106 protein-coding genes and 6 tRNA genes are annotated in these 115343 nt (G+C 59.2%); 33 read left to right on the top strand and 79 right to left on the bottom strand.

The annotated features are described in order from the left end of the window. Positions 1 to 58: 58 nt before the first annotated feature. The 9 genes from ccoN to HNR38_RS14540 all read left to right on the top strand — a co-directional run bounded on the left by ccoN (position 59) and on the right by HNR38_RS14540 (position 8745). Positions 59 to 1489, top strand: coding sequence for a cytochrome-c oxidase, cbb3-type subunit I (gene ccoN / locus HNR38_RS14580; RefSeq protein WP_183705613.1), 1431 nt, complete (start codon positions 59 to 61; stop codon positions 1487 to 1489). 15 nt (positions 1490 to 1504) lie between these two features. Further along, complete coding sequence (gene ccoO / locus HNR38_RS14575) at positions 1505 to 2113, top strand: cytochrome-c oxidase, cbb3-type subunit II (protein WP_183705611.1); 609 nt, start codon at positions 1505 to 1507, stop codon at positions 2111 to 2113. A gap of 4 nt (positions 2114 to 2117) precedes the next feature. After that, positions 2118 to 2303, top strand: coding sequence for a cbb3-type cytochrome oxidase subunit 3 (locus HNR38_RS14570; protein WP_183705609.1), 186 nt, complete (start codon positions 2118 to 2120; stop codon positions 2301 to 2303). Next, on the top strand, positions 2300 to 3190 hold the full coding sequence (gene ccoP / locus HNR38_RS14565) for a cytochrome-c oxidase, cbb3-type subunit III (RefSeq protein WP_183705606.1): 891 nt from the start codon (positions 2300 to 2302) through the stop codon (positions 3188 to 3190). Before HNR38_RS14570 ends, ccoP begins: the two co-directional genes overlap by 4 nt. 131 nt (positions 3191 to 3321) lie before the next feature. Beyond that, positions 3322 to 4755: a cytochrome c oxidase accessory protein CcoG gene (gene ccoG, locus HNR38_RS14560; protein ID WP_183705604.1), complete on the top strand. Its 1434-nt coding sequence runs from the start codon at positions 3322 to 3324 to the stop codon at positions 4753 to 4755. A gap of 47 nt (positions 4756 to 4802) precedes the next feature. Next, positions 4803 to 5318 (top strand): FixH family protein, encoded by a 516-nt coding sequence (locus HNR38_RS14555; RefSeq protein ID WP_183705602.1) that lies wholly within the window; start codon positions 4803 to 4805, stop codon positions 5316 to 5318. Next, positions 5315 to 7762, top strand: a complete 2448-nt coding sequence (locus HNR38_RS14550; RefSeq protein ID WP_183705600.1) for a heavy metal translocating P-type ATPase metal-binding domain-containing protein — start codon at positions 5315 to 5317, stop codon at positions 7760 to 7762. Before HNR38_RS14555 ends, HNR38_RS14550 begins: the two co-directional genes overlap by 4 nt. Before the next feature lie 36 nt (positions 7763 to 7798). Further along, positions 7799 to 8047 (top strand): cbb3-type cytochrome oxidase assembly protein CcoS, encoded by a 249-nt coding sequence (gene ccoS / locus HNR38_RS14545; RefSeq protein WP_183705598.1) that lies wholly within the window; start codon positions 7799 to 7801, stop codon positions 8045 to 8047. Positions 8048 to 8055: 8 nt separating this feature from the next. Then, the gene (locus HNR38_RS14540; protein ID WP_183705597.1) at positions 8056 to 8745 is read left to right on the top strand and encodes a sulfite exporter TauE/SafE family protein; all 690 of its coding nucleotides are present in this window, start codon (positions 8056 to 8058) and stop codon (positions 8743 to 8745) included. A gap of 4 nt (positions 8746 to 8749) precedes the next feature. On the opposite strand, the gene ttcA is transcribed toward HNR38_RS14540, so the two are convergent. Then, positions 8750 to 9649 carry a tRNA 2-thiocytidine(32) synthetase TtcA gene (ttcA, locus tag HNR38_RS14535; protein ID WP_183705596.1) on the bottom strand — a complete coding sequence of 300 codons (900 nt, stop codon included), beginning with the start codon at positions 9647 to 9649 and terminating at the stop codon, positions 8750 to 8752. A 117-nt stretch (positions 9650 to 9766) separates the two neighbouring features. Here ttcA and HNR38_RS14530 point away from each other — a divergent pair, with 117 nt between their 5' ends. Beyond that, positions 9767 to 10447: a DNA-J related domain-containing protein gene (locus HNR38_RS14530; protein ID WP_183705595.1), complete on the top strand. Its 681-nt coding sequence runs from the start codon at positions 9767 to 9769 to the stop codon at positions 10445 to 10447. A gap of 4 nt (positions 10448 to 10451) precedes the next feature. Beyond that, positions 10452 to 11477 (top strand): polysaccharide deacetylase family protein, encoded by a 1026-nt coding sequence (locus HNR38_RS14525; protein ID WP_183705594.1) that lies wholly within the window; start codon positions 10452 to 10454, stop codon positions 11475 to 11477. A 25-nt stretch (positions 11478 to 11502) separates the two neighbouring features. Here HNR38_RS14525 and HNR38_RS14520 read toward each other — a convergent pair whose 3' ends face one another. Next, positions 11503 to 11823: a TraR/DksA family transcriptional regulator gene (locus HNR38_RS14520; RefSeq protein ID WP_183705593.1), complete on the bottom strand. Its 321-nt coding sequence runs from the start codon at positions 11821 to 11823 to the stop codon at positions 11503 to 11505. A gap of 255 nt (positions 11824 to 12078) precedes the next feature. On the opposite strand from HNR38_RS14520, the gene HNR38_RS14515 reads away from it, so the two are divergent. Beyond that, positions 12079 to 13803 (top strand): diguanylate cyclase domain-containing protein, encoded by a 1725-nt coding sequence (locus HNR38_RS14515; RefSeq protein ID WP_183705591.1) that lies wholly within the window; start codon positions 12079 to 12081, stop codon positions 13801 to 13803. 167 nt (positions 13804 to 13970) lie between these two features. Beyond that, the gene (locus tag HNR38_RS14510) at positions 13971 to 15221 is read left to right on the top strand and encodes an ABC transporter substrate-binding protein (RefSeq protein ID WP_183705584.1); all 1251 of its coding nucleotides are present in this window, start codon (positions 13971 to 13973) and stop codon (positions 15219 to 15221) included. A gap of 54 nt (positions 15222 to 15275) precedes the next feature. Here HNR38_RS14510 and HNR38_RS14505 read toward each other — a convergent pair whose 3' ends face one another. From HNR38_RS14505 to edd, 3 genes are read right to left on the bottom strand one after another with little or no spacing between them, the layout of a single operon-like run. Next, a complete protein-coding gene (locus HNR38_RS14505; protein WP_183705582.1) occupies positions 15276 to 15884 on the bottom strand; it encodes a uracil-DNA glycosylase family protein in 609 nt (202 codons plus the stop codon). Beyond that, positions 15881 to 16837 carry a glucokinase gene (gene glk, locus HNR38_RS14500; RefSeq protein WP_183705581.1) on the bottom strand — a complete coding sequence of 319 codons (957 nt, stop codon included), beginning with the start codon at positions 16835 to 16837 and terminating at the stop codon, positions 15881 to 15883. Before glk ends, HNR38_RS14505 begins: the two co-directional genes overlap by 4 nt. Beyond that, on the bottom strand, positions 16834 to 18654 hold the full coding sequence (edd, locus tag HNR38_RS14495; protein WP_183705580.1) for a phosphogluconate dehydratase: 1821 nt from the start codon (positions 18652 to 18654) through the stop codon (positions 16834 to 16836). Before edd ends, glk begins: the two co-directional genes overlap by 4 nt. A gap of 107 nt (positions 18655 to 18761) precedes the next feature. Between edd and pyk the strand changes: the two genes are divergently transcribed. Next, positions 18762 to 20210: a pyruvate kinase gene (pyk, locus tag HNR38_RS14490; protein WP_183705578.1), complete on the top strand. Its 1449-nt coding sequence runs from the start codon at positions 18762 to 18764 to the stop codon at positions 20208 to 20210. A gap of 6 nt (positions 20211 to 20216) precedes the next feature. Here the strand turns inward: pyk and HNR38_RS14485 are convergent, their stop codons facing one another. Genes HNR38_RS14485 through zwf form a run of 3 tightly spaced genes read right to left on the bottom strand, consistent with a single transcriptional unit; the run spans position 20217 to position 23083 of the window. Next, entirely contained in the window at positions 20217 to 20882 is a 666-nt protein-coding gene (locus HNR38_RS14485; RefSeq protein WP_183705576.1) for a bifunctional 4-hydroxy-2-oxoglutarate aldolase/2-dehydro-3-deoxy-phosphogluconate aldolase, read from the bottom strand. Positions 20883 to 20904: 22 nt separating this feature from the next. After that, entirely contained in the window at positions 20905 to 21624 is a 720-nt protein-coding gene (gene pgl / locus HNR38_RS14480; RefSeq protein ID WP_183705574.1) for a 6-phosphogluconolactonase, read from the bottom strand. Further along, complete coding sequence (gene zwf, locus HNR38_RS14475; RefSeq protein ID WP_183705572.1) at positions 21611 to 23083, bottom strand: glucose-6-phosphate dehydrogenase; 1473 nt, start codon at positions 23081 to 23083, stop codon at positions 21611 to 21613. Before zwf ends, pgl begins: the two co-directional genes overlap by 14 nt. Positions 23084 to 23260: 177 nt before the next feature. On the opposite strand from zwf, the gene HNR38_RS14470 reads away from it, so the two are divergent. Beyond that, complete coding sequence (locus HNR38_RS14470; RefSeq protein ID WP_183705570.1) at positions 23261 to 24133, top strand: MurR/RpiR family transcriptional regulator; 873 nt, start codon at positions 23261 to 23263, stop codon at positions 24131 to 24133. 76 nt (positions 24134 to 24209) lie between these two features. Here HNR38_RS14470 and HNR38_RS14465 read toward each other — a convergent pair whose 3' ends face one another. From HNR38_RS14465 to HNR38_RS14420, 10 genes are all read right to left on the bottom strand, one after another. Continuing rightward, entirely contained in the window at positions 24210 to 26051 is a 1842-nt protein-coding gene (locus HNR38_RS14465) for a SurA N-terminal domain-containing protein (protein ID WP_183705568.1), read from the bottom strand. Positions 26052 to 26194: 143 nt separating this feature from the next. Beyond that, on the bottom strand, positions 26195 to 26467 hold the full coding sequence (locus tag HNR38_RS14460; RefSeq protein ID WP_183705566.1) for an HU family DNA-binding protein: 273 nt from the start codon (positions 26465 to 26467) through the stop codon (positions 26195 to 26197). 236 nt (positions 26468 to 26703) lie between these two features. After that, entirely contained in the window at positions 26704 to 29121 is a 2418-nt protein-coding gene (lon, locus tag HNR38_RS14455; RefSeq protein WP_183705564.1) for an endopeptidase La, read from the bottom strand. Positions 29122 to 29278: 157 nt separating this feature from the next. Further along, positions 29279 to 30562 (bottom strand): ATP-dependent Clp protease ATP-binding subunit ClpX, encoded by a 1284-nt coding sequence (gene clpX, locus HNR38_RS14450; protein ID WP_183705561.1) that lies wholly within the window; start codon positions 30560 to 30562, stop codon positions 29279 to 29281. A gap of 74 nt (positions 30563 to 30636) precedes the next feature. Next, positions 30637 to 31272, bottom strand: a complete 636-nt coding sequence (gene clpP / locus HNR38_RS14445; protein ID WP_183705559.1) for an ATP-dependent Clp endopeptidase proteolytic subunit ClpP — start codon at positions 31270 to 31272, stop codon at positions 30637 to 30639. A gap of 181 nt (positions 31273 to 31453) precedes the next feature. After that, a complete protein-coding gene (gene tig / locus HNR38_RS14440) occupies positions 31454 to 32758 on the bottom strand; it encodes a trigger factor (RefSeq protein WP_183705556.1) in 1305 nt (434 codons plus the stop codon). 214 nt (positions 32759 to 32972) lie between these two features. Continuing rightward, positions 32973 to 33057, bottom strand: a tRNA-Leu gene (locus tag HNR38_RS14435). A gap of 61 nt (positions 33058 to 33118) precedes the next feature. Beyond that, positions 33119 to 33194, bottom strand: a tRNA-His gene (locus HNR38_RS14430). An 81-nt stretch (positions 33195 to 33275) separates the two neighbouring features. Beyond that, positions 33276 to 33352, bottom strand: a tRNA-Arg gene (locus HNR38_RS14425). Between the two features lie 33 nt (positions 33353 to 33385). Next, positions 33386 to 33462: transfer RNA gene (locus HNR38_RS14420), tRNA-Pro, on the bottom strand. A 216-nt stretch (positions 33463 to 33678) separates the two neighbouring features. Between HNR38_RS14420 and folD the strand changes: the two genes are divergently transcribed. Further along, complete coding sequence (gene folD, locus HNR38_RS14415) at positions 33679 to 34539, top strand: bifunctional methylenetetrahydrofolate dehydrogenase/methenyltetrahydrofolate cyclohydrolase FolD (RefSeq protein WP_183705554.1); 861 nt, start codon at positions 33679 to 33681, stop codon at positions 34537 to 34539. Between the two features lie 74 nt (positions 34540 to 34613). Here the strand turns inward: folD and HNR38_RS14410 are convergent, their stop codons facing one another. From HNR38_RS14410 to HNR38_RS14400, 3 genes are all read right to left on the bottom strand, one after another. Next, positions 34614 to 36794 carry a malate synthase G gene (locus HNR38_RS14410; RefSeq protein WP_183705552.1) on the bottom strand — a complete coding sequence of 727 codons (2181 nt, stop codon included), beginning with the start codon at positions 36792 to 36794 and terminating at the stop codon, positions 34614 to 34616. Between the two features lie 149 nt (positions 36795 to 36943). Then, entirely contained in the window at positions 36944 to 38332 is a 1389-nt protein-coding gene (cysS, locus tag HNR38_RS14405; RefSeq protein ID WP_183705550.1) for a cysteine--tRNA ligase, read from the bottom strand. Next, on the bottom strand, positions 38329 to 40008 hold the full coding sequence (locus tag HNR38_RS14400; RefSeq protein WP_183705548.1) for a glutamine--tRNA ligase/YqeY domain fusion protein: 1680 nt from the start codon (positions 40006 to 40008) through the stop codon (positions 38329 to 38331). Before HNR38_RS14400 ends, cysS begins: the two co-directional genes overlap by 4 nt. A gap of 150 nt (positions 40009 to 40158) precedes the next feature. On the opposite strand from HNR38_RS14400, the gene HNR38_RS14395 reads away from it, so the two are divergent. Further along, positions 40159 to 40659 carry a peptidylprolyl isomerase gene (locus HNR38_RS14395; protein ID WP_183705546.1) on the top strand — a complete coding sequence of 167 codons (501 nt, stop codon included), beginning with the start codon at positions 40159 to 40161 and terminating at the stop codon, positions 40657 to 40659. Further along, complete coding sequence (gene lpxH, locus HNR38_RS14390; RefSeq protein WP_183705544.1) at positions 40656 to 41393, top strand: UDP-2,3-diacylglucosamine diphosphatase; 738 nt, start codon at positions 40656 to 40658, stop codon at positions 41391 to 41393. Before HNR38_RS14395 ends, lpxH begins: the two co-directional genes overlap by 4 nt. Before the next feature lie 4 nt (positions 41394 to 41397). Here lpxH and HNR38_RS14385 read toward each other — a convergent pair whose 3' ends face one another. The 4 genes from HNR38_RS14385 to HNR38_RS14370 are packed head-to-tail and all read right to left on the bottom strand — an operon-like array spanning position 41398 to position 43957. Next, complete coding sequence (locus HNR38_RS14385; RefSeq protein WP_183705542.1) at positions 41398 to 42258, bottom strand: hypothetical protein; 861 nt, start codon at positions 42256 to 42258, stop codon at positions 41398 to 41400. Further along, a complete protein-coding gene (locus HNR38_RS14380) occupies positions 42234 to 42785 on the bottom strand; it encodes a peroxiredoxin (protein ID WP_183705540.1) in 552 nt (183 codons plus the stop codon). Before HNR38_RS14380 ends, HNR38_RS14385 begins: the two co-directional genes overlap by 25 nt. Then, positions 42782 to 43177, bottom strand: coding sequence for an acyl-CoA thioesterase (locus HNR38_RS14375; protein WP_183705537.1), 396 nt, complete (start codon positions 43175 to 43177; stop codon positions 42782 to 42784). The genes HNR38_RS14380 and HNR38_RS14375 overlap by 4 nt, the downstream gene beginning before the upstream one ends. Positions 43178 to 43186: 9 nt before the next feature. Then, on the bottom strand, positions 43187 to 43957 hold the full coding sequence (locus HNR38_RS14370) for a ferredoxin--NADP reductase (RefSeq protein ID WP_183705535.1): 771 nt from the start codon (positions 43955 to 43957) through the stop codon (positions 43187 to 43189). A gap of 131 nt (positions 43958 to 44088) precedes the next feature. Here HNR38_RS14370 and HNR38_RS14365 point away from each other — a divergent pair, with 131 nt between their 5' ends. Next, complete coding sequence (locus HNR38_RS14365; protein ID WP_183705533.1) at positions 44089 to 44970, top strand: LysR family transcriptional regulator; 882 nt, start codon at positions 44089 to 44091, stop codon at positions 44968 to 44970. Here HNR38_RS14365 and HNR38_RS14360 read toward each other — a convergent pair whose 3' ends face one another. Next, a complete protein-coding gene (locus HNR38_RS14360) occupies positions 44971 to 45579 on the bottom strand; it encodes a MiaE family protein (protein ID WP_183705717.1) in 609 nt (202 codons plus the stop codon). 260 nt (positions 45580 to 45839) lie between these two features. Here HNR38_RS14360 and HNR38_RS14355 point away from each other — a divergent pair, with 260 nt between their 5' ends. Further along, the gene (locus HNR38_RS14355) at positions 45840 to 48434 is read left to right on the top strand and encodes a bifunctional aconitate hydratase 2/2-methylisocitrate dehydratase (RefSeq protein ID WP_183705531.1); all 2595 of its coding nucleotides are present in this window, start codon (positions 45840 to 45842) and stop codon (positions 48432 to 48434) included. Positions 48435 to 48638: 204 nt separating this feature from the next. Here the strand turns inward: HNR38_RS14355 and putP (HNR38_RS14350) are convergent, their stop codons facing one another. From putP (HNR38_RS14350) to HNR38_RS14295, 12 genes are all read right to left on the bottom strand, one after another. Then, positions 48639 to 50132 carry a sodium/proline symporter PutP gene (gene putP, locus HNR38_RS14350; protein ID WP_183705529.1) on the bottom strand — a complete coding sequence of 498 codons (1494 nt, stop codon included), beginning with the start codon at positions 50130 to 50132 and terminating at the stop codon, positions 48639 to 48641. 224 nt (positions 50133 to 50356) lie between these two features. Further along, complete coding sequence (locus HNR38_RS14345; protein WP_183705715.1) at positions 50357 to 51136, bottom strand: helix-turn-helix domain-containing protein; 780 nt, start codon at positions 51134 to 51136, stop codon at positions 50357 to 50359. A 102-nt stretch (positions 51137 to 51238) separates the two neighbouring features. Further along, positions 51239 to 51880: a dTMP kinase gene (gene tmk, locus HNR38_RS14340; RefSeq protein WP_183705527.1), complete on the bottom strand. Its 642-nt coding sequence runs from the start codon at positions 51878 to 51880 to the stop codon at positions 51239 to 51241. Further along, entirely contained in the window at positions 51880 to 52944 is a 1065-nt protein-coding gene (mltG, locus tag HNR38_RS14335) for an endolytic transglycosylase MltG (protein WP_183705524.1), read from the bottom strand. Before mltG ends, tmk begins: the two co-directional genes overlap by 1 nt. Positions 52945 to 52947: 3 nt before the next feature. Next, positions 52948 to 53766: an aminodeoxychorismate lyase gene (gene pabC / locus HNR38_RS14330; RefSeq protein ID WP_183705522.1), complete on the bottom strand. Its 819-nt coding sequence runs from the start codon at positions 53764 to 53766 to the stop codon at positions 52948 to 52950. A gap of 6 nt (positions 53767 to 53772) precedes the next feature. Continuing rightward, entirely contained in the window at positions 53773 to 55020 is a 1248-nt protein-coding gene (gene fabF, locus HNR38_RS14325) for a beta-ketoacyl-ACP synthase II (RefSeq protein ID WP_183705520.1), read from the bottom strand. A 123-nt stretch (positions 55021 to 55143) separates the two neighbouring features. Further along, complete coding sequence (gene acpP / locus HNR38_RS14320) at positions 55144 to 55377, bottom strand: acyl carrier protein (RefSeq protein ID WP_008938713.1); 234 nt, start codon at positions 55375 to 55377, stop codon at positions 55144 to 55146. Positions 55378 to 55508: 131 nt separating this feature from the next. Next, complete coding sequence (gene fabG / locus HNR38_RS14315; protein ID WP_183705518.1) at positions 55509 to 56252, bottom strand: 3-oxoacyl-ACP reductase FabG; 744 nt, start codon at positions 56250 to 56252, stop codon at positions 55509 to 55511. Between the two features lie 12 nt (positions 56253 to 56264). Further along, positions 56265 to 57206, bottom strand: a complete 942-nt coding sequence (gene fabD / locus HNR38_RS14310) for an ACP S-malonyltransferase (protein ID WP_183705516.1) — start codon at positions 57204 to 57206, stop codon at positions 56265 to 56267. A 126-nt stretch (positions 57207 to 57332) separates the two neighbouring features. Then, complete coding sequence (gene plsX / locus HNR38_RS14305) at positions 57333 to 58355, bottom strand: phosphate acyltransferase PlsX (RefSeq protein WP_183705513.1); 1023 nt, start codon at positions 58353 to 58355, stop codon at positions 57333 to 57335. A 25-nt stretch (positions 58356 to 58380) separates the two neighbouring features. Next, positions 58381 to 58560: a 50S ribosomal protein L32 gene (rpmF, locus tag HNR38_RS14300; RefSeq protein ID WP_183705511.1), complete on the bottom strand. Its 180-nt coding sequence runs from the start codon at positions 58558 to 58560 to the stop codon at positions 58381 to 58383. Between the two features lie 31 nt (positions 58561 to 58591). Next, positions 58592 to 59149: a YceD family protein gene (locus HNR38_RS14295; RefSeq protein ID WP_183705509.1), complete on the bottom strand. Its 558-nt coding sequence runs from the start codon at positions 59147 to 59149 to the stop codon at positions 58592 to 58594. A 131-nt stretch (positions 59150 to 59280) separates the two neighbouring features. Between HNR38_RS14295 and HNR38_RS14290 the strand changes: the two genes are divergently transcribed. Then, positions 59281 to 59883 carry a Maf family protein gene (locus tag HNR38_RS14290; RefSeq protein ID WP_183705507.1) on the top strand — a complete coding sequence of 201 codons (603 nt, stop codon included), beginning with the start codon at positions 59281 to 59283 and terminating at the stop codon, positions 59881 to 59883. Between the two features lie 15 nt (positions 59884 to 59898). On the opposite strand, the gene HNR38_RS14285 is transcribed toward HNR38_RS14290, so the two are convergent. From HNR38_RS14285 to rluC, 3 genes are read right to left on the bottom strand one after another with little or no spacing between them, the layout of a single operon-like run. After that, complete coding sequence (locus tag HNR38_RS14285; RefSeq protein WP_183705505.1) at positions 59899 to 60954, bottom strand: S49 family peptidase; 1056 nt, start codon at positions 60952 to 60954, stop codon at positions 59899 to 59901. A gap of 49 nt (positions 60955 to 61003) precedes the next feature. Next, entirely contained in the window at positions 61004 to 61651 is a 648-nt protein-coding gene (locus tag HNR38_RS14280) for an HAD family hydrolase (protein ID WP_183705503.1), read from the bottom strand. Next, positions 61648 to 62709 (bottom strand): 23S rRNA pseudouridine(955/2504/2580) synthase RluC, encoded by a 1062-nt coding sequence (gene rluC, locus HNR38_RS14275; protein ID WP_183705501.1) that lies wholly within the window; start codon positions 62707 to 62709, stop codon positions 61648 to 61650. Before rluC ends, HNR38_RS14280 begins: the two co-directional genes overlap by 4 nt. Positions 62710 to 63286: 577 nt before the next feature. On the opposite strand from rluC, the gene rne reads away from it, so the two are divergent. Beyond that, positions 63287 to 66448 (top strand): ribonuclease E, encoded by a 3162-nt coding sequence (rne, locus tag HNR38_RS14270; RefSeq protein ID WP_183705499.1) that lies wholly within the window; start codon positions 63287 to 63289, stop codon positions 66446 to 66448. A 2-nt stretch (positions 66449 to 66450) separates the two neighbouring features. Beyond that, positions 66451 to 66996, top strand: coding sequence for a YecA/YgfB family protein (locus HNR38_RS14265; RefSeq protein ID WP_183705497.1), 546 nt, complete (start codon positions 66451 to 66453; stop codon positions 66994 to 66996). 1 nt (position 66997) lies between these two features. Here HNR38_RS14265 and HNR38_RS14260 read toward each other — a convergent pair whose 3' ends face one another. Continuing rightward, positions 66998 to 67864, bottom strand: a complete 867-nt coding sequence (locus tag HNR38_RS14260; protein WP_183705495.1) for a PHP domain-containing protein — start codon at positions 67862 to 67864, stop codon at positions 66998 to 67000. Positions 67865 to 67938: 74 nt separating this feature from the next. Between HNR38_RS14260 and HNR38_RS14255 the strand changes: the two genes are divergently transcribed. From HNR38_RS14255 to HNR38_RS14245, 3 genes are all read left to right on the top strand, one after another. After that, positions 67939 to 68238 carry a YciI family protein gene (locus HNR38_RS14255; RefSeq protein ID WP_183705493.1) on the top strand — a complete coding sequence of 100 codons (300 nt, stop codon included), beginning with the start codon at positions 67939 to 67941 and terminating at the stop codon, positions 68236 to 68238. 127 nt (positions 68239 to 68365) lie between these two features. After that, a complete protein-coding gene (locus HNR38_RS14250; protein WP_183705491.1) occupies positions 68366 to 69034 on the top strand; it encodes a TIGR04211 family SH3 domain-containing protein in 669 nt (222 codons plus the stop codon). Beyond that, positions 69035 to 69331, top strand: a complete 297-nt coding sequence (locus tag HNR38_RS14245) for a PilZ domain-containing protein (RefSeq protein WP_343068337.1) — start codon at positions 69035 to 69037, stop codon at positions 69329 to 69331. A gap of 52 nt (positions 69332 to 69383) precedes the next feature. Here the strand turns inward: HNR38_RS14245 and rraA are convergent, their stop codons facing one another. Together rraA and ppsA are read right to left on the bottom strand one after the other, a co-directional pair. Further along, positions 69384 to 69863: a ribonuclease E activity regulator RraA gene (rraA, locus tag HNR38_RS14240; protein ID WP_183705487.1), complete on the bottom strand. Its 480-nt coding sequence runs from the start codon at positions 69861 to 69863 to the stop codon at positions 69384 to 69386. Between the two features lie 31 nt (positions 69864 to 69894). Next, the gene (gene ppsA / locus HNR38_RS14235; protein ID WP_183705485.1) at positions 69895 to 72267 is read right to left on the bottom strand and encodes a phosphoenolpyruvate synthase; all 2373 of its coding nucleotides are present in this window, start codon (positions 72265 to 72267) and stop codon (positions 69895 to 69897) included. A 131-nt stretch (positions 72268 to 72398) separates the two neighbouring features. Between ppsA and ppsR the strand changes: the two genes are divergently transcribed. Further along, entirely contained in the window at positions 72399 to 73214 is an 816-nt protein-coding gene (gene ppsR, locus HNR38_RS14230) for a posphoenolpyruvate synthetase regulatory kinase/phosphorylase PpsR (protein ID WP_183705483.1), read from the top strand. Positions 73215 to 73273: 59 nt separating this feature from the next. Here ppsR and HNR38_RS14225 read toward each other — a convergent pair whose 3' ends face one another. Next, positions 73274 to 76195: an insulinase family protein gene (locus HNR38_RS14225; RefSeq protein ID WP_183705481.1), complete on the bottom strand. Its 2922-nt coding sequence runs from the start codon at positions 76193 to 76195 to the stop codon at positions 73274 to 73276. A gap of 99 nt (positions 76196 to 76294) precedes the next feature. On the opposite strand from HNR38_RS14225, the gene HNR38_RS14220 reads away from it, so the two are divergent. Then, positions 76295 to 76768, top strand: coding sequence for a hypothetical protein (locus tag HNR38_RS14220; protein ID WP_183705479.1), 474 nt, complete (start codon positions 76295 to 76297; stop codon positions 76766 to 76768). A gap of 60 nt (positions 76769 to 76828) precedes the next feature. After that, on the top strand, positions 76829 to 77680 hold the full coding sequence (locus HNR38_RS14215) for a 6-pyruvoyl trahydropterin synthase family protein (protein ID WP_183705477.1): 852 nt from the start codon (positions 76829 to 76831) through the stop codon (positions 77678 to 77680). Between the two features lie 114 nt (positions 77681 to 77794). Here the strand turns inward: HNR38_RS14215 and HNR38_RS14210 are convergent. From HNR38_RS14210 to gltX, 3 genes are all read right to left on the bottom strand, one after another. Next, positions 77795 to 77870 (bottom strand) — tRNA-Glu (locus HNR38_RS14210). A gap of 7 nt (positions 77871 to 77877) precedes the next feature. After that, positions 77878 to 77953 (bottom strand) — tRNA-Ala (locus HNR38_RS14205). 116 nt (positions 77954 to 78069) lie between these two features. Then, entirely contained in the window at positions 78070 to 79551 is a 1482-nt protein-coding gene (gene gltX, locus HNR38_RS14200; RefSeq protein WP_183705475.1) for a glutamate--tRNA ligase, read from the bottom strand. A 145-nt stretch (positions 79552 to 79696) separates the two neighbouring features. On the opposite strand from gltX, the gene HNR38_RS14195 reads away from it, so the two are divergent. Next, positions 79697 to 80725, top strand: coding sequence for a zinc ABC transporter substrate-binding protein (locus HNR38_RS14195; RefSeq protein WP_183705473.1), 1029 nt, complete (start codon positions 79697 to 79699; stop codon positions 80723 to 80725). Here the strand turns inward: HNR38_RS14195 and HNR38_RS14190 are convergent. Continuing rightward, the gene (locus HNR38_RS14190; protein ID WP_183705465.1) at positions 80702 to 81616 is read right to left on the bottom strand and encodes an AEC family transporter; all 915 of its coding nucleotides are present in this window, start codon (positions 81614 to 81616) and stop codon (positions 80702 to 80704) included. The two genes, HNR38_RS14195 and HNR38_RS14190, sit on opposite strands and share 24 nt — an antisense overlap. A 260-nt stretch (positions 81617 to 81876) precedes the next feature. Between HNR38_RS14190 and HNR38_RS14185 the strand changes: the two genes are divergently transcribed. Beyond that, on the top strand, positions 81877 to 84441 hold the full coding sequence (locus tag HNR38_RS14185; RefSeq protein ID WP_183705463.1) for a putative bifunctional diguanylate cyclase/phosphodiesterase: 2565 nt from the start codon (positions 81877 to 81879) through the stop codon (positions 84439 to 84441). Between the two features lie 17 nt (positions 84442 to 84458). Here HNR38_RS14185 and HNR38_RS14180 read toward each other — a convergent pair whose 3' ends face one another. The 5 genes from HNR38_RS14180 to putP (HNR38_RS14160) form a co-directional block, all read right to left on the bottom strand. Next, complete coding sequence (locus tag HNR38_RS14180; RefSeq protein WP_183705461.1) at positions 84459 to 85424, bottom strand: hypothetical protein; 966 nt, start codon at positions 85422 to 85424, stop codon at positions 84459 to 84461. A 166-nt stretch (positions 85425 to 85590) separates the two neighbouring features. Further along, the gene (locus HNR38_RS14175) at positions 85591 to 86532 is read right to left on the bottom strand and encodes a 5-oxoprolinase subunit C family protein (protein WP_183705459.1); all 942 of its coding nucleotides are present in this window, start codon (positions 86530 to 86532) and stop codon (positions 85591 to 85593) included. 2 nt (positions 86533 to 86534) lie between these two features. Beyond that, positions 86535 to 87245, bottom strand: a complete 711-nt coding sequence (locus HNR38_RS14170) for a 5-oxoprolinase subunit B family protein (protein WP_183705457.1) — start codon at positions 87243 to 87245, stop codon at positions 86535 to 86537. Between the two features lie 94 nt (positions 87246 to 87339). Next, entirely contained in the window at positions 87340 to 88209 is an 870-nt protein-coding gene (locus HNR38_RS14165) for an urea carboxylase-associated family protein (protein WP_183705455.1), read from the bottom strand. An 18-nt stretch (positions 88210 to 88227) separates the two neighbouring features. Further along, a complete protein-coding gene (gene putP / locus HNR38_RS14160; RefSeq protein WP_183705453.1) occupies positions 88228 to 89706 on the bottom strand; it encodes a sodium/proline symporter PutP in 1479 nt (492 codons plus the stop codon). Positions 89707 to 89854: 148 nt separating this feature from the next. On the opposite strand from putP (HNR38_RS14160), the gene HNR38_RS14155 reads away from it, so the two are divergent. Together HNR38_RS14155 and HNR38_RS17625 are read left to right on the top strand one after the other, a co-directional pair. Beyond that, positions 89855 to 90775, top strand: coding sequence for a LysR substrate-binding domain-containing protein (locus tag HNR38_RS14155; RefSeq protein WP_183705451.1), 921 nt, complete (start codon positions 89855 to 89857; stop codon positions 90773 to 90775). Between the two features lie 438 nt (positions 90776 to 91213). Then, on the top strand, positions 91214 to 91678 hold the full coding sequence (locus tag HNR38_RS17625; RefSeq protein WP_425488695.1) for a DUF4124 domain-containing protein: 465 nt from the start codon (positions 91214 to 91216) through the stop codon (positions 91676 to 91678). Between the two features lie 177 nt (positions 91679 to 91855). Here the strand turns inward: HNR38_RS17625 and HNR38_RS14145 are convergent, their stop codons facing one another. From HNR38_RS14145 to HNR38_RS14025, 25 genes are all read right to left on the bottom strand, one after another. Beyond that, positions 91856 to 92077, bottom strand: coding sequence for a hypothetical protein (locus HNR38_RS14145; RefSeq protein WP_183705447.1), 222 nt, complete (start codon positions 92075 to 92077; stop codon positions 91856 to 91858). Next, positions 92070 to 94541 (bottom strand): hypothetical protein, encoded by a 2472-nt coding sequence (locus HNR38_RS14140; protein ID WP_183705445.1) that lies wholly within the window; start codon positions 94539 to 94541, stop codon positions 92070 to 92072. The genes HNR38_RS14145 and HNR38_RS14140 overlap by 8 nt, the downstream gene beginning before the upstream one ends. Position 94542: 1 nt before the next feature. Then, a complete protein-coding gene (locus HNR38_RS14135) occupies positions 94543 to 95958 on the bottom strand; it encodes a hypothetical protein (protein ID WP_183705443.1) in 1416 nt (471 codons plus the stop codon). Positions 95959 to 95961: 3 nt separating this feature from the next. Further along, a complete protein-coding gene (locus HNR38_RS14130) occupies positions 95962 to 96441 on the bottom strand; it encodes a hypothetical protein (protein WP_183705441.1) in 480 nt (159 codons plus the stop codon). A 10-nt stretch (positions 96442 to 96451) separates the two neighbouring features. After that, positions 96452 to 99823 (bottom strand): hypothetical protein, encoded by a 3372-nt coding sequence (locus HNR38_RS14125; RefSeq protein WP_183705439.1) that lies wholly within the window; start codon positions 99821 to 99823, stop codon positions 96452 to 96454. 3 nt (positions 99824 to 99826) lie between these two features. Beyond that, positions 99827 to 100228, bottom strand: a complete 402-nt coding sequence (locus HNR38_RS14120) for a hypothetical protein (protein WP_183705437.1) — start codon at positions 100226 to 100228, stop codon at positions 99827 to 99829. Continuing rightward, complete coding sequence (locus HNR38_RS14115) at positions 100225 to 103431, bottom strand: hypothetical protein (RefSeq protein WP_183705434.1); 3207 nt, start codon at positions 103429 to 103431, stop codon at positions 100225 to 100227. Before HNR38_RS14115 ends, HNR38_RS14120 begins: the two co-directional genes overlap by 4 nt. A gap of 63 nt (positions 103432 to 103494) precedes the next feature. Next, positions 103495 to 103647 carry a DUF7210 family protein gene (locus HNR38_RS14110; RefSeq protein ID WP_183705432.1) on the bottom strand — a complete coding sequence of 51 codons (153 nt, stop codon included), beginning with the start codon at positions 103645 to 103647 and terminating at the stop codon, positions 103495 to 103497. 58 nt (positions 103648 to 103705) lie between these two features. Next, positions 103706 to 104464 carry a phage tail tube protein gene (locus tag HNR38_RS14105; protein WP_183705430.1) on the bottom strand — a complete coding sequence of 253 codons (759 nt, stop codon included), beginning with the start codon at positions 104462 to 104464 and terminating at the stop codon, positions 103706 to 103708. 3 nt (positions 104465 to 104467) lie between these two features. Beyond that, positions 104468 to 104923 (bottom strand): hypothetical protein, encoded by a 456-nt coding sequence (locus HNR38_RS14100; RefSeq protein ID WP_183705428.1) that lies wholly within the window; start codon positions 104921 to 104923, stop codon positions 104468 to 104470. After that, on the bottom strand, positions 104920 to 105474 hold the full coding sequence (locus HNR38_RS14095) for a hypothetical protein (RefSeq protein WP_183705426.1): 555 nt from the start codon (positions 105472 to 105474) through the stop codon (positions 104920 to 104922). Before HNR38_RS14095 ends, HNR38_RS14100 begins: the two co-directional genes overlap by 4 nt. After that, entirely contained in the window at positions 105474 to 106025 is a 552-nt protein-coding gene (locus HNR38_RS14090) for a head-tail adaptor protein (RefSeq protein WP_183705424.1), read from the bottom strand. The genes HNR38_RS14095 and HNR38_RS14090 overlap by 1 nt, the downstream gene beginning before the upstream one ends. Continuing rightward, positions 106025 to 106546: a head-tail connector protein gene (locus HNR38_RS14085; RefSeq protein WP_183705422.1), complete on the bottom strand. Its 522-nt coding sequence runs from the start codon at positions 106544 to 106546 to the stop codon at positions 106025 to 106027. Before HNR38_RS14085 ends, HNR38_RS14090 begins: the two co-directional genes overlap by 1 nt. After that, complete coding sequence (locus tag HNR38_RS14080; RefSeq protein WP_183705420.1) at positions 106546 to 106989, bottom strand: hypothetical protein; 444 nt, start codon at positions 106987 to 106989, stop codon at positions 106546 to 106548. The genes HNR38_RS14085 and HNR38_RS14080 overlap by 1 nt, the downstream gene beginning before the upstream one ends. A gap of 68 nt (positions 106990 to 107057) precedes the next feature. Further along, complete coding sequence (locus HNR38_RS14075; protein ID WP_183705418.1) at positions 107058 to 108299, bottom strand: phage major capsid protein; 1242 nt, start codon at positions 108297 to 108299, stop codon at positions 107058 to 107060. A gap of 72 nt (positions 108300 to 108371) precedes the next feature. Then, positions 108372 to 109079 (bottom strand): head maturation protease, ClpP-related, encoded by a 708-nt coding sequence (locus HNR38_RS14070; protein ID WP_221275835.1) that lies wholly within the window; start codon positions 109077 to 109079, stop codon positions 108372 to 108374. After that, entirely contained in the window at positions 109045 to 110310 is a 1266-nt protein-coding gene (locus HNR38_RS14065) for a phage portal protein (protein ID WP_183705414.1), read from the bottom strand. Before HNR38_RS14065 ends, HNR38_RS14070 begins: the two co-directional genes overlap by 35 nt. A gap of 47 nt (positions 110311 to 110357) precedes the next feature. Further along, positions 110358 to 112040 carry a terminase large subunit gene (locus HNR38_RS14060; RefSeq protein ID WP_183705412.1) on the bottom strand — a complete coding sequence of 561 codons (1683 nt, stop codon included), beginning with the start codon at positions 112038 to 112040 and terminating at the stop codon, positions 110358 to 110360. Further along, positions 112040 to 112495 carry a phage terminase small subunit P27 family gene (locus HNR38_RS14055; protein ID WP_183705410.1) on the bottom strand — a complete coding sequence of 152 codons (456 nt, stop codon included), beginning with the start codon at positions 112493 to 112495 and terminating at the stop codon, positions 112040 to 112042. Before HNR38_RS14055 ends, HNR38_RS14060 begins: the two co-directional genes overlap by 1 nt. Before the next feature lie 100 nt (positions 112496 to 112595). Beyond that, a complete protein-coding gene (locus HNR38_RS17575) occupies positions 112596 to 112787 on the bottom strand; it encodes an HNH endonuclease (RefSeq protein WP_343068331.1) in 192 nt (63 codons plus the stop codon). Positions 112788 to 113036: 249 nt separating this feature from the next. Beyond that, complete coding sequence (locus tag HNR38_RS14045) at positions 113037 to 113441, bottom strand: hypothetical protein (RefSeq protein WP_183705405.1); 405 nt, start codon at positions 113439 to 113441, stop codon at positions 113037 to 113039. After that, complete coding sequence (locus HNR38_RS14040) at positions 113438 to 113761, bottom strand: phage holin family protein (protein ID WP_183705403.1); 324 nt, start codon at positions 113759 to 113761, stop codon at positions 113438 to 113440. Before HNR38_RS14040 ends, HNR38_RS14045 begins: the two co-directional genes overlap by 4 nt. A gap of 28 nt (positions 113762 to 113789) precedes the next feature. After that, on the bottom strand, positions 113790 to 114203 hold the full coding sequence (locus HNR38_RS14035; protein ID WP_183705401.1) for a glycoside hydrolase family protein: 414 nt from the start codon (positions 114201 to 114203) through the stop codon (positions 113790 to 113792). Between the two features lie 72 nt (positions 114204 to 114275). Then, complete coding sequence (locus HNR38_RS14030) at positions 114276 to 114872, bottom strand: hypothetical protein (RefSeq protein WP_183705399.1); 597 nt, start codon at positions 114870 to 114872, stop codon at positions 114276 to 114278. A gap of 2 nt (positions 114873 to 114874) precedes the next feature. Then, the gene (locus HNR38_RS14025) at positions 114875 to 115162 is read right to left on the bottom strand and encodes a hypothetical protein (RefSeq protein ID WP_221275834.1); all 288 of its coding nucleotides are present in this window, start codon (positions 115160 to 115162) and stop codon (positions 114875 to 114877) included. Between the last annotated feature and the right edge of the window lie 181 nt (positions 115163 to 115343).

The following is a 115343-nucleotide window of genomic DNA, read 5'->3' as shown; positions in this document are numbered from 1 at the left end:
ATGCTTTCTCCATACTTGCCCCCGCATAACCCCCCATCCTAAACCCATTGGTAAGGCTATGAGCACAGTAAATGCAAACCTGACATACAACTACAAGGTGGTGAGACAGTTCGCCATCATGACAGTGGTATGGGGTATCGTTGGAATGGCCCTGGGTGTGCTGATTGCAGCACAACTGGTCTGGCCGTCCCTTAACCTCGACCTGCCCTTTACCCATTTCGGTCGCCTGCGGCCGCTGCATACCAATGCCGTCATTTTCGGCTTTGGCGGAAGTGCGTTGTTTGCCACCTCCTACTACGCAGTTCAGAGAACCTGTCAGACCCGCCTGTTCTCGGGTGGACTGGCTTCGTTCACATTCTGGGGCTGGCAAGCCATCATCGTGTCTGCGGCACTGACCCTGCCACTGGGCCTTACCACTTCAAAAGAATACGCCGAACTGGAATGGCCGATTGACATCGCCATCACCATCGTCTGGGTAGCCTATGCCCTGGTATTCTTCGGCACGATCGCCAAGCGCACCACTTCTCACATCTATGTGGCCAACTGGTTCTATGGTGCCTTCATCATCACCATCGCCGTTCTCCACATTGGTAACAACCTGGAACTGCCGGCAACTGCCTTCAAGTCCTACTCGGCTTACGCCGGTGTTACCGACGCGATGATGCAGTGGTGGTATGGCCACAACGCGGTTGGTTTCTTCCTGACTGCCGGCTTCCTGGGCATGATGTACTACTTCGTTCCCAAGCAGGCCAACCGTCCGGTTTACTCCTACCGTCTGTCCATCGTCCACTTCTGGGCTCTGATCGCCACCTACGTCTGGGCCGGTGGTCACCACCTGCACTACTCTGCCCTGCCTGACTGGGCACAGACCGCAGGTATGATCATGTCCCTGATCCTGCTGGCTCCGTCCTGGGGCGGTATGATCAACGGTATGATGACCCTGTCCGGCGCATGGCACAAACTGCGCACCGACCCCATCCTGCGCTTCCTGGTGGTTTCCCTGTCGTTCTACGGCATGTCCACTTTCGAAGGCCCGATGATGTCCATCAAGACCGTTAATGCCCTGTCCCACAACACGGACTGGACCATCGGTCACGTGCACTCCGGTGCTCTGGGCTGGGTAGCCATGATCAGTATCGGCGCTATCTATCACCTGATCCCCAAACTGTGGGGCATCAAGGAAATGTACAGCGTCTCCCTGATCAACGTTCACTTCTGGCTGGCGACTGTCGGTACTGTACTGTACATCGCTGCCATGTGGGTGAACGGCATCATGCAGGGTCTGATGTGGCGTGCGGTTAACGAGGACGGCACTCTGACCTACAGCTTCGTCGAAGCGCTTGAGGCATCCTACCCTGGCTACCTCGTCCGCTTTATCGGCGGCGCCATCTTCCTGTCCGGCATGCTGCTGATGGCATACAACGTCTATATGACTGTTCGCCAGAAGGACGCCGTTGCAGAGAATAACGCTGCGGTTCAGGCGGCCTAAGGGGAGAGAGACCAGATGAAACACGAAATTATCGAGAAAAACATTGGTCTGATGATCATTCTGATCGTCCTGACCATCAGCGGCGGTTTCCTGGCAGAGGTTGTCCCCCTGTTCTTCCAGAAGAGCGTCAACGAGCCTATTGAAGGTCTTGAGCCGCTGAATGCGCTGGAATTGGAAGGCCGTGACATCTACATCCGTGAAGGTTGTCACGTCTGCCATACCCAGCAGATCCGTCCGTTCCGCTCCGAAACTGAGCGCTACGGTCACTACTCCGTCGCGGGTGAGTTCGTTTACGACCGCCCGTTCCTGTGGGGTTCCAAACGTACCGGTCCGGACCTGGCCCGCGTAGGTGGTCGTTACTCCGATGCCTGGCAGCGCCAGCATCTGTTTAACCCACGCAGCGTTGTGCCCGAGTCCAACATGCCGGCGTTCCCCTGGCTGTTCGAGAACCGTGTCGATCACGAAAGTATCGACAAGCGTATGAAGACCCTTCAGACGCTCGGAGTACCCTACACCGACGATCAGATCGCCGGTGCCTCCGAGCAGATCAAGGGCAAATTTGAAATCGAAGCGCTGGTCGCATACCTGCAGCAGTTGGGTACTGTGATTTCAGAGAAACGGTGATCCCATGGATATTAACGAGTTACGCGGTATTCACACCCTGCTTGTAATGGCGGTTTTTCTAGGAATCGTCTGGTGGGCCTACAGCGCCCACCGCAAGAAGGCCAACGACGAGGCAGCTCACCTGCCCTTCGATGATGATGAAGTGGAAAAGCGTACTCTCGAACAGGAAAAGACGGAGAAAAAGCAATGAGTACCTTCTGGAGCATCTGGATCAGTGTGATCGTGCTCGGTACCGTGTTTGGCTGCTGGTGGCTGCTTTGGTCAACCCGCAAGAACCAGACAACCGATACCGAAACCGACCGCACTATGGGCCATTCCTTCGATGGGATCGAGGAATACGATAACCCTCTGCCGAAATGGTGGTTCTATCTGTTCGCCGCCACTTGTGTGTTTGCCCTGGGCTACCTGGCACTGTACCCGGGCCTGGGCAACTACAAGGGGCTGCTCGGCTGGACCTCCCACGGCCAGTGGGAAGCAGAAGTCCAGGAAGCGGAAGCCAAGTACGGGCCGATCTACGCCCAGTACGGCAGCACCCCAATTCCTGAACTGGCCCAGAATCAGGACGCCATGAAAATCGGCCAGCGCCTGTTTGCCAACAACTGTGCCGTATGTCACGGCTCTGCAGCCCGCGGCCAGGTCGGTTTCCCCAACCTGACCGACGATGACTGGCTGTATGGCGGCAGCCCGGATCAGATCCATCAGACCATTACCAATGGTCGGATGGGTAACATGACTCCGAAAGGCGTTATGCCCAACATGACCAACGAGCAGGTTGACCAGGTAGTCAACTACGTTCTGAGCTTCAGTGGTCGCGCGCAGGACGAAGAGGCCGCCGAGGCGGGTGCTCAGGTCTTTGCCCAGGCATGTGTGGCCTGTCACGGCCCGGACGCCAAGGGTAACACTGCCATGGGCGCGCCCAACCTGACCGACAACACCTGGCTCTACGGTTCCACTTACGAGTGGATCAAGGAAACCGTGGTTAACGGTCGTCAGAACGAAATGCCCGCTCAAGAAGGTCGTCTGTCCGACGACCAGATTCAGATTCTCTCGGCTTACGTCTACAGCCTTTCGAACTGAATCAGACCCGGCCGGGGCAACCCGGCCAGGTCTTCTCAACCCTGTATCTGCGCCTGCGGGTACAGGCTTGAGAAGATCAGCAGACCCACCGAGGCCCGCTCCCTGTATTACACACTCCACGGGAGGTACCCATGAGCAATGAGATTCCGGTCAAGCAGGTTGACCCCTCTTCCGATTCCTCCAATAAAAAGAAAAAGTCTGAAACTGTCGATCTGTACGCAAGCCGGCAGAAGATCTATGTCAAAGAGATAAAAGGCTTTTTCCAGAGGATCCGGAATGTCAGCCTGACCATGCTCATGGGCATGTACTTCCTGTTTGTCTGGCTGACCCTCGACGGTCAGCCGCTGATCCACTTTGACCTGCCGGCCCGGGAATTCCACCTGTACGGCATGACCTTCTTCCCGAAAGACTTCTTCCTGCTCTCGGGGATGCTGATTATTTCGGCCTTCGGCCTGTTCTTCGTAACCACCCTGTTCGGTCGGGTCTGGTGTGGCTACACCTGCCCCCAGACGGTCTGGACCTTTGTTTTCATGTGGATTGAGGAAAAGGTCGAGGGCAGCCGCAACAAGCGCATGAAGCTCGACAAGGCTCCGAATTCGAGAGAAAAAATCACCAAGAAGTCGATCAAACACGCACTCTGGCTGTTCGTGGCCCTTGCCACCGGCCTCACCTTCGTCGGCTACTTCTACCCGATCCGGGAACTGATCGTTGACCTGTTCACGCTCAACGCCAATGGCTGGTCCTATTTCTGGGTTGGCTTCTTTACCGTGGCCACCTATCTCAATGCGGGCTGGATGCGCGAGCAGGTCTGCCTGTACATGTGCCCGTACGCCCGCTTCCAGTCCGTCATGTTCGACCCCAACACCCGGGTGGTGTCCTACGATCCGAACCGGGGCGAACCCCGGGGCAAGCGCAAGAAAGGTGTGGATCCCGAAGAGGTGGGGCTTGGTGACTGCATCGATTGCGGCCAGTGTGTCCAGGTCTGCCCGACCGGCATCGACATCCGCGACGGTCTGCAGTACGAGTGCATCGGCTGCGCCCTGTGCATCGACGCCTGTGACGAGATCATGGAGAAGATGAACTATCCCAAAGGGCTTATCCGTTACACCACCGAAAATGAGCTCGAGGGCAAAACCTCCAAACTGCTTCGTCCGAGGACCTTCGGCTACGGACTTGTGCTCACCCTGATGATCGGTGCAGTGGTTTATAATGTCGCCAACCGGGTACCGGCCCAACTGGATTCCATCAGGGACCGGGGTGCTCTGTTCAGCTTCAATGGCGAGGGACGGGTCGAAAACACCTATACCCTGAAGATTCAGAACATGTCGGAAGTGCCGCAGACGTTTGAACTGTCTGTAGAAGGCCTGGATGGCATGCGCATCCTGACCGATACCACGGTCACCGTCAGCAGTGGCGAGAACCGCTCGCTGCCAACGGTGGTGGATGTAGCGCCAGCAGCGCTGCCTGACACCAACAATCAGATCATCTTCCATGCTGAATCCACCACGGATACATCCATCAGCCTGGAAACTGAAAGCCGATTTGTTGGTCCAAGGCCGCGTTAACGTCCGTCACCGTCGGGCCAAATTTCTTTATCCGAGACAAGACAGCAATGAGTGAAAGTACGGCAGTCGCCCCCTGGTATCGCCAGTTCTGGTTCTGGTTTCTGGTGTCATTCCCTTTGATCACCATCGCCTGGGGGATCTTTATGATCATCGTGGCCAGCAACGTCGAAGACACGCTGGTCACTGACGACTATTCCAAGGAGGGGATTTCCATTAACCTCGAGATTGCCCGCGACCAGTTGGCCTATGACCGTGGCATTGAAGCCCGGACCGACTTCGAAGGCAGGGACGTCTCCCTGGCATTGTCAGCCAATGACGATCAGGTCGACTACGACTACCTGATTCTCAACCTGTTCCACCCGACCCTCGCAGACCGCGATCAGACCATCCAGATGCGCAGCCTGGGCGATGGCGAGTACAGCGGGCAGATGCTCAAGCAGGTAGAAGGCCGGTGGTATTACGAGTTGCGCGGCCCGGATAACAAGTGGCGGGTAACCGGTGAAATCCGGCTTCCCGCAGAAGACGGGTTGATCATGCAGGCCCGAAAACCAGCAAAAGGGTGAGTGCTCTGGAATGCTTCCACTGCGGGGAGCCAGCGGATGGTGAACCCGCCATCACCCTGGAACTGGAAGGACACCAGAGATATTTCTGCTGCGAAGGCTGCAAGGCCGTGTGTCAGACCATCCACCAGGAAGGTCTGACCGGTTTTTACGATTTCCGCACGGAAAACGCTGTCACACCACGGGAGTTGACCCGTGGTGAACTGGAGCGCCTGCGCGAGCTGGACCACCCCCTGGTCCAGCAGGCTTTTGTCTCCCCGGTCAAAGCCGGCCAGGAAGCCCAGCTACTGATCGGCGGCATCACCTGCGCTGCCTGCATCTGGCTGCTTGAAAACCACATGAAAAAGCAGTCCGGTGTTCTCAGTTTCACTGTCAATCACACCACACAAAGGGCACGCCTGGTCTGGGCGAAGGATCAGGCCAACCTCAGCGATCTGCTGATAGCCATTCATGAACTCGGCTACACCGCTCGCCCCTACCAGGCTGATGAAGCGGAGAAAGAACTGAAAGCCGAACACCGCTCCATGCTCATTCGCCTGGCGGTGGCCGGCATCGGATCGTTCCAGAGCATGATGCTCGCGTTCCCGCTCTATTTTGAACTGATCAATGACCTGTCAGCGGACTTCATCAACTTTTTCCGCTGGTTCAGTCTTCTGGTTGCCACGCCCGTGGTTCTCTACAGTGCCCGGCCGTTTTTCCGCAATGCCCGCCGCGATATTGCCTCCCGACACCTGACCATGGACGTGCCGGTGGCCATCGCCATCGGACTGGCTTACGGGGCCAGCGCCTGGGTCACCATTGTCGGTGGCGACGAGGTCTACTTTGAATCGGTGTGCATGTTCACCTTCTTCCTGTTGTTGGGGCGCTATGTCGAGGTCCAGGCCCGGTATCGCGCCGGCCTCACCGGTAACGCCCTGGCCGGATTTCAGCCTGCCGTGGCAGCACTGGTACGCAACGGCGAAGCGGACATAGTCCCGGTTCATCAGGTGACTCCCGGCGATATCATCCGGGTTCGCCCCGGTGAGACCCTACCGGTGGATGGCGACATTGTCTCAGGCACATCCACCCTGAACGAAGCCGCACTCACCGGTGAATACCTGCCTGAAACCCGACAGCCGGGCGATGCGGTTCATGCCGGTAGCGTCAACGGAGAGAATCCCCTGGATGTCCGGGTTGTTCGTGCCGGCGCCCAAACCCGTCTATCCGGCATCCTGCGAGTACTGGATCGCGTCCAGTCAGAAAAACCGCCGGTTGCACGCATGGCGGACCGGATTGCCGGCAAGTTTGTGGGCCGCGTACTGCTCCTGGCTCCGGTTGTCTGGCTGGGCTGGTGGCTGGCCGGAGCTGAGAATGCCTTCGACATTACCCTGTCGGTACTGGTGGTCACCTGCCCCTGCGCGCTGTCGCTGGCCACGCCCACAGCAATCACCTCCGCAACCGTCCGTTTGCGCCGTCTGGGTTTCCTGCCGACCCGGGGGCACACCCTGGAGTCCATGAACACAATTGATACCGTGGTCTTCGACAAGACCGGCACCCTGACCCGGGGTGAGCTGAGTCTGACCGGTCAGTCCGCTACCGGCATTCTGGACGGCGACACCTGTCTGAAGATTGCAGCCGGCCTGGAAAAACATTCCGAACACCCCATTGCCAGGGTTTTCCATGACCTCCCATCGGTCGCTGTTTCCAGCGTCGAAAACCATCTTGGCGGGGGGCTGTCCGGGGTCTACGACAACCAGGCTGTGTTTATCGGTCACCGGGCTTTCGTCGAATCCCGGACGTCCGCACCCGCGCCAGCCGCCGAGGCGGTTTCCGGTATGGAAATCTGGCTGGCTACCGAGCAGGAGTGGCTGGCCCGCTTCCAGCTGGATGATCAGGTCCGCGAGGACGCAGCCAAAGCCATCAGGGCTCTGCAGGCACTTGGCATACAGACCCTACTGCTCAGCGGTGACCGTTCGGGGCATGTTCAGCAGGTTGCCCGGCAGTTGGGTATCGACCGTGCCATCGGTGAAGCCTCACCGGAGCGAAAACTGGAAGTGCTCGAAGAGCTGCGCTCCGAAGGGCGCCAGGTCATGATGGTTGGCGACGGCCTGAACGACCTGCCCTCCATGGCTGGCGCCGGTATCTCGGTCGCCATGGGCACGGCGGCCGATCTGACCCAGTTGAAAGCTGATGCAGTGCTGCTCAACGGCCAGCTGTATCAGTTGGTGGAAGCACTCAACACCAGCCGGCGCACGCGACGCATTATCCGCCAGAACATGGTCTGGGCATTTGGTTACAATGTCTGCGCCCTACCCCTGGCGGCTGCCGGGCTCGTCGCCCCCTGGCTGGCCGCTATCGGCATGTCCGCCAGCTCACTGATCGTGGTCCTCAACGCCCTCCGTCTGGGCGGAAAGCCCGGCTCCGAGGCGCCGGCAACAAGCCCGGTTGGCGCAACAGAAACAGCCTGATACCGTAGAATCACAACCACCTCTTGGGAGGCCCACATGAAGATTGTCATGATTCTGGTTCCACTGATGCTTATCCTGGTGGCACTGGGCATTCTCCTGTTTTCCTGGGCGGTCAAAAACGGCCAATACGACGATCTCGACGGTCCCGCTCACCGGATACTCTACGACGATGACAAGGATATGATTCCGGAGGATGCCCGGACTGAGGGCCCGGAAAATACGGGCAAGACGGCCGATAACAGCGACCCCGACGACGACAGCACGCCCCCGACTGCTCAGGGGTAACTAACTGAATGCAACCTGAACTGTACCTGAGTTACTCCAGCGCCTTTGTCATCGGCTTACTCGGCAGTGCCCACTGCCTAGGCATGTGCGGCGGTATCAGTGCTTCCCTGTCGATGACGCTACCGGTGGGACGGGGCTTCCGCCTGCGTCAGACGCTTTTGCTGCTGGGATTCAACTTTGGACGCATCGCCAGCTACACGCTGATTGCCACCCTGATCGCCCTGTTCAGTACCCGAGCCGCAGGACAGTGGCAATGGGCAGGCCTGGTGATGATGACGCTGGCGGGCTTACTGCTGATTTTCATGGGGCTGTCGATGGGGCAATGGTGGCAGGGCATCCGCTTTGTTGAAAAGCTGGGGGCTCCGGTCTGGCGCCGCCTGTCCCCCCTGAGCAAACGGCTGCTGCCGGTCAATCACGCCGGCCAGGCTCTGGCGCTGGGTGCACTCTGGGGCTGGCTACCCTGTGGTCTGGTCTACAGCACACTGGGTTGGGCTGCCCTGCAACCCACGGTGCCGGCTGCCGCACTGACCATGCTGTTTTTCGGATTGGGAACGCTGCCGTCCATGCTCACCACGGGCTACGCCGCCAACTGGATACGGAACATCCGTAACAATCAGGGATTCCGAAAACTGAGCGGCGCCCTTCTGATTGCCTTCGGTCTCTGGACCCTGCCCTTCCAGGCGCTGGTTCAGCTCTGAGCCGTCAGAGGTTCAGAACATCCAGCCTGCCGAACTCCGGTTCCGGAGCGGCGTCCTGAACGACCGCCTGGCGCTTGCCGCCAAGGCGTTTACCTTCGCGAAAGTCATACAGATCGGGGTCCGCCAGATGGGAGGGCTCGACATTGCACATGGCCCGGAACATGGTCTCCAGGCGGCCCGGATGCTCACGGTCCCACTGCTGGAACATGTCCTTGATCACCTGGCGCTGAAGGTTTTCCTGGGAGCCACACAGATTGCAGGGAATGATCGGGAACTCGCGCAATGCCGCATAGCGGGCAATGTCTTTCTCCCGGCTGTACGCCAGCGGACGGATAACCGTGTTGCGGCCGTCATCACTGTGCAGCACCGGCGGCATGGATTTCAGCTTGCCGCCGTAGAACATGTTGAGGAACAGGGTTTCCAGCAGGTCGTCCCGGTGGTGGCCCAGGGCGATCTTGGTGACGCCATGTTCCTCGGCAAAATTATAGAGAATCCCACGGCGCAGCCGTGAACACAGACCGCAGGTGGTTTTGCCCTCAGGCACCTTTTCCTTGACGATGCTGTAGGTATCTTTCTCGATGATGTGATATTCGATCCCCATGGAATCGAGATAGTCCGGCAGAACCTCTTCCGGGAACCCCGGCTGCTTCTGGTCAAGGTTGACAGCAATCACGTCGAAATCCACCGGCGCACTTTTCTGCAGGTTCAGCAGAATATCGAGCATGGCGTAGGAGTCCTTGCCACCGGACAGGCAGCACATCACCTTGTCGCCTGCCTCGATCATCGAGAAGTCGGCAATCGCCTGTCCGACATCACGGCGCAGGCGTTTCTGAAGCTTGTTCAGTTCCTGCTTCTGGCTGCGCTCCTGTTCAGACTGCGGTGTCGGTGCGGACTGGGCTGTCATCGTGCGGGATCATCTCCTGCCAAGGGGTGGTGGCTTTGGGTCGGGCATTATACGCACCCATCAGGCCGAGTGACAGACCACATCCGGGTCTTTCAAGGCGGTGCCGGCTGACATACCATGGAGTCCATGACAGATCCGGCACTTACCCGGGAGGGGGCGCCCCTCCAGCACAGCGAGCAGGACCAGTGGGACTGGCTGGAACAGCAGGTTCAGCATCTCATGGTCGCTGTTGAGCATGAACTGCGCATCGCAGGCCCCATCGGGATCAGTGAACTGGATCTGATCCGGGCCCTCCAGTCCGAACGATGGCAACTGATCGGGACCGTGAACTTCATGGAACCGGACCAGCTCTATCCGGTGCATTTTCTGCTTTTCCACAGCCTTTACCGGCTCAGGGAACAACTGTCTCCCGACAGGGAAAGCCTGGTTATTTCTCCGCTACGCCTGGGCATTGTTCCCCGGGCCGGAGAACCCAGACAGACCCTGCCGGACCAGGAAGACCCGCTACGCGCCTTCTATCTGGATCTGAATCAGTATTTCATGTCGAACGACGACATCCAGACCATGATGGACAGCTTCTGGTCAGGCTCGGCCATGAACCGCCCCGACCACACGGCCACCCACAGGGCCGCCAGCACCCTCGGTTTTGAACAGCCACCGGCAAGCTTTGCTACGGTCAAGAAACAGTTCCGGCGCCGGGTCATGACGGCGCATCCCGACAGGGGTGGCAGCACAGAAGAAATCCAGCAACTCAATCATGCCTTTTCAGTACTCAAGGCTCATTACTCTCAGGGATAACAGAATGCAACGAAACCTGGCCTACCGACTTCTGCTCACCCTGTGCCTTGCCGCTCCCTCGGCACAGGCAGACCTCGTCGTCCTGCAGTATCACCATGTGGACGACACAACCCCGAACGCCACCAGCACTTCTCCAGAGCTGTTCGAGGCTCAACTGGACAGGATCCGGGAACTGGGACTGGAGGTCGTCCCGCTCATGGAAGGCACTCGGCAGGCAATGGCCGGTGACGGCGGCGAAACCAACCAGGTGGCCCTGACTTTCGATGACGCCTATGAGTCCGTGTATCGCCAGGCGGCCCCTCTGCTCGAAGAACGCCAGTTGCCCTATACCGTATTCGTCAATACCGACGCCGTCGGCAGTCACGGATACATGAACTGGTCCCAGCTGAAGGAGATCAAAGCCAGCGGGCTGGCAACGATCGGTAACCACAGCACAGACCACGACCACCTGGCGCAACGCCCGAATGAGCCGGAATCCGACTGGGAAGCACGTATCGAACACAGTCTGGACGCGGCGCAACAGGCCATTGAAAGCCAGCTGGGCGAGGCTCTCCCACTCTTTGCCTACCCTTATGGCGAGTATGACAAAGCACTGGAGAACAGGCTGGCGGCAAGGGACTGGCTGGGATTCGGTCAGCACTCGGGCGCAATCGGCCCGACCTCCGGTGACACCCGACTGCCCCGCTTTCCCATGGCCAATGCCTACGGCAAGATCGACAGTCTCAGGAACAAGCTGCTGAGCCGGGCCTTCCCGGTGGCAGCCAGCGAGCTACCCGACGGCGTCCTGGAACAGAACCCGCCGCTTCTGACCTTCCCGGTCAGTGATCCCCTGAGCCCCTCGCGGCTGACCTGTTTTGCTTCCGGACTCGGCCGGATCGAGATTGAGAACAACGGCGGCGTGGTTCGCGTACAGGCACCGCAGGCCATAGACGGCCGGCGTTTCCGGTATAACTGTACTCATCCGGCCGGTCAGGGCAGCTACTACTGGCTGTCCCAGCAGTGGCTGAACCTGGAAGCCCCGGAAGACTGAGCGTCACCGGGGCTCCAGCTTCGGCTCAACTGTCAGCGCAGTTGATGCAGACCGTTGTGTAGGGCAGGACCTGAAGCCTGCGCGGGTCGATATCCTCGCCGCACCGTTCGCACTGCTCTCCCACCCCTTCCTCGATCCGGGTCAGGGCATGTGCGATCTGGGAGAGTTCCGCCCGGGTTTCGCTTTCCAGTGAATCCACAACCTCATCATTTTCGACCTGTGCGGCCTGTTCTTCGGAATCTTTCTCCAGCGGGCCACCTTCACGCTGCTGGTGAGCATGGTAACGCTCAAGCCTCGCTTCCAGGTCTGCTTTCAGGGTTTCAAGTTCGGATCTGCGATCACCCATGGTGCTCTCCAATTTGTTGAAAACACGATACGATAGTGTTTATGCTGCAAGCATGCTTGACGCCTGTCAAAAACGGGCGGTTACCGTTGGGACCGGATCACGGATTCTGATAGCTTTGCGGGTTGGCGGACCGGACACCACGGCGGCCTTTCCATTCCAGAACAATCATCCCGGAATCAAGATACCGGGGTACCCAGACCTCACCTGAAAGACCGGGCTTAACCAGACTCGTCGGACAACAGAACAGGAGCCTTCATGGGGCAGCCGCATCCGATCTCCCGAATCATGCACACCGGACTCCTGCTCCAGTGTCGCCCCGAGACGTCTATTGCTGACGCGGCTGCCCGGATGGCGGAGCATTCGGTGAGCTCCATCCTGATCAGTGACGGTCAGACCATTGCCGGCATCTGGACCGAGCACGATGCCCTGGCCATGGATTTCTCCGATCCGGAGGAGTTCAACCGGCCGGTGGTGGACGTAATGAGTTCTCCGGTACTGTCCCTGCCGGCAAGCACCGATGTCGGCGAGGCCGCCATCAAGCTCAAGGAATCCGGCAAACGGCATTTTCTGGTAACAGACGAATCCGGCAAGCCCGTTGGAATATTGTCCCAGACAGACCTGGCACTCAATCAGGGACTCGAGCCCTATCTGAAGCTCCGGGAAGTCCGCGCTGCCGTTGTCCGGGCCCCGATAACTGCCGATGGCGACCAGTCCCTGGCCGATGTTGCCCATCACATGTACCAGCAGTACTCAGAAGCCGTAGTCGTGGATTGTGGCGCCGACGGCCTGGGGATCCTGACCGAGCGGGATATTGTCCGCCTGATTGCCCGACACACCAGCAACACGCCTGTTCGGGAACTGGCGACCCGGCCACTGCTGTCAGTCAACGAGAACGACCCACTGATTCACGCCCGGGATCTGTTGATTGACAACCATATCCGGCATCTGGCCGTGGTGAACAGCCTGGGCCAAGTGACCGGGCTGATTGGCTACCACGACATGCTGGCCGGGGCCGAGCAGATGTATCTGGATGATTTGCGCCAGGCGCTGGAACAGCGTGACCAGGCCCTGGCCAAGTCCCGTCGTACGCTGCAGTTGGCAGAGAAGGTTATTGAATCCTCATTTGAGGGCATTGTGGTCACCGACCGGGATGTGCGAATCGAATTCGTCAACCCGGCTTTCACCCATGTCACCGGATACACCCCGGAGGAAGTGATTGGCCGCACACCTCAGGTGCTGTCATCCGGGCGACACGACAACGAGTTCTATACCAGGATGTGGGACTCCCTGGCCACCCACGGATACTGGCGAGGCGAGATATGGAACCGCCGCAAAAGCGGCGAGCTCTATCTCGAGCTTCTGACCATCACCGCCATTACCGACGACAACGGCGACACCACCCACTACGCCGGCCTCTTCACCGACATCACCCAGAACCGGAAAAACGAAGAACAGATCCGTCAACTGGCCTATTACGACGCGCTGACCGGCGTCCCCAACCGACGGCTGCTGGAGGATCGGCTTGATCACGCCATCCGGCATGCCCACCGCAAGGCCATGCAACTGGCCGTTATATTCATGGACCTCGACGAGTTCAAACAGGTCAATGACACCCTGGGCCATTCGGTCGGAGACGAACTGCTGGCTCAATTCACCAACAGGGTTCGCGACTGCCTGCGTGAAGATGACACGCTGGCGCGCCTGGGCGGAGATGAGTTCATCGTGCTGTTACCGGAAATGGAGAGCATCGACCATGTACTAATGGTGGCCGATCGCATTATTGGAGTGAACGCCCAGCCCTACAAAATCGGCGAGGAGCATGTCACCATCGGCACCAGCCTTGGCATCAGCCTTTACCCCGATGACGGGGAAACAGTGGAGGAACTCCTTAACGGAGCCGATGTAGCCATGTATCGCTCCAAACGGGATGGACGAAACCGCTATAACCTGTTTGATCCGGATGTATTGCAAGCCGATTGAACCGGGGCTGCGGGCGGTGACTTGCATCAAGAAGCAGCCATTTCCCGACGCCCCTCACACTACGGTCAACGGCTGGCATGGTAACCTTCACCGGACACTGACCTGTTACCTGGGATAAGATAACAAGAACCCGCTTTGGGAATCATTGACATCGGAGGCCTACCGTAATGACTTTCAGGAAAATCCTGCTCTCGGCGTGTCTAGTCTTGCTCAGCTTCACGACGGTTTCGGCAGAGACCCTCAAGATTGGACTGAATTACCCCCAGACAGGCCGGTACAAGGAGCAGGGCCTGCAGCAACGCCTCGGGGCCTTCCTGGCGGTGGACGAAATCAACAAGGCCGGCGGGGTGATGGGCCAGGACCTGGAACTGGTCATCCGTAATAGCCGTGGGGAGCCGGAAAGGGGCGCCCGCAACACCGCCGAACTGATTGACCGGGAAGGTGCCCAGATGGTCTTCGGCGGCGTATCCAGCTCCGTCGCCATTGCCTCCGGGAAAGCCGCCCGGGACCGTAACCGGATCTACTTCGGTACCCTGACCTACTCCAACGCCACCACCGGCAGTGAGGGTCACAAGTATATGTTCCGGGAGCCCTACAATGCCTGGATGGCCGCCAAGGCACTGAGCCGGTACCTGAAGCAGAACCATTCCGGTGATGACTATTTCTACGTCACCGCCGATTACACCTGGGGCTGGTCTGTCGAGGAATCCATGCGGCGGTTCACCGAGACCCAGGACACGGAAGCTCATCAGGGTGTCAAAACGCCATTTCCCCGGGCGCTGATAACAGATTTCCGGGAAGCTCTGGAACAGGCTGAAGCCAGCGGTGCCAAGGTCCTGGTTCTGGTGCTGTTTGGCGATGACATGGTACGGGCCCTGGATGTCGCCTATGACATGGGACTGACCGAAAAAATGCAGGTAGTGGTTCCCAACCTCACGTTAAGCATGGCAGCCCAGGAAGGCCCGACTGTCATGGAGGGCATCATCGGTGCGGTGCCCTGGGTCTGGAATCTTCCCTTCGAGCGCGGTTACGCCCGCGGCAAGGAGTTTGTGGAAGCCTTCTCAAGCCGCTATGAAATGCGCCCGTCGTCATCCGCCGCTTCTGCGTACAGCATTATTTACCAGTACAAGGACGCAATTGAGCGGGCTGGCACCACCAACACCCGGGACGTGATCCGGGCGCTGGAAGGCCATCGTTACAGCTTCCTGAAGGACGAGCAGTACTGGCGCGAGTTTGATCACCAGAACGTGCAAAGCGTGCACGTTGTCCGGATCAAACCCCGCAACACCATTATCGATGATCAGTTCGCAGCGGACTATTTCGAAATCATTGATTCCATGCCAGGTGACGAAGCCGCCCAGACTCGCGAAGAATGGGAGCAGCGCCGCAAAGACGCGGGCAAGCCCACGTCACTCTGACATCAGGCTCGATGGGATGTCCGTGACCCGAAGGGGCCGGGCATCCCCCTCCCCCTACCTACCCGCCTCTCCCAGCACTTCAGCCACCCTGCCTTGCAGTGACGGTATAACCTCCTTCTCGAACCAGGGGTTATTCCGCAACCAGAGATTGTTCCTTGGGCTTGGATGAGGTGTTGGCAGAACCCGGGGCCAGTGTTTTCGCCAGTCCCGGACATTGGCGGTTACTGCCCGGTGAGCATCAGACAGATGCCAGGACTGGGCATAGCGTCCGATCAGCAGGGTCAGCTCGATATTCGGGAGGCGAGCCAGCAACGCCTCCCGCCAGGCCGGGGCACATTCCGGTCGGGGCGGCAGATCCCCAGACGAGCCAGTACCCGGATAACAGAATCCCATGGGCAGGATCGCCAGCTTACGCTCATCGTAGAAGGTCTCCCGGGTGATTCCCATCCACTGACGAAGCCTGTCGCCGCTGGGGTCATTGAACGGCAGACCGGTTTCATGGACTTTTCGTCCCGGCGCCTGTCCCACCACAAGAATTCTAGAGGAAGGACTCAGTTGAACAACCGGCCGCGGCTCGTGAGGCAGCGCCTGTGCGCAGATACGGCAGGCACGCACCTGCTCCACCAACTGATCAAAGCTCAACTCTGTCAGCCTCTGTGTCATGATGTCGCCTCCAATGCCTTTGCAGCTCCCATGAGGCCTGTCTGAGGTTCCATAACGATATGCACCGGGGTTTCCCTCAGCAACATGGCCATCCGGCCCTTGTCAGTGAACCCCTTGGCAAACGGACTGCGGATCAGGAACTCAGGGAACCGGGTCACGATACCGCCTGTCAGGTACACCCCCCCGAAGGCTCCCAGGGTCAGCACCGCATTACCGGCCGTGCGCCCCAGCAATTCACAGAAGTGCATCAATGCAGTGACCGCCAGGCCATCACCCGCGCTGGCAGCGGCGGTTATCAACTCCGGCGCCTGTAGCACCGCAGTAACACCCCGAATGTCGGCGTGGGCCCGATAGAGCGCCAGCAATCCCTCGCCACTGAGTATCCGTTCCACGGAAACCCGGCCAAACCGGCGCTGAAGAATACGCAGAATCTCCACTTCAGTACCGGTAACCACCGGAAAATCCACATGCCCCCCTTCCGTTACCAGCGGCAACCAGCCCCCATCTGAGGGGATCAATGCGGCCATTCCCAGCCCGGTCCCCGGCCCCATCACAAGCCGGGGGGCCAGCCCGCGCTGACCTTCAGCAACGGCAACCAGACCGCTGTCCGGCACCTGGAGCACACCCAGAGCCATGGCATGGTAATCATTGATCACATCCAGTCGGGACCAGCCGAATGCCTGTTTCAACTGCGGAATGGAAAATGCCCATTGACCGTTAGTCAGCCGCGCTTCGCGCAGTCGGACCGGCCCGGCCACCGCCAGGCAGGCAGCGTCGATCCATGGCCTGCCAGCTTCGTCCAGATAGACATCCAGCGCCTGCTCCACGGTTTCATAGTCGGTCGTAGCAAGCGACAACGGACAATGGAGCCGGGAATCACCAGCTTGCACCAGAGCAAAGCGTGCATTGGTGCCGCCAATATCCCCGACCAGTGACCAGTTTCCGGCCGTCATGACTCATGGTTCCAGAAAAAGCTGCCTCCCTGCTCGGGATTTCCCGCTGCCCGCCGGAACCAGCCAAACAGTTCGCGGCCGTAGCCCTGCTGACTACCTGACAGGTCGGCACCGGCCAGTGGCCGGTCCGCCAGTTCGGGTTCCGATACCTGGATAGCCAGTTTGCCCTCGTTGGCATCCACGCAGACAAGGTCACCATCCTGAACACGCGCCAGGGGGCCACCGTCGAGCGCTTCCGGGTAGACATGAATAGCCGCCGGCACTTTGCCGGAAGCACCTGACATCCGGCCGTCCGTCACCAGCGCCACACTGAATCCACGATCCTGAAGCACCCCCAGGTAAGGGGTCAGCTTGTGCAGTTCAGGCATTCCGTTGGCCCGCGGTCCCTGGAAGCGGACCACCACGACGCAGTCCCGGTCCAGAGCGCCGGACTCAAACGCGTGGCGCAACTGGTCCTGGCTATCAAACACCACCGCCGGAGCCTCGACCCGGCGATGGGAGGGAGCCACCGCCGATACCTTAATGACGCCCCGGCCCAGGTTGCCATCCAGAACCCGCAACCCGCCATCCGGCGCGAAAGGCCGTTCCGGGGACGCCAGCACGTCCGGATTGCGGCTCTCGGCTTCGGCGGGTACCCACTGCAACTCATCGTTTTTCCATTCCGGCATGCGGGCATAACGATCCAGGCCGTGACCGACCACCGTCTCCACATCGTTGTGCAGAAAACCGGCCGCCAGCAGTTGCTGAATCAGATAAGGCGTTCCACCGGCCTGATGGAAGGCGTTGACGTCCTCCTGACCGTTGGGATAAATGCGGGTTACAGAGGGCACCACGGAGGAAAGCTCGGCATAGTCTTGCCAGTTGATCTGGATACCGGCGGCCCGGGCAATCGCGACCCAGTGAATCGTGTGATTGGTGGAACCACCGGTCGCAAGCAGCGCCACCAGGGCGTTCACGATCGATTTTTCATCCACCATATGCGCCAGCCCCAAGGTGCCGCCATTCGGTTTCGAGAGCCGGATAACCTGTTCGGTGGCGGCGCGGGTCAGCGCATCCCTCAGCGGTGTGCCAGGATTTACAAAGGCGGCGCCCGGAAGGTGCAGGCCCATCACTTCCACCAGCAACTGGTTGCTGTTGGCAGTGCCATAGAACGTGCAGGTACCCGGACTGTGATAGGATTTGCTCTCGGCCTCCAGGAGCTCGTCGCGGTCGATTTTGCCTTCCGCATAGAGTTGGCGAATCCGCTGCTTCTCGCGGTTTGGCAGTCCGGATGGCATGGGGCCCGAAGGCACCAGGATGGTCGGCAGATACCCGAAACTGAGGGCACCGATCAGCAGCCCTGGAACAATTTTGTCACAAATGCCCAGCAATAATGTGGCATCGAACATGTTGTGGCTCAGCGCAATCGCCGTGCTCATGGCAATGGTGTCCCGGGAGAACAGGCTCAGCTCCATACCCGGCTGGCCCTGGGTCACACCATCACACATGGCCGGCGTGCCGCCGGCAAACTGGGTAACAGACCCCATGCCGTGGGCCGCGTCCCGGATAATGTCGGGAAAACGGTGATACGGCTGGTGAGCCGAAAGCATGTCATTATAGGCGGAGACGATGGCCACGTTGGCCCGGTTCATGAACTTCAGGGTGTCCTTGTCATCCTGACCACAGGCGGCAAAACCATGGGCGAGATTGCCACAGGACAGGGTGCCCCTGTGAGGCTCCCGTGCACCCAGCGCCTCCATCTGAGCGAGGTAGTCGCGGCGAGTGGTCCTGCTTCGTTCGATAATACGGTCAGTGACCTTCGAGACCGTGGGATGCATAGTTTACCTCCAGTCGTCATGGCGTCGCTCGACGTAAGTTTACTTCCTTTACGGGCACCTTTCAGGTTCAATCACTCTATACTCAGGCAGTACTAAGGATCTTCACTATGCTCAGGCGTACCAAAATTGTTGCCACCCTTGGCCCGGCAACCGACAGTCCGGAAACCCTCGCCGGCATCATTGCCGCCGGTGTTGACGTTACCCGACTCAACTTTTCCCACGGCAGCGCCGAGGAACACATGACCCGGGCCCGGCAGGTGCGTGAGCAGGCACAGAGCCAGGGCCGTTTTGTGGCCCTGCTCGCCGATCTCCAGGGTCCGAAACTCCGGATCGCCCGGTTCGCCGAAAACAAGGTATCCCTGGTACCCGGCCAGACCTTCGTGCTGGACGCAGCCATGGACAAGGAGGCCGGTACCACAGACAGCGTGGGTATCGACTACGAGGAACTGATCAACGATGTGGCACCGGGCGACATTCTGGTGCTGGACGATGGCCGCATCGAAATGGAAGTCACCTCTGTGAACGACCACAGTATCACTTCCCGGGTATTGATCGGTGGCCCACTCTCCAACAACAAGGGCCTGAACAAACGGGGCGGCGGCCTGTCGGCCGATGCTCTGACAGAAAAAGACAAGCAGGACATCGTGACTGCGGCCAAGCTGGGCGCGGACTATGTCGCGGTCTCCTTCGTGCGTACTGCCGAGGATATGCATATTGCACGCCGTCTGCTCCGTGAAGCCGGCTCCGAGGCCGGCCTGGTGGCTAAAATCGAGCGCGCGGAACTGGCTCATGACACCGAAGCCCTGGATGCGGTGATTACCGCCTCCGATGCCGTGATGGTGGCACGCGGGGATCTGGCGGTGGAAATCGGTGATGCCGAGCTGGTGGCGGTGCAGAAACACATTATCTCAAGAGCCCGGGTACTGAACCGGGCCGTGATTACCGCCACCCAGATGATGGAATCCATGATTACCAGCCCGATGCCAACCCGGGCCGAGGTATCCGATGTTGCCAACGCGGTCATGGACTACACAGACGCCGTCATGCTGTCGGCGGAGACCGCCGTTGGCGACTACCCGAAAGAGGCGGTCGAGTCCATGGTTCGGATCTGCCTGGGCGCTGAGCGTCACCCGTCCATGCACCAGTCCAAGCACCGGATTCATGAAGCCATGGTCCGGGTGGACGAGGCGATTGCGCTGTCAGCCATGTATGCGGCCAATCATCTGGAAGGGGTTGCGGCCATCGCCTGCCTGACCGAAACCGGGTCTACGCCCCGACTGATGTCACGCATCAAATCCAGCCTGCCGATTTTCGCCTACTCCTGTCATCACGCCACCCAGCACAAGGTGGCGCTGTTCCGTGGTGTACAGACGGTGCCCTTTGACTCCTCCGAGCTGGCGGCTGACCAGGTCAATGCCCTGGCCGTCGAGAAACTACAGGCACTGGGTATCGTCAAAGATGGCGATCTGGTGATCCTGACCAAGGGCGACTACGCCAATGCCCAGGGCGGCACCAACAGCATGAAAGTGGTTCGCGTCGGCTCGGATATCCGCTGAGGCTGATTACCGATTCCGGGTGGCTCCGAGGCTGGCGAGACTGGTCCGGGCCAACCCGGAGATAGCTTCCCAGTCCCCCTGCTGGACCAGGTCATCCGGCGTCAGCCAGCTGCCGCCAACCGAGGCGACATTGGCCAGCGCCAGGTAGTCTGCCGCGGTTTCTCTGCGGATACCCCCGGTCGGGCAGAAGGTCACGTCCGGAAAGGGCCCCGCCAGTGCCCGCAACGCGGGAATACCGCCAGCCACCTCCGCCGGAAAGAACTTGAAGTGTCGCAAGCCTTTTTCATACCCGAGCATCAACTCAGAGGCGGTGGCAACTCCCGGCAACAGAGGGGTATCGGATTCGACCGCAGCATTCAGAATGCTGCCGGTTAAACCGGGGGTAATCACAAACGCTGCCCCCAGCTCAGTCACCCGCCGGAACTGCTCGGCCGTGGTCACGGTTCCGGCACCGACAATCGCGTCCGGTATGGCTTCCTGAACCCGGGTAATGGCCTGCTCGCCATGCTCCGTCCTCAGGGTGATTTCCAGGACCCGCACGCCACCGTCATAGAGGGCCTGGCACAGGGGCACCGCGTCTTCCAGGCGCCGGATGGCAAGAACTGGGATGAGGGGCGATGCCGCAAGCACGGCTGCAACCCGTTGCCGGTACCCGGCAGAGACATGTGACATGCAGTCCTCCGCATTCTGACAATCAGGGACTCCAGTATATTTCCAGCCCCGGTTTCAGAAACGCCCGAATCGGCATGGCCATGGGATCGTCGAGATCGGCCAATGCCGTTGCCAGCGTATCCAGTTTTTCCTGCCCCTTGAGATGCAAGGCCGTGAAACGGGCACCGGCCAGGACCGGCGGGGTCAGGGTGATCCGTTTCCGGGACTGGGAAGGCGGTGTCATCAGGGCCACCCGGCATTCGTTATCCGCCGCCATCGCCTGCGCCAACTCAGGGGCATCCGGGAACAGCGAAGCGGTATGGCCATCATTGCCCATGCCCAGGACCAGGACGTCCACGGGCAACGCAAGCGGGGCCAGTTGCCGCTCGATAGCCGGCAGGGCCGTCTCCGGGTCGCCTTCTCCCACCTCCATCTGCAGAAACTGCGCACAAGCGGCACAATCCTGTAAAAGATGAGCCCTGAGCAGAGCGGCGTTACTGTCCGGGTGCGTGTCCGGCACCCAGCGCTCATCGGCCAGTACAACCACCACCCGGCCCCAGTCCAGCGTCTTTCCGGACAGTGCCTGAAAAAACGGCACCGGCGTGCTCCCCCCGGACACCACCAGGGTGGCGTTCCGGGCGTGTTTCAGGCGCCGCCTGAGCACCTTTGCGACATCATCAGCCAGGGCCTCTGCAGTCTGTTCCGGCGACGGCCCGTCGTGGAGCTCAACCCCCTGTGGCAACGGCAGCTCAGACATCTTCATACCAGCTCCTGCCATCCCGGGTAATCATCGCGATGGACGCCACCGGGCCCCAGGTGCCGGCAGCGTAACGTTTCGGCGGCTCGCCGCTGTCATGCCAGTTGCGGATGATCCGGTCCACCCAGCGCCAGGCATACTCCACTTCATCACGGCGCAGGAAGAGATACTGATTGCCGCGCATGACCTCCCACAACAGACGCTCGTAGGCATCCGGGGTCCGATCTTCCGAGAAGGTCTCGGAAAAGGTCAGCTCCAGAGGCCCCTGGCGCAACCTCATGCCTTTGTCGAGCCCCTGCTCCTTGGTCAGAATTTTCAGCGCCATGCCCTCATCCGGCTGCAGACGGATAATCAGCTTGTTGTTGGCCAGGTGTTTCTGGTCGGGGTCAAAAATGTAATGGGGCGCAGGCTTGAAGTGGATGATGATCTGGGACAGCTTCTCCGGCAGGCGTTTACCGGTCCGTATGTAAAATGGCACGCCCGCCCATCGCCAGTTGTCGAGCTCCGCCTTGATGGCAACAAAGGTTTCGGTTTCGCTGGAGCGGTTCGCCCCTTCCTCTTCCAGATAACCGGGTACCGGCTTGCCCTCACTGGTCCCTGCCGTGTACTGCCCACGCACGACATTCTGACCCACCGAATCCGGGTTCACCGTTTTCAACGCTTTGAGCACTTTGACCTTTTCATCCCGGATACTATCCGGAGACAGGTCTGATGGAGGGTCCATGGCAATCAGGCATAGCAACTGCAGCAAATGGCTCTGGACCATATCCCGGAGCTGACCGGCCCGGTCAAAATAACCCCAGCGCCCTTCAATACCGACGCTCTCCGCCACCGTAATCTCCACGTGAGAGATGTGGTTCTGGTCCCACTGTGAGGCAAACAGGTTATTGGCAAAACGCAGCGCTATCAGGTTCTGGACGGTTTCCTTGCCCAGGTAGTGATCCATGCGGAACAACTGGGTTTCCTGATAGACCTCCCCAAGCTCATCGTTAACCACGCGAGAGGATTCCAGGTCATGTCCGATCGGTTTTTCCACCACCACACGAGTCCGGTCGGTACAGCAGTTACCGGCTTTCAGGTTGCGGGCTATCACGCCATAAAGACCCGGCGGCGTCGCCATGTAGACGATGAGCTGGTTATCGTGATTGCGCCACTCGTTGAGGGATTCAAAGCGGCTCTCCTCCGCAAAATCCAACTGCAGGTAGTCTACCCGGCCAATGAAACGGTCGATTACCTCTGGGTTCTGCTCCGCCTCAGGAACAAGTGTGCGAAGGTTCTCCGCCAGTTGCTGGCGAAAAGGATCGATGGTGAGGGGGCGACGAGCCAGGGCCAGAATCCGGCTGTTGTCCGCCAACAGGCCGGCACGGTCAAGCTGATACAGGGCGGGGAACAACTTGCGCATGGCCAGATCCCCGAGCGCGCCAAACAGCATGAGATCACATGGTGTATCCGTCCTGTCTGCCATTTCCATCTCCTGTCACCGCTGCTGCCGGGTTCCAGTGTCGTAAGTTTCAATAAATAATGACACCGGGATTCGGTCAAGCCAAGGGTACGTGCTACATTTGATACATTTACTACCCGCCTGACCGATCAGAACGGGTATAATCGGAACTCGACACGCAATACAAGGGAGCATACCCCCATGGTGGAACACACGGGGCGCAGAGACGACAACCTGCTTGAGCAGATTCAGGACCGACTGCAGACACTCAATAAATCCGAACGCAAGGTTGCCGAAGCCATCCTCCGGGACCCCACCGCAGCGACACGCTACAGCATCGCAGCCCTGGCCAGGGCTGCCGACGTCAGCGAACCAACCGTTAACCGGTTCTGCCGTGGCTTCTCAGCGACCGGGTTTCCGGACTTCAAGATCCGCCTGGCCCAGAGCATTGCCACCGGCACCCCTTACGTAGGCCAGAACATCAAGCCGGATGACAGCCCGGCCGAGTTCGCTGACAAGATCATGCTTACAACCATAGCTAACCTGGACAAGGCTCGCCAGGCGCTGGATCCAAATGACATCGCCACCGTGGTCGACTACCTCATCCAGGCCAAACAGATCAGCTTCTTCGGTATGGGCGGTTCGGCGTCCGTCGCCATGGATGCCCAGCACAAGTTTTTCCGGTTCAACATCCCGGTGTCGTCCTACGATGACGCCCTGATGCAACGCATGGTCGCGGCGGGCTCAGGCGTGGGCGATGCCATCGTGCTGATCTCCTTCACCGGCCGCACCCGTGAGACTGTCGAGATTGCCCATCTGGCTCGCGCCAACGGCGCCACGGTTATCGGCATCACCAACCCGGACTCTCCCCTGGCGGAAGTCTGCACGGCCATTCTCGGGGTCACCGCGCCCGAGGACACCGAGGTCTACATGCCGATGTCGTCCCGGATCATTCACCTCACCGTGATCGATATTCTGGCGACCGGCGTCACCCTGAAACGGGGACCGGACTTCCTGGAGCACCTGCGCAAGATCAAGGAGAGCCTGAAAGCCACCCGTTTCCCCCTGAGCTGACACTCTCTCGTCGGCAAGGCATAAAAAAAGGTGCCTGTTTCCAGGCACCCTTTTTTTCATGGCGTATCAGGGGAAATTACTGGCGCTCGATCTCGGCAGTATTTCTCAGATACTGCTGATAAGCCCGGTATTCACGCTGCCCCTCCATCTGCGCGAGAATCTGGCGCAACTGGGTAAACTCCTGACCGTCCGGATCCACCTCACCTTCATGAACAGCTTCCAGCTGTACCACCGCGGCACGATTCTGCGCGACGACCTTACCAACGCTGGCGTCATCACCATCCGGTCGCGGCATGGAGAAGGCTTTCTGGGCAATCAGGGGGTCCAGACCGCCGGTACGGCCCTGTCCCTCATAAACCTGCCAGTCCCCGGCCATGGGCTGCTCTCCGGCCTCTACGGCGGTCACAATAGCTTCAGCGCGTTCATTCAGCGCATCGCGGATGGCCTGAGCTTCCAGAGTCCGACGAATGCGATCACTGACCTCCGCCAACTCCAACTGACGCGGCTCATGGTATTCGCGTACCCGGGCAACCACTGAGCGGTTATCCGCGACATCAATCAGCTCGGTGTTATAACCGGCTTCGAGGACGTCTTCGGAGAACAGCTGACGAACCAGACCCTGATGGTCGAACGGCGCTGCACCACGCTCCCGGGTAACGCCCTGGATTTCCTGGACTTCCAGGCCCAACTCCTCCGCCGGGCCGGCAAGATCCTCGGCAGAATAGGCGGCGTCAGCCAACTGGCTGCGCACCTCGGCGAAACGCTCCTCGGCACGGTTCCGGGCCAGCTCCTCGCGCAGTTGATCACGCAACTCGTCGAATGAAGGCACATCGGAACGCCGCACATCTTCCAGCTTGATCAGATGAATGCCAAAAGACGTTTCCACCGGCTCTGAGATCTCCCCTTCTTCCAGAGCGAACAGGGCTTCCTCAAAAGCCGGATCATAGACACCACGACCGGCATAGCCCAGGTCACCGCCCTGATCGGCAGAGCCCGGGTCAGCGGAATATTCCTCCGCCAGGGTCTCGAAAGACTCGCCTTCATCCAGCTTCTGCTGGATGGTACTGATGGTCTGCTCGGCGTCGTCTCCCGCTTCCACCAGAATGTGGGCTGCCCGGCGCTCTTCCCGGGCAAAGCTCTGGGCCTGCTCCTGGTAGTACTGCTGTACGTCCTCCTCGGACACCTCAACATTCGCGGCAAGCGCATCCAGAGACAGGGTGATGTAAGCCGCATCCACCTGCTCGGGCTCCTGGAACTGCTCCTGATTGTCCTGATAGTAATCCTGAACCTGCTGCTCTGTCACCTCGACATCATCGGCAACGGCGTCACGAGTCAGGGTCAGAACCCTGAAATCACGGGTCTGGTTCTGGATTTCCAGCAACTGGGCCACGTTCTGGGCCGGGACCACCCCGGTCTGAGCCAGGGCAGCACGGATCTGGCTGACCACGTAGTTCTTGCGCATGTTCTGGCGGAATTCCGCAACACCCATCCCCATATTACGCACCGTGGAGACAAAGCGGTCGCTGTTGAACTGGCCATCCACCTGGAACTGGGGCATCTGGGTGATCAATGAATCGATATCGGCTTCCGTCAGCTCCAGTCCCTGATTTTCTGCGTCCTGGCTTAACACCGCTTCGGTGATCAAGGCTTCCATGACATCACTGCGGACCTGGTCCTCATCGACCAGGGACGGGTCCGGATTATCCATCGCCATCAGGCGCTGCTGGGTTTCCATTTGCACAGTCCGCAGAAACTCTCGTTCAGTGATGTCCTGACCGTTGACCGTAGCCACTTCCGGCTCACCGGAAAAACCACCGATGATGGCGTCCATACCCCAGATGGACAGCGAAATGATGACAAGGCCGACAATAACCTTGGCGATGGTACTCTGGGCATTATCCCGAATATCTTGAAGCATGTTGTTCCCGAATCCCTGTTCCAGGTGCTGCTGTAGGTGGGCGGCGAGGTGTCTATGAACGCAAAAAGGCGCACCCTTTCCGGAATGCGCCTTGAATTCCTGCGGCAGCACTCACAACCGGAGGGCTGCCGGCAAAGGAGCCTTTACTTGACTGCGTCTTTCAGGGCCTTGCCTGCCTTGAATCCAGGCACCTTGGAGGCCGGGATCTTGATCTCGGCGCCAGTCTGCGGGTTACGGCCGGTGCGGGCTGCACGCTCTTTCACAGAGAAGGTGCCAAAACCGATCAGGGTAACCTGATCGCCTTTCTTCAGAGCACCAGTGATAGAGTCGGTCATGGCATCCAGGGCGCGGCCAGCGGCGGCTTTGGAAATGTCGGCGGACTCGGCAATTGCATCGATAAGTTCGGACTTGTTCACACTAAACCCCTTCGATTTCAGGTTGAAGATGTTATCGGTCGGTTTGTTTTCGCGGACATTCCCGACTATCGCATAAGCGGTCGGAGAATTCCATTCTTCAGTTTTTTTATTCCTTGCGGCTGTATACCGGTATGCGGAATAGGCACTTACTGCGCGGGAGCCCTTGGTATTGGCTGCTTCACGGCGAAACAGTTATACCAACGGGCTCTCAGGCATGTCAATAACTCCCACCGGGTTCAGTGCGTATTTATGCGTTCACCCGCATCGCCGGATTCATCGCCGGTCTTGGAGGATGACGACTCATCAGCGGCACCTTCCGGTCGGGGCTCAGGCTGGTAGGCCAGCGCGATGTCGAGGACTTCATCAATCCATTTCACCGGCCGGATCTCGAGAGACTCCTTGATGTTTTCCGGTATCTCCTTGAGATCCCGCACGTTTTCGTCCGGGATAATCACCGTTTTGATGCCGCCCCGATGGGCCGCCAGCAGCTTCTCCTTGAGGCCGCCAATGGCCAGGACCCGGCCACGCAGGGTGATTTCGCCAGTCATGGCGACATCCGCCCGGACCGGAATCCGGGTCAGTGCGGAGACCAGAGCGGTACACATGCCGATACCGGCACTGGGGCCATCTTTCGGCGTTGCCCCCTCTGGCACGTGAATGTGCAGATCCCGCTTTTCGTGGAAGTCGTCGGGCACACCCAACCCGGCGGCACGGCTGCGAACAACCGTGAGCGCGGTCTGAATCGACTCCTGCATGACATCACCAAGGGAGCCGGTCTTCACCACCCGGCCCTTACCCGGGGTGAGAGCGCATTCGAGTGTCAGCAGTTCGCCGCCCACCTGGGTCCAGGCAAGGCCCGTGACCTGGCCGACCTGATTGGTTTCCTCGGCCAGGCCGTACTTGAACTTCTGCACGCCAGAGTAGTCCTCGAGCATGTCGGGCGCCAGCGTAATCGGCTCTTTGCTGCCACTTTCCACGTGCTCGCGGACCACTTTCCGGCAGACCTTGGCAATTTCACGCTCAAGGCCCCGCACACCGGCTTCCCGGGTGTAATAGCGGATCAGGTCACGCACGGTCTCTTCCGGCATCTCCAGCTCACCCTTGCGCAGACCGTTGGCCTTGAGCTGTTTGGGCAGCAGGTAACGAATGGCAATGTTGACTTTCTCATCCTCGGTATACCCCGGGATGCGAATGATCTCCATCCGGTCCATCAGAGCCGGCGGGATGTTCATGGAGTTGGATGTGCACACAAACATCACATCCGACAGGTCGTAATCGACCTCCAGGTAGTGATCATTGAAGGTGTGGTTCTGCTCCGGGTCCAGCACTTCCAGCAGGGCGGAAGCGGGATCGCCCCGATGGTCCATGCCCATCTTGTCGATCTCATCGAACAGGAACAGCGGATTCTTCACGCCGACCTTGGACAGCTTCTGCAGCAACTTGCCAGGCAGAGCCCCGATGTAGGTTTTCCGGTGGCCGCGGATCTCGGCCTCGTCCCGGACGCCGCCCAGGGCCATACGGGTATACTTGCGATTGGTGGCGCGGGCGATGGACTGCCCCAGGGACGTTTTACCAACCCCCGGCGGCCCGACCAGGCACAGGACCGGCCCTTTCACCTTCTTGACCCGGCTCTGTACCGCCAGGTATTCGAGAATGCGCTTTTTCACGTCATCCAGGCCATAGTGATCCTTGTCCAGGATGTCACGGGCCTTGTCCAGGTCGTGGCGCACGCGGCTGCGCTTTTTCCAGGGAATCGCCAGCATCCAGTCGATGTAGCCGCGCACCACCGTTGCCTCGGCCGACATGGGCGACATCATCTTGAGCTTGTTCAGCTCGGTTTCGGTTTTCTTGCGGGCTTCTTCAGGCAGTCCGGCTTCCTCGAGCTTCTGCTCGAGTTCCTCGAAGTCGTTATTGCCCTCGCCGAGTTGGCCCATTTCCTTCTGGATGGCCTTCATCTGCTCGTTCAGATAATACTCGCGCTGGCTGCGTTCCATCTGTTTCTTGACGCGACCACGAATGCGCTTCTCGACTTCGATCAGGTCGATCTCGCCATCCAGCTTGCCCATCAGCAGATCCACGCGCTTACGCAGGTCCAGCGTTTCCAGCAATTCCTGTTTTTCCGGAATCCGCATTTCCAGGTGCGCCGCCATGGTATCCACCAGGCGATCCAGTTCCTCGATGCCGGTCAAGGCATTGGACACTTCCGACGGCACTTTCTTGGAGAGTTTCACGTATTTCTCGAACTCGTCCATCAGCGTCTTGACGAGAAGTTCCTGCTCGCGCTCGGCCAGCGGTTCGTCTTCCAGGACGACGCCGCCAGCGCGGAGATAGTCCTCCTCGCGGATATCGCTGATGGAAGCACGGGCATTCCCTTCGACCAGCACCTTTACGGTGCCGTCCGGCAACCGCAGCATCTGCAGCACGGTCGCCAGCGTTCCCATTTCATAGATATCCTTGGGGCCCGGCTCATCCGTGGACGCATCCTTCTGAGCGACCAGAAGGATTTCCTTGCTGCCCTCCATCGCTGCCTCGAGCGCCTGGATGGACTTATCGCGACCGACGAAAAGCGGTACCACCATGTGCGGAAACACCACCACATCCCGCAACGGGAGCAGCGGGTATTCTTGCACGGTTTCATCAGGTATACGGGTCATTGGGAATCCTCTGACGATATTTCTTTCAGCTTATCACCCATCATTGGGGCGAGCGCATAAATTGCAATCTTTAAGGAGAGGAAAACTCGGTGGGGCAGATTCGGGATATGAAAAAGGGGCGTCATGCGCCCCTTTTTCATCATGACCGGAAGCCAATTCAGTCTTCCGGCACCGCCTTGGCATGATCGTTATTGGCGTAGATCTTGAAGGGTTCGGAGTCCCCCCGGATCACACTCTCATCAATCACAACCTTGGTGACGTCGTGCTCGGACGGTATATGGTACATGGTGTCCAGCAGCGTCGCCTCCATGATCGAACGCAGACCACGGGCGCCGGTCTTGCGTTCCATGGCCTTGCGTGCCACGGCCCGAAGCGCGTCCTCGCGGAAATCCAGTTCCACCCCTTCCATATCGAACAGTTGCTGATACTGTTTGGTCAGCGCGTTTTTGGGCTGGGTCAGGATCTGCACCAGAGCGTCTTCGTCCAGTTCGGTCAGTGTTGCCACCACGGGCAGACGACCTACAAACTCTGGAATCAGCCCGAACTTGACCAGGTCCTCGGTTTCCACATCACAGATGATGTCACCGGTGCTCTTGGAGTCGTCCTGGCTCTTCACGGTTGCCGAGAAGCCGATAGAACTGCGCTCGGAGCGTTCCTGAATCACCTTCTCCAGGCCAGCAAAGGCACCACCACAGATGAACAGCATGTTGCCGGTATCCACCTGCAGGAACTCCTGCTGCGGATGCTTGCGACCACCCTGAGGCGGAACAGACGCAACCGTACCCTCAATCAGCTTGAGCAGCGCCTGCTGCACGCCCTCCCCGGAGACATCCCGGGTAATCGACGGGTTATCCGACTTGCGGGAGATCTTGTCAATCTCATCGATATAGACAATCCCGCGCTGGGCCTTGTCGACATCGTAGTCGCACTTCTGCAGCAGTTTCTGGATGATGTTCTCGACATCCTCGCCCACGTAACCGGCTTCGGTCAGCGTTGTCGCGTCCGCAATGGTAAACGGCACGTTGAGCATACGGGCCAGGGTTTCTGCCAGCAGCGTCTTACCGCTACCGGTGGGACCGATCAGCAGAATGTTGCTTTTACCCAGCTCTACCTCGGCCTTGCCCTCGCCGTAGCGCAGGCGCTTGTAGTGGTTGTACACCGCGACTGACAGGACGATCTTGGCCCGGTCCTGACCGATCACATATTCGTTGAGGTTTTCGCGGATTTCCGCCGGTGTCGGCAAGCGATCGCTCGTTTCCTCTTCGGCATTTTCCTGGATTTCCTCACGAATGATGTCATTGCACAGGTCTACGCACTCGTCGCAGATGAACACCGAGGGCCCTGCAATGAGCTTGCGGACTTCATGCTGGCTCTTTCCACAAAACGAGCAGTACAGCAACTTGCCGTTATCGTCGCCCCTGCCGTTTCTTTCATCTGCCATTGAATTACCTCTGATCTCTGGTTGGCCGACCCCGAATAACGGGCCGGCCGGGAATGACGCGGCTGATTTCAGTATTATGTATTCGGTACGCGCTTATCAAGTACCGTATCAATCAGCCCGTACTCTTTGGCCTGATCCGGATCCATGAAGTTGTCACGATCCGTGTCCCGGGCAATGGTTTCGACATCCTGGCCGGTGTGGTGGGCCAGCAGCGAATTCAGGGTGTTGCGGATCTTGAGAATTTCACGGGTGTGGATCTCAATATCGGTCGCCTGACCCTGATAGCCACCCAGCGGCTGGTGAATCATCACACGCGAATGCGGCAGACAGGCGCGCTTGCCTTCTGCGCCACCGGCCAGCAGGAAGGCGCCCATACTGGCAGCCTGACCAATACACAGCGTTGACACATCCGGTTTTACGAACTGCATGGTGTCGTAGATCGACATGCCGGCAGATACGGAGCCACCCGGGCTGTTGATATAAAGGTGGATGTCCTTGTCCGGGTTTTCGGATTCCAGGAACAGCAACTGGGCAACCACCAGGTTGGCCATATGATCCTCGACAGGGCCGACCAGGAAAATAACCCGTTCCTTGAGCAAGCGCGAATAGATATCAAAGGAACGCTCACCACGTGCTGTCTGTTCGATAACCATGGGCACCAGGCCACTGTTGGTTACCATCGCTGGGCCATCAATCGGTTTCTGCGTCATGTGCGCCTGAACTCCTTATGGACAATGGACATGGGCCGCCTGGGTTCTTTCCGGCCAACAAGACCGGACTGACTCGTTACTTTGCCAGCAGCGGGCCCAGATGAAAACAGCCGGACTCGCCGGCTGCTTCCAGAAAGCGGCATCAGGCCGGTACCGCCATCGGCACCGGCCCGGATGCGGATCAGCCCTGGGACTGACCGGCCTGGACCGCTTCTTCGTACTTCATCTTCTTCTCTTTCACTTTAGCCTGCGCGAGCACGTGGTCCACCACGGCATCTTCCAGCACAGAAGACTCGATCTGGGCCTTCTGGTCCGGGTTGTTGCTGAAGTGAGCAACCACCTCTTCAGGCTGTTCATACGTAGAAGCGATCTCCTGGATCTTTTCTTCCACTTTTTCGTCATCGGCCTGGAGGTCGTTCTGCTTGACGACTTCCTGGAACAGCAGGCCGGTTTTCACGCGGCGGGTCGCCTGCTCCTGGAAGATTTCCTTGGGCAGCTGCTGGAAGTCCACCTGTCCGCCAAAGCGCTGAACCGCGTCCTGACGCAGACGGTCAATTTCCTGATCAACCAGGGCAGCCGGCACGTCCAGCTCGGTGGTTTCCAGAAGGCCGTCGACGACGTCGTTCTTGACCTTGTTGGAAATCGCCTGCTTCAACTCGCGCTCCATGTTCTTTTTCACTTCCTCGCGGAAGGTTTCTTCGTCTTCGGCCTGGATGCCAAACTGCTCGAAGAATTCCGCATTCAGCTCAGGCAGTTGCGGCTCTTCAACCTTGTGGATCTTGATCTCGAACTTGGCCGGCTTACCCGCCAGTTCTTCGTTGTGGTAATCCTCGGGGAAGGTCACCTCGATCTCGAATTCCTCACCGGTCTTACCACCGACAATCGCTTTCTCGAAGCCCGGGATCATCTGCCCGGAGCCCAGGGTCAGACGATGCTCTTCGGCGGAACCGCCTTCAAACTCTTCGCCATCGATGAAGCCTTTGAAGTCCAGGGTCACAATGTCCTTGTTCTTGGACTTGCGCTTGACCTCTTTCATGGTGGCCTGCTGACGACGCAGGTTATCGATCATCTTGTCGATGTCCTTGTCAGTCACTTCGGTCACCGGCTTCTCGACCGTCACCTTGCTCAGGTCGCCCAGTTCAATGTCAGGCAGAACTTCAAAGGTGGCCGTGAATTCCAGATCCTTGCCTTCTTCCACGACTTTTGGCTCCAACTGCGGGTAACCAGCCGGGTTGATGTCCTGCTCCTGCAGTGCCTTGATGTAGTTGTCGCGCATAGCCTCGCCAACCACTTCCTGACGGACGCTGTCACCGAAACGACGCTTGACCACGCTCATGGGCACCTTGCCGGGACGGAAGCCATTCATACGCACGGTGCGCGCGGTTTCCTGCAGGCGTTTCTGAACCGCCTGATCAATTTCCTGGGCGGGCACACCAATCGTCATCCGACGCTCGATGTTGGAGGTCGTTTCAACAGACACTTGCATGGAAGTTCCTCAAATTACAGATTCTGTATGTGAATGAAATTAAAAATAAAATCCCAGACAAGGCAAAGCCCCCTGAATGGGCGCAAAATTAAAAGCCGGTAGTTTATCACGGTTTGCCCCGCCGAGAGAATCACCCGGCCCACCGGAATACAACACGGAAACGGGCATCGGCTCACGACACAGATGGGGATGAAAACAGAAATTAAAAGGGAGATGGTGCGAGAGGAGAGACTCGAACTCTCACGGGTTGCCCCACTGGAACCTAAATCCAGCGCGTCTACCAGTTCCGCCACTCTCGCAGTTCGGGCGCAATGAATCCGACAGGCCGGCAGCGCTCACAGAGAAAGACATAGGGAAAAGTGGGGTGGACGAAGGGGTTCGAACCCTCGACCGCAGGAGTCACAATCCTGAGCTCTACCAACTGAGCTACGTCCACCACATTATCACTGTGCCTGGCGGCACCTGGACATCAACTTTGCTGAATGCGAGCCCGGAACCGACCTGACCGACGGCATCTTGGCGCGCCCGGCAGGACTCGAACCTGCGACCCACGGCTTAGAAGGCCGTTGCTCTATCCAGCTGAGCTACGGGCGCCTAACCGTTCGCCCACCTGAATATCCAGATTCTTGGTCGGGGTAGAGAGATTCGAACTCCCGACATCCTGCTCCCAAAGCAGGCGCGCTACCAGACTGCGCTATACCCCGTCGCTACTGAACAACAAGTGCCTCAGCAAAGTTGGCGCGAATATTACCGGCGGGATTTCGATCCGTCAACACGGAATTCCAAATTCCTGCCCAAAAAACGGGATGCTGGCGCACCGGCCCCATAGCCGAGACCTCCGCCGCATTGGCGATAACCCCGAACCATGAGACAATCGCGCACCTTCACGCTTCCCTACGCCCAATTCTGAAGACGAAACTATGAACGCCAAACTGATTAACGGAAAAGAGATTGCCGCGCAGGTCAGACAGGAGGTAGCCACCGGCGTGGAAGCCCGCATCCAGAAAGGTCTGCGGGCCCCCGGCCTGGCCGTCATCAAGGTCGGCAATGACCCTGCCTCCAGCGTCTATGTCGGCAACAAGATCAAGGCCTGCGAAACAGCCGGCATTCTATCTTTCTCTTACGACCTCCCGGAGGACACGTCCCAGCAGGCCCTGGAAGCACTGGTCGACGAACTCAACGAGAATCCGGAGGTGGACGGCATCCTGGTTCAGCTGCCGCTGCCGCCGCATATGGACGCAGACCCCATCGTTCTGCGCATTCGTCCGGACAAAGACGTGGACGGCTTCCACCCCTATAATCTGGGCCGCCTGATGCAACGCCACCCCACGCTGCGCCCTTGCACGCCGGCAGGCATCATCACACTGCTGGACTCCATCGGCACCCCCTATAAAGGACAGCATGCCGTTATCGTGGGCGCCTCCAACATCGTCGGGCGCCCCATGAGCATGGAGCTGCTGATGAAAGGCGCAACCACAACCGTGTGCCATCGTTTTACCAACAACCTGCCGGGCTATGTCAGCGAAGCGGACATCGTCATCGCAGCTGTGGGCAAACCCGGTCTGGTGAAGGGCGAGTGGATCAACCCCGGAGCCACGGTCATTGATGTCGGCATCAACCGCATGGAAGACGGAAAACTCAGAGGGGATGTCGAGTTTGATGTTGCCTCGGAGCGGGCCGCTTATATCACCCCGGTTCCCGGCGGGGTTGGCCCCATGACCATTGCCATCCTGCTGCAGAACACCCTGCATGCCGCCAATGTACTGCACGCGGACACCTGAAGCGCCTTTTAGGCCTCAGGCCTAAAAGCACAAAAAAGCCCCGCCTGAGCGGGGCTTTTTCTTTCCAGCCTTGCTTACTGGCCGTACTTGGCTTTCGCCTTCTGACGGTAGGCGTGCAGAAGCGGCTCGGTGTAACCTGCCGGCTGCTCACGTCCCTTCAGAACCAGATCCACGGCAGCCTGAAACGCCACGCTGTCCTCGAAGTTCGGCGCCATGTTGCGATACGCCGGATCCCCTTCGTTCTGCTTGTCGACAACAGCCGCCATGCGCTTCATGGTTTCCATGATCTGCTCTTCGGTGCAGATACCGTGGTACAGCCAGTTGGTCAGGATCTGGGAGGAGATCCGCAGGGTGGCACGGTCTTCCATCAGCGCCACGTCGTTGATGTCCGGAACCTTGGAGCAACCAACGCCCTGCTCTACCCAGCGCACCACGTAGCCCAGGATACCCTGCGCATCGTTGTCCAGCTCTTCCTGGATTTCCCCGGCCGTCAGGGCTGACGGATCGTCCATCACAGGCACAGTCAGGATATCTTCCAGGGCCGCCCGCTGACGGTTGGCCAGCTCTTTCTGGACATCAAACACATTGATCTGATGATAGTGCGTGGCATGCAGGGTAGCAGCCGTCGGAGACGGTACCCAGGCGGTATTGGCGCCGGCTTTCGGATGGCCGATTTTCGCTTCCAGCATGCCCGCCATCAGGTCCGGCATGGCCCACATGCCTTTGCCGATCTGGGCAACGCCAGAGAAACCGGTTTCCAGACCGATATCCACGTTCCATTGCTCGTAGGCGTTGATCCATGTGGCCTGCTTCATTGGCCCTTTACGGATGAACGGGCCCAGTTCCATGGAGGTGTGAATTTCGTCACCGGTACGATCCAGGAAGCCGGTGTTGATGAACACGGCGCGCTCTTTGGCAGCGTGGATACACGCTTTCAGGTTCACCGTGGTGCGACGCTCCTCGTCCATAATGCCCACTTTCAGGGTATAGCGCGGCAGGCCCAGGGCATCCTCAACGCGATTGAAGAAGTCGTTGGTGAACGCCACCTCTTCCGGGCCGTGCATCTTCGGCTTGACGATGTACACGGAGCCTTTGGTGCTGTTCTGGTAGTCGCCGTCGTTCTTCAGGTCATGGATGGCGATCAGCGAAGTGATCAGCCCGTCCATGAGCCCTTCCGGCACTTCGCTGCCGTCTTTCAGCAGGACGGCCGGATTGGTCATCAGGTGGCCCACGTTACGGACAAACATCAGACTGCGCCCTTTCAGGCTCATTTCGCTGCCGTCCGGCGCGGTGTAAACCCGATCCGGGTTCATCCGGCGGGTCATCGGCTTGCCCCCTTTCTCGAAGGTCTCCTCGAGATTGCCCTTCATCAGGCCCAGCCAGTTGCTGTAGGCGAGCTGCTTGTCTTCGGCATCCACTGCGGCGACGGAATCCTCGCAGTCCATGATGGTGGTCAGGGCTGACTCCATAGCCACGTCCTTGACGTTGGCGCCGTCGTCCTTGCCAATCGGATGACTGGCATCGATCTGGATTTCGAAGTGCATGCCGTTCTTCACCAGCAGGATGCCGGTGGGCGCATCAGCAGCGCCGGTATAACCGACAAAGCCGGCTTCGTCTTTCAGACCGGTCACTTCACCGTTCTGCAGTTTTACCGCCAGCTTGCCGCCGTCGACATAGTATTTGGCAGCATCTTTGTGGCTGCCGGATGTCAGCGGAGCGGAGCTGTCCAGCAGACTGCGGGCCCACTCAATAACCTTGGCGCCACGCACCGGGTTATAACCCTGGCCTTTCTCCGCGCCATCCTCTTCCGGGATGGCATCGGTGCCATAAAGTGCATCGTACAGACTGCCCCACCGGGCGTTGGCCGCATTCAGGGCAAAACGCGCGTTCATGATCGGCACCACCAACTGAGGACCGGCCATGGTGGCAACTTCCGGGTCAACGTTGGAGGTACTGATGGTAAAATCGGAGGGCTCTTCCACCAGGTAGCCGATGTCTTTCAGGAAAGACTTGTACTCAGCCATGTCCAGCTTCTGCCCCTTGTGCTCGCGGTTCCAGCTGTCCATCTTTTCCTGGATGGCATCACGCTTGGCCAGCAGATCGCGGTTGCGCGGGGCCAGCTCGTTAACGATCTTGTCAAACTCCGCCCAGAACTTCTCCGGCTCAATACCGGTGCCGGGGATAGCCTCGCTGTTGACGAAGTCGTAGAGGTTTTTCGCGACCTGAATGCCGCCGATTTGTACGCGTTCTGTCATCGTTATCAGCCTCAATGGGTTGTTGTCCCGTCACTCCCTTTGCCTCTGGCGCCACGGTCATGAGCAGGCGGGAGCATTGTAATTGGAGCGCCGCATTCTACGGGATTTTACCTATAACGTCATTACCATCGAGCAGTTAAACGCCCGTTTTAACCACGACGCCAGGTGGTGCCTTCCCGACTGTCATCCAGGATGATGCCTTTGTCGGCCAACTCGTCACGAATCCGGTCCGCTTCCGCGAAGTCTCTGGCCTTACGGGCATCGGCCCGCGCCTGGATCATCGCCTCGATGTCCGCGGCACTCAGCTCGCCCCCGGTGTCCGCCTGGAAAAACGCCTCCGGGTCCTGCTGCATCAGGCCCAGAACGGCACCCAGCCGGACCAGAACCGCCGCACTCTGCCGGGCTTCAAGGTCTTCGCCATCCCGGCGATGCTGGTTGATTTCGTTGGCCACCGCATGCAGCACCGCCATGGCCCCGGCGGTATTGAAATCATCGTCCATCGCCTCGGCGAAGCGCCGGTCATGGCCGGTTTCCGGCACCGAGTCCGACTTGGCCGGCGTAACGCCACGCAGGGCGTGATAGAGGCGGGTCAGACTGCGCCCGGCTTCCACCAGATTATCCTCGGAATAATCCACCTGACTCCGATAATGACTGGATACCAGGAAGTAGCGCACCACCTCGGCCGGATGCTTCTCGAGAATTTCGCGGATGGTGAAGAAATTGCCCAGGGATTTGGACATCTTCTCCTTGTCCACACGAATAGCCCCCGCGTGCATCCAGGTACGAGCGAACGGATGCCCAGTGGCGCATTCAGACTGGGCAATCTCATTTTCGTGGTGCGGGAACAGCAGATCCGGCCCACCACCATGGATGTCAAAGGTATCACCCAGGCATTTGGTGGACATGGCGGAACACTCAATGTGCCAGCCGGGACGGCCATCCCCCCAGGGCGACGGCCAGCTCACCTCACCTTCCGGAGCCGCTTTCCACAGGGCAAAATCCGCCGGGCTGCGCTTGGCCTCGCGGACATCCACCCGGGCGCCGGCCACCAGGTCTTCCAGCTTTTTCTTGCTGAGCTTGCCGTAATCCGGAAAGGACTCCACAGCGAAGTAGACATCACCATTGTCCGCCTCGTAGGCGTGACCACTGGCAATCAGCCGGTGGATCATCGCGACAATCTCTTCGATGTGACCGGTGGCACGCGGCTCCTCATCCGGAGACAGCACCCCCAACCGGGCTTCGTCTTCATGCATCGCCCGGATCATCCGGTCGGTCAGTTCGCTGAACGGCTCACCGTTTTCCTCGGCGCGCCGCAGGATCTTGTCATCGATATCGGTGATGTTGCGCACGTAATGAACATCGTAGCCCCGATGGCGCAGATAGCGGGTGATGACATCGAACGCCACCAGCACCCGGGCGTGGCCCAGGTGGCAGTAGTCGTAAACCGTCATGCCGCAGACATACATGCGCACCCTGCCCGACTCAAGGGGATGAAACTCTTCTTTGCGCTGCGTCAGGGTGTTGTAGATACGCATCATTTGCCTCCCTTGCCCCAGGAATCCCGCAGGGTGACGGTGCGATTGAAGACCGGGCGCCCGGCTGACTCGGTCAGGGCCGGGTCACAGAAAAAGTAGCCTTCACGCTCAAACTGGTAGGGCACGTCCGTGCGCGGTTCCGCCAGCCCCTTTTCAACACGGACACCTTTGAGCACAACCAGGGACTGGGGATTCAGGTGGTCGATGAAATCCCCTTCCTTGTCACTGTCCGGCGCTTCATGATCGAACAGGCGGTCGTACAGGTTGATATCCGCTTCGACGCTGTCAGTGGCTGACACCCAGTGGACCACGCCATTGGGCTTGTAGCCTTCGGGATTGACACCCAGGGTGTTCGGATCGTACTCGCACTTGAGCTCCACGATCTCACCGCTGTCATCCCGGATGATTTCCCGGCAGGTCATGACATAGCCGCCACGCAGGCGGACCGCCTGGTCCGGAGCCAGACGCTTCCATTTGCGGGGCGGTTCTTCGGCGAAGTCCTCACGGTCAATGTACAGCTCGCGGCTCCAGATCACTTCCCGCTGCCCCATATCCGGGTTCTGGGGATGCACAGGCAGGCTCAGGGTTTCCGTCTCGCCTTCCGGGTAATTGACCAGGGTGACCTTGAGCGGACGCATCACGCACATGGCCCGCGGGGCCCGGGTGTTGAGATCTTCGCGGATGGCATGCTCCAGCATGCCCACATCCACGGTGCCACCGGCCTTGTTTACACCAATCATGTCACAGAAGGTGCGGATGGACTGGGGCGTATAGCCACGACGGCGAAGGCCGGAGATGGTCGGCATGCGCGGATCGTTCCAGCCATCCACATAGCCTTCGTCCACCAGGCGCTTGAGTTTGCGCTTGGAGGTAATGGTGTAATTGAGATTCAGCCGGGCAAACTCGATCTGCCGGGGATGACAGGGTACCGAAATGTTATCCAGAACCCAGTCGTACAACGGCCGGTGATCCTCGAACTCGAGCGTACACAGGGAATGGGTAATGCCCTCAAGCGCATCCGAGATCGGATGGGTAAAATCGTACATCGGGTAGATGCACCACTTGTCGCCGGTCTGGTGATGGTCCGCATACCGCACCCGGTACAGGATCGGGTCCCGCAGATTGATGTTGGGCGACGCCATGTCGATCTTGGCCCGCAGCACCAGCTCTCCGTTCTGGTACTTGCCGGCACGCATGTCACGGAACAGCTGCAGACTTTCCTCCACCGGACGGTCCCGGTAGGGACTGTTGCGCCCGGGCTCCTTGAGGGTGCCCCGGTATTCGGCCATTTCATCGGCGGTCAGGGCGCAGACATAGGCCTTGCCGTTCTGGATCAGTTCTTCGGCGAAGCCGTATAACTGGTCAAAATAATCCGACGCAAAACGCACATTCCCGGCCCAGCGGTAACCCAGCCACTCGACATCCTGCTTGATGGCGTCGATATACTCCTGGTTTTCCTTTTCCGGGTTGGTGTCGTCAAAGCGAAGGTTGCATTCGCCCTCAAAGGTTTCGGCGATGCCGAAATTCAGGCAAATGGACTTGGCGTGACCGATGTGCAGATAACCGTTGGGCTCTGGCGGAAAACGGGTTACCACCTTGCCGGTGTGCTCACCCTTGGCAATGGCGTCTTCGATCAGGCTCTGAATAAAGTTGTGGGCTTTCTTCGACTCGGCGCTCATACAATCTCTGTTAACAGGGAATGAATCTTGGGAGCTGTCCAGAGGCTCCGTGAAACCGTCTATTATACTCACAAATCCGCCCCTGACTCATGCATCATCTGAAACTCTTGCGTACAATAGCGCCTTTCCATTTACTGACAGGAACCCCCGATGATTCTGCTGCAAACCAACCTCGGCGACATCAAACTGGAACTCGACCACGACAAGGCCCCGGAAACCGCGAAAAACTTCGAACAGTACGTTCGCGACGGTTTCTACGATGGCCTGATTTTCCACCGCGTCATCAGCAACTTCATGGTTCAGGGCGGCGGCTTCGAGCCTGGCATGCAGCCGCGCAAAACCCGCGAAGCCATCCAGAACGAGGCGGACAATGGCCTGAGCAACAAAGTCGGCACCATCGCCATGGCCCGCACCATGGACCCGCATTCCGCCACCGCCCAGTTTTTCATCAATGTCCAAGACAACGGCTTTCTGGATCACAGCGCCAAGAACACCGAAGGCTGGGGCTACTGCGTATTCGGCAAGGTGGTTGAAGGTATGGACACCGTGAACAAGATTCGCGCGGTACGCACCACCATGCGTGCCGGCCATCAGGACGTCCCCCACGACGATGTGGTTATCGAAAAAGCCGAGGTTCTGGAGGACGCGTGACCACGCTGTTTATCTCTGACCTGCACCTGGAGGAGTCGCGTCCGGATATTACGGACGCGTTCCTCGGCTTCCTGGAAAACCACGCCAGCGGCGTCGAACGCCTCTACATCCTGGGTGATTTTTTTGAAGCCTGGATCGGTGACGACGAGCGGACGCCGCTGCAGGAAACCGTGGCCCGGGCGCTCAAAGCTGTCAGTGACGGCGGCACCGAACTGTTTCTGATGCACGGCAACCGGGATTTCCTGATCGGCGAGGACTTCTGCGCCCGTGCCGGAGCGACCCTACTGGATGACCCGACGGTGGTGGATCTCTACGGCACCCCTACCCTGCTGATGCACGGCGACAGCCTGTGCACGGCGGATGAGGAATACCAGAAGTTCCGGGCAAACATGCGCAATCCCCAGATGCAGCAGATGATCCTGTCGCGCCCGCTGGAAGACCGTCAGCAGATGGCCCGTCAGTTACGGGACGTATCCATGGCCAAGAACCAGGGTAAAGCAGAGGCGATCATGGACGTCACGCCGGAGGAAGTGGTCACCGAGATGGAGAAACATGGCGTACAACGCCTGATCCATGGACACACCCATCGCCCGGCCATCCACGACCTGCAGGCCAATGGCCAACCGGCCCGGCGCATCGTTCTGGGCGACTGGGACGAACATGTCTGGTGGCTGGAAGTGCAACCCGGCCAGACCCCGGATCTGAAAAAAGCACCGCTGCAGCCAGACCACTGAAGACTCAGGGCGCAACAGGCTCCCGGTAGGTATCCAGGCGTTTGAGCCAACCGGGCAGCCAGCGCTCCCGCTCAATATCGTTATCGGCATTGGCAGCCCGCCGGGTCAGCACACGGCCCGCCGCTTCCCGGAATGCGTCCAGAGTGGAGCCTCCGGGCTTTGGCTCCATCGCCAGGAGTACCTGAAGCAGCCCCCAGCCCTCGCCCCGGTATTGCTCCGATGGCGACAGCCCTTCGCCCTTGAAATTGACATAGTCCATCAGGGCGTAGGTGCCACCGGGCGTGGCCACCAGGCGGGCAAGCCTGTCCCGCACTTGCGCGCGCCGTTCATCCGGCGCCGCCCGAACCAGTTCGTCAAGCGCGCTACGGGTCCGCTCGAGAATAAACCGGACCTGCAGGCCGCGGGTTTCGTAGAGAAACTCCCGGAGCTGTTCGACACGGGGACTGAGAAGGCTGTCCATAAAGGCCGCTCTGTCCGGCCAGGGCGCATCCAGCGGCGCCGACACAGTTAACCAGTCAGGCAGCCGGGCACCCTGTTTTTTCAGGTAGGCAATCAGCGCCGGAAAGCTCTCCACAAACCGGCCATCCACACCGGCCGGGTACCAGATAAAATGGCCAATGCCGAGAGAGGGAAACGCTTCGCCCTGATTCCAGTGCGCCAGACACGACAGCCTGGCCGCGCACTCGTTACGGAAAATCTGCTGCCCCACCCAGTCGGCCTGTTCCGGGGTCAGGGTCAGCTCCGGCACAGCAGCGATCTCACGGCCGGGCTCGGCGACCGCCCCCCCGACAACCGCCGCAACCGGCAGAACCAGCAGCGCCAGGCACAGGATGATGGGTGCTATGCGATGCCGGCCTTGAGCCAATCGAGCACCTCGTAGACATGATCATCCGGGGGAAAAACGGGATAGAACACTTTCTCGATGCGACCATCCCGGGCGATGAGTGTGACTCGCCGGTGCAGCGTCGCACCATCCACGGAAAACGTCGGCAATTGCAGTGCCCGGGCAAACGCCAGAGGTTCATCACTGAGCAGCTCATAAGGGATGTTGAGCCGTTCACGCGCCTCACGCTGATCTTCGGGGCTCTGGGTGCTGACGCCAAAAACCCGTGCGCCCAGGTCCGCCATCTCACCATAGTGATCCCGGAAGGCACAGGCCTGAGGTGTACACCCCAGTGCCCCGGGAATCTGCGCCCACCCTTCGGGTGACGGGCGACCAGGGTGGCCAGTGCGGGGATAACAGTAGAGAACCACTAAACCGGACTGGCCGGCCAGGTTGACCCCGGCCCTGGAGGTCGACACCAGTTCGACATCCGGAAACGAGGCACCGGTCAGGTGCCGACAGGCGCCATCGTTCTCCGGCACAGGGGTATTCGCCGGTATACGGGTCATTCGGCCACCTGATGCTCTTCCAGCTTGCTGCGAACCTCGGACGGGATCGGCAGCGACTTCTCCTGCTCGTAATCGAAATGGATCAGCACGCATTTGCCGCGGGCAATCTGCTTGCCGTTCTGCCAGGCCTCCTGAATCACATGGAAGGAGGTGTTACCGATTTTGCCGACACCGGTGCGGATCTCCACCGGCATGTGCCAGTAACTCTGGGCCATCAGGTCCACCTCCAGGCGCGCAATGATCAACGGCCAGGTGCCCACTTCCAGGCTGGGGTGAAACATCCGGAAGATCGGCGTACGCCCCTGCTCGAACCAGACCGGCAGAGACGTATTACTGATGTGGCCCAGGGCGTCGGTATCGCTGAACCTGGGTTCGATTTCGAGACTGAACATGGATTGTCCTTATTGTTCCACGAACGCCCGCTCTATCACGTAATGGCCCATATCGCCGCCACGGGCTTCCTTGAAGCCCATATTGTCGAGAATGGCACAGGTGTCCTTGAGCATGCTCGGGCTGCCGCAGATCATGAAACGGTCATTCTCCACATCGAATTCTGGCAGACCGAGATCCTGATTGATCTTGCCGGTTTCCATGGCATCGGTCAGCCGCCCTTCGTTGCGGAAAGATTCACGGGTAACCGTCGGATAATACATCAATTTGCCCTGCACCATCTCGCCAAAGTATTCATTTGCAGGCAGAGCCTCGATTTCCGTCTGATAGGCGAGCTCGGAAACATAGCGGACACCGTGGGTCAGAATCACCCGGTCAAAGGCCTCATAGACATCCGGGTCCTTGATAATACTCATGAACGGCGCCAGCCCGGTGCCCGTGCTGATCAGCCACAGGTTACGACCCGGCAGGAGGTTATCCAGCACCAGGGTTCCGGTCGGCTTCTTGCTCAGCAGGATTTGATCGCCCGGCTGGATCTTCTGCAGTCGGGACGTCAGAGGGCCGTCCTGCACCTTGATGGAGAAGAACTCCAGCTCTTCCTCGTAATTGGCGCTGGCGATGCTGTACGCCCGCATCAGAGGCTTGCCATCCGTTTCCAGGCCAATCATCACAAAATGGCCATTCTTGAAACGGAAGCCGGGGTCACGGCTGGTCTTGAAACTGAACAGAGTCTCGTTCCAGTGATGGACACTGGTGACGGTCTCCTTGATGAGATTGCTCATTATGTACCTCTCGCTGCAATCATTCGGAATACTCAATAGCAATTGCCTGTATTCTAACGCCGGGTTAACCTATCGATGAAATGGGATATGCCCATAACCTTTTTCGACTGAATCGATTATAACCCTGAGTCATGAAATACACCTTTCGCCAACTCGAAGTCTTTCTGGCCGCCGCCCGCTTCCAGAACATCACGCGCGCGGCTGAATCCCTGGCCATGTCCCAGTCAGCCGCCAGCAGCGCGCTGAAAGAACTGGAAAACCAGTTCAACATCCAGTTGTTCGACCGGGTTGGCAAACGCCTGCAACTGAACGAACTCGGCCGCCTCTACCGCCCCCGGGCCGAAGCCCTGCTGGCCCAGGCCCAGGATCTGGAACAGGCCTTCAGCAAACATTCGGAAGTGGGCGCGCTGAAAGTGGGCGCAACGCTTACGATAGGAAACTATCTGGCCGTGGGCGTCATGGCCCAATACATGAATACCCCTACTCATCCCCCAGTCACCCTGGAAGTCGCCAACACCAGCACCATTGCCCAGCGGGTTCGGGACTTTGAGCTGGACATCGGCCTGATCGAAGGGGAGCTGCAGTCACCGGAACTGGAGGTAATCCCCTGGCGCGGGGACAAACTGGTGGTTTTCTGCTCTCCGGAGCACCCACTGGCCAGGCAGCAGATTCTGGATGATGACGACCTCCGGCAGGCCACTTGGATCATGCGGGAACCAGGGTCGGGCACGCGTCAGAGTTTCGAACGGGGCATGCACGGGCTGCTGCCCGATCTGAATGTACTGCTGGAACTGGAACACACCGAGGCGATCAAGCGGGCGGTGGAAGCTGGTCTGGGCATCGGATGCCTGTCCGAAGTGGTCCTGGCGGACGCTTTCCGGCGCGGCAGCCTGGTCCCCCTTCAAGCGCCGGAATACCGGCAGTTTGACCGTCAGTTCTATTTCATTCTGCACCGGCAGAAATACCGGAGTGCCGGTATCGACCGGTGGATGGAACTCTGCCGGGAGCTGTAATCAGTCGGGAACCGGTCCGCTGTGAAAGCGGAATTCGGTGTCCGGTTGCTCGATCAACGCTTTCTCGGCCGCCAGAAATACCGCCAGGCGATCTTCAACCGGGCCACCCTGAGCCTGTTCGGCAAGCCTGAGATAGTCCTGATAGTGGCGGGCTTCGGATTTCAGAAGTCCGGTATAGAAACCCGCGAGCTCATCATCCAGGTACGGTGCCAGCGCCGCAAAGCGCTCGCAGGAACGGGCCTCAATGATCGCGCCCACAATCAGCACATCCACCAGCCGCCCGGGGTCCTCGCCTCTCACCAGTGCCCTCAGACCCGCCGCGTAACGGGCGGGTGACAGGTGGTCGTATACCACGTCGCGCTTGTTCATGATCGCCAGCACCTGCTCAAAATGCCGAAGCTCCTCGCGAGCCAGTCGCGACATCTTGTTGAGCAGATCGGTGTTATCGAGATACCGGTACATCAGGCTCAGGGCTGTGGAAGCCGCTTTTTTCTCGCAATGGGCATGATCAATCAGCAGTAGTTCCTGATTGGCCAGGGCGTTGTCAATCCAGGTCTGAGGCGTGCGGCACGGGAGGAACTGATGAATCTCTTGCAGGGCGTCGGTCATGTTGGTCATCGGACAGCTTCGGGAAACGGGCGCGGGAGTATAGCGCACATAACAAACTTCTCCGACCTCTGTCCAACTTAACTTTATAAGGGGTTTCCTATAGAATGCTGCGCCAGATCAAGGAGTCTCTGAATAAATCCTGAAGCCCCATCGGTGATTTGAGGCGTTATTCAGAGGCTCCTGCGGCCTTTTCGCCACAAAACTCCCGCCAGGCACACTGCGCCAAGGCGTGGACATTCCAACTGATGAGGGTCCATATCGTGTTAGAAGCCTATCGTGAACACGTCGCTGAACGTGAAGCCCTGGGTATCCCCCCGAAACCCCTGAATCCCGAGCAGGTCGCCGAACTGGTTGAACTGCTGAAAAACCCGCCGACCGGTGAAGAGGAAACTCTGGTCTACCTGCTGGAAAACCGCGTTCCGCCGGGTGTGGACGAAGCCGCTTACGTCAAAGCCGCTTTCCTGTCCGCCATCGTCAAGGGCGAAGCCTCTTCTCCGCTGATCAGCAAGGAAAAAGCGGTACAGCTGCTGGGCATGATGCAGGGTGGCTACAACATCGAAACCCTGGTTGACCTGCTCGACGACAGCGAACTGGCCGAACTGGCCGGTAAAGAGCTCAAGCACACCCTGCTGATGTTCGATGCCTTCAACGATGTGAAAGAGAAGATGGACGCCGGCAACAACGTTGCCAAGGAAGTCGTTGAGTCCTGGGCCAACGCCGAGTGGTTCACCGGCAAGAAGAAAGTACCTGAGAGCACCAAGATGGTGGTGTTCAAGGTAACCGGCGAAACCAACACCGACGACCTGTCCCCGGCCCCCGATGCCTGGTCCCGCCCGGACATCCCTCTGCATGCCCGCGCCATGTACAAGATGGAGCGTGATGGCCTGAACCCCGAGGAGCCAGGCGTAACGGGTCCGATCAAACAGATCGAAGAGATCCAGTCCAAGGGCCTGCCGGTTGCCTTCGTGGGTGACGTCGTCGGTACCGGTTCCTCCCGTAAGTCCGGTACCAACTCGGTACTGTGGTACTTCGGCGAAGACATCCCGGGCGTTCCGAACAAGCGCGCCGGCGGTGTGTGTATCGGTAACAAGGTTGCCCCGATCTTCTTCAACACCATGGAAGACGCCGGCGCCCTGGTATTCGAGGCACCGGTCGACAACATGAATATGGGCGACGTGATCGACATTCGCCCGTACGAAGGCAAAATCCTGAACGAAGCCGGCGACGTGATCTCCGAGTTCGGCCTGAAGTCCGAAGTAATCCTGGACGAAGTGCAGGCTGGCGGCCGTATTCCGCTGATCATCGGCCGTGGCCTGACCAAGAAGGCACGCGAAGCCCTGAACATGGGCCCCACCGACATTTTCCGCCTGCCGAAAGATCCGGAAGAAGGCGACAAGGGCTTCACCCTCGCCCAGAAGATGGTCGGCAAGGCGTGTGGCCTGGAAGAAGGCAAAGGCATTCGCCCGAACACCTACTGCGAGCCGCACATGACCACCGTGGGCTCCCAGGACACCACCGGTCCGATGACCCGTGATGAACTCAAAGACCTGGCCTGCCTGGGCTTCCAGGCGGACCTGGTGATGCAGTCCTTCTGTCACACTGCCGCTTATCCGAAGCCGGTTGACGTGGAAATGCAGCACACCATGCCGGACTTCATCCGCAACCGTGGCGGTGTTTCCCTGCGCCCGGGCGACGGCATCATTCACTCCTGGCTGAACCGCATGCTGCTGCCGGACACCGTGGGTACCGGTGGTGACTCCCACACCCGTTTCCCGATGGGCATCTCCTTCCCGGCCGGTTCCGGTCTGGTGGCGTTCGCCGCTGCCGCCGGCGTTATGCCGCTGGACATGCCGGAATCCGTGCTGGTTCGCTTCAAAGGTGAAATGCAGCCGGGCATCACCCTGCGTGACCTGGTACACGCCATTCCGCTGTACGGCATCAAGCAGGGCATGCTGACCGTTGAGAAGAAAGGCAAGATCAACGAGTTCTCCGGTCGCATCCTGGAGATCGAAGGTCTGGAGCACCTGACGGTTGAGCAGGCGTTCGAGCTGTCTGACGCCTCTGCCGAGCGTTCCGCGGCTGGTTGTACCATTAACCTGTCCGAAGACTCTGTTGCCGAGTACCTGCGCTCCAATATCGTCATGCTGCGCTGGATGATTGCCGAAGGCTACGGCGATCCGCGCACCCTGGAGCGTCGTGCCCAGCAGATGGAAGAGTGGCTGAAGGATCCGAAGCTGATGCGTGCCGACAAGGACGCAGAATACGCTCACGTGATCGAAATCGATCTGGCCGACATCAACGAGCCCATCGTCTGCTGCCCGAACGACCCGGACGACGCCCGCTTCCTTTCCGAAGTGGCCGGCGACAAGGTCGACGAGGTATTCATCGGTTCCTGCATGACCAACATTGGCCACTTCCGTGCCGCCGGCAAACTGCTGGCCCAGCACAAGGGTGCACTGACCACCCGCCTGTGGATGTCACCGCCGACCAAGATGGATCAGCAGCAGCTGATGGACGAAGGCTACTTCAACACCTACGGCACCGCCGGTGTACGCACCGAGATGCCGGGCTGTTCTCTGTGCATGGGTAACCAGGCACGGGTTGCGGCCAAGTCCACCGTGCTGTCCACATCCACCCGTAACTTCCCCAACCGCCTGGGCGATGGTGCCAACGTGTACCTGACCTCCGCGGAGCTGGCAGCTGTGGGTGCCGTTCTGGGCAAACTCCCCTCCCCTCAGGAGTACATGGAGTACGCCAAGGACCTGAACAGCATGTCGAAAGAGATCTACAAGTATCTCAACTTCGACCAGATGGAGGACTACACCAAGAAGGCATCCGAGGCGAGCGTCGCCTGATCGCCTGAAAAGGTAGACTCCAGAAAAAAACGCCAGCCTCCGGGCTGGCGTTTTTTTATGCCTTCACACTTCCAGCAACATCGGAACCGGGTCCCAAGAGTCTCCACCCGCCCAGTCGCAGCAGCCCATCCCGGGAGGAGACATGGCATAAAAAAAGGGACTCCCGAAGGAGTCCCTTTTTACTGTGGGCTGTAATCCTGCAGGTTACGGCAGGTCACGCGCTCCACGGCCCATGGCACGGTCAAACTGCTCCAGGATGTCCTGGTGCGGGGTGCCAGACACCTTGGAAACGACCACGATGGCGATCGCCGCAAGGATGAAGCCAGGTACGATCTCGTAAAGATCGAAGATACCGCCGGAGATGTTGCCCCAGACCACGACGGTAACACCACCGACGATGATGCCTGCGATCGCGCCAGCGCGGTTCATGCCTTTCCAGAACAGCGACAGAATCAGCGCCGGACCAAAGGCAGCCCCGAAGCCAGCCCAGGCGTAGGACACCAGCTCAAGTACCTTGCTGTCCGGATCCAGTCCCAGCAACAGGGCGATGATGGCGATACCGACAACCGCGAAACGACCGACCCAGACCAGTTCCTTCTGGGAGGCGTCTTTACGGAAGATGGCCTTATAGAAATCCTCTGCCAGAGCGGAAGAGGACACCAGCAGCTGGGAATCCGCAGTACTCATGATGGCCGCAAGGATAGCCGCCAGCAGGATACCGGCAATGACCGGGTGGAACATGGCATCAACCAGCAGCATGAAGGCACGTTCGCCGTCATCCAGCGGAGTCTCGAAGTAGCCAATGGCAGAAAAGCCAACCAGCAGCGCGCCGAGCAGACCCAGACCACTCCAGATCACGGCAATGCGACGGGCAGTTGGCACGTCATCTTCAGAGCGGATCGCCTTGAAGCGCGCCAGGATGTGCGGCTGACCAAAGTAGCCCAGACCCCAGGCCAGCAGGGAGATGATCGCCATTGCCCCCAGGGCGTTGCCGTCGGTGCCTGTCAGAGCATTCAGAAATTCCGGGTTCTTCGCTTCCATCGCGGCCTGGGTTGCGTCCCAGCCACCGGCAGCGTTCATGGCAATGATCGGCACCAGCAGCAGTGCAGCGAACATCAGCAGGCCCTGAATGACGTCCGTCCAGGAAACCGCAAGGAAACCACCGAAGAAGGTGTAGGAAACCACGGCCAGGGTGCCCACAACGATAGCGATGTTGTAGTCGAGGCCAAAGACGGTTTCGAACAGCTTGCCACCGGCAACCAGACCGGAGCTGGTGTAAAACAGGAAGAACAGCAGGATGAAGAACGCGCAGACCACCCGCAGGATACGACTGGTGTCGTTGAAGCGGTTCTCGAAGTACGAGGGCAGGGTCAGCGAGTCACCGGCAGCCAGCGAGTAGGTGCGCAGGCGACGGGCGACAAACAGCCAGTTCAGCCAGGTACCGGCCAGCAGACCGACGGCAATCCAGATCGCCTCATAACCGGCCGCGTACGCATAGCCCGGCAGACCGAGCAGCAGCCAGCCACTCATATCCGAGGCACCGGCACTCAGTGCCGAAGGCAGGGGGCCGAGGGAACGGCCGCCAAGAATGTAATCCGAGAGGTTGGAGGTGCGTTTCCAGGCAACATAGCCCACCCCCAGCATCATCAGGATATACAGAATAAAGGTTATAGTAACCCCTATGTTGTTTCCTATCATGTCAGGTATCTCCCCTTGCGCTATCCAAGGTTTGTTGTTGGCTTGCTTGGGCTATTCCATAGCCCTTGGTTTGGTCGTTTCCCGATCCCTTTTTATTGCATAGCGGATAGTCCTTATCCGCGCTGTTGTTCAAGGTCAATAAACTAGTATTACTAGCGCCCTCAGGCTTACAAATTCCTACGATAATTTTGTAAATCCTTCCTGAACTCCAGCAATTGGCCCTGTCAGGCCACGTATTGCTGTGCCCTTAACCTTGTTGGCGTCGTATCGTGATGTTTGCGCAATGCGTTGGTGAGCGCGCTCTGGGAGGAGAAACCCGTTCGATAGCTGATCTCGGAAACCGAAAGGCGGGTGGATGCAAGAAGATGGATGGCCTGCTCCAACCGGGTGTGCAAGAGGAACTGGTGCGGCGTGACCCCGGTGACTTCCCTGAAAATCTCATGGAACCGGCTGACACTCAGGCAGGCAACGCCGGCCAGGTCCCGGACAGTGATCTTCCGGTGCAGGTTTTTCAGAATATAGTGTCTGACAGCCTGGGGGCTGAGGGTATGTCGGTTCACCACACAGCTCTGACGGTCGATAATCCGCTCCGCCATGCAGTAAAGGATGCTTGTGGCCAGATTCTGGTGTAACGCGTAATTGTCAGGCCAGCGATCAAATTCACCCGCTGCAAACTGAACCAACCCCTGAAGACGACTGTCCATCTGCAGACTCCGGGGCTCCTCGAAAACCCGCATCATCCGCTCGTAATCGGCATGGGCCGGGGAACTCAGGGCAGGCGTCACAGGATCCACATTGATCACCATGACGTGGTTCTGGGCATCCCCCCAGTAATCGTGGCGGGCTTCGGTCGGCACCAGGCAGGCCTTCCAGGTATCCAGATGGGCACCAGTCCCATCAACACTCAGATCGGCCTCGCCACGGACACCGACAACGATCTGATGGTGCTCATGGTTATGCTGGTGGGCAGCCACCGGAAGCTTTAGAAGTTTGGCGTTGAGCATTACTTCTGCCGACAATTAATCGAGAATGTTCCTCAATTAAAGCAGATCCGGACGGAAAGTGCACGAAACTGCCAGGTATCGGCCTGAAAGCAAACGCTGCCTTCAGGCGGTTGATGGCATGCGGGCTATCGCAATCAACAGGGCGGTCACGCTTTCGGATACCTGGTCGAGGGGCAGTTCCGCGTTGACCACATGGTACTGACCCGGGTTGGCAGTGGCGCGCTCCAGATAGGTTTCCCGGATACGCTGGAAAAACGCCAGCGTTTCCTGCTCGAAACGGTCCAGTTCACCGCGCTTTTTCGCCCGTGCCATGCCGGTCTCGACCGGCGCATCCAGAAGAATCACATGATCCGGACGCACGTCACCCTGAACCAGTGTTTCCAGAATCTCGATCTGTTCCGGCGGCACGCCGCGCCCACCGCCCTGATAGGCGAAGGTGGCGTCCGTAAAACGGTCACACAGAACCCACCTGCCCTGCTCCAACGCCGGCAGTATCCGGTTACGCAGGTGCTGCGCCCTAGCCGCGAACATCAGCAGCAACTCGGTGATATCACTGACAGGCTCTTCCCTTGGTGCCAGCAGCAGTTCACGGATTTTTTCAGCCATCGGGGTTCCACCGGGCTCCCGGGTGATTTCCACCTCCAGCCCCAAATCGGACAGCGCCCGGGCGGCCCGCTGCAACTGGGTGGACTTGCCCACCCCTTCGGTCCCTTCAAAGGTGATAAAACGACCACGATCCGCCATCACTGCCCGGCCTCTTCAGTGTTTTCATCTTCGGGGGCGGGATAGGAGCGGTAGTCCTCGCTCCGGTTCAACTGATATTCCCTGACCGCGCGCTGATGTTCTGCCAGCGTGTCTGAAAATTTGTGAGTGCCATCACCCCGGGCAACAAAATACAGGGCGCTGCCCTCGGCAGGGTGCAGAGCCGCATGAATGGCCTCCCGCCCCGGCAGGGCTATGGGCGTCGGCGGCAGGCCATTGATCATGTAGGTGTTGTACGGTGTATGGGTCCTCAGATCCCGGCGGCCAATCCGCCCCTCATAGCTGTCCCCCATGCCGTAGATCACAGTCGGATCCGTCTGCAGCCGCATACCTTTTTGCAAGCGCCTTACAAACACACCGGCCACGTCCTGACGTTCGCCCGCTACGCCGGTTTCCCGTTCAACAATGGACGCCATGATGAGCGCGTCATAGGCGGACTCGTAAGGCAGGTTTTCCGCTCTTTGCTGCCACTCCTCCTCCAGCACGGACGCCATCCGCTCATAGGAGCGCTTAAGCAGATCCAGATCGGACTCGCTACTGGTAAACAGATAGGTATCCGGGAAAAAGCGGCCTTCCGGATGCTGGTCCGGCGCGCCGACGGCGGCCATGATCTCGGCATCGGTCCAGTCCGTGGTTTCCTTGTGCAGATGCTCACTGGCTGCCAGCCTCGCCCGGAGGTCGGCGAACGTACGGCCTTCGATAAACTGTACCGACCAGTGTTTCACCCTGCCCTCAACCATATCGTCAAGCACCGCCAGAGGAGTCATGCCCGGCTCAAGCTGGTAATCCCCCGCCTTGATCCGGGTCTGCTCCGGATTCAGCCTTCCGTAGAGCCTCAGCCACAGCGATTCACTGACCAGGCCTTCCTCAGCCAGGCGGTATGCCAGTTGACTGAAGGCCGTACCGGATTCCACGGTGAAGACCTCAGGTTGCGCCAGAGGGATAGGCTTCTTGAGCGTCTCCAGCCCCTGCCAGGCCCACAGCGCCCCACCGGCGCCGACGAGCACCAGGGCGGAGAAACACAGAAACAGTAGCTTTCTGAACACGGCTTATTCCATTACTTGGGATGAGAAGGCGATTGTCGCAAGCCGACGGGTTACTGGCAAAGCCTGCCCCGCCAGAGTGCGAACCGGAACAACCCCGAGAACACTGTTGGTCAGGTATAGCCCGCGGCACCGGTCGGGGCCCAACTGATCAAGGGTCACCGGTGCCTCAACCACGGGTTCACCGGCGTTATGCAGACAGGCCAGCACATGGCGACGCATGACCCCGCAGACCGCCAGGGTTGAAGCAGGCGGTGTCTGCCAGCCATCATCGGTGGCCAGAAACAGATTGGTCCGGGTTCCTTCCACCACCTGCCCTTCGGCGTTGCTCATCAACACCTCGAAGATGCCCTCGGGCATGGCCTTTGCCGCCATCACCTGTTCCAGCCGGTTCAGCGACTTGATGCCGGCGAGCACAGGATTGACGGTAAGCGGAACCGGAGAGAAGTCGATGTCAACGCCTCCTTCCGGGGGCGCATCTGGCGCCGGACCGTGGCGCACCAGCAGATGTGGAGAGGCGCCCGGTTCCGGCTGGTAACCCCGGCCGCTACCACCCCGGGTCAGGATCAGCTTGAGTACCCAGGGCCTGCCATCGTATTGCCCGGCTTCCCGGGCCATGATCTGGAGGCAGGTCTTTTCAAGGTCACCCCGGGGAACCGGAATGCCCAATCTGCCCGCATCCCGGACCAGCCGGTCCAGATGAGGATTCAGCAGCGGGGCATGATCGCCGGACACCCGCAGGGTTTCGAACAACCCATCCCCATATGCCAGCCCCCGATCGTCGGAGGGCACCCCCTCCTCGTCTGCCCGGAAGAGCTGAAACACGAGCCCTTATCCCTCGTAGCGGCTCATGATCAGGGTACCGTTGGTTCCCCCAAAGCCAAAGGAGTTCGACAGCGCCGTGCGGATATCCGCCTTGCGGCTCTGATGGGGAACGAAATCCAGGTCACAGCCCTCGTCCGGGTTGTCCAGGTTGATGGTCGGCGGCAGTACGCCTTCCTTCAGCGCCAGGACGGAGAATATCGCTTCGACAGCACCGGCGGCACCCAAAAGATGGCCGGTCATGGATTTGGTACTGCTCATCGCCAGCTTTTGGGCGTGAGCACCAAAAACGGATTTCACCGCGGCCACCTCAGCAACATCACCCACCAGGGTGGATGTGCCGTGCGCATTGATGTAGTGGACGTCTTCGGGCTTAAGGCCGGCGTCACGTATGGCGTTACGCATGGAGCGGGCCGCACCTTCACCGTCCGAGGGCGGTGCAGTAATGTGGTGCGCATCGTCACTCATGCCAAAGCCCACCACCTCACCGTATATGGTGGCGCCCCGGGCCCGGGCATGCTCCAGATCCTCGAGGACCAGAACACCGGCGCCGTCGCTGAGGACAAAGCCGTCACGGTCACGATCCCAGGGGCGACTGGCCTTTTCGGGCTCATCGTTACGCGTGGATAACGCTTTGGCCGACGAGAAACCCGCCACGCCGCTACGGGTGGTCGCCATTTCGGAGCCACCAGCCAGCATGACGTCGGCATCTCCGTAGGCAATGGTACGGGCGGCATAGCCGATATTGTGGGTACCTGTGGTGCAGGCAGTCACGATCGCAATATTGGGCCCCTGGTAGCCGTAGCGGATAGCCGTATTACCGGACAGCATGTTGACAACAGAAGCGGGTATGAAGAAAGGCGACACCCGGCGAGGTCCGGACTTTTCCATCTGGATGACGTTCTTCTCAATGAACTCCAGACCACCAATACCGGAACCAATAGCGACCCCGACCCGTTCACGATCAAGCCGGTCATACGTTTCAAGACCGCTGTCGTCCACGGCCTGCTGCGCAGCGGCCAGGCCATAGTGAATGAACGCGTCAAGCTTGCGGGCCTCTTTCGGAGAGAGGAAAGGCTCGATATCCAGGTCCCGGACCGCACCACCAATCCGCGTGCTGTAGTCGCTGGCATCAAAACGGTCGATCGGGCCGATACCGCTGCGGCCGGCACAGATCGCTTCCCAACAGGACTGGACATCGTTTCCCACCGGGGAAACCATCCCCATACCGGTGATCACCACCCGTCGCTTACTCATATGTCTGTCACCCAACAGTCAATCCAGTTACCAAGTGCACTGATCTTCAGCCAATAAAAAAGCCGTCCTTCCTGAACCGAAAAGGACGGCTTTCGACTGGCTATTACGCCCGTCCGCAGAGGATCAGGTGTGCGCGACGATGTAGTCGATCGCGTCCTGAACGGTGCCCAGCTTTTCGGCCTCTTCGTCAGGAATCTCGGTTTCGAATTCCTCTTCCAGAGCCATAACCAGCTCAACAGTGTCCAGTGAGTCAGCGCCAAGATCCTCTACAAAGGAAGAGGTGTTCTGAACTTCGGACTCTTTCACGCCCAGCTGTTCACAAACGATCTTCTTCACGCGCTCTTCAACTGTACTCATAATGTCCTCACTTAATGTGTCAACCAAGCAACTCGAAGGCTGCGAGTTTAGTGTAAACCCCACCTGCAAACAAGCGGGGATTGTTTCCAACATGCTATACGGCAAAGGTTCCGGGGCGCCAGCCGCCGGCATTATCCCATGTACATGCCGCCATTCACATGAATGGTTTCCCCAGTGACGTAAGCCGCACCGTCTGAAGCCAGAAACGCCACGACCGACGCCACTTCACCCGGATCCCCCAGGCGACCGGTCGGTATGATGTCCAGCATAGCCTGACGCTGCTTATCGTCCAGTTTTTTGGTCATATCCGTATCGATGAAACCGGGGGCCACGCAGTTCGCCGTAATTCCCCGGTTCGACATCTCCTTGGCCAGGCTGCGGGTAAACCCCTCAACGCCGGCCTTGGCTGCACAGTAGTTGCCCTGACCGGGGTTCCCCATGTCAGCCACTACCGAACTAATGTTAATAATCCGGCCCCAGCGGGCTTTCGCCATGCCCCTGAGCACAGCTTTGCTGAGCCGGAAAACGCTGGACAGATTGGTATCCAGAACCGCTGACCAGTCATCGTCTTTCAAACGCATGAGCAGGTTATCGCGGGTGATCCCCGCGTTGTTGACCAGGATCAATGGAGCATCGGATTCCGCAGTCAACTGCTTCAGCCCCGCCTCAATGCTGTCGGGATCGGCCACATTCATGACCATACCGTAACCCTTGATGCCCGCCTCTTTGAGGCCGGCGGTAATGGTATCGGCACCGCCCTCTGATGTAGCCGTCCCAACCACTTCAGCACCCTGCCGACCCAGCTCGTGAGCAATGGCCCTGCCAATGCCACGGGTTGCGCCGGTCACCAGCGCCACTTTGCCTTGCAAAGACATAACTAACTCCGTTTATCGGGAACCGGCGAGAGCCTCGACAGCCTTCGCCAGTGAATCTGGATCTTCAATGCCGTGCACCGGCAACTTGCGGTCAATGCGCTTGATCAAGCCCGCCAGTACCCGGCCCGCACCGCACTCAACCGCGACGCCTACACCATGGTCAACCAGCGTACGCACCGAATCGGTCCACAGCACCGGTGAATAGAGCTGCTTGAGCAGATTGTCCTTGAGCTCATCGGCCGTGGTTGCCTCCCCGGCATTGACGTTCTGCACCACCGGGATCATGGCATCCGTGAACCGTACATCGCTCAGGCCTTCTGCCAACTGTTCGGCAGCGCCTTTCATCAGCGCGCAATGGGAGGGAACACTGACCGGCAACGGCATTGCCTTGCGAGCACCTCGCTCCTTGCAGGCTTCAATGGCGCGATCCACCGCGGCTGCGGAGCCGGCAACAACCACCTGCCCCGGCGCGTTAAAGTTTACCGCGGAGACGACGTCCCCCTGGGCGGCTTCCTCACAGGCGGATTTAACATCGGCATCCTCGAGTCCGAGAATGGCCGCCATGCGCCCCTCCCCGGCTGGCACTGCGTCCTGCATCAACTCCCCACGCAGTTGAACCAGTTTCACCGCTTCAACGAAATCCAGACTCTCGGCGGCCACCAGGGCACTGTATTCCCCCAGGCTGTGGCCAGCCACAAAGTCCGGTCGCGGACCTTCAGCAAGACACCACTGCCGCCACAGAGCAACACTGGCGGTGAGCAGCGCAGGCTGGGTCACTGTGGTCCGGTTAAGCTCTTCCGCCGGGCCATTCTGGCACAGATCCCAGAGATCATAGCCCAGGACGTTGGAGGCCTCATCGAAGGTTTCTGTAATCATCGGCCAGGTTTCGGCTGCACCGGCAAGCATGCCGACAGACTGAGAACCCTGACCCGGGAAAATAAATGCTGATTTCATGGGCGGAATCTTATCGTTATCGAAGGGTTTGTGGAGATTAGCCAATAGTGTAACTTTGGCAAATTCCAGCGGATTCTGGAACCGGCCACCCCGCGACTTTAGTCTCAGCAGCCAGTTGCGGCAGTCTCAGAGCATGAGATCATCCAGCCGCTCATTGATGCGCCGGGGCACTTCCAGCTCCACCTCACAGACGGCCTGGCGAATGGCCGCCAGCATCGCGCACTCGTTGGCATTACCGTGACTCTTGATGACCACCCCCTGCAAGCCCAGCAGGCTGGCACCGTTATGGCGCGCCGGGTCCACCACCTGCAGCAGGCGCGTCACAATCGGACGGGCCAGCAGGCCCACAAGTCGCCCGTAGAGGGTTCGCGAAAACGCTTTCTCGAGTAACTCGATCAGCATGCCCGCGACACCCTCCCCGGTCTTGAGGGCGATATTGCCGACAAAGCCATCACAGACCACCACATCGGCCACATCCCGGAACAGATCGCTGCCTTCGACGTACCCGATGTAATTGAGCGTATCGCACTGCGCCAGCATATGGGAGGCAAGCCGAACCTGCTCGTTGCCCTTGATCTCTTCCTCGCCGACATTGAGAAGCGCGATGCGTGGCTCGGGCTGGGCGCAGATCGCCGTCGCCATCAACGAGCCCATCAAGGCATACTGATAGAGATTCTCGGCCGTCGAATCGACATTGGCACCAAGATCCAGAACGTGGCACCGGCCCCGGGGAGAAGGTATCTGTTTGGCGATGGCCGGTCTTTCGATGCCGGGATACATGCGGATGATTGAGCGACCAAAAGCCATCAGCGCCCCGGTATTACCGGCGCTGACACAACCCTGGGCTTCGCCATCGCGCACCAGCCCCAGCGCGATGGCCATGGAGGAATTACGCTTGTGCCTCAGGGCGTGGGAGGGGCGTTCATTCATCTTGACCACATCCGCCGCCTCGACGATGCGGATTCGGGCATGCCCCTCACGCAACAAGGCCTCGAGCTCGCTCCGGATACCCACCAGAACAATGCTCAAGGCCTCGTTTTCACGTACTGCTTCCAGGGCGGCAGGGACAACCACGGAGGGTCCCTGGTCGCCACTCATGGCGTCAATCGCTATGGTGACCGGTCGGCTCACCACCTGTTCATGGGCCATGACAGGAAAGCGTACCCGGGCACGATTACTCGTCGCGCCCTTCTACGACCTGCTTGCCACGATAGAAACCGTCCGGAGACACGTGGTGACGACGATGAACTTCGCCGGTGGTCGCGTCGGTGGACAGAGCGGCAGAAGTCAGCGCGTCGTGAGAACGGCGCATGCCACGCTTGGAACGGGTCTTGCGGTTTTGCTGTACAGCCATGATTATGCTCCTGACCTTTTACGAAATCGATTTAGTGCTTTGTGTTCTTGAGCCCCGCCAGCACGCTGAACGGGTTCTCCCTTGTGCTTTCCGCTTCCGGCTCTTCCGGTTCCGGATCGGGCTCCAGAGCCTCCAGATCCTTTGTCGCCGGGCATTCTGACCGATCATGCAGAGGAAACGCTGGCAGAGCCAAAAGCAGCTCATCCTCCACCAGTGTCCACACGTCCATACTGAAGTCTTCCACCGGGAAGGGTTCCAGGTTTTTCGGCAACTGCTGGGCTTGCTGCTCACTTGCAACCAGACCAAGCTCAAAACCGGATTCCAGCTGACTCTGCATATCTCCCATGCAACGCTGGCATTCCAGCACGACAGTTGCAGACAGCTTCCCCGAAACCACCCTGCGGCGCTCTTCATCCAGACCAAACGTCAGGCTGACGTGGCATTCACTGCCCTCAGGCAGGCGTGACACGGTGTCCCGAAAACGGGAGAGACTGACCAGAGGAACAACACCCTCAAGGGTTGAACCCTGTTCCGCCAACCGGTACGGATCGACAGATTTTGGCAGTTCTGCATTCGGCGCTTCAGACATAGGCGCGCAATTTTAGGGGCCGGGCGCCCCACTGTCAAAGAGTTAATGGACGAAAGCGATGAGCTTGGCCTGCCCATACGGGTATTCTACGATAAAGCCCGACCATTTACTCACCGGATACCGGACTGCCAATGCCAACCCCCAAGCTGCTCCTTGCCTCTTCATCACCCTACCGGCGCGAACTGCTGTCACGGCTTGGCTGGCCATTTGACTGCGCCAGCCCCGACATTGATGAGACCGCCCTGCCCGGAGAAGACGCCCGGACCCTGGCGGTACGCCTGGCTTGTGACAAGGCCCGCGCACTGGCCAACGACTATCCGGAGCATCTCATTATCGGCTCGGATCAGGTAGCCACGCTGCCAGACGGCACCCTTCTGGGCAAACCCGGCAACTTCACCCGGGCGAAGCAGCAACTGAGCCAGTGCAATGGCCACAGCGTGCACTTTGAAACCGGCCTGGCTCTGCTCGACAGCCGCTCAGGCACGCTGACATCCTGTTGCGAAACCTACGAAGTGCATTTCCGCCAATTGTCGGACCAGGAGATCACCCACTATCTTCAGCGGGAACAACCTTATGACTGCGCCGGCAGCTTCCGTATGGAAGGCCTGGGCATCACCCTGTTCAGCCGGATGGCCGGCAGGGACCCCAATACCCTGATCGGATTGCCACTGATGGCGCTGATCGACCTGCTGTCACAATTCGGCATTCGCCCTCTCGAGCAGGGCCCGGAATAATACCGGGCCTTACCGCTAGCGTAGCTCCAGCCGGGACTCCAGCAACTGGGTCGCAACGCCCTCGCCCACGGCGACACCAAGCTGGTCAATCAGATCCTGCCAGGGCGAACGCCCGCGGGTGTAATTGACCTGCTCTTCCTGCCCCACCAACTGACGGGCAACCCAGGAGGTACTGCCAAGCCCGTCGACAAGCCCCAGCTCGAGGGCCTGCTCACCACTCCAGACCAGACCGCTGAACAGCTTGTCGTTGTCGGCAAGACGATCACCCCGCCCGGCTTTCACCGCCTCAATAAACTGTTGGTGGGTGATCTCCAGAACACTGCTCCAGAAGTCCACCTCCTGCGTCTTCTCCGGCGAGAAGGGATCCAGGAACGCCTTGTTCTCGCCCGCGGTATACAGGCGACGATCCACGCCCAGCTTGTCCATCAACCCGGTATAACCAAAGCCGCCAGCGACCACGCCGATGGAACCGACAAGACTGGCGCGATTGGCGTAGATCTCGTCCGCTGCAGCAGCAATGTAATAGGCGCCCGACGCACCAATATCGGAAATCACCGCATACAGTTTTTTATCGGGGTATTCCTCCCTAAGGCGGCCGATCTCGTCGTATACATAACCGGCCTGCACCGGACTCCCGCCCGGACTGTTGATTCTCAGCACCACCGCCCGGGAACCTTCGGCCTCAAAGGCCTGACGCAGCGATGACACCAGATTGTCAGCGCTGGCGACCTCATCAGCCGCAATCGGCCCGTTAACCTCCACAACCGCGGTGTGCTCGGCACTGACGCTCTCCATGCCGTCACCGATCGGCGAACGCAGGAAAAACAGCAACGCCAGGAGGTAGGCGAAAGTCAGCAGTTTGAAGAAAATCCCCCAGCGACGGCTCCGACGCTGCTCCGCCTGCAGCGACATCACCAGCTTTTCAATCAGCTTCCAGTCCCGACCGGACTCCGGCGGCATCGCAGGCTCTCGCCCACCCAGAAACCGGCGCTTGCGGGTGGTTTCCTGAGACGATGCTCCGGCAGGCTCATCACCCCAATGATGCGGTTTGTCCGACTCCCAATCACTCATCTGTCGTTCCTTATGACTGAATCTTCAATTACCGAGGCCGGACCGTATCCTAGAGACCAAGAACCTGTCGAAGCTCGGCTACCGACCCAACCACCGCGTGCGGATCATAGGCCTGGAGCACACTGCGATCATGAACGCCCCACTCTACCCCGATGGATGGCATCCCGGCCCGCCGGGCCATTTCCAGATCATACCGGGTATCGCCGATCATCACCGCCTCGGACGGCTGATAGCCATAAAACGCCAGGATCTCCGCCAACATCAGCGGGTCCGGCTTGGAACGGGTCTCGTCGGCACAGCGCGTGATCTCGAAATGATGCCCCAGGCCACTGCTGTCCAGCGCCGAAGCCAGCCCGCGGCGACTCTTTCCGGTGGCAACCGAGCAGGCCCGGCCGGCACCCCTCAGGTCCGACACCACATCTGCCATGCCATCGAACACATGTTGGGGTGTTGTGGTTCTCTGGAAAAAGTATCTGGCGTACCCCTCGCGAATATCCTGCATCTGGGCTTCACTCAGCCCCGGGTACAGTTGCTGCAGAGCCTCGACCATCCCCAGGCCGATAATATCCCGGTAGGCAGAACGCTCAAGCTCGGGATAGCCAAGCTCTGTGGCCGCCTGGTGCAGACTGCCGGCAATATGATCAACGGAATCGATCAGCGTCCCGTCCCAGTCAAAAATAACGACTTTCACATTCATTCAGCGCCCTCCACGGGCATCAGACTTTTCAGAAAACCGGCGAAGGCATCGTCATAGGGTGCTTCAAACTGACGGACCTCACCGGACCCCGGCAGGCGAAACTCCAGGGCGCGGGCGTGCAACATCAGCCGCTGCCCACCAGCCGAGCGGAATGCCTTGAGGCTGGCATCGTCCATATATTTGTCATCGCCCGCAATCGGATGCCCGGCCCAGGTAGCATGGACACGGATCTGATGGGTCCGACCAGTGACCGGTGATGCTTCCACCAGGCTGTAGCCCTGATACCGCTTCAGACAACGGAACAGCGTCAGGGAAGGCTTGCCTTCGTCACTCACCCGAACCCGGCGCTCCCCATTGGGCATCTGAAACCGCAGCAGGGGCTCATCAACCCGGTCACAGGCGGACGACCAACTTCCCGCAACCAGCGCATGGTAATGTTTACGAATCCGTTTCTGACGCAACTCGTCCTGGAGAAACCTCAGGGCCGAGCGCTTTCTGGCCACCATCACCAGTCCGGACGTATCCCGGTCCAGGCGATGAACCAACTCCAGAAAACGGGCTTCCGGACGGGAAGCACGCAACACCTCGATCAACCCGAAACTCAGGCCGCTGCCGCCATGGACGGCAATCCCGGAGGGCTTGTTCACCACCAGCAGGTCGTCATTCTCGAACACAATGGCCGCTTCCATCACCGCCTGCACCCGATCCCCGGGCTTCGGCTGTTCCGGCTTCTGTTTCTGCACCACCGGCGGAATACGGACCACGTCGCCGGCACTGAGCCGGGTATCCGGTTTTACGCGCCCCTTGTTCACGCGGACTTCGCCCTTTCGGACAATCCGGTAAACCATGCTCTTGGGAACACCCCGCAGCCGCGCCAGCAGAAAGTTGTCCAGACGCTGGCCGGCCATGTCATCATCCACCGTTGCCCACTGGACCCGGGCCTGACGCTCGACGTCCTCCGGTGCCGGTGACCGGTCAGGCGCTTTCTCTGGTGCCCTTCGGCGCCCCTTCGGGCCCGGGCGCTGAGACTTGTTTCGCGGAGAGGATCTGCGGGACATCGGAAACCTTGTGTCGAGGTATTGTTCGGGAACGCCCTAACTGTTATATTCCGGCGTGCTCTGCCGTTTGTCTACGGCCTGATGTTCTCTGGTCAGAAGCCGGAGCGGCAGCAGTATACCGACACTGATCCAGAGTTTGAACGCCGCCGCCCCATCTTTACCGGACGCGGCGAGAGAGACTTCCCGGACCGGCCTGGACCGCCATGACGCGGCGCCGGACAGGAAGCAGAAAACAACCGACCGGAAAACCGTCGGGCGACATCGCGAAGAATCATTGCCACGCAGAGCCGGGCCGTCCAGCTTACCAATATGACGTGAGACCCAGGCCTTTGTGTGAACCTGAAGTGGATATTATGCGTCAACGGACATTCACTCTGAACAACCCCTCGCTGCCTACGGGCAAGCGGCGCGTCAGTGGTGACCCGAGACATACCGGATCAAACCCCACAAGGATCTGATCCAACCGGTCGCCGGCCGTTCAACCTGAACAGCGCCAGCGGCACGCACATCCTGCTTCGCTGATGCGAACACCCCCGGTTTTCTGTCACTTAACAGACGACAGGAACCTGCTCTTTCCATGAAAAGAATGCTGATCAATGCAACTCATCCCGAAGAGTTGCGCGTAGCCCTGGTAGACGGCCAAAAACTGTTTGATCTGGACATTGAATCCAGCAGCCGTGAACAAAAGAAAGCCAACATCTATAAAGGCCGCATTACCCGCGTAGAGCCCAGCCTTGAGGCCGCTTTTGTTGATTTCGGCGCCGAGCGCCATGGCTTTCTGCCGCTCAAGGAAATCTCCAAGGAGTACTTCAGCAAATCCCCCGGCCAGATCGAAGGCAAAATCAACATCAAGGATGTGATTTCCGAAGGTCAGGAAGTCATCATCCAGGTCGACAAGGAAGAACGTGGCAACAAGGGCGCCGCCCTGACCACCTTCATTTCCCTGGCCGGCCGCTATCTGGTGCTGATGCCCAACAACCCCCGGGCCGGCGGTATTTCCCGTCGCATTGAAGGCGACGAAAGAGCCCAGCTCAAAGACGCCATGAGTGATGTCCACGCACCCAAGGGCATGGGCATTATCGTGCGCACCGCCGGTATCGGCCGCAACAGTGAAGAGCTGCAGTGGGACCTGGATTACCTGGTCCAGTTCTGGGAAGCCATCAGCCAGGCCGCCAAGGACCGCAAGGCACCGTTCCTGATTCACCAGGAAAGCAACGTCATCATCCGCGCGGTACGCGACTACCTTCGCCAGGATATCGGCGAGGTCCTGATTGATTCGGAAACCGTGTACGAAGACGTACTGAGCTTCGTTCGGGCGGTCATGCCCACGTTTGAAAACAAGATCAAGCTGTACAAGGACGAAATCCCCCTGTTCAGCCGTTACCAGATCGAAGGCCAGATCGAGACCGCTTTCCAGCGGGACGTCAAACTGCCCTCCGGTGGTTCCATCGTCATCGACCCCACCGAAGCCCTGGTGTCTATTGATATCAACTCTTCCCGCGCCACCAAAGGTCAGGACATCGAGGAAACCGCGCTCCAGACCAACCTGGAAGCGGCCGAGGAAATCGCCCGCCAGCTGCGCCTGCGTGACATGGGCGGTCTGATTGTTATCGACTTCATCGATATGACTCCGGCCAAGCACCAGCGCGAAGTGGAACAGAAAATGCGCGAAGCGCTGGAACTGGACCGTGCCCGAGTTCAGGTCGGCAAGATTTCACGTTTCGGCCTGCTCGAAATGTCCCGTCAGCGCCTGCGCCCTTCCCTGGGCGAGACCCGCAGCGAGGCCTGCCCACGCTGTGAAGGCCAGGGCACCATCCGGGGTATCGAATCCCTGGCGCTGTCCATCATGCGCCTGATCTACGAGGAATCGTCCAAGGAGAAAACCGCAGAAGTCAGGGCGGTGGTTCCCGTCTCCGTTGCCACGTTCCTGCTGAACGAAAAGCGCAAGCAGCTGGCCGACATCGAAAAACGCCAGGAAGTGGCGGTGGTGGTCGTGCCCGTGCCGCACATGGAAACGCCCCACTTTGAAATTCTCCGCCTGCGTCAGGATGAAACCAGTCCTGAGCATATCTCCAGCCATCAGGTGGCCCAGGAGTACAACGAGCGGGAAGAGGAAATCAGCACCGAGATCACCAGCCCGGAAAAGCCGGTACGTGAGCAGGCCGCCGTCAAGGCCATCCGCCCGGCCGCCCCGGCCCCGGCCCCGACCGAAAAAGCCGCCAGCACTACCGACAGCGAGGAAGGCCTGTTTGCCCGCCTTGGCAAGAAGATTGCCGGCTTCTTCAGTGCTGACGAGCAGGAAGAAGACTCCGCCACGGCCAGAGACCGTCAACGCAGCGGTGACCGCCGCAACGAGGCCCGGCAGGATCGCCGCAAATCCCGGGTAGCAAGGGATGATCAGCGCTCCGGCGGCAACAACAACCGCAGCGGCAACGATCGCCGTCAGGGCGGCCAACAGAACCAGAACCGCAACGATGACAACCGCGGCCGCAACAGCAACCGCAGCGGTGGCAAGAACAACGATCAGAACAACCAGAATCGCCAGAAACCCCAGAACAAATCTGGCGATAACAAGGGCAATGACGATCGTTCCGACAACCGCAAAGGCGGCCAGAGCCGTGGTCAGGGGAAAAGCCGTCCCCAGAAGGACCAGAACCAGAAAGAACAACAGAAAGACCAGAAGGACAATCGTGGTCAGCAGGACAACCAGAAGTCCGGTAATGACCAGAAATCCGGCAACGACAAACAGGGCAGCGGCGACGACAAGAACCGCAAGCCCCGGCGTCAGCGCAACCGCGATGGTTCTCCGTCAGAAACGCCGTCCTCCACGCCGGCGGCCCGCAAGTCCCAGCGTGCAGACAAGCACCAGAAAGACACCCAACCGGAAGCGGTGAAGGACAACGGCGACAAAAACACGGAAGCCAAGCCTGCCGACGAACAGCCCAGGAGCAATGGCCGCAAACGCAAGCCCAAGCAGGCGGACAACGCCAGCAACGGGGCTCCGGCAAAAGCGGACGAGCAGGCCAAAGCCGCTGACAAGCCGAAAAGCGACGACAAGCCTCAGGCTGAAAGCAAGCCCGGACAGGACGACAAACCGAAACAGGAAACCAGGCCCAAGCAGGAAGACAATAGCCAGGCCGAAGCTCGTACAGAGGCGGACACCAAGGCGTCCGACAAGACTGGCGACAAGGCGGCCCAGGCCCAACCTGCTGAGGAAAAACCTGCAAAGGCAGAACCGTCCCAGCCAACGCCAGCTGCGACTGACGAAAGCGGCAAGTCTGCAGAGGAAAACAAAGCCGGGAAACCGGCAGCTCAGCAGCCGAAGGAAGCCCCGTCAGACGCCCCCAAGGAGGCCCGGACCGAGGCAAAAGCCGCTGAAGCGCCAGCGCCCAAGTCGAAGCCGGCCAGTGACAGCAAGCCGGAAGAAACCGGTAAAAGCGAGCAGAAGCCGGAGCCGGAGAAATCGCCGGAGCCTGCCCAGGCACCCAAAGCTGAGCCGGAAAAGCCCGCGGAGGCATCTGACAACGCCGAGTCGACGTCTGCGCCAGAGCCTGCAAAAGTGGCCGAAAAACCCAAGCAGACTGCCGGGGAAAAGAAAGAGGACAAGCCGGCGGCGGAACCCGCTCAGTCAGCGGAACCCGAGGTTCCGGTCACTCCGGGCCGGGCTTACAATGATCCCCGGGAAGTCCGCAAGCGCCAGCGTGCTGCGGAACAGGCCAAAAAGGCAGAGGACAACTGATCATGTTGAGCAACCGGGACATAGAGGCACTCGAAGACATTCTGTTTGCCGAACCTTGGGGGGATCACGCCCTGGATTTCTTCGGATTCCACGGCGTGGTTTGCGCCAGCGTGATTGGACCGGTCAGGGTGGAGACGGAAGACCTCTTCCGTCTGGCCACCGGCAGCGATTCGGTACCGGAAGCCGGCGTCCCGGAGATCTTCACTCACTGCGTCAGTGAGTTGTCCCGGGATATGGCCCACGCCCTGGATATGGGGCAACCACTGGAACTGCCAGAGCCAGAAGACGGTGACCCCATGAACGCCCTGGAAAACTGGTGCGCCGGGTTTGTCGATACCTTCCTGGAACATGAGGAAGCCTGGCTGGTCGCCGCATCCAGCGAAGAGGACGTCGCCGACCTGATGGTCCCGATGCTGACCCTCTCCGGGCTCTTCGATGACGAGGATTTCCAAAAGGCCCGCAATAACGAGAAGCTGTCAGCACGGATGGCCGACACCATTCCGGACTCGCTCACGGACCTCTACCTGCTGTTCCACGCGCCCGAGTAAATCAGGCCGGAACAGGCTCACGGAAATGCTGCCAGACGGGCTCCAGCCCGTCTGGCATTTTCATGATACGCCCCAGCTCACACCACGGAGCGCCGGGAAAGTGGAAATCACTGCCCTGGGATGCCCAAAGTCCCTGCCTGCGCGCAAGTTCCGCGACAAAGCCCAGATCACCACTGGACTGGCCGGACACCGACACCTCGATACCCTGGCCACCGACAGCCTGGAAGTCCTTTACCAACTCCCTGAGCTTGGTCGCCGTTAACCGGTACTTTCTCGGGTGAGCCAGAACCGCAATGCCCCCCGCCTGGACGATCCACTCCACCACCTCTGCCAGCTCCGGCCAGCAGGCTTTGACGTCCCCCGGCTTGCCAGTCCCCAGGTAACGCTTGAAGGCGTGAGCGGGCCTGGGCACAACCTCTGCTTCCACCAGCACGCTGGCAAAATGAGGCCGACCGGGCACGTCTCCACCTGCGAAAGCCGTCGCCCGGTCCAGCAGGTCGGGCACGTTCAGCTTGGCGAGCTTGTCGGCAATCAGACGGGCACGCTGCCAGCGGTTATCATTCTGCCGTGCAAGCGCCGCGCGGAAGGCCTCCTGACGCTCATCAAAATCCAGACCCACCACGTGGATAGTGTGGCTACGCCACACACATGACAGCTCGATACCGTTGATCAGTTCCATGCCTTCGTCGCTGGCGGCCAGCTTTGCCGCGCTGAGGCCGGCGATGGTGTCATGGTCGGTCAGAGCCAGATGGGTGACTCCCTGGGCCGAAGCGCGAGCCACCAGTTCCTCGGGTGACAGGGCGCCATCCGAAGCCGTACTGTGGCAATGCAGGTCAATGCAGGTCTGGGGGTCTTGAGGTATAGTCACGGGCTATCCGGAAATGAACATTCGGGGCCAGTCTACCAGTGTTGGCGACGGTCCCCCAGCTCTCGGGAGAGAATATGTACTACGCCATTATCAGTGAAGATGTCACCGACAGCCTGCCCCTGCGCAAACAGGCCCGCCCGGCCCACCTGGCCCGGCTTGAAGCACTGAAAGCCGATGGACGCCTGATGGTTGCCGGCCCCAACCCGGCCATCGACTCCCCCGACCCCGGCGAGGCAGGCTTTACCGGCAGCCTGGTTATCGCCGAGTTTGACTCCCTGGAACAGGCCCGCCAATGGGCGGATGAAGACCCCTACGTCGAAGCCGGCGTGTATGCCTCAGTTGTGGTCAAGCCCTACAAGGTCGTGCTGCCCTGACCACGCTCACGACAGGTCGGCAGCAGTATGAGCGTATTGTAACCCCCGGTCATTTGACTGGCTGCCGGCCTGTGACAAAATTATTGCGTTTACTCATCAACGCTAACTGACGCTAGGAAAGCAATCCGTGACACCACTTCGTCTGATACTTGCCGCTCTGCTTATTATCAGCTCATTTTCCGTGGCCCAGGCCCGTACCGTCTGGGTAGACGACCAGTTGTACCTGCCCGTTCGCTCCGGCGCCGGTACCCAGTACCGGATCGTGGAAAATGCGCTCCCCAGCGGAACCGCACTGGAACTGCTTGAAAGTGGTGAGAACTACAGCCGGGTGCGCACGCCCAAGGGCACCGAAGGCTGGGTTGCCAGCCAGTATCTGAGCAACGAGCCCATCGCTGCCGACCAGCTCCAGCAGGCCCGCCGGCAACTGTCGTCGGCAAGGGAACGTATCAGCGAACTGGAAACACAACTGGCCAATGTCACCGAAGAACGTGATACGCTTGAGAGTACAGAAAACAACCTCTCTTCACGTGCCCAGGAGCTTCAGAAGGAGCTCACGCGCATCAAGGAGGTTGCGGCGGACTCCCTGAACCTGGAACGGCGCAATCGGGAACTGGTTCAGGAAAACCAGCGGCTTGGCAACGATCTGGAGGTGCTCACGGCCGAAAACGAGCGACTGGAAGCCAGCAAGGAGTCCGACTTCATGCTGCTGGGCGCCGGCCTCGTGCTGGGTGGTGTGTTACTTGCCCTGATCATTCCCATGCTCAAGCCGACCCGGAAAACCGACAATTGGGCGTGAATGCTTATGCGGGATTACTCGGAAAAGAGGGATTTTCACCGGATGCAGGTCAACGCCGGCATCCAGATTACCGACAGCAGCGGTGAAACCTTTACTGGCACCTGTATCGACCTGAGCGCCACCGGCATGCAATTACTGGTCGATCGCCCCATGGAGGTGGGTGCAACGCTCAGCACACGTATGGATTCGGCGGATGCCCAGGTGGCGGCCCTGGAAACCGAGTGCGAGGTGATGCGCTGTCAGCAGCAGGACGACGGCTACCTTCTGGGCGTCAACATCACCCGACTGGCCCAATAAAAAAGGCGACTCAACCGAGTCGCCTTTTTCGTTTTCGTCCTTTGGCCTGAACTCAGACCAGCGGTTTTTCCGACACGATGATGCCATTGTTGTCGGCATAAACGTAGTGCCCGGGCTGAAAAGTCACGCCATGAAACGTGACCGGTACGTTCAGGTCACCGATACCACGCTTCTCGGTCTTGCGGGGCACCGTACCCAGCGCCTGGACGCCGAGGTTGGTCTGACCGATCTCATCCACATCCCGGATGCAGCCATAAATAACAAGACCGGCCCAGCCATTCTCTGCCGCCTTCTCAGCCAGCATGTCACCGAGCAGAGCATTGCGCTTTGAGGCACCACCATCGACCACCATCACCCGGCCATTGCCTGGCTGGCCGACCTGCTCCTTGACCACGGAGTTGTCTTCAAAGCACTTCACGGTCACGATCTCACCACCAAACTGGCGGATGCCGCCGTAGTTGTTGAAACCGGGCTCCACCACCTTGACGTCCGGAAACTCGTCACACAGATCCGGTGTAATGATTTTGCTCACGTTATGCTCTCCTCTCCTGAAGGTTGGGTATTCAGTCGTTCTTGTCGCCGGCCAGGAAGAACCAGGTATCGAGAACCGAGTCCGGGTTCAGGGAAACCGAATCAATACCCTGATCCATCAGCCACTTGGCAAGATCGGGGTGATCCGACGGGCCCTGGCCACAGATGCCCACGTATTTACCCGATTTGCGACAGGCCTGAATGGCGTTTGAGAGCAGCGCCTTGACGGCGTCGTTCCGCTCGTCAAACAGGTGGGCAATGATGCCGGAATCCCGATCAAGGCCCAGGGTCAGCTGGGTCAGGTCGTTGGAGCCGATGGAGAAACCGTCGAAGTGCTGCAGGAACTCATCTGCCAGCAGGGCATTGGCTGGCAGCTCGCACATCATGATCACCCGCAGGCCATTCTCACCGCGCTTCAGGCCGTTGGCAGCCAGCAGCTCCACAACCTGCTCCGCCTCGCCCACGGTACGCACGAACGGCACCATCACCTCAACGTTGTTCAGGCCCATTTCGTCACGGACTTTTTTCAGAGCCCGGCATTCGAGCTCGAAACAGTCCCGGAAGGTGTCAGAGATGTAGCGGGAAGCGCCCCGGAAGCCGAGCATCGGGTTTTCTTCATCCGGCTCGTACAGGGTGCCGCCGATCAGGTTGGCGTACTCGTTGGACTTGAAGTCGGAGAGGCGGACGATGACTTTCTTCGGTGCAAACGCCGCCGCCAGGGTGGAGATGCCCTCCACCAGCTTGTCGACGTAGAAATCCACCGGTGAGGAGTAACCGGAGATCCGCTTCTCGACCGTTTGCTTGATGTCCCTCGGCAGACCGTCAAAATTCAGCAGCGCCTTCGGGTGGACGCCGATCATGCGGTTGATGATGAATTCCAGACGGGCCAGCCCGACCCCTTCGTTGGGCAGGGCCTGGAAGTCAAAGGCGCGATCCGGGTTACCCACGTTCATCATGATCTTGAACGGGATTTCGGGCATGGATTCGACGGTGTTTTCGTACAGCTCGAAATCCAGAGCGCCCTCGTAGATCATGCCGGTGTCGCCTTCGGCACAGGACACGGTCACTTCCTGACCGTCCTTGAGCAGTTCGGTGGCGTCACCGCAGCCCACGACGGCGGGAATACCCAGCTCACGGGCAATGATGGCGGCGTGACAGGTGCGACCGCCCCGGTCGGTGACAATGGCCGAGGCCCGCTTCATCACCGGCTCCCAGTCCGGATCGGTCATGTCGGTAACCAGGACATCGCCCGGCTGTACGCGATCCATTTCATTGATACTATTGACGATGCGTACCGGGCCGCTGCCAATCTTGTGGCCAATGCTGCGGCCCTCAACCAGGACCTTGCCGGTTTCCTTGAGCAGGTAACGCTCCATGACATTGGCGCCGACCCGGCTCTTCACCGTTTCCGGACGGGCCTGAACGATGTAGATGCGGCCGTCGTCCCCGTCTTTGGCCCACTCGATATCCATCGGGCGGCCGTAATGTTTTTCGATAATCATCGCCTGCTCGGCGAGAGCTTCCACTTCCGCGTCGGAGATGGAGAAGCGGTTGCGGTCCTCCTGCTCCACCTTCACGGTTTCGACATACTGCCCTTCGCCCGGTTCGGAATGGTAGACCATCTTGATGGCCTTGCTGCCCAGATTGCGACGCAGCACGGACGGACGACCGGCCTCCAGCGTCGGCTTGTGGACATAAAACTCATCCGGGTTCACAGCACCCTGAACCACGGTTTCACCCAGGCCATAGGAAGCGGTGATGAACACCACATCCCGGAAACCGGATTCGGTGTCCAGGGTAAACATGACCCCGCTGGCCGCGGTTTCACTGCGTACCATCTTCTGGATGCCGGCAGACAGGGCCACCATTTTATGGTCAAAACCGTGGTGGACGCGGTAGGAAATCGCACGGTCATTGAACAGGGAGGCAAACACCTCCTTGACCGAGTAGCGTACCTGAGGCAGGCCGACCACATTCAGGAAGGTTTCCTGCTGACCGGCAAAGGAAGCGTCCGGAAGGTCCTCGGCGGTTGCCGAAGAACGTACCGCCACGGCCATGTTGTCATTGCCGTCCTGGAGTTTGCCGAAGGCCTCTTTCAGGGCGTTGTCCAGGACATCCGGGAAGGGTGTATCGACAATCCACTGCCGGATCTGCGAACCGACCCGCGCCAACTCGTTTACGTCGTTTACATCCAGGGCTTCCAGGGCTTCGTCGATCCGGTCCTTGAGACCATCCGTCGCCAGAAACTCGCGATACGCGTGTGCTGTGGTCGCGAAACCGCCGGGAACGCTGACACCTGCATTGGCGAGATTACTGATCATTTCCCCGAGCGAAGCATTCTTGCCTCCGACCCGGTCAACATCGGACATTCCCAGGTGGTCAAACCAGATAATGTAATCTTCCAAAGCAAGTCTCCCTTGAATCTGAATGGCGCGGGGTCTCGAATACGCCGTGTATGATACTGTAACCAGCAGCATTTACATAGGGAGCGCATGATGACTCCCGGGAATCAGCCACTTCCTGACCGGACACAGACATGAACAGACACGCGTTTTTCATCTCCGACGGCACGGGCCTGACGGCCGAAGCACTGGGCCACGCCCTCCTTGCACAGTTCGAGAAAATCGAGTTCGAGAAAATTACCGTGCCTTACGTGGACGATGAAGACAAGGCCCGGGATCTGGTCAAAAGGATCAACAGGGCCGCGGAGGTGGACGGGGTCCGCCCGCTGGTATTCGACACCATCGTTGATAATAATATCCGAGAGGTGATCAGCACAGCGGACGGCTTCATGGTCGACATCTTCGGCACCTTCCTGGACCCGCTGGAAAACGAGCTGGAGTCTTCCTCGTCCTATACCGTGGGAAAATCCCATTCGATCAATAATGCAGGCAGCTACGAGCGGCGCATCGACGCCGTCAACTTTGCCCTGGACAACGACGATGGCGCGCGCACCCGCCATTACGACGAAGCCGACCTGATTCTGGTCGGCGCCTCCCGCAGCGGCAAGACCCCCACATGCCTGTATCTGGCTTTGCAGTACGGTATCAAGGCGGCCAACTACCCGATCACTGAAGAAGATCTGGAAGACCAGAAGCTGCCGGGCGCCCTGCGCACCTACCGGGAGAAAATTTTCGGCCTGACCATTGAGCCGGAACGGCTGGCGACAATCCGTAACGAACGCAGACCCAACTCACGCTACTCCTCGATCCAGCAGTGCATGCATGAAATCGAGGAAATCGAACTGATGTACAAGCGTGAGCGCATCCCCTATCTCAACACCACGGCTTACTCAGTGGAGGAAATCTCCACTCGCATCATGGTCACCACCGGGCTCAAACGCCACCGCTAAACAGAAACGGCGCCCCAAGGGCGCCGTTTCTGCTCTCTTTCTGGACAAATCCGGGGCGTCTAGAGCTCCTGGATGGTCATTCCCAGTTTTTCCACCTCGGCCCGGTTCTCCGGATTGGTAACCACCGCCACGCTGGCGTTGTCCGGTGTCAGCCAGGTGGCCGCCACCCGACGCAGATCGTCCAGCGTCACCTTCAGCACCCGCTCGCGGAACCGCGCCCGCTGTTCCGGGCTGCGACCAAACAGCCGGTTGTGGTAGGCATGACGGGCCGCACCAGCTGGTGAGCGTGGCCGGTCCAGCTGGCTGATCACCCCGAGGATGGCCTCCTCCAGCGTCTGATCGTCATGGTCCTCATTAGCCAGCCACGCCAGGGAGTCGTCGAAATCCGACAGCGTCTCGGCCAGACGCGGATCCCGGTAGGAGAAGAACCGGAACACACCGTTCACACTGTCCTGGCCAGCACCTCCACCATAGGCTCCGCCCTTCTCACGGATGGCCCGGTGCAGGTGGCCATTGCGCAGGAAGCCACCCAGCACCGTCAGAGCCGCCGAGTCGGGATGATCCACCGGCACTGTCGCAAAGGCCCTGGCACAGAAGTTGACCTGGGTCGAGGTGAGCCAGGCTTCATTGGTCTGATAGCTCACCGGGTCCATGCTCCAGGTTCCGGCATCCTCCGGCGCCTGCGAGGACCAGTGTTCTTTCAGGTCTTCCAGCATGCCCGGGGCCTGAGACTCCTCGCCAATCAACAGGAACTGGCGCTTCTGGTTGCGAATGCGCTCATGCAGCTCGCCCAGCCGGGCGCAGAAATCCTCCAGGCCGGCTTCGTCCTTGAGCGATTTGTCCAGATCCTTGGTGGCGCGAATCGCCGCCAGCCCACCAATACGATAGGCCAGCCAGGCACCGGCGCTAACGCCCTGGGCCGCCGCACCCATGGCCAGCGCATGCCCGGAACCAGTCACCGCCTGCTCCCGACGGGCCCGGATCTGGGCAATAATTTCCCGAATACGCTCTTTTTCGTCAAACCGGGCACCGGTGAACACGTCCTTGAGCAGGCGGGTCAGCTCAGAGCGATTCCGCGCCAGCGCCTTGCCGCTGAATATCAGGTAACCGGACATCGCCTGCACGTCATCAATCCGGCCCTTGGCGGTAAAGGATGCCCCAATACCACCGGATTCGGCCGAGATCCGGTCCTGCATCTGCAGATAGTCCAGATCGCCACACCCCACCTCGGAGATCAGCGCTGTGTAATACGGCAGCAGCAGCAGTTCTTCTTCGGTCAGGTCCGGCAGCGGCAGTACCACCTGCTGATAGACCAGACCGTTGGTGCCCCGGGAATACACCGTCGCCCCCGTTTCAGCATCATACTGGCCCTCGGGTTCGGGCATCTGAAGCGGCACGTCCTGGAGGGTGACCTTCGGCAACAGGGAATCGTCATCCTTGCGCATCTGGCGCTCTTCAAGCGCCTTTGCCCGCTCAGCAATCCGGAGCGATTCCTCCTCGGTCAACTGGGCCTTGCGCCGGGCCAGATGATCCTGAATGGCCTGCTGTCGACGGTTTTCGAGCTGCTCGTCGGGGCGCAGGGTCAGTGTTACCCGGTGCGGGTTGTCCAGAAGTTTGCGCCGAATCAGGCCAGGCACGTAATCCGGATCCTTGATCTTCTCGCGTAGCTGCGCGAGCACCGGCTCCAGATCCAGCAGTTCGACTGGATCACCGCCGTGGACCATGGGTGAAATGGCCTGCATGATCAGTTGCAGGCCATACGGGAACTGATCGCCCGCAATCTCACGCTGGTGCAACTCCAACTGGTGCAGTATGGCTTCCAGACGCTCCTGACTGACGCCTTCCCCGGCCACCTGGCGCAGGGTCGATTCCACCAGAGCCTCCAGCTCAGCCCGCCGCTCGGGCTCCGAGCCCTCGATACCGCAGACAAAGGTCATCTCACGGTTGGAGTCTTCCAACCCCATCATGGGGGACGGCGCATGCCCGAGATCGGTGGTTTCCAGGGCCCGCTGCAATGGCGAGGCACTGTTCTCCAGCAACACCGCGGACAGCAGCTGACCCTCCATGTTCTCCAGCAGGTCAAAGCTGTGTCCCAGCAGCCAGCCCATCACAATATGGGTTTTACCCTCGGTGCCCTCGCCTTCGTTGACGGCGTAGCCCTGCTCCACCTGGACCGGGCTGAACATGCGCTTTTCGTCCCGCACCGGCAGCTCAATATCCAGCCGGTCAAAGCGTTTGAGCGCCAGTTCCTCGAATTTCTCATGGTGCTCGTGGGCCGCGATATTGCCGTAAGTGACAAAAATAGCGTTGCTGGGATGGTAATGGTGGCGATAGAACTCGAGCAGGTCGTCGTATTCCAGATCGACAATCTGATCCGGCTCACCGCCACTGTTGTAGTGATACGTCGTGGTCGGAAACAGGTGGCTGGACAGGTTCTGCCAGAGCTGGGCCGTGGGCGCGCTCATGGCCCCTTTCATTTCATTGTAGACAACGCCCCGATAGACCAGATTGCTGTCCGGATCGTCCGGCTTTTCGAACTCCAGGCGATGACCTTCCTGAGCAAAATCCATGGGGTCCAGCTTGGAGAAAAACACCGAATCCAGGTACACCTCCAGCAGGTTGTCGAAATCCTTGCGGTTCATGCTGGCGAACGGATAGGCCGTCCAGTCGCTGCTGGTGAAGGCGTTCATAAAGGTATTCAGCGAGCGGCGGATCATCATGAAAAACGGATCCCGCACCGGATACTTCTCGCTGCCACACAAGGCGGTGTGTTCGAGGATGTGTGCCACGCCGGTGGAGTCCATGGGAAACGTGCGCAGGGCGACAAAAAACACGTTTTCATCGTTGTCGGCCGCCATGTGCAGATGGCGGGCACCGGTTTTCCTGTGGCGGTACTCTTCCACTTCCAGGTTCAGGTTACTGATCCGGTGGCTGCGGAGTTTCTCGAAAGCCGGATGGACTTGCTCGGTGTCTGCTGACATTCAATGATCCTGTGAATAGAACAATTGGAGAATTAGAGGGTAACACGTAGTATCGGATATGATGCACGGAACGGAAATAACAAGGTAGCCTGCCAGTACATGACAGAGAATACACGGAAACCGCACCACATCGACGCTCCGGAGGTCGCCGCCTGGTGGGACGAGCGCCGCCGTTACCTCGAGAATCTCCGCAAGGTTCCGGAGTTGCGCAAGCGCTACTGGAAGGAAATGGCGATCTATTCGCTCCGCCGGCTCCTCTGGTCCTACGGTTTTTTCCCTGTGGTCATCGCGTTCTGGCTGCCCTTCGTGCTGTCCAGCTTCAACCCCGTGGTCATGGCGTCCGACCTGATCCAGTTACTGCAGGGATTTGTCGGCGCCAACCCGGAGCAACAGGCAACCGCCGTCAGCAACCTGGTGGTTGGCTGGCTGTCCATCGGCAGCTTCTTCCTGGTCTTTGACCTGGTGCTGACGCCCTTTCGTTCCCCCTATCAGTACGAGGCCGATGTCTACATGAAATCCTGGGAACAGCTGAACCCGAAACCCAGCGAGCAGCCCCCGAACTCTCCTGCCTGAACCCCGGATTTTTGATAGAATCCGGCCTGCACCCACCGAATCACAGCAGGCCGGATTTTCATGGATCACCTTTTCGTCGACAACCTCACCGTCATTGACTTCGCCTACCTGGACCCCGCCCGGGGACTGGTGGGTGAAAGCTGGATTGCCGACGTCATCCTGGGCGGCGAACTGGATGAACAGGGCATGCTGTTCGACTTCAGCAACGTCAAGCGCACCATCAAGCGGGTGATTGATGAACGGGTGGACCACCGGCTTGTCGTGCCCCGCGGATACGAGGGCCTGAACTGGACCGAAGACGCGCCTGACACCTTTCGCTGGAACCTGACCGACGGTACGTTCATTGAGCACCGGGCTCCGGATGAAGCCGTCGTGTGGCTGTCCGCCGAGCGGGTTGTGCCTTCCGCCGTGGCGCAGCTGCTGGAATCCGAACTTCGGGCAGTCTTGCCAGGCAATGTCACGTCCGTGGAAATCCATCTGCGCGAAGACGTGATCGAAGGCGCCTACTACCACTACGTCCATGGTCTGAAGAAACACCTGGGCAACTGCCAGCGCATTGCCCATGGCCACCGCTCCCCCATCCGGATCGACCGGGACGGCCGCCGTGATTACGAACTGGAAAATCGTTGGGCCCGTCAGTGGCAGGATATCTATGTGGGCACAGAAGAGGACGTGGTTCGCCGGTTTGTAACGGATGACGGCACGGCGTACATAACGTTCGAGTACGAGGCCAACCAGGGAGAATTCGCCCTCACACTGCCAGAACGCCGGGTCTACATGCTGCGCTCAGACAGTACCGTCGAATTCATCGCCGCCCACATCGCGGACACCCTGAAAGCACAATTCCCGGACAGCCAGATTCGTGTCCAGGCATACGAAGGGGTGGGCAAGGGCGCGATCGCACTTCGCTGAGCCCATCGGCCGCGCACCGGTGGCGGCCTCCCTGCCCGAAAGACAGATACAAAAAAACCGCCCGAAGGCGGTTTTTTTGATGGCTTCGCGGTGGACTAAACCGCTAGGCCGAATTGGCGTCCCCTAGGGGGTTCGAACCCCTGTTGCCGCCGTGAAAGGGCGGAGTCCTAGGCCACTAGACGAAGGGGACTAGAAATTGGTGGAGCCAAGCGGGATCGAACCGCTGACCTCAACACTGCCAGTGTTGCGCTCTCCCAGCTGAGCTATGGCCCCTCAACGGATGCGTATATTAAGGATCCACCCCGGGGGCGTCAACACCCAATTTCCATTTTTTTTCATTTTTCTGAACGTCCCTGTTCAGGCCGCTTACTCATTGATCAAACTGGCGATTAAACGCCCAGAGCAGCGTATTCCTTCTCCACTTTTTTGGTCTCTTTTTTGGAAAATCCACCCAGGGTCTGGAGCGCCGAACGCAAGCGTGAGCGGGTCATGTCCGGCCCCAGTAGCGCCATGGAATCCATCACCGACCAGGAGTTGGGGGTACCGGCAATCGCCACAAAGATCGGGAACATGAAATCGCCCATCTTGAGGTCCATCGCCTTGGCCAGAGCCTTGATATCGGCAAAGATCGTGTCTTTGCTCCAGTGGCGCTGGGCTTCCAGCTTCCAGAGCGCAAACTGCAGGACCCGCTTGACCTGCGCCTCCTCCAGCTTCTTGTGCTCAAAGTCTTCGGGCTTGAGGTCCAGCATGCCGGAGAACATGAACCCGGCCATGGGCGCCACATCGGAAAAGACTTCTGCCCTGCCCTTGATATGGGGTACCAGGGCTTTCAGCGCGTCTTCATTGAACCACCACTGGCGCATGCGCTCGACGAACTGGTCATCGCTCAGTTCCTCTCGGATCCATTGACCATTGAGCCAGCGCAGCTTCTCCACGTCGAACACCGGCCCGCCGAGGGACACGCGTTGGATGTCAAAGTTCTCGATCATCTCATCCAGGGTGAACTTCTCGCGCTCGTCCGGCATGGACCAGCCCATGCGCCCCAGGTAGTTGGTGACCGCCTCCGGCAGAAAGCCCATGCGCTCATAGAAGTTGATGCTGGTCGGGTTCTTGCGCTTGGACAGTTTGCTCTTGTCCGGGTTGCGTAACAGCGGCAGGTGGCACAACTCCGGCATGTCCCAGTCGAAATACTGGTACAGCAGTTTGTGCTTGGGCGCGGAGTTGATCCACTCCTCGCCCCGCATAACATGGGTGATCCCCATCAGGTGATCATCCACCACATTGGCCAGATGATACGTAGGCATGCCATCGGATTTGAGCAGAATCTGACAGTCCACCTGCGCCCAGTCGATCTCAATCGTGCCCCGCAGCATGTCCTGGATCTCACAGACGCCATCTTCCGGAACCTTCATACGGATCACATAGGGGTCGCCGGCGTCGAGCCTGCGCTTGACCTCCTCTTCCGGGAGTTCCAGATCCCCTTTGATCCCCGGGTTCATACCGTTGGCCTTGCGCTCTTCCCGGATGGCATCCAGCTCTTCGGGCGTCCGGAAACAGTAAAACGCGTGTCCGGCAGTGACCAGGTCTTCAGCGTACTGGGCATACATGTGCTTGCGCTCGGACTGACGGTAAGGACCATGAGGGCCACCCACATCCGGGCCCTCGTCCCAGTTAAGCCCCAGCCAGCGCAGGGCCCGGAGAATATCCCGCTCGGATTCCGCCGTGCTGCGCACCTGGTCGGTGTCTTCAATCCGCAGGATGAACTGGCCGCCGTGCTGTCGGGCGAAACAGAGATTGAACAGGGCCACGTAGGCGGTACCAACGTGAGGATCACCGGTGGGTGACGGAGCGATTCGGGTACGTACTGTCATGAAACCATCCTGAAAATAAGTGGCCGATTGATAAAAGGCGCATTATAGCGACCATCGAGGGCTTTCGCATGACCGCCTTTTGCAGAAGCAACCCGTTAAGTTATATTATAACGTTTCACACACGGTACCGGAGAATCCCACCATCATGGCTTTCAGAAACACCGCTCTGGCCCTCGGGCTGGCGACATCGGTTATCGCCGCACCGGCCAACGCCGCTGAGATTGTCACATCCGTCAAACCCCTGGCGCTACTGGTCAAGGCGGTGGCCGGAGACAGCGCCGAGGTCACCACTCTGGTGCCTCCCGGGTCCAACCCCCACAACTACAGCATGAAGCCTTCCCAACGCCGGGCACTGGATCGGGCTGATGCCATTTTCTGGGTCGGGCCGGAGCTGGAAACCTTCCTGGCACGGTTACTGACCGGGCCGGAGTTTGAGGCCCGTGCGGTCGCCTTCATGGCCGTCGAGAAGACAGCCAACGACCATGACCATGCTCATGAATCGCATGAAGACCATCATGATGGTCACGAAGAGCATCATGAGGACCACCACGACGAAGCTCACCATCACGAAGAGGCGACGGACCATCACGGGGACGCTGCGGCTGACCACGATGGCCACCAGGACCACGGACACAACCACGGAGAGGGTGAAGACCCACACATATGGGTAGACCCGGACATGGCCCTGGAGATGGCCCATACCATCCGTGAACGGCTTGAAACCGTAGAGGGTCTGGACCAACAACAGCTCGACGCCAACCTGGCCAGCTTCCAACAACAGCTGACTGCCACCGAACGCACCATCCAGGAGCAGCTCGAAGCGGTTTCAGGGATCAGCCTGTTCGCCTACCACAGCGCTTTTAATCACTTTGCCGAGCACTATGGCCTTAATCTTGAAGGCCTGCTGACCCTGAATCCGGAGCTCTCGCCCGGCGCGCGCCACATTGCGGAAGTCCAGGAGCAGTTGCGACAGGCCAATCAGCCCTGCCTGCTCACCGAGCCCCAGTTCAACCGGCAATGGTGGCACTCCATAACCGAAGACATGGACGTGACATTCAGTACCTGGGATGCCCTGGCGACCGACATCGAGCCCAGCCGGGAAGGCTACATCCAGTTCCAGCAGAGCATTGCCAATGCTGTGATGCAGTGCCTACCAGAGCAGGCTGAGCATTAACGGTACGGAAATCATGGCCAGCAGGGTCTGGCCACTGATAATGCCCGCCATCAGGGGGGCATCGCCACCCAACTGGCGGGCAAGGATGTAGGCGGACGTTGCTGTCGGCAATGTCGCCAGCAAAACGGCGACATTGACCAGCATACCCTCCAGCCCGAAAAACCGGGCCAGCCCCACCGTCATCAGCGGAAAGGCCACCAGCTTCAGGACCGATGACACCATAAAAGCGGCGACGCTGCCCCGCAGCGCACTCAGTTGCAGCCCGGCGCCAACGGTCATCAGCCCCATGGGCAACGCCAGATTGCTGAGGGGTTCCAGAACACCCGCCAGCAGCGGATGAAAACCAATCCGGAAATACCCCCAGAGCACGCCGACCACTGACCCGACGATCAATGGATTGGTGACGATGGCTTTCAAAACCTTGCCGGCCTGGATACGGCCATCGTCCGCGACCAGGGCGAACATCACGATGCACAGAAGATTGAGCAGCGGCACCATGACCGCCACGGCTATCGCAGTCAGCGACAGCCCTTCATCGCCCAGCAGCATGCCACCAGCGGCCAGACCGACGTAGGAGTTGAACCGGATGGCTCCCTGGTATACCGAGGAAAACACCGGCCCCGGCCAGCGCCAGAAAGCCTGGGCCAGGGCCAGGGCCAGCGTCATCGCCAGCAGCATGGACCCGATCAGAAGCGCGGTATCGCCATAGGCGGAAGCCGGCAGACGGGCCTGGCCAAGCTTGAACACCAGCATCGTCGGAAACAGCACGTAGTAGGTAAAACGTTCCGCCTGGGGCCAGAATTCCGGGGCCGGGAATCCCACACGCCGAAGCAGGTGGCCCAGCAGGATCAGGGCGAAAACCGGAAAAAGGGCCTGGACAACAACCGGCATTATACTCTCCTCCCGCCGATAATTTGATAGTGTTCAAACAATCTCCAGTGTACCTCCCGGCCCTGCCAGGAGCCAGGCAGATAAAATGGTCTGGCCCGACTCCTCGACAATTTTCCCACCAATTGTCAAAGACTTGTGAAATCTCCCCCGTTCCGGGGGCAATCCTTTGATGAGCGTCAAAACAGACCCCGTTGGCCAGGATCAGCCACAGTGAAGTCCGTAGAATCGGCCACAAGTGAATAAAAAAGAGCCCTGTCTGCATGACCAGAAACGCACCGACGATCCGACGTTACCTTCTTAACCGGACCTTTCTCTTTTCCGCAATTGGCTTTCTGATCCTGCTGTTTGTCTGCCGGCAGGCCTATCAGGCCAGTGTCCGTGACAGCGCCCAGGAAATCGCCCAGTCGGTGGCGGAAAACACGTTCAATTCCATGTATCTCGTGATGAGCCAGGGCTGGACCCGCAGCCAGCTCGAACAGTTCATGGCGCAGCTGTCGCAGCCGGAGGATGCCCCTGCCACCAGCATGAACGTGATGGTCTATCGCGGCGAAACGGTCAGCGAACTCTACGGCTACATCGATCAACCAGCGATGGACAGTCTGATCCGTCAGGCCATGGACGAAGGCAAGAAGATCGAACGGTACAGCGATGACAGACAGCGGTACCTGCATCCCCTGCAAGCCAGAGAAAACTGCCTGGCGTGTCACACCAATGCCAGCCTCGGTGACACACTGGGCGTCATCGAAGTGAAACAGGACCTGACCCGCCAGTTGGAAATCGCCAACGGCAACCTGCTCTACTATCTGCTGCTGTTGTCACCGCTGCCGGCACTGTTCGGCTTCTGGGCCGTCAGGACGGTGACGCTGCGCGTCAACCACTCCGTGGAGGAGCTGAGTAAACGCATTACCCGAGTGGACTCTCTGGACGACCTCGGCAGCCTGTCCCGCGGAAATGAAGACCTGGGCTTTCACGAGTTGAACCAGATTTTCTCCCAGGTTGAGACCCTGGCCGATCGCCTCAGGGGCATCGCGGTGGACAAGGATCTGCTGGAGTTCGAAATCCGCCTGCTGGAGAAATTCGTGATCACCTCAGAAGTGGTCAGGGACTGGCGGGAATACATCAACATGCTGATGCTGGACATCAATCAGGTGATCCAGATCTACACCATGTTCTCAATCTTCAAGGTCGATGACGAAGTCTTCGACCTTGAGATTTTCTGGCTGAAACCGCCTGCTGCAAAAACCCGCGAAATGATGGAGGATGCCATCCGCAAACGTCTGCAGGGCAACAGCCACTTTGCCCTGCCCGGCGAGGTGATCATCCACCACAACAGCGTCCACACTGACGGCCCACCCCTGGAGCTTGCCCCGGCCGAAATCGAACTGCAGACCAAATCCCTGCTGGTGGAAACCCCGAAAATCGGCGGCATCGTCGGTATTGGCGTTCATGCCGACATCGTCAAAGACAGCACCAAAGTACTGGTTCTGGAGAGCATTCTGTCCACTCTTCTGAATGTGGTTGGTTCGGTGAAGGCCATCTACAAGTACACCCGGGACCTTGAGTACTACGCCACCCGCGACCCACTGACCAACCTGTACAACCAGCGAATGTTCTGGGAGTTGCTGGACTACGAACTGGACCGCAGTCAGCGACACGACTATCAGGTAGCGCTGGTCATGATTGATCTCGACAACTTCAAAGCCATCAACGACGGCTACGGGCACGCCATGGGCGACAAGCTGCTCCGCCAGCTCTCCATGGCCATGAACCGGATGCTCCGTACCGGCGACATCCTGGCCCGCTACGGCGGCGACGAGTTCGTGGTTATCCTGCCGGAAACCGGCATGGCCCAGGCCAAGAAGGTCTGTGACCGGCTGCTGGAAACCATGCAGAATTTCGCACTGGAAACCTCAGGCGGCGGCGTTGTCCGGGTCACCGGCTCCATCGGCGCCGGCCTGTTCCCGGAGCATGCCGATAACCGGAAAGACCTGTTCATGTTCGTGGACAACCTGATGTACCGGTCCAAGAGCCAGGGCAAGAACCGCATCAGCCTGCCCGACAAGGAAGACGTCGCAGATATCTTCAATGACCTGAACCAGAAAATGGTCCTGGTCAACGATGCCATAGAACACCGCAGTGTGGTGCCGGTATTCCAGCCGATCCAGCCCAATGGTGACGACCCGTTTGCAGTGGAGGTTCTGAGCCGGTTGCAGTTGCCGGACGACACACTGATGACCGCCGGCGAGTTCATCGAAATTGCCGAATCCATGGGCAAGGTCCACCTGATGGATTACATCGTCATGGAGAAAGCCTTCCAGCGGGTACGGGACACCGGTTATGGCGGGCTGCTGTTCATTAACCTGTCGCCCCGTTCGATTCTGGTCCGGGACTTCCTGCACAAGCTCCACGAGCTGGTCAAACAGTATGAGATGGATCCCGGCCGTATCGTGTTCGAGATCACCGAGCGGGACACGGTGAAAAACATGGGACTGCTGGAAAACTTCGTACGCAGCCTGAAAGATGCTGGCTATCTGTTGGCCATTGACGATTTCGGATCAGGCTTCTCGTCCTTCCATTACCTGAAGTACCTGCCCATCGACTTCGTGAAGATTGAAGGCGAGTTCATCGCCAACATGGTCAATGACCCACGAGACAAGGCCTTTGTTGTGAGCATCTCGGACCTGGCCAAACAGCTCGAGCTGAAGACCGTGGCAGAGTTTGTGGAAAACGAGGAGGTGCTGGAGATGGTGAGATCCGTGGGAATTGATTATGCCCAGGGCTTCCACGTGGGCCGCCCCTCCCGCGAAATGCCGGGCTCGGACTGAGCCCGGCAGGAGGGGTTTTAGCGAATTTCCCGCTGCAATGCGAAGTAGTTATCGCTCTTGTATCGCTCGATCACTTCGCCCAGATCCATGTCGGAATCCTTGCAGATCAGCATGTGGTAGATGGCACTCAGATTACAGAGCACATCCTTGCATTCCATGCGTGCTTCCTGGACCTGCCGGGAAGCCAGAGCATAGATGTAGGTATTCAGGTAAAGATGGTTCTGACGGGTGAGGTTGAACAGGGCCGCAATCACCCGCTTGATCACGTCATGGTCGTACTGTTTCTGCCGGATCACTTCCTGGCAGAGTTCCCGCTCCTCATCGTCAACAAAGAGCTTGACCCACTCCCAGTAATCAAGATCACAGACGATGGACATCGCCATCCGGAACTGCTCACTGGTTACGTCCTCCTCGGTGCCGAGCAGTGAGTCACAGAACGCTTCATATTCGCCGATCAGGGCCAGATAGCCGGCGCCCAGCCTGGAGTGCTGGCGCGCGATGTCCTGGATTTCCGACTTCATTGCCTTGATGAATCGATCCCCCTCGTCGAGGGAATCCAGCACCGGGAAAATCTGGTACTTCAGGGCGTGCAGGCTCTCAAAAAAATCACCGATGGAATCCCGGAGCACCGACAGTTCGCCCTTTCGGTCCCCCAGAAACTGCTCATTGCCACGAATGCGGTCCATCAGACGGTCTTCGCCACCGTCCTCAAAGAACACATCGATTTTACTTTCATACTCCTGCCCGGTACGAACCACCTGGTTAATAAATACCTCGGACAGGCTGGAAATCATCCCGGCAAGCTGGCTGGCCGCCACATTCCGGGCATTCTGATCGATGCCCTTTTCACGATCCCGCCGGGCCTGACGGCGGGACTCCATAACCAGTGCAATCAACGACACGATAATCGTAATGCTGGTCGCAATGTCGATACCGACTTCAATGCCATTGATGTTAGACAGGAGACTATCCATAAAAGACATAACCAAAACCCTGTTGATAAAAGAGGGGAATAAAGTAAGTCAATTACGTGTCTCTAACCACCTAAAAATGCGGAATTTAAAATGTTTGACAATCTTCCGCTAAAAACGGGGTGTTTTGACCACCAGCCAGTGACAACCAGTCTGGCTGGCGCCGAGTGACGGAGGATTACCGGAACTGCTGAAGAAACCGGACGTACTGGTTGTGGGCCCGCGTCAGCGGTACCGGCCGGAAGCGTATATGACTGCCCGGCAGGCACTGGGCCAGACGGCTACAGGCCAGGGGCGACAGGGTGCCCAGCCTGGGATAACCGCCGATCGTCTGCCGGTCATTCAGCAATACAATGGGCTGGCCGTCCGGTGGTACCTGGACAGCCCCGAGCGCCAGTCCCTCGGAGATCATGGTCGGCATGGCGCAACTCAGCCCGGGGCCCTGCAACCGGATGCCCATCCGGTCGGACCGGCTATCCACGATCCAGTCACGGTTGAAGAAATCAAACAGGCTCAGGCCCCGGAATTCACCCGCCTGGGCCCCCAGCACAAAATCGAGGGAGCCGGGATTGGCGTAATCCGGGCGCTGGTCTGTCGGAACGGTCTTTGGCTCAATCCCGGCATTGCCCGCGTCAGGGCCTACGAACAAACTGTCACCATGGGCCAGGGCATGCCCCCTGCCATCATGACCACCGAGCCCTTCCCGGACAACACAGGAGAGACTGCCGAGAACCCGCTCTACAACGAAACCTCCCGCCACAGCCAGGTAGGCCCGCAGGCCATCGCGGGGTGCCTGAAATGCCAGCACCTGCCCCACCCCGAGCCGGAAGGCGCTCCAGGGAGCGACCGGTTCACCATCCACCGTGGCGCCAAGGTCCGCACCGGCCAGGCCCACCACAAGCTCCGCTGTCGCTTTCAGTTTCAGCCCGCCAAACGTGATCTCCAGGGCAGCCGAGCCAAACGGATTACCCACCAGCCAGTTTGCCCAGGCCCAGCCGTGCAGGTCGGCGGCGCCGCCCTGGGTGATGCCGAAACGACGGACACCGTACCGCCCGGCGTCCTGAACCGACGCCATGGGCCCGGCCTGAATGACCTCCATGCCCTGTCTTGCCGTGGCCATGATCAGCTCTCCTCCTGCGGGCTGGGATCACCGCCCAGACGGATAAACTCCTCCCGGCTGACCGGCATCATCCGTACCCTGTCGCCGACCTGCAGGAAACTCATCGGCTCCCGGTTGCGGTCAAACAGCACCGTGGGAGTCCGGCCAATCAGGTTCCAGCCCCCGGGCGACATGGTGGGATAGGCCGAGGTCTGGGTTCCGGCAATAGCCACGCTGCCCGGACAAACCCGCTTCCTGGGGCTGGCCAGCCGGGCGGTCTCCAGTTTCGGGTCCACCGAGCCCATAAAGCCGAAGCCGGGGGCAAAGCCCAGCGCAAACACCCGATAGACCGGCGCGGTGTGCCGGTCTATCAGTTCCGCCACCGTCATGTGCTTGTCAGACGCCACACTCGGCAGTTCCGGTCCAACCGACGGGTCATACCAGACGGGCAACTCCTTGACGGGCTCATTCGTGTCCATGTCCTCGGGTTCCAGATCGGCCAGAAGCGCGATCAGCCGTTCCCGAGCCTGCTCAGGCTGCATGCACACAGGATCATACTGAACCAGTAAGGTGGTGTACGAAGGCACAAGATCAACCAGCGCGGCCCCGAATGCCGACTCACATCGGCGGGACAGGGCCATGATCCAGGGCAGGTTCCGGTCCTCAATGGCATCAAAAAGGCGAACCAGCCAGGCCCCGACACCTGCATTTTCAATACGTGGGCATCCATTCATCGTTTCTCACCTGTCCCCTGAGGCTTACCGGCTGGCCCGATCATAGGCCGGAGCCGCGGCGGCTTCAAACCTGACACTGGCAGGCCGGCCATCGTCAGCAACAGCCCTGTTGTTTCCTGGCAGCCCAGTCCACGTCCGGACTCCGCCGGCCATGCCGCCCCTTATAGGGGGCATATTCCGGTGAACGCCAGTTAGCCAGCAGTTCCTGTTTCGGGCGGTAGACCTCAACACCCAGCGGGTTACAGGTCTGCAGCGGGTCACGGGCGTTCTCCCCCCACAGATCCACCGACAGATCCCCCCCGGGGCAGCACGACATGGCGCAGAGCAGATCAATTTCAGCGAAAAACTCCAGATAGTCGCCCTTATCCGCCGGACAGGCCTTCATGAAGTACTGGTCGTCACTGTTCAGCCCGGTGCACTGGAAGATATTCAGCACGTCGTGCACATCCAGTTCCGTCAGACCATAGGGCTCCACAGCACGAACCAGGTTGGAGTGGCAGTGGAAATCGAAATCCTCACCGGTCAGCAGCCGGTTGACGTAGGGATCGCAGCGGGTTCCCAGCAGGTCGTGTACGCGCCCGCCCTCTTCATCAACACCATAATCGGCCAGGGTATCGTCAATAATCGTCGCCATGGGGCGCAGGTAAGGCAATGTCGACCAGAGCCGGTCATAGGTGCTCACATGGGCCCGCTGCAACTGCCGGGTCCGGGACGCCCACATGCGTTCCCGGGGATTGTGCAGGCTCCACATGTTGAAGTCGCCCACCTGGGGCCCATCGGTAATCTTCACCCGGAACACGTGCCCGGCGGGCACGGTCCAGGCCAGCCCGTCCCGCATGGGGACGGTGTGCGTAGCCACCAGTTCGCGTTCGGTGTTGGCCTGGGTCAGCGAGTCGTAGAAGGCTTTGTTGACATCCAGCACCGAGCCTTTGGTTGCCTGGTAAGCAGCAGGTACATCAGACATTGTTCAGTTCTCCCGGAATCAGTGTTCGGCATCGGCCGGTTTGTTGAACTCGGCCATCAGGCCATCAAACTTGCGGGCTTCACGATCACCGTTGGTCAGCAGGCTGATGCCAACAACAGCCAGGGACGACAGTACAAAGCCCGGCACCACTTCAAAGATATCGAACAGACCGGCAGGGCCGCCGGTCAGCGGCTTCCAGATCGCGACCGTAGCGGCCCCGATGACCAGGCCTGCAATGGCCCCGTTCCGATTCATGCCACGCCAGAACAGCGAGAACAGGATGACCGGGCCAAACGCGGCGCCGAAGCCACCCCAGGCATAGGACACCAGATCCAGGATACTGCTCTCCGGGTTCATGCCCATCACCGCCGCCAGCAGGGCCACCGCAACAACACTGAAACGGCTCAGCCATACCAGTTCTTTCTGGTCAGCATTGGGGCGGATCAGGCCACGGTAGATGTCTTCGGCAATGGCAGAGGAACACACCAGCAACTGGGAATCGATGGTGCTCATGATGGCAGCCAGCACCCCGGCCAGAACAAAACCGGCAACCCAGGGGTTCAGCATGGTATCGGCCAGGACGATAAAGACCCGCTCGCTGTCATCCAGCACACCGCCGAACCAGTAGTAGCCCACAGCTCCAACAGCAACCGCAGACGCCATGGTGATGGTGGACCACACCAGAGCAATACGGCGAGAGACACGGACATCCTCCCGGCGACGCAGTGCCATGAACCGGACCACGACGTGGGGCTGACCACAGTAGCCAATGGCCCAGCCCGCCAGGGAAATCATGCCCAGCAGTGTCAGGTCCTCGGTCCAGCCCGGCAGATTGGCTACGTTCTCGGGGGCGGTCGCCGCCGTCTCACCGTTGGCCAGTGCGAACAGCGTCATGACAGCCACAACAAACAGGGCTCCGGCCATCATCAGGCCCTGGATCAGGTCGGTCCAGGACGCAGCCGAGAAGCCACCGAGGAAGGTATAGGACATAATGACCGCCGCACCGACCCAAAGGGCGATGGAATAATCCAGATCGAACAGGCTCTCAAACAGCAGCGCACCACCGACCAGCCCGGCCGACACATAAAAGGTGAAGAAGACCAGCATCACTACGGAGGACACCGTACGCAGAACCCGTTGCCTGTCGACAAAACGGGCTTCCAGGTAATCCGGCACTGTCAGGGCATTGCCGGCTTTTTCAGTAAACACCCGGAGCCGCTCGGCAATCAGTGTCCAGTTGATGTAAACACCAACCAGGGTCCAGACCGCAATCCAGGCCTGGCCAAAACCGCCGGTAAAGATGGCACCGGGCAGCCCCATCAGGGCCCACCCGCTGAGATCGGAGGCGCCGGCACTGAGTGCGGCAACGCTGGGTGGCAGGTTCCGACCGCCCAGCACGTAATCGGAAAGATTGGTGGTTTTCCGATAAAAATAGATCCCGATACCCAGCATCATCAACAGGTATATCGCGAAAGAAATGATAACGGATGTGCTCATGGCTCACCTCTTGTGGAGTTGTTGTCAGTCAGGCACCGGAGCCGGACTGGTTTTATGCGTGTTTTTACGAGGTGGCTGCTACACTATCCTCAAGAAAAACTAATGAAAATTGATTAATATTGAGCCATCACTTGAATTTGAGTCATCTATGCCACGTCCCAGCTTTTCCTCCCTGAAAACCTTCGAAGTGGTCGCACGCCTGGGCAGTCTGCGGGCTGCCGGCGAAGTGCTGCACATTACCCAGTCGGCTGTGAGCCACCAGCTACGGCGGCTTGAGGAAAATCTGCAGATACAGTTACTGGAGAAGAAAGGCCGGGGCATCCGGCTGACGCCAAGCGGTGAGCAGTTGGCCTTCCAGCTGGCCGAAGGATTCGAGATTATTGATGAAGCCGTGGACAACATCACCACCGAAAAGCATCTGGAACAACTGAGGATCATCTGCCTGCCGTCCATCGCGGTGCGCTGGCTGATCCCCAGACTCAACCGTTTCCGGGCCCGTTACCCGGATTACGCCATCAGCTTTCAGTACATTGATGTGTCGAGGACCGAGGTTCCGCCGGACGTGGATATACAGATCACCTGGTACGACGGCGAACCCGCCTCACGATTCGACAAGCAGCGCCTGTTCGCCGGCGATACCCTGCCCGTGGCCAGCCCGCTCTACCTGCAGACCGTGAATCCCATCGAACACCCCAGGGATCTGCTCAGGCTGGACATACTCCACGATGAGACCTCTGCGCCCTGGCGCAACTGGTTCCAGAATCAGGGGCTGAACCCGAGCCATCTGGATCGGGGCGTGTTCTATCAGGATTTCAACCTGCTGAGTTCGGCCGCCATTGCCGGCCAGGGCATCGCCCTGTGCCCTCCCCGGCTGATTGAGTACGAACTGACCAATGGCACACTCGAGATCCTGTTTGATTCACCGTCCAACACCTCGCGCGCCTACTGGCTCTTCTCCCACCCAAACCCGAGACCTGCCGTCCGGCATTTCATGGACTGGCTCCTGGAGGAAGCCAAGGAGCCGGAGCCGACAACTCCGGAACGCTCGTCCGATAGCAGTCCGGCCTGACAGCGCTGCCCGGGCGGGGGCAGGCTTCGGCTATTGCCTACGCCTCAAGGCAACGACAACGGGCAAAGCAGGCCGATGAACTGGTAGACTTGGGCCCGAATACTTCAGGGCCGATGACGGTCCCGGAAGCGCCATCAGAATCACAGCAACGGACAGACCGGTCAGCCGATGGAAAACACCCAAGTCCCGACCCCGACAGCACTGACAGCCAAGGCAGACCAGAGCCGGCCCGGTGAGCCATCCAGGCGTTTCAGCATCGCGCCGATGATGGACTGGGAGCACAGGTAAATTTAACTCATTAATTTCAAACAATTAAATAAAAACACAGCTCCCTGTAGCACTATAGGAGCACCAAAGCACATACGTCTCTCTATCACCCCCCGCCCCTTTGACAGAGTTTTACAGCAGATCGCGGCTCCATGGGATAGTCTGTGTTTTATGGAGGTGAGCATGATCAAATGGACTTTGTTAGTACTGGCTTTGGCCAGCCCATCCCTATCTATTGCTGCCGTTTTCAAATGTGATGTAGACGGCCAGACGGTTTTTTCAGATTCTCCCTGCGGTGATGACGCCGAGGAAGTCACGGTGTCCCCCGTAACTGTTGGTGGGCAACTAGATACGGGAACAGACGTGGAAACGTACCAGCCCGAGGAAAGGAAAAGATCAAGATCTCAGGATGAGTGCCCCTACATCAGCAGCACCGAGATGCGGAGGCTGACCATCAAGCATCAGATAAAGCGGGGAATGAAACCAGCGGATGTCAGGCGCTCCTGGGGGCAGCCTTCGTCTATAAACACGGGGGGAACAACACAATGGGCGTATCACTACCCTAGCGGATCCGCGAGCTACGTCTACTTCAGGAATGGCTGCGTCTCAAATTGGAGCGGGTACTACCGAAACTAAAATGTAAGACATCTCTTATATGAAGTTTATAACTTCGCTCACAGTATTTTATGCACAGCAAGGTAGAGTAATCACGTCCACTCGCATGGAAGCAGCAAGCACGGATGCCTGCCTAGTGGACGCGACACCTGCCCAGTGGTGTGACTCCAGGGAGAGTTCTGGCTCGACTGCATTCACTCAGATTATCTGGTCGGTTCCGGTTAACGCCGGTGCAGGCCCCTCAATCTGTTTCCCTCGAATAAACACATGCTCCCCCACGGATGCTGTGCCGCGCACCCGCACCCGGGCGCCGGTGACCAGTTCGACAATGGCGCCGTCTGGCGTTGTCGCTACCACCGCGCCTTTGTCTCGGGGCTCACTGGGTAGTAGCCCCAGCAATCGCTTGTAAATGTTACTCATGGGTCTCTACTCCGATGGTTTGCCATAGCTCTGGCCAGTTGTGCCTGACACTCAGACTGCGCACGAGCCCGCGCCGAGTGTTGCCCTGTTCGTGGTACTCGATCAGGGCGCCGGGGCGGATCAGGCCGGTTTCGGGCAGGACCGGGAGCCGCAGGCTGATGTTGGCTTGCTTGCCGGTGTCACCCAACAGGGCCAGGCCACGTTGTCGGGTCATGGCCGGATCGGTAGCCAGTTCGTCCACGATGGTCGGGGCGGGGTTGGTGCCGCCGGTGCTGCCGATGATGATGCGGTCGGCCCGGCCCTGTTCGCCGCCGTGAACCCATACCGCGTTGTATGCGGGCTTTTCCTGCCAGTCGATGCCTTCCACTTCCACAACATCCTCGGGCAGTGAGATGGCCGGGGTGGCGCTGTCCCAGGCCCAGGGGGCGGTCGGGTACCGGGGCAGGATTTGCAGGGTCTGGTCGGTGTCGTGGGCCTGTACGTAACCGCCGCCGGCTTCGGCGATGCGTTTGGCGGCGTCTATCCAGGTGCCGTTGTGGGACCAGATGCCTGCGGGGATCTGCCAGTCTTCAATCTGCCAGTCCAGGTTCCAGCCGATAGGCACACCGTTGTCCTGCAGGGCTTCGGCCAGGGCCTGTTGTGCGGTCAGGGCGGTGTCGTTGGTGTATTGGATGACCGGCGCCACGGGATCAGCCAGTAAAGCGGCACGGCCACGGCCGGAGACGCGCAGCCAGCTTTCGCCGAACTTCCGTTCCCGCTGGATATTCTCAACCACCAGGCGCAGCGGTTCGCCGTTGATGGTGGCGATCAGTTCCACTCGGGTTGTGGTGTCTGGCCGCACTTGGGGCATGGCACTGGCGGGGATGCGGGTGTTCCAGCTCCAAGTCCATGAGTCGGCGTCGATGCTGGCGCTGAAATCCTCAGCAGACAGCGGAGTGCCGTCTAGTTCGGTGATGGAAAAGTCGTTGATCACGCGGTATTCCTCCCGGATCGGGATGATGATTGTGGGCTGTTCTGGCTCTGGCGGGCAGTACGGCTGCTGTGGGTAGCCCTTGCCCAGCAGAACCGGGCAACGGAGCGCCGGGGGCTGATAGTCGTCGGTGGGCATGACGACTTGAAGGCCCGGGGGCTGGTAGATGGGCCACCAATAGCCGGGTGCCGGGTGATCGGCTTTGGTCCAGCGAACTTCCAGCCGGGTACCGGCGGGCCATGCCTCCCGGTTGCCAATGCCCAGGCCACGGCCTGCCGGTTGTGCCTGCTGTTCCGCCAGCCGCACCGATGGCCGGCGCTTGATGGTGTCTGCATGGGGCAGGCCGGAGTTGCCATGACGGTCGATGCCATGCTGGTGGCGCTCCTGCTGGCTGGCCCGGGTGCGGATGGCCTCGGCATATGGAGCCTGTATGTGGCTGCCGGCGTCGATGCCATGCTGGTGCCCCTGCCGGATCGGGCGCTGGAAGCGGATCATCTCCGCTTGTGGTGCGGCCAAACTATTGCGGCGTTGCTCCATCGCCTGGTTGTCCGCCTGCAGGAGCAATGCCATTGGCTGGCCGTGGTGCTGCCGGAATGCCAGGCCCTGCCAGGCGTCCGGGTAGCGGGTGCCGTGGCGGGTTCGGGTGCTGGTGCCGTCGTTGTCTGGCAGATCCAGGTTCTGCACAGCTTCGCTGGTCAGGGCCACCGGTGGGTTTGTGGCTGGCAGTTGGGCAGCTAGCGCCCCGGCGGCGATGGTTTCGCCGGTACCTGTGGCTGTCAGGCTGAACCGTGGCGCCGGGGTATCGGCCCGCAAGTTGCCGTAGGTGGAGGACTCGGGCTCGATTTGCTCGGACAGCTCCACATGGTTGTCCAACGGGAGCGCGATGTAGCCCACGCGCAGGACCACGGCGCTCAATAGGGGCGGCGGGTTGTAGGTGGTGTCTTGTGCCCCGAAGGCGGCGAAGGTGATCGCCGGGACGGGTCTTGGCAGATCCGCCAGCAGTCGCCCTTCGGCGTCCGGCTCGTCGCTTTCGTCCGTGATTCCGTTGGTCAGTACCAGCGGCAGGGAACGCTCCGGCGGTGCATACGGGTCTACAATCGTTACACGGGCGGTAATGGCCGGCGGGGTGTAGTCCGTCGCCAGTACCCGGGGCTGCCCCAGGTCGAGCGCTTTGTAACCCTCGGTGATGACGATGGGCTTACCCAGGGCCAGCGGCTGATACGGGGTGTAAAGCGTGACCGGCTCGAAACCGGCTAGGGCGATGTACCGGGTATCGAGCGCAATTGGGGCGAACGCAGGCGGGCTGTAGGGCGTGAGCAGGGTCAGGCCGTCGGCAATATTCGGGGCCTGATACTGTTCGGGCAAGCACTGCGGCTCGCCCAGCGCCGGCGGCTGGTAGTTCTCGGTCAACACGCGGGGGTGGTATAGCCCCGGGGCTTTATAGCCGACCGTCAGGGTGACCGGCGCTGTGCGCTCCGGCGGGCGGTAGCCCATGTCACGGCAGCTCTACGGTGTAGGGGCCGTGGATCACCGGGGCGCAGTTCTCGGCGATGTAGCTGACATCGTAGGTGCCCGGCGGCACCTGGGCACTCCAATCGCCGTTGGCGTCCGGCACAACTTTGACGACAAGTTCGCGGGTGGTCCAGTTGCGGATCACTACCTCATCGCCGGGGGCGCCGGATTGGGTGGTGAGATTGCTGCTGATAGTCACTCGCTCGCCGTCATAGGGCAGGTAGACGGTATCAACTGCCGCTGTCGGATAAATGACTTTTGCGGCATCCGTCGTGGCGCCGATGACCGTTGCCCAAAGTCGGTTGGGCACAAGGGGGCTGGCGATTCCAACGGTGCCGGACTGGTCAGTGGTTCCAGTCAGCACCAGCCCGCCGTTGTCTTTTCTCAGGGAGATCTGCGCCCCGGCATAGGCAGAACCATCAAACGCTTTGACCTCGACCGTCGCCTGCTTCTTGGTCACCGATTGTGGTGCAAACCTGACAGCCCAGACTCCGCTGTTTGCAAGATTTGTGTCAAATCCCGGAATTTCAGACCAGTCCCGTGAGTCATAGATTTTCAAGTAGGGGCTTGTATCGCTCCCCACAGCGTAGTAAATGCCATCATCCGAAATGGAAACCGAGCGGCAATTGGAAAAGTCTGGAACCCCAGCGTCCAATGTCCAAGTGGCAGTATCAATAACTTGAAATCCCTCAGAATCTCCGCTTGCACCATGCGCTGCCGCCAACTTTGAGTCGTCCGCAGAGAACTCCAATCCATAACCTGCGTTATACCCGCCGCCGGGCAGGCTCGGAACTGATAATGAGCTCCAGTCGGAGGTATCAAATACATTCAGCCGTCGACCATCGACATGGCCTGTCGCCAGCCATTGTCCTCCTGATGAAAATCTTACGCATCGAGTTTGTTGCTCGCCATTGGCTGGTGACGGCGAAGCAGAAAGAGACCAATCGGTTGTGCTGAATACTTTGATATAGGGGGAGTTTTCGCGACCAATGGCGACCATGGAAGAATCTGGAGAAAAGTGGCACGAATGCACCCAGGAACCTTCGGATTTTGACGTCACCACGGACCAATCCGATGTGCTGTACACCTCAAAATAGGGACTGTAACGATAGGCCACCGCCAGAAATTGGCCGTCCGGCGAAAAATGGCATCCGTGGGCAGTTCCAGAAGTTGGGGCTCCTGCCACCAGCGAGAAATCGGAAGTGTTTAGAACCTTGATACCACTGTTCGCTGCAACCGCCATCAATGTTTGGTCTGGCGCAAAGCTGATGTCATAGACCCAGCCGTCAATTACATCAGGAGGAGGAATTATGTCCCCCTGTCCCTGTTCATCAACATAGAACGCCCGCCAGCGATCGAAGCTCTTTTCTCCGAATACAAACAAGTTCGTTTCTGTCATAAATCACCCCTGAAAAAGCGCTGAAGTCAGACGCGCAAACGCCCCATTAAAAAGCCGAACTACTGGCTCCGCCGGGTCGCCCTCGGTGCCGGTGGCCACCATCTGAATCTCCCCGCCGTCGCCTTCAACAGACACGGATACATCGGCCCACCAACCGCCGGCAGGGTTATAGATCCGCGCCCAGGCTGGGATGGTGCCTGTGTCCGGGGCGGCCCCCGTGTTCTGCCCCTCCAGCGGGGCATCGAGGGCGAGCTGGTATAGCTGCTCATCGACCGCACCGGCGTTCGCGGTCATCAGCATGGTGACAATCGGCCCGCTGGCTGGTGTGCCGCCCGGGCTCGGGCGGGTACCACCGAATATGGCGATGCTGGCACGGTCGGTGGATTGCTCGTCTGTTTGCTGCAGCAGGGCCAGGCGAGCGTGAAGCGCCGGCACTCGGGTGGCTTCCTCTACTGCCGTCTGGTGCGCTGGTGATATGTCCATGGTGTCTCCGTTACGGTCGGTCGATGTTGCCCAGGGCGTAGATTTCGCAGCCATCTGCGCCTTCATCCAGCGGTTCGTCAGACTGCTGAATAGCGCGGGCAATCCAGAAATCGGCGATTGCGCCTACGGTGTTGATTCGGATCACATTGCCGGTATTCCAGCCACCGCCATTGGCTGCGGCCGGGATGGTCATGTAGGGCACACCGCCGGCGCCGTCTTCGCCCCGGGTGCGGGGGTTGATAGGGGCCACGTCGTCACCGGTCTGGGTGTAGGTACCGGACCAAACCAGCCCACGCTTTTCGCTGATCAGCTCCCAGGCATTGGTGCTGGCGTTGGTGCAGCGGAACAGCCAGCGGTCTGTGTCGCAGCCCTCGTTTGTGACGGTGATGGGGTGGTCGATGGTGTTCAGAGTGGCGGTGGCTTCGTCGCCCTGCCTGGCATCTGCCCAGGTGCCATTCCAGGTTTCCTCATCCCATGTCGCTGAAACTCGCGCGCGGCGGTCGCCATGGATCAGGCAACTGGCGACGATGGTTTCACCTGCCGGGTAATCGTGAGTGAGTGGGCGGCTCACGGTGATATCGCCGGTGATCTGTACGTCGGTCACCAGGCGCAAATCGCCGACCGTGTGGCGCACGGTGATGGGCATGATGATGCCGGTTACATCATCAAAGGTGACATTTCCGGTGGCCCTGTCCAGGGTGTAGCCGGTGGTCACCTGGTCGCCATCGGCGTCCAGCACACGCACCCAGGCCAGGCGCGGGCGGGTGGCGATGGTGTCGCCATTGGCCACGGTCTGCGGGGCGGAGTCTTGCGGGTGCATGATCATGACCACATCGCCCTTGCGGTAGATGGGCACGCGGCCATCGGCAGGCAGGCGCACGGCGTCGATGCCTACGATGTCGGCGTCCAGCGGCAGGTAGCTCACGGCCACCGCGTTGTAGCGCATGGTGCTGGGCTGGACGTAGGTGGGCCTCCAGATCATCCCGCTTGCGTTGACGTTGGCCGGGTCGTACCAGGATTCGGCTTTTTCCTCAGCGGTCAGGGTGCTGTCGTCCACGAGCTGGCCAAACGCCACTTCGGCGGTGCCGTACTGGTAATTGATCTGGCCGGTGGCACGGTCGCCTACGATGTTGCCGTCCTGGTCTGATGTGGCGCTGATCTGTTCGCCTTCGATTGTGGTGGCGAGCACCTGCAGGCTTTGCGGGATCAGCGGGGCAGATGGCGCGCGGAAAAACGTTTCGCCGGTGAACCAGTCGCCATACACGCCCAGCAGGCTGGTGACCTCAACCGCGCCGCTGCCGGTGTCGTAATCGTCCAAGGTCGCAGTACCGCTCAGGTAATCCATGGATCCGACTGGGGTGCCGCTGCCGTTGGCCTGAATGTCGGTGTAGATGGCGCCCTGGCGGTCAATGTAGGTTTTGCCGTTCCAGATGAACTCAACCGAACCCTGAACGGTCAGGATGTCGAGCAGCCGCGGGAGCACGCGGATTTGCAGCGGGGGCAGATCCAGCTCAGTGGAAACCGCTGTAGCCGCAGCGCCAGCGGGCACGTAACGGACGGTGACTGTACCCGTTGCAAACCGCGTAACCTCGGACCCGGACTGATTGCTGCTACTTCTCCACTCCCCGGTATCTGAGCTCCAGTTCTGCTCGGTCATTACATCCGGCAACACTCCCAAGGTTGCGGAACCGTTCTGGTAATCGACAGCACCGGCTGATCCTGCCCAACCTCCGGTGCCGTCATCAGAAACTATGTTGTGGTATCGACGGGTGGTTGATTCAGTATTCGTCCTTTTTCCCGGCACCCAAAGCATGCGATTTTCGACAATAACCGAGTCTCGCTTGGTGACTGACTCGCTATACCACTCAGCCTCCATGGTCCCCGGCTCCACCGCCTCACCTACATTCAGCGACACCATGCCATCGGTTTCTGATAAGCCATTGAATACCAGGGTTTCAGCGGTTTGCCGCTCGTAGTCCGCGCCCAGTTTGGTTTGCGGATCTGGCGGGGTGGTCAGCTCCAGCACAAACTCCCCGGCCACGTGGCTGGCGTAACCAGTGGCGTCTCCGCTGATGGTGCCGTTGGCGGCAGCGGTGGCTGTTTTGGTGACACCATCCACCAGCCAAGTCAGCGTCAGGCTGCCGGGTTTGATGGGTTCGCCAACGCTTTGCTCGAGAGTGATGGTGGCGTCTATGTCGGCATGGCCCGCCAGCTTCTGGAAATGCACCGGGCTGGCGAAGATGCCGATCACACTGCTTCCGACATCTGGCAGGGCGCCCATGGTGATGCTTACCGCACCGGTGGTGTAATCGATAGTGCCCACGCCGATGGACGGGTCACTGCCGGAGAGCTGGCCTTCGCCATTGTCGGTCAGGGTGTAGAAGTTGCCCTGGGCCATGAATGAGAACGTGAGGCTGCCCGGGGCCGGGATCGGAGACAGGGTTTGAACGATGTTGCGGGAGCGGTTTTCGGGGGTGATTGTCCGCGCCCAAGAATGCGCCTGCTGTGGCGCTTCCACATCGCGGGTGCCGGCGTTGATGGTGCGGATGATTTCCGGGTTCAGGCTTTGGTTGGTGACCGGTTCTTCGCTTTGGGCGGCTGGCACGAGTTGGGTGAACATGCTCTGCGCGCGTACCGAGTAATCACCGATGCTGGCAGCAGCTTGCAAGTATTGTGCGCCGAAGTAACGGGTGGCATCGGCCACGGTGGTGTCTCGCAGGCGGGCACCGATGTTGTAGTTGTAATTGTCGTATTCATTCACCTGGTGGCCTGTGAAGTCAAAGCGCAGGGCGTCGGACAGATCCAACGACACGATCAGGCGCTGGAATGGCTGCCCACCCTCACCGGTAAATGTCTGCATTTCGGCACTGACATCGGTTACCCGCACGTACTGTTCTTTTTCACCCGGCTCACCTTCGTTCTGCACCAGGCACAGGGTTTTGCCGCGCGGTGGCAGCGTGGTGCTTTCGTCGCGCTGGATGATCCGGATCTGGCGCATGCCCTCGATGTGGTTTTCATACAGCGCCCCGTGCCACATTGGCCCCTTGAACAAATAGGCTTCCACGCGGTTGGCGGCCTGTTCGCGGGTGTCGAACGGGGCATCGGTGGTGAACAGGGTGTAGCCGATGGCCGGGTCTTCCGGCAGCGCGGTGACCACGGTTTTCGCGCCTCCGAACAGATCAGTGCTCAGCGTCCGGACAGCAAGAAACAACTTGCGCAGGTTAAAGCGGCCCATAGCCCGATCGAGGTCACTGATATCCGGATAGACGTTGTTCATTTCTCCATCCGGAATCTCGTTTCCGGTTGCCGCCCCGCCGCCTTCGGGTACGTCGTCCATGACCTGGCTGGCCAGGAATTTGATGTTCTGTTCTTGAATAGGCATGGATTACGGCTCCACGGTGATGAATCGGAATGTGGGGATGACCTGGTGGCTGGGGTCTTGTGCTGGCTGGATCACGTAGCGCACGGGGGTGCTTTCGTAGCCCTGACCGTCGTGGTGGCGGAACTGCACGGCGTGGATCTCGCCGTGGTAGTCCAGGGTGAGCTTTTGCCCCGGTGTGTCGTGCCAGTCGGTGATCTGAGGTTCGTTGCTGGCCAGCATCCAGCCACCGCCGGTTGGCGGCTCCAGGGTGATTGGCCGGCCTTGCTGGCTGGCCGCTTCCTGGATGATGGGCTTGCCGGTAACCGAGCGGGTGAAAGCCTGCGCCACGGGTGACCAGTGGCGGTCTGACCAGTTGAGATCTTCAGGCAGTTCTATCGTTTCTGTGCCGTCTGAGAGGGTGATCATGCGGCGGTACCTCGTGCTTTTTCGAGCGCATTGAGCAGCGCGGTATCATCCTCCGCCACGACACGGAACGTCTCGCCACCCAGATTCACGTTGATCGTTTTGACGGGCTGGGTGGAGACTTGCTGGTTGGCGGGCGGATTGGCCTTGTTTGACCGTCGGGCATTCTGCCGCTCCAGCTCCGCCATTTCCTGCTCCCGCGCCCGGTCGGCAGCTTTTTTCTCGCGCTCGTTTTGCTCTTCTTTGCGGTTTTGCTGCTCGACCTTGTAGATCTGTTCAAGGGTGTCGAGCGCGTTCTGGTAATCGGCGGCAGCTTCATCAGCTCCGGCCTTCCGGGCCCGATCCCGCTCTTCTTCCAGGCGCTGGCGCTCAGCTTCGTACTGCAGGCGCTGGGCTTCTTCGGTGTCGCCACTGATGTCCGCCAGCCTCTGGCGCAGGGAGTTAAGCGCCGATTCGGCACTCGATTTGAGGCTTTCCATTTTGCTGCGGGCAGAGTCAATCGCGGACTGGAGGCCAGCCAGGCGCTGGCTGTCGAGCAGGTCAAAGCGGTCGTTGGCCCGGGCGGCGATGTTGTCGAGTTCCTGCATGGAGTAGGATCCCGAGTTCACCCGGTCGACCAGGTTTTCCATGGCGGCAGCCTGGCTCCAGAACTGGCGCTGGACCCTGAGGGAGGCCTCTTCTGTTTCCAGGGCCCAGCGGGTGAACCCCTCATGAGCACCAACGCGGTTCAGCGAGGACTGAACCCGGGTCAGCTCCTGGTCCACTCGGAACAGCGCCTCTCGGGCGCTTTCCGCTTCCTGCACAAAGGCGTTGCTGCCGATTTCGTTCTCGAAGAGATTCCGGGCAGACTTGGAAAGCTTTGTGACAGCGGTTCGGGCGGCGGTCAGTACGGCGCCGAACCAGTCGAAGGCGGCAGCGGCTTTGTTGCCAGAGTCCTCGGCTGAGTCACCCACATCGTCGACGGCTTCAGATGCCTTTTTGCCCTCCTCCTCTACACCCTTCAGGTTTTCTTTGAGTCCGCCGCCCGCATCGTCACCACTTAGTTTGAGCTGAACGAGCTTTTGCCTAACCTTCTCCAGAGCCTTGGCAGCGCCTTCAGAACCGATCTGGCCACTTTCAGCCAGGGACTCAATTTCGCTCTGCAGAGCCTGCAGCCCTTCCTTGGAATTGATTTTTTCCAAGGCCTGCTCAAAGCCATTCTGAAACAGCTTGGCAGCTTCCTCGCCCTCATACCCTGCCTCTGCGATTTTGTTGGCCATCTCGCCAAGACTATCGATTGACGCTCTCGCATCGTTGGCGACACCGGTCAGCACCTGGCTGGAATCGACACCCAACTCCCCGAGTTCATCCCGGGCTCTCCGCGCCTCTTCCGACTGGCGCTTTAGGGCCTCCTCCCCTGCCTGCGCAGCAGACTTGATATCCTCCGGCAAAGTCGTCAGCGTGCCGGCAGCCGCTTCCACTTCCTCAGCCGACTTTTTGGCAGCGCTTTCGGTCTCATTGAATGCGTTAACAGCCGCCTTGGCAGCCTCGGCCGCTCCAGCTCCGTATTCCAGAGTCTGCGCCTGCAGGTCCATAACGGAAGCACGGGCGGCTTCAGCCTTTGCAGCTATGGAGCGATAAGCCGAATCCGAGACCGCCCCAACCTTATTGAGGGCCAGCGCCAATCCCTGAACCGCAGTCATGACACCGGCAATGCCGGTCGCCAGGAACGTCAGGAAATATGCTGCGGCAGCCTGGGCGCCACGGAATACAGCCGTTGCAGTATTTCCCAGAAATGAGAGAGTACTGGTAAGAGTGGAGAACTTATCGCCCAGCGAATCTGAGTTATCCGACAGACGCTCGACAAACCCAACCGCCGATTCGCTGAGGCGCCGGAAAAGGCTAACCAGCTTTTCTCCCCCCTCGGACTGATCAAAAAGATCCACGATCCGGTTTGTGGCATCGGCCACAACCGGCGCCAACTCCGCACCCACGCGGGCGGTCAGGCCCCTGATCTTCAGATCGATATCGTTGTAGATATCATTTGCGCGGTTGAGTTTGCTCAGCTCTTCCTCGGAGTAGATCGCCCCTTCTTGTTCGGCCTGCTCGAAAATGGCCCGCAGGCCAGCGGCGTTATCATCCAGCAGTGGTTGGAGCTGGCTGGCGTCGCTGGCCAATTTCTCCAGAAGAGCCACCTGTTCGGACTTGCTGCTGAGGCTCCCAATGGCCTGGCCAAGCTTCTGCATCTGCTCGGCGGGGCTAAGGTTCCGAAACTCCTCAATCTTCAGATTGAGCGTATCCATTACATCGACGGCCTCACCACCGCCGGTGCGGCTGAACTCACCCAGGCGCTCGGTGACATTGCGCAGAATGTCGGTGACCTTTTCACCAGACAGCCCTACCCGATCCCCCGCGATGCGCCAGAGCTGCAGGTTCTTTCGGCTTTCACCAAGGGCATTACTGGTATTGGTCAATTCATCAGCAAGCTCCGCCTGGCCTTTGCTGAAGATGGTCATGGTGGCGGCAGATGCACCAGCCGCAGCAACAAAACCTGTGACCGCCAGGCCTGCAGTCTTGAGGCCACTGCCAACCTTGCCGAGAATCGGAGAAAGCCCCTTCAGACGCTCCCGGAACTTTTTGACCTTCTTGCCGGATCCCTCCGTTTCCTCGCCCAGCTCTCGCGAGCTTCTGGCAGCAGCCCGGGCGTTGTCCCTCATCTGCGACAGCTCATGAGTAACACTGCCGACCTCCTCATCCACGCCAGCAATTTCACGCTTGATGCGCTGTTGCTCGCTGGCCAGATCCCGGGTGCTTATGCCCGCCTCCCCCAGGGAATCACGCAGCCCGTTTAACTGTCTTTGGTTGTCCTGCCAGGCGTCCTCCGCCTGCCGGGCTGCCTTTTTGGCTTTCTCAAATTCGTTACGCTGCGCCCGTGTCGGCTTTTCGGTCTGCGCAAGTGCGCGGCCAAGCTCTGTGGCTCTCTCTTTTGCAGTGGCCTGCTGGTCTGCCAGATCCTTGGTCTGGCTCTTCAGATCAGCGAACTGGCGTACCAGTTTTTGCTGGCTGCGCAGTTCATCCAGAGCACCGGCAAGGCCTTCCAGCTTCTCGCTGGCTTCGCTGGTGTCTTCTCCCAACGATTCCAGCTCTTTCACCAGTTGACCCAGGGATTTCAGACCCTCGGTACCGGCTTTAATCAGCAGTTCAACTTCTTGCTTCTGGTTGGCCATGGGTGCTCCAAAAACGAAAAACCCCGCCGGAGCGGGGTGTATTTCTTACAGTTGGCGGTCAGCTCAGATCACTTCCCGCCGTTTCAGGCGTTCCGCCTGGACTTTGGTGACTTCAATGCTTTCACCCGCCGGATAGTCTTTACCCTTGTGGCGGTGCGCTTTCTTCAACTCGACTTCAACCAGGTCCGGGGCTGCCTGTTGCGTTGGTTTGGTCATGGTGTTCTCCAGGTATTCAGTGGCGAATAATTGGGCGTCCAAAACCACCCGATGGGAATTAGTCGTGCATCACGACCTCATAGGGACTGGTCTTGCCAGCAGGCGTGGTCATGGTGCCTTCCAGGGTGCCGGTGATCATTTCACGGGCCATCAGGTCCAGCGCCTGAGTGGCACTGAAGCTGGCACTGTGGATGGTCACATGAGCTTTCTTGCCGGTTACCAGATTCACGCCATCCATGATGATCTGGCGCTTTTTGGAGATTTCGGTTGCTCCCAGAATGCGCTGACCACTGGCCTCCAGGGTGTCGAAATCCACGGTCACGGCTACGGCACCGGTTTCATTGAGGGCGCGAATCAGGCCACTGACCGGCTCCACATCGTAGTCAGTGCCGCGCACCAGTTCGGTGGTGCCGTCTGAATCCAGCGTGACAGTGATGGTGCTTTCGTCCACGTTGGGGTAAGGCAGCTTTTTCCAGAGACCTTGCTTCAGAGTGACCGACTCTCCGGTTACAGTTTGCACGGTGGCGCTGTAGGCTTCGCTGGTACCGGCCAGAGCATCCGCCAGCAGGCCAGATGGCAGGGAGTCAAAGTCCATAGCCATGCGCGGGGCTTCGCCCGGAAGGTTTACGGAGTCCAGTACCTGGCCGTAGGTGTCACGCTGGTAACTGGTGCGGTCTACCGACTCCGGCTGCGGAGGCGTCATTTCCAGCCGGGAAACGTTGATGGGGCCCGCAAATTCACCCGGCACACCATCCACAATTTCACTCATGTAGATGTTGCCGGCGAAGATGAGGCCAGTGTCTTGATATTGGTCCATGGGTTATCTCCAGTTCAGGGTGTTATACGTGATGATGATCGGCAGGTAGATCGGCAGAATCTTCGTGCCGAGTTCCACGTCGTCGAGCTGAGCCTCGCCGGCTTCGATCTCGACAGCCAGGCCGTTGAACTTGATGCTCTCTGGCCTGAACAGGGTTCGGTAGATGTCTTGCAGCAAGTGGTCTTGCCGGGCGCGGGCGCCCTGCTCTCGGGCCACGTAGGCCACGATTTCTACCGTTCGTGTCTGGTTGGTTGAGGTGCTGCCTTTGGTGGCAAGGCGGTCGGTCAGGTTGCGAATACCAATGCAGGGCAAGTGGCTGTGCTGGTCAAAATACAGGGCCGGATCATCGTCAAGCACGGGTTCCGGAAGATCAGTGGCGTAGCCGTTGGCCTGGTTGATTTCATTCAGCCGGCGAATCAGCTCATCCACCACCTGCGTCGCTTTAGCTTTATCAGTCATTTCTTCAGCTGCTCGTTGTAACGGTGAATGAACTTGTCACCCAGACTTTCACCAACAGACTTGCGGTAGCGATCATCGGCGGCGGCCTGAAAGTGCAACTTGATGCTGTGGCCAGAGGCCTCGCGGAGTCGGTCTTCTCCAGCCTTGCGATACCGAGCCAGCACTCGCCGCTTGCGGGCCTTCGGGTTCACAAAGCCCCACACGCGCATCAGTTGACCGCCTTTGCGTATCCAAACGCTGGCACGGGTTCCGGTGCTGTCGGTGACTTTCGTCGTGGTTTTCCAGAAACGGAATGGGATTCGGCGGCTGGTGGGGGCCAGCACTGCTACCGGATCTTTGTTGGTGGCTCGCTGAAGCTTTATTTGTCCGCCGGCTTTGGCGCGGGAAATGCCATCGGTGGCAATCTTCTGAGCCAGTTCCTTCTTACTCTCGCGGCCTTGGTCGTTGATAGCGGCGCGGGTGGCCCGCCGAATGGCTGCGGGCTGGTTTTTCAAGCTTTCAACGGCCGACTCCAGGCCGGTGAGCTGAACACCAGGTCTACGCCTTGCCATCACAAAGTCCCCATTATTCGAAGCGTGATCCCGTCATCACTCCCCTCCACCACGCCATCAACAATATAGCTGGCGCCGTTCAGGGTTACCGCGTCACCACGGCGGCCCCAGGGGTAAGGCAGTTGAGGCTGGAACAGCTCAATCTGATGGCGCGGCTCATTCATGGGGCCCACGTAAATGTTTTCCCGGGTAAGGAAAGCCAGCACCGGGATATCTTCAGCGCCATCTTTCTGGTGATAGGTGGCGCCCTCGCCAATGATGCGCCTGGCCGAAATGATCAGCTCACTGCGGCTCTGGCCCGGCTCCACTGATTCGATGATGTACCAATCCCCATCCCGCTGGATAAGCTGACCATGACTGACGCCGGGGCGGTACCGCATGCGCACAAACGTGCTATCACTCGCGCGAAGGCCGGTTTGTTCTGCCCGGCCAGCGCTTTTGGGTTCAGCGAATCCGGCCCAGGCTTTGCCAACTTTCGGCCAGGTTGGCGGGTTGGTGCCGGTGCGAGGGCTGTATAGGGTTACTCGGTCTTTGAGTTTGCCGGCTTGCATTACCCTACCCTCATGATCCGGTGAGGCTGCACCAGGTATTCAACGGCCATCGGCAATGTGCTGGTGATGGTGCCAATCACGACCGCCTCCCGATGCTCATACAGGTGGCCCACCAAAAGTAGGGCGGCACGTTTGAGATCTTCGGGCAGAGCGTCCATGCCCACCTCAACCTGCACTTCAATCACCTCATGGCCATCAATTACTTCCGGCCACGCTTCACCAAAGGCCGGCCGAAGCTTAGCCGGGTACTTCCGTGTATCCAACGCATAGCTGCTCAGCGCCTGGGAGTTACCCATGGGGTCCACGTAGGTGATGTCGACAACGGAACGCACCGGCCACCATGGCAACACCACGGTATTGAGCCAGCGGTCCAGCACCAGCGTTTCCTCCCGCACTCGCAAAGCCCGCCCGGTTTCGTGTTCCAGGTTCAGCACAGCGGCATCCACCAGAGACTGAATCAGGGCATCCTCTTCCTCATGCTCAACACGCAGATGGGCTTTTGCTTCGGCCAGGGTGATCATCAGTCGTTATCCTCAATGACCTGATCACCGCCAGCCGCGCCGGTCTGGTTCGCCTTGCCACGAACAACAGCCTCTTCAGCCGTGTCGACAATGCCTTGCTTTTCCAGCCTTGCAGCCTGAGAAGCCGGCATCGTGGCCACGGTGGCGCACTTAAGGCCCAACGGGTTGTGGTCCACCAGCACGAATACTTCCTGCTCGGCATCGCTATCCTGGTCTTCGCTATCACCAGGGTCGGGCGTTGTCGCTGGACCTGGATCAGAGGTGGAGCCTGCCGCGTCACCGCCCTGGTCTGCAGGACCGTTAGTGGCATCAGGTTTAGCTTCGGGTGCTTGTCCCTGATTCTCCTGCTGCTGGTCACCCTGCCCCAGTTCCTGCTGTTGCGGCGCATCCGACTTCTGAGCTTCAGAGGATTGGCTTTGCTGGTTCTGTTTCTTGGCTGCCATGTCGGGTCTCCCTTTATGGCTGATTCATGAAGTACCGGAAGATCAGGGAGGCCGCAGCCTCCCGATCATCAGGAAGCTGCAGTAGCGAAGTGCTTCACCGCGCCGCCGACGTCCATCAGGCCACCGCCAGAACGCATGAAGGCCAGGAAGCCGACTTGGCCTTTCTCGGTGTACTTGGAGTCGGTCATGCGGAACAGCATGAACTGCATAACATCGCGGATGATGTACTTGCTGAAATCGCCGTACAGCAGCGCCTTGGAACCAGCCGCCAGCTCCGGCATGTGCTGGTTGATCACATAGCCAGAACCATCAATGGTGTCCGGCTCACCGATGGCGACACCCGGAACCCAAAGCGGGCGGCTCTGGTCGTCCTTCATCATTTTGAGGTGCTTCAAGGTCTGGTCATGGAACATGAAGCGGGCGCCATTACGGTAGGCCGGGTCCACGCTGTGCTTCAGGTGGAGCAGGTCTTCCCAGGTGACGATGTCGGTCTGACCGGTCGGAGCAACGCGGCCGGCCGCAGAAGCACCCACCACGCCGCCGGGCTGGCCGGTACCGGTACCAGTGGTGAACATGCGGTTGGTCACCCGGCCAAGGCGTTGCTGCAGGCGGGCGATGATGTGGGCTTCCAGATCGATGGCGCTGTCCTGCAGCAGTTCGAACGGCACCGCGATGGCTTTGGAGCTGAACTTGAAGGTGTCCAGCGATTTGGTACCGAAAGTGGCGTCCTGCCGGGTAACCGCACCGTTCTCGCCAACAATTTCACCCTCTTCCGAGGTGGCGTCTGTGGTGGGCCAGTCCATGCCTGCACCGGAGTTGGTGCGAATGATGTTGGCCACCTCACGCATGCCGCCGAAGTCTTTCAGGGCTTCCAGCATCATCGTGGAGAATTCGCGGGGCACGAGGTAACCACCCTCGGATCCGGTACCGGTGGACATATCGCCGCGCACCTCGCGGGCCTTGGCCAGCACCATCTGGCGCTGCTCCATGCTCAGGGCATCCATACCGCCACGCATGTAGGTGTTGAAGATTTCCTTCTCCTGATTCGCCTGGTGCTCAGCCTCATCGGTGGAAATGCCGTTGATATCGGCACGATCCTGAATGGACTGTTTGTTGGCAGCCTCGATATCCAGCTGCTTCTGGTGGCGGTCAATCTGGCTGTCCAGGTTTTCAATGTTGGCAACCAGCTTGTCGTATTCGGCATTGTGCTCGCTGCCCCACTCTTCGGGCTCGACATCATCGAGCAGCTTGCGGGCATCAGCCGCCAGTTTGGTGCGCTCTTCGCGCAGGGCCTGAATGGACCGGTTCATAAGTCGTGCTCCTGTTTTCACGCATAAAAAAAGCCGCCCGTGGGCGGCTGTTCAGGTGCTTAACGGTGCCCGCTAAGCGCCAACCAGTTGCAGGCGCCGTTCAAGGTGCGCCCGGTATGCCTGATGGTCTGGCTCAGGCGGTTCAATTTTCGGTGCCTTGCTGTAGGCGTTGAGGTTGAAACGGCTCATGTTCTGGGCTGCGCTGCCTTTGGTCACCACATCAATGGCATCAACAAAACCACGCTCCTTCGCTTCCTCAGCAGACATCCAGGTTTCATCAGCCATCCAGGCAATGATGTCGTTTTCTGCCTGGCCAGAGCGGGTGGCGTAAGTGCGGGCAATGCTCTCATCAACTTGGCGCAGCAGTTTCGCCACACTCAGCATGTCGTCTTCATTACCGATCTGGAGCGTCCACCCCTTGTGGATCATGTAGAACCCGCCATCCGTCATGCGGATCTCATCAGCGGCCGTAGTTACGAACGTGGCCGCACTGGCTGACAGGCCATCAATGTGAGCAATCACCCGCGCCGGGTGTTGCGCCAGTACGGTCTGGATCGCACGGCCGGCAAACACATCACCGCCCGGACTGTTCACACGCAAGTGAATGGTGGAAACATCCAAATCAGCCAGCTCTCGGGCGACCATCTCGGCAGAGATTCCCCAAAGGTCATCAATCACGTCATACAGATAGAGGGTCGCTTCTTCGCCCTCGCTGCGAACTCGGAAATCCCGCTTCTCCTGCAGATTATCCTTGATCAGATTCATCAGCTTGTTGCGCACTGGGCCGTCCTCCGGTTGCTGGTTTATACAGTTCATCGCCGCCATCAATCGGCGGCAAGTTTTCGAGGGCGCGGACCTCGTTCACGGTCATGTAGCCCACTTGCTGGTTACCACCCAGCGCGATTTTGTAGGCCTCGTTTCGACCCTTGATATCGCCCCGCATCAACCCCGACACGTTGAACTCTGCGAAGTACTCGTCAGAGCGGAACAGCTTGCGGTTCACTTCCTGCTCAATGCGGGTCAAGTGAGGCTTGAGGGTGTACTGAACAAAGCCGATGGACTGCTGCTCAATACCGGTACCCCAGCTGCTGGAGGCCTCGGTGTCGCCAATCATGTGGGGCGGCACACCGAAGATGCGGGCAATGTCTTTCACCTGGAACTTGCGGGTTTCAATCAGCTGAGAGTCTTCAGCCGACATTTCGATTTCCTTGAATTCGCCACCGTCCGGAATAAAAGCCGGCAGGTGCTTGTTGCTGATTCCCTGGTGTTTCTCGAACCAGTAATCGCGGATCACCTGCGCCTGGTCATCGGTCAGTTTTTTGCCATCCGGAAAGCGTATATAGCCACGCGGGGTGGAATCGTTGGCGAAAAACTTGCCGCTGTATTCATCGGCGGCAAGCGCGGTACCAATGCTGTTTTGCCCAACACTGCGAATGACCGATAGGCCACGCCGGCCGTCCCATCCCACGCCGGGAACATGCAGAATGTCGTCCTGGTCAAAGGCCGCCCAGTTGCCATCATCGAAATAGACGAAGTAAATCAACCGTCCTCCACGCTCGTCTACTTCAACTCGACTGGGCTTAAGCGGCGTGAGCCCCAGGGGCTGGCCGCCACGATTGCGGGCAATCAGGCTGAAGTGGTTTCCGGCCAGCAGAATGTGCATCACCACCGTTTCCCAGAACACCACTGCTGATAACTGCGGGTTCGGCTCAGTGTGAATCACCCGGTACAGTGGGTGCTGGTTGAAACGCTCCCGATGGTTTTCAGTACTTCGGTATACCTGGAACGGCAAGCTGCCTATAGCGCCGGCGATGACCCGCACGCAGGCATAGACCGCCGATACCCGCATGGCGGTGTTGTCATCCACATGAACACCGGCCACGTTCGCGTGAGCCGCAAACAGATCCTGCAGCGCCTCATAACCACTGCCCCAGCTCTGAGTCTCATTGCGTACATTGGCGAGATCACGCCGGGTATTTTCCAGCTCCGCCTCCAGCCGCACCAGATCCATGCTCGGCTCTTGCGGCTCCACTGTTCGCTTTCGTAAAAATAGTCCCATCAGAGAAGCCCTAAGAATGAAGTGTCCACATACTGAGATTCAGGTTCCTGCTGGCGAATCGCCCGCCCCAGAGCCATGATCAGCGCCACGACTCCATCAATTTTGTTTTCCGGGAATTCCTTACGGGGGTAGATGTTGTCCTTGGCATCCAGGTGCGCCACGACGTTCGACATCATCCAGGTCAGCACCGGGTCACCGTTGTGGCGTAGCTTTTGATCCAGCGTGAGAGCTTCGAGGGTCTTCATTGGCTCACTCATGTTGGCCACCGTTTGCCGGTACTCCACCATGGGCATACCCTCTTCCTGCATGCGGGTGGCCAGGTACGTGGCCTGCCACGGGTCAAAGGCGACATCCTGAATATCGAAGCGGCTGGCGAACTCCCGCAGATCCTGCTCAATGAATGCGAAATCAGTAACACAGCCCGGCGTTAGCGTAATCAGCCCCTGGCGATCCCAACCGGCGTAGTGTTGATTCCTGCCCTCTTCGGCAGCCTCTTCAGGAATGTAATACCGGCCAAAGGTGGCCCAGCCGTCGTCATCTTCGAAGAGCAGCACCAGGGCGGCTACGTCGATCTTGCTGGCCAGATCCAGGCCGATCCAGCACTTGCGACCCTCGAACTTATCCAGCGTTAAGGCGGGATCACCACATTTCTCCCAGGCCTGCAGATCCATCCAGGCGGTATCCGCATTCACCCACACGTTCAGGTGTTTGGTCAGGAAGTTGTTTGTGGCCGCAGCCATGGTCATGGCCTTGCGGGCTTTCCGCTCAATATCCTCTGGGTTCACCGACACGCCCCAGTTGGGGTTGGCCTTTTCCCAGCTACTGGGCTCTGTCCAGTCGTCGTCATCGTCGATGGTGTAAATGATGCCGAAGTAGCTTTCATCCTCCACCACGCCTTCCAGAATTTTCGTCACGTAGGCGCGTTGCTCGTAACAGATCCCGGCACGGTTGAAGCCAGCGGTAGTAATCAACCAAAGCAATGGCTGTTTACGGGCGCCGGTACCGGTCTCAATAACGTCGAAGATTTCCCGCGTCTTGTGAGCATGCAGCTCATCAATCAGACCGCCGTGCACGTTCAAGCCATCGTGGTTGCCGCCCTGGTCGCGGCTGAGCGGGCGGAACACACTGTTGGCGGATTCAACGAAAATGCTGTTTGAGCTGGCAGCAACGCCGAACCGGGCCTGGAAGGCCGGCGTGCGCTGCACCATCTGCTTGGCGTCCTTCCAGGTAATCTGCGCCTGCTCTCGGTTGGTGGCGGCGCTGTACACTTCGGCGCCTGGCTCACCATCGGCAGTCAGCAGGTAAAGCCCAACGCCAGAAGTCTCCGACGACTTGCCCTGCTTTCGCGGCATCTCGTTATAGGCGGTCTTGAAGCGGCGGTATCCTTCCTCATTGATCCAGCCGAAAACCGTTGTCAGCCGGAAGATCTGCCAGGGCGACAGTTCCAACCGCTTGCGGTGCCGTGCCCACTCCCCCTTCACATGGGGCAACAATTCGATGAACTGGCAAACCCGGTTCGCAAGCTGGGGTTCCCACCAATACGGAAAGCTGTCAGTGCCCTCCCGGGCCAGATCGTTCAACTGACGCTGGCAAGCCAGGCGTACCCATTTGCAGGCAGGGATGTCACCGTTAAGAACTGCATTTGCGTACTCCAGGGCAATGCTTACGTAGTCCCGGGCCATCAAAGATCCCCAAACCCGCCAAGATCCAACTGCCCCTGCTGTTGGGTTTTAACCTTGCTGGCACCTGCCGGGCTCAAGCCGAACTCGCTGGCGCTCTTCATCACCTGGTCCCACAGCTTGTTACGGATCTGGAAGTACACCGACTGCACCGCGTAGTTCTGCGGCGTGTGATCAACCATGTCCTCCAGGCGCTTCAGCTTTTTGGTGATCTCCTCAAACTTACCGTAGGAATCGCAGTGCGCCGCGAACGCGGCCTGGTCCAGCAACGAGATCAGCCCGGCCTCCTCCAACTGAGGGCCTACTTCGTTCCAGTACTTCTTGGCCGCCCGGGGCATCCATTTCGGACACTCCGGCAGACCAATGGGGCGCTGCTCATTCGCACCGTGGCTGTGACGATCCTTTCGGAAGTTACCCTGAAGAACTTTGAGTTGTGCTGGTTCTGGTCTGCGACCCATAAAAAAAGGGGCACCCTTTCGGATACCCCCCCTACCTGAATTTTGCCATCAAAAAAAATCACCGACAGACAGCGGTCGACACCTTTTGCCCCTCAGACTTTTAACCCCGCCCCCGGGCTCGAAGAGATTCCTGCTGGGTTTTCAGTTTGTGACAGCGCTTACAAATGGCCTGGAGGTTTTCGTCTGCATCGGTACCGCCTTCAGCCTTATTGATGATGTGGTCAACAGCCACTGCCGGCATCACCTTGCCCTCTGCCAGGCATGGCTGACATAAGGCCTTATCCCTGCGCATGATGCGGGCACGAATACGCTTCCACCTGCCCCCATATCCGCGCTCTGCGCTTGACCCACGGTCTTGGTTCATCCAGCCACTGGCCTTGTCCTGGTGCGCGTCACAGTAACCGTTACGGTTGATGGTCACTGCCGGGCATGTTGCAGCCCTGCACGGAGTGGGAATAGCACCGGGCATCAGTAGGCCTCCAGGGCATCCACCAACCCGTTATGCCGAGTGGCACAATCCTGGTACACGGCCGCCACTTCCTTAATCACCAGCACCATCTCCCCGCCCTTCCCGTTGCGTAGTTGGGCTGGCACCTGGGGGCATTTGGCCAGCAGGTTCTGCTGGTCTGGTGTCAGGCTCACCCCGGAGGGCTGCGTTGAGCATGCGGACAACAGCAGGCTCAGCACACACACGCTGATAAATCGGCTTCTGGATCTCACGGATAATCCCCCGGTCGATAATGCGTTCATTGGCCTGCAGCTCTCCAAGACGCTGCTCAACACTCTGGGCTATGCCTGAGACATCACCCCGGATCTGCTCTGCCAGCTCCTGCCGGTCTTCAACCACAGCCAGACGCTTGGCATCCTCAAACCAGCCACGGGAAGTCCAGCCCGTAACCACCAGGCCAATGGCCACAGCCACCATGACAATGACCCGCGTCTTCATTGGAACTTCCTGCTAAAGAAGGCCACCAGCATCTTCTGCACCCTGTCAGCGCCCATGTGGGAAACGATGCCGCTACAAGCCAGAGAGAGGCCAGCAGTCCACTGGAAAAGGTCCACACACACGATGTACAAAAATGGTGTCAGGAATCCCGCAGACGACGCAGCCAGCAGGAACGCGGTCAGGTCCCACTTTCGCTTGCCATTCTTCACATCCGAAAGAAACGACAGGCCACCACCCACAAGGCCAATGACAATAGCCAGCAGTGCTTCTTTGTATTTCAGCAGGCCCTGAATGAGCTCTGGAATCAGTCGTTCCGGCATTCGCTTATCCATAGTCAGTAGTTCGCTATCAGGCTTCGCCACGGCGCATAAGATCGGCAAGCTCTTCTGCCCGCCGGCCCACCTGCCGGGCCCACTTGCTGTTCAGCATCTCAGCAGCGGCACGGTCCCAGTCACGTTCACCCAGGGCTCCCAGCATCCGGCTGAAGGTCAGCAGCGTTGGCAACCCCATGTTGAACGCCATATTGGCCATCACGGTTTGCCGGACAGGATCGAGGGAGAGATACAGCGGCAGCCGCCTCAGATCCTCCTCCACCTCATCGATGTCGTTATCCAGCATGAATTCCGCTTCGTCCTGACTGATGCCCCGATCATCCAGGTTGCGGCCATAGCCCACGGTGAGCTTGCCCACGGTGTCTTTGTAGGGCTTCAGGCGAAGTCCCTCATGGCGCTCAAGCTGTTCAAGAAGTAGTTGTCGCTTCATATCAATTACCCATAAAAAAACCCGGCTCAAAGCCGGGTTTTGTGCATATAAGATATTGTTTTATTTCTGCTATTACTCCTCTGGCTTTTTCTCGCCATCTGGTACTGCCTCCACTTCCTGTTGAGCCTGCTTCCCTCGTCTGTGCCGCAGCGCATATGCCGCTGAAGCAATGCCAGAAATCAGGTCACAAACCAGGGTCAAGCCATAAAGGAAAATCAACAAAAGCACAGCTTGACCCCAAACAGACGGCCAAATTTCTTCGATTATCGCTGATGCCGCTAACCCAAAAGCCAGATAGATTAACGGAAATGCCATATCCGCGACTAAAAGAGTTGATCCAACTCCAGTGTTGGCTGAACGCTTGTCTAACGAAGTCAGGAAGTCATCAGGCAAAACAAAAATCAGCGCAAAAACACCAATCCCGAACCCCAATAAGGAAGGGAATACGCTGACTGCTAGCCCGGAAAAATCAAGATCATGACGCCCATCTCCCGCAGCAACAAAAAGAAGCGCGACAAAAACAAGATTAATAATGAGTTCAACTAAGACCCGATCAAGCCAAAGAGGCGCAGGCGCAACCCTATGAAGATGTTCTGGCTTTCCTTGCCCCGCATATAGATTCAGGTACTTGAGGAAAAGTCCCAGTATAGGTATGTGCCTAAGCCGCATGATTACTCGGACTCCTCATCAGCACCTTCGCCTGGGTACGTGTCGTGAAGCTGCTCCAGTATTTCTTTAGACACTTGAGTTTGTTGTCGAGCGCTTGCGATCGTCTGATGCACCCGAGCCATGTAGTTATCATGGGACTCATCAGGCATCTGAACCACCTCTTCCGTGACAGGATAGTCCTTCATGTGATAGTTCGACCATTTACCTTCAGCCTGGTAGCCAACATTTGCATTCCCAAAACGAGCAGCAATGACCAGTAGCGGCTTAGCTACGTTAGACAGGCCAGACATAAAGCCCTCTCTTGCAGGCTTTTCCGTGTGCTCTACAGTGTGAACATTTTTGCCTTTCAGATCCTTTTCCAGAAGTCCAGCTTCACCTAGGGAGACTCTGAATAAGTCCCCAAAATCAGCGATAATACGGCCATCGTCAACCGCATAGGATCGTTGCCACCATGGATCAGATCACCTTCTC

Source organism: Marinobacter oulmenensis (genome assembly GCF_014201735.1).
GTDB classification, from domain to species: domain Bacteria; phylum Pseudomonadota; class Gammaproteobacteria; order Pseudomonadales; family Oleiphilaceae; genus Marinobacter; species Marinobacter oulmenensis.
The sequence above is the reverse complement of the archived record's forward strand: the minus strand, read 5'-3'. Positions and strand labels throughout refer to the sequence as shown.

Bases quoted from the DNA above. Each gene is read 5' to 3' on its own strand.
- ccoN (WP_183705613.1), top strand. From the start codon at position 59: ATGAGCACAGTAAATGCAAACCTGACATACAACTACAAGGTGGTGAGA.
- ccoO (WP_183705611.1), top strand. From the start codon at position 1,505: ATGAAACACGAAATTATCGAGAAAAACATTGGTCTGATGATCATTCTG.
- HNR38_RS14570 (WP_183705609.1), top strand. From the start codon at position 2,118: ATGGATATTAACGAGTTACGCGGTATTCACACCCTGCTTGTAATGGCG.
- ccoP (WP_183705606.1), top strand. From the start codon at position 2,300: ATGAGTACCTTCTGGAGCATCTGGATCAGTGTGATCGTGCTCGGTACC.
- ccoG (WP_183705604.1), top strand. From the start codon at position 3,322: ATGAGCAATGAGATTCCGGTCAAGCAGGTTGACCCCTCTTCCGATTCC.
- HNR38_RS14555 (WP_183705602.1), top strand. From the start codon at position 4,803: ATGAGTGAAAGTACGGCAGTCGCCCCCTGGTATCGCCAGTTCTGGTTC.
- ccoS (WP_183705598.1), top strand. From the start codon at position 7,799: ATGAAGATTGTCATGATTCTGGTTCCACTGATGCTTATCCTGGTGGCA.
- HNR38_RS14540 (WP_183705597.1), top strand. From the start codon at position 8,056: ATGCAACCTGAACTGTACCTGAGTTACTCCAGCGCCTTTGTCATCGGC.
- ttcA (WP_183705596.1), bottom strand. From the start codon at position 9,649: ATGACAGCCCAGTCCGCACCGACACCGCAGTCTGAACAGGAGCGCAGC.
- HNR38_RS14530 (WP_183705595.1), top strand. From the start codon at position 9,767: ATGGAGTCCATGACAGATCCGGCACTTACCCGGGAGGGGGCGCCCCTC.
- HNR38_RS14525 (WP_183705594.1), top strand. From the start codon at position 10,452: ATGCAACGAAACCTGGCCTACCGACTTCTGCTCACCCTGTGCCTTGCC.
- HNR38_RS14520 (WP_183705593.1), bottom strand. From the start codon at position 11,823: ATGGGTGATCGCAGATCCGAACTTGAAACCCTGAAAGCAGACCTGGAA.
- HNR38_RS14515 (WP_183705591.1), top strand. From the start codon at position 12,079: ATGGGGCAGCCGCATCCGATCTCCCGAATCATGCACACCGGACTCCTG.
- HNR38_RS14510 (WP_183705584.1), top strand. From the start codon at position 13,971: ATGACTTTCAGGAAAATCCTGCTCTCGGCGTGTCTAGTCTTGCTCAGC.
- HNR38_RS14505 (WP_183705582.1), bottom strand. From the start codon at position 15,884: ATGACACAGAGGCTGACAGAGTTGAGCTTTGATCAGTTGGTGGAGCAG.
- glk (WP_183705581.1), bottom strand. From the start codon at position 16,837: ATGACGGCCGGAAACTGGTCACTGGTCGGGGATATTGGCGGCACCAAT.
- edd (WP_183705580.1), bottom strand. From the start codon at position 18,654: ATGCATCCCACGGTCTCGAAGGTCACTGACCGTATTATCGAACGAAGC.
- pyk (WP_183705578.1), top strand. From the start codon at position 18,762: ATGCTCAGGCGTACCAAAATTGTTGCCACCCTTGGCCCGGCAACCGAC.
- HNR38_RS14485 (WP_183705576.1), bottom strand. From the start codon at position 20,882: ATGTCACATGTCTCTGCCGGGTACCGGCAACGGGTTGCAGCCGTGCTT.
- pgl (WP_183705574.1), bottom strand. From the start codon at position 21,624: ATGAAGATGTCTGAGCTGCCGTTGCCACAGGGGGTTGAGCTCCACGAC.
- zwf (WP_183705572.1), bottom strand. From the start codon at position 23,083: ATGGCAGACAGGACGGATACACCATGTGATCTCATGCTGTTTGGCGCG.
- HNR38_RS14470 (WP_183705570.1), top strand. From the start codon at position 23,261: ATGGTGGAACACACGGGGCGCAGAGACGACAACCTGCTTGAGCAGATT.
- HNR38_RS14465 (WP_183705568.1), bottom strand. From the start codon at position 26,051: ATGCTTCAAGATATTCGGGATAATGCCCAGAGTACCATCGCCAAGGTT.
- lon (WP_183705564.1), bottom strand. From the start codon at position 29,121: ATGACCCGTATACCTGATGAAACCGTGCAAGAATACCCGCTGCTCCCG.
- clpX (WP_183705561.1), bottom strand. From the start codon at position 30,562: ATGGCAGATGAAAGAAACGGCAGGGGCGACGATAACGGCAAGTTGCTG.
- clpP (WP_183705559.1), bottom strand. From the start codon at position 31,272: ATGACGCAGAAACCGATTGATGGCCCAGCGATGGTAACCAACAGTGGC.
- tig (WP_183705556.1), bottom strand. From the start codon at position 32,758: ATGCAAGTGTCTGTTGAAACGACCTCCAACATCGAGCGTCGGATGACG.
- folD (WP_183705554.1), top strand. From the start codon at position 33,679: ATGAACGCCAAACTGATTAACGGAAAAGAGATTGCCGCGCAGGTCAGA.
- HNR38_RS14410 (WP_183705552.1), bottom strand. From the start codon at position 36,794: ATGACAGAACGCGTACAAATCGGCGGCATTCAGGTCGCGAAAAACCTC.
- cysS (WP_183705550.1), bottom strand. From the start codon at position 38,332: ATGATGCGTATCTACAACACCCTGACGCAGCGCAAAGAAGAGTTTCAT.
- HNR38_RS14400 (WP_183705548.1), bottom strand. From the start codon at position 40,008: ATGAGCGCCGAGTCGAAGAAAGCCCACAACTTTATTCAGAGCCTGATC.
- HNR38_RS14395 (WP_183705546.1), top strand. From the start codon at position 40,159: ATGATTCTGCTGCAAACCAACCTCGGCGACATCAAACTGGAACTCGAC.
- HNR38_RS14380 (WP_183705540.1), bottom strand. From the start codon at position 42,785: ATGACCCGTATACCGGCGAATACCCCTGTGCCGGAGAACGATGGCGCC.
- HNR38_RS14375 (WP_183705537.1), bottom strand. From the start codon at position 43,177: ATGTTCAGTCTCGAAATCGAACCCAGGTTCAGCGATACCGACGCCCTG.
- HNR38_RS14370 (WP_183705535.1), bottom strand. From the start codon at position 43,957: ATGAGCAATCTCATCAAGGAGACCGTCACCAGTGTCCATCACTGGAAC.
- HNR38_RS14365 (WP_183705533.1), top strand. From the start codon at position 44,089: ATGAAATACACCTTTCGCCAACTCGAAGTCTTTCTGGCCGCCGCCCGC.
- HNR38_RS14360 (WP_183705717.1), bottom strand. From the start codon at position 45,579: ATGACCGACGCCCTGCAAGAGATTCATCAGTTCCTCCCGTGCCGCACG.
- putP (WP_183705529.1), bottom strand. From the start codon at position 50,132: ATGATAGGAAACAACATAGGGGTTACTATAACCTTTATTCTGTATATC.
- HNR38_RS14345 (WP_183705715.1), bottom strand. From the start codon at position 51,136: ATGCTCAACGCCAAACTTCTAAAGCTTCCGGTGGCTGCCCACCAGCAT.
- tmk (WP_183705527.1), bottom strand. From the start codon at position 51,880: ATGGCGGATCGTGGTCGTTTTATCACCTTTGAAGGGACCGAAGGGGTG.
- fabF (WP_183705520.1), bottom strand. From the start codon at position 55,020: ATGAGTAAGCGACGGGTGGTGATCACCGGTATGGGGATGGTTTCCCCG.
- acpP (WP_008938713.1), bottom strand. From the start codon at position 55,377: ATGAGTACAGTTGAAGAGCGCGTGAAGAAGATCGTTTGTGAACAGCTG.
- fabG (WP_183705518.1), bottom strand. From the start codon at position 56,252: ATGTCTTTGCAAGGCAAAGTGGCGCTGGTGACCGGCGCAACCCGTGGC.
- fabD (WP_183705516.1), bottom strand. From the start codon at position 57,206: ATGAAATCAGCATTTATTTTCCCGGGTCAGGGTTCTCAGTCTGTCGGC.
- plsX (WP_183705513.1), bottom strand. From the start codon at position 58,355: ATGGCCCATGAACAGGTGGTGAGCCGACCGGTCACCATAGCGATTGAC.
- rpmF (WP_183705511.1), bottom strand. From the start codon at position 58,560: ATGGCTGTACAGCAAAACCGCAAGACCCGTTCCAAGCGTGGCATGCGC.
- HNR38_RS14295 (WP_183705509.1), bottom strand. From the start codon at position 59,149: ATGTCTGAAGCGCCGAATGCAGAACTGCCAAAATCTGTCGATCCGTAC.
- HNR38_RS14290 (WP_183705507.1), top strand. From the start codon at position 59,281: ATGCCAACCCCCAAGCTGCTCCTTGCCTCTTCATCACCCTACCGGCGC.
- HNR38_RS14285 (WP_183705505.1), bottom strand. From the start codon at position 60,954: ATGAGTGATTGGGAGTCGGACAAACCGCATCATTGGGGTGATGAGCCT.
- HNR38_RS14280 (WP_183705503.1), bottom strand. From the start codon at position 61,651: ATGAATGTGAAAGTCGTTATTTTTGACTGGGACGGGACGCTGATCGAT.
- rluC (WP_183705501.1), bottom strand. From the start codon at position 62,709: ATGTCCCGCAGATCCTCTCCGCGAAACAAGTCTCAGCGCCCGGGCCCG.
- rne (WP_183705499.1), top strand. From the start codon at position 63,287: ATGAAAAGAATGCTGATCAATGCAACTCATCCCGAAGAGTTGCGCGTA.
- HNR38_RS14265 (WP_183705497.1), top strand. From the start codon at position 66,451: ATGTTGAGCAACCGGGACATAGAGGCACTCGAAGACATTCTGTTTGCC.
- HNR38_RS14255 (WP_183705493.1), top strand. From the start codon at position 67,939: ATGTACTACGCCATTATCAGTGAAGATGTCACCGACAGCCTGCCCCTG.
- HNR38_RS14245 (WP_343068337.1), top strand. From the start codon at position 69,035: ATGCTTATGCGGGATTACTCGGAAAAGAGGGATTTTCACCGGATGCAG.
- ppsR (WP_183705483.1), top strand. From the start codon at position 72,399: ATGAACAGACACGCGTTTTTCATCTCCGACGGCACGGGCCTGACGGCC.
- HNR38_RS14225 (WP_183705481.1), bottom strand. From the start codon at position 76,195: ATGTCAGCAGACACCGAGCAAGTCCATCCGGCTTTCGAGAAACTCCGC.
- HNR38_RS14220 (WP_183705479.1), top strand. From the start codon at position 76,295: ATGACAGAGAATACACGGAAACCGCACCACATCGACGCTCCGGAGGTC.
- HNR38_RS14215 (WP_183705477.1), top strand. From the start codon at position 76,829: ATGGATCACCTTTTCGTCGACAACCTCACCGTCATTGACTTCGCCTAC.
- gltX (WP_183705475.1), bottom strand. From the start codon at position 79,551: ATGACAGTACGTACCCGAATCGCTCCGTCACCCACCGGTGATCCTCAC.
- HNR38_RS14195 (WP_183705473.1), top strand. From the start codon at position 79,697: ATGGCTTTCAGAAACACCGCTCTGGCCCTCGGGCTGGCGACATCGGTT.
- HNR38_RS14190 (WP_183705465.1), bottom strand. From the start codon at position 81,616: ATGCCGGTTGTTGTCCAGGCCCTTTTTCCGGTTTTCGCCCTGATCCTG.
- HNR38_RS14185 (WP_183705463.1), top strand. From the start codon at position 81,877: ATGACCAGAAACGCACCGACGATCCGACGTTACCTTCTTAACCGGACC.
- HNR38_RS14180 (WP_183705461.1), bottom strand. From the start codon at position 85,424: ATGTCTTTTATGGATAGTCTCCTGTCTAACATCAATGGCATTGAAGTC.
- HNR38_RS14175 (WP_183705459.1), bottom strand. From the start codon at position 86,532: ATGGCCACGGCAAGACAGGGCATGGAGGTCATTCAGGCCGGGCCCATG.
- HNR38_RS14170 (WP_183705457.1), bottom strand. From the start codon at position 87,245: ATGAATGGATGCCCACGTATTGAAAATGCAGGTGTCGGGGCCTGGCTG.
- HNR38_RS14165 (WP_183705455.1), bottom strand. From the start codon at position 88,209: ATGTCTGATGTACCTGCTGCTTACCAGGCAACCAAAGGCTCGGTGCTG.
- putP (WP_183705453.1), bottom strand. From the start codon at position 89,706: ATGAGCACATCCGTTATCATTTCTTTCGCGATATACCTGTTGATGATG.
- HNR38_RS14155 (WP_183705451.1), top strand. From the start codon at position 89,855: ATGCCACGTCCCAGCTTTTCCTCCCTGAAAACCTTCGAAGTGGTCGCA.
- HNR38_RS17625 (WP_425488695.1), top strand. From the start codon at position 91,214: ATGGAGGTGAGCATGATCAAATGGACTTTGTTAGTACTGGCTTTGGCC.
- HNR38_RS14145 (WP_183705447.1), bottom strand. From the start codon at position 92,077: ATGAGTAACATTTACAAGCGATTGCTGGGGCTACTACCCAGTGAGCCC.
- HNR38_RS14140 (WP_183705445.1), bottom strand. From the start codon at position 94,541: ATGGGCTACCGCCCGCCGGAGCGCACAGCGCCGGTCACCCTGACGGTC.
- HNR38_RS14135 (WP_183705443.1), bottom strand. From the start codon at position 95,958: ATGACAGAAACGAACTTGTTTGTATTCGGAGAAAAGAGCTTCGATCGC.
- HNR38_RS14130 (WP_183705441.1), bottom strand. From the start codon at position 96,441: ATGGACATATCACCAGCGCACCAGACGGCAGTAGAGGAAGCCACCCGA.
- HNR38_RS14125 (WP_183705439.1), bottom strand. From the start codon at position 99,823: ATGCCTATTCAAGAACAGAACATCAAATTCCTGGCCAGCCAGGTCATG.
- HNR38_RS14120 (WP_183705437.1), bottom strand. From the start codon at position 100,228: ATGATCACCCTCTCAGACGGCACAGAAACGATAGAACTGCCTGAAGAT.
- HNR38_RS14115 (WP_183705434.1), bottom strand. From the start codon at position 103,431: ATGGCCAACCAGAAGCAAGAAGTTGAACTGCTGATTAAAGCCGGTACC.
- HNR38_RS14110 (WP_183705432.1), bottom strand. From the start codon at position 103,647: ATGACCAAACCAACGCAACAGGCAGCCCCGGACCTGGTTGAAGTCGAG.
- HNR38_RS14105 (WP_183705430.1), bottom strand. From the start codon at position 104,464: ATGGACCAATATCAAGACACTGGCCTCATCTTCGCCGGCAACATCTAC.
- HNR38_RS14100 (WP_183705428.1), bottom strand. From the start codon at position 104,923: ATGACTGATAAAGCTAAAGCGACGCAGGTGGTGGATGAGCTGATTCGC.
- HNR38_RS14095 (WP_183705426.1), bottom strand. From the start codon at position 105,474: ATGGCAAGGCGTAGACCTGGTGTTCAGCTCACCGGCCTGGAGTCGGCC.
- HNR38_RS14090 (WP_183705424.1), bottom strand. From the start codon at position 106,025: ATGCAAGCCGGCAAACTCAAAGACCGAGTAACCCTATACAGCCCTCGC.
- HNR38_RS14085 (WP_183705422.1), bottom strand. From the start codon at position 106,546: ATGATCACCCTGGCCGAAGCAAAAGCCCATCTGCGTGTTGAGCATGAG.
- HNR38_RS14080 (WP_183705420.1), bottom strand. From the start codon at position 106,989: ATGGCAGCCAAGAAACAGAACCAGCAAAGCCAATCCTCTGAAGCTCAG.
- HNR38_RS14075 (WP_183705418.1), bottom strand. From the start codon at position 108,299: ATGAACCGGTCCATTCAGGCCCTGCGCGAAGAGCGCACCAAACTGGCG.
- HNR38_RS14065 (WP_183705414.1), bottom strand. From the start codon at position 110,310: ATGGATCTGGTGCGGCTGGAGGCGGAGCTGGAAAATACCCGGCGTGAT.
- HNR38_RS14060 (WP_183705412.1), bottom strand. From the start codon at position 112,040: ATGGCCCGGGACTACGTAAGCATTGCCCTGGAGTACGCAAATGCAGTT.
- HNR38_RS14055 (WP_183705410.1), bottom strand. From the start codon at position 112,495: ATGGGTCGCAGACCAGAACCAGCACAACTCAAAGTTCTTCAGGGTAAC.
- HNR38_RS17575 (WP_343068331.1), bottom strand. From the start codon at position 112,787: ATGCGCAGGGATAAGGCCTTATGTCAGCCATGCCTGGCAGAGGGCAAG.
- HNR38_RS14045 (WP_183705405.1), bottom strand. From the start codon at position 113,441: ATGAAGACGCGGGTCATTGTCATGGTGGCTGTGGCCATTGGCCTGGTG.
- HNR38_RS14040 (WP_183705403.1), bottom strand. From the start codon at position 113,761: ATGCCGGAACGACTGATTCCAGAGCTCATTCAGGGCCTGCTGAAATAC.
- HNR38_RS14035 (WP_183705401.1), bottom strand. From the start codon at position 114,203: ATGAAGCGACAACTACTTCTTGAACAGCTTGAGCGCCATGAGGGACTT.
- HNR38_RS14030 (WP_183705399.1), bottom strand. From the start codon at position 114,872: ATGCGGCTTAGGCACATACCTATACTGGGACTTTTCCTCAAGTACCTG.
- HNR38_RS14025 (WP_221275834.1), bottom strand. From the start codon at position 115,162: ATGTCTGGCCTGTCTAACGTAGCTAAGCCGCTACTGGTCATTGCTGCT.